This is a genomic window from Granulicoccus phenolivorans DSM 17626 = NBRC 107789 = JCM 15570, from assembly GCF_000423085.1.
GTDB classification, from domain to species: domain Bacteria; phylum Actinomycetota; class Actinomycetes; order Propionibacteriales; family Propionibacteriaceae; genus Granulicoccus; species Granulicoccus phenolivorans.
Window position 1 is genome coordinate 63796 of record NZ_KE383975.1, and the last position, 113700, is coordinate 177495.

Genomic DNA, 113700 nt, shown 5'->3' on the forward strand with positions numbered 1-113700 from the left:
GGGTTCGGGTTCGCGGTTCCTGCAGGGGTCGCGGGGAGTACGCCGGCCCGCGAGCTGGAGGTGGGGCCGCGGACAGGGCGCTGGGGGCCGGGAGCACGGGCATCCCCCGGGCCGTGCGTGAGGGTTCGGCGGTGGTGACGCGGGCCGCGGCGCCTGTCCGCGGGTTGGGTTTCGGTGTCGCGGGTCTGGTTTGGGTTTGCGGTTCCTGCAGGGGCCGCGGGGAGTACGCCGGCCCGCGAGTAGGAGTTGGGCCCGCGGACAGGGCGCTGGGGGCCGGGAGCACGGGCATCCCCCGGGCCGTGCGTGAGGGTTCGGCGGTGGTAACGCGGGCCCCGGGGCCTGCCCGCGGGTTGGGTTTGGTTTCGCGGGCCCTGCAGGGGCCGCGGGGAGTACGCCGGCCCGCGAGCTGGAGCCCGGCCCGCGCACCGCAGCCCGGCCCGCGTACGGCAGCCCGGCCCGCGCACGGCAGCCGGGCGGGGAGACCGGTGCTCGGGCCGACCGATCCGGCGGTATGCGTCATCCCCGGTCGGGGGGCTACGATCGCCTCCATGCACCCTTCACGCCGGTCGGCAGTCCCTGCGTTCGAAGTGATGACCCTGCTGGACCGCGTGGCGCAACTGCGCGCCGAGGGCCGCGAGGTGTGGTCCCTGTGTGCCGGGGAGCCGTCGCAGGGGGCCCCGCGGCCGGTCCGCGAGGCCGCGACCCGGGCGCTGAACAGTGGCCAGGCCATGGGGTACTCCGCATCCTTCGGCTTGCTGGAACTGCGCGCCGAACTGGCCGCGCACTACCGGCGCTGGTACGACATCGACGTGGATCCGGCCCAGATCGCGGTCACCACCGGGGCCTCCGGGGCATTCCTGGCGATCTTCCTGGCCGCCTTCGACGCCGGCGAGCGGGTCGCGGTGGTACGCCCGGGCTACCCGGCGTACCGCAACATCCTGGGCTCCCTCGGGTGCGAGGTCGTCGAACTCGACTGCGGTCCGGATCAGCGGTACCAACCCACCGTGGCCCAGCTGGCGGCCGTGCACGCCGAGCAACCCCTGTCCGGCCTGGTCCTGGCCTCCCCGGCCAACCCGACCGGCACGATGATCGACGCGGAGTCGCTGGAACTGCTCGCGGCCTGGTGCCGGGACAACAAGGTGCGGCTGATTTCCGACGAGATCTACCACGGCATCACCTTCACCGGATCGGTCGGCGAATGCGCCTGGACCTATGACCGGGGATCGGCGGTCATCTCGTCGTTCTCCAAGTACTGGGGGATGACCGGCTGGCGGCTGGGCTGGACGCTGGTTCCGGAGGATCTGGTCAACAATGTCGACGCGGTGCTGGGCAACTACGCCCTGTGCGCCCCGGTCCTCGCCCAGCATGCGGCGTTGGCGGCGTTCACCGATCAGTCCTATGACGAGTGCGAGGACGCGGTCCGCGAGTTCGCCCGCGCCCGCGACACCGCCCTCGGCCTGATCGACGAACTCGGCTGGCAGGACGTCGCTCCCGCCGACGGCGCGTTCTACCTGTACGCCAGCATCAAGCCGGTGCTCGGCAGATTCGCCGACTCCCGGGAATGGTGTTTCGCGCTGCTGGAGGACACCGGCGTGGCGATCACCCCCGGCCTGGACTTCGACGCGGTGGAGGGCGGCCACACCGTCCGGGTCTCCCTGGCCGCCGGCGCCGCCACGGTCGAGCAGGCCCTGCGCCGGGTGATCGCCTGGCAACAGGCGGCGTGAGCGCGGGACCGGCCGGCCCGCCCGCCTGCTGAGCGGCCCGGCTCGTCCGCCTGCTGAGCGGCCCGGCTCGCCCGCCGGCTGACCGGACCGACTCAGCCGAGCGCCAGCTGCCGGGCCCGATCGAGATACCCGGTCAGGTCCGCGCCCGGCCTCGGTACGCGTTCCAGCAACCCCGACCCGTAGACCTCCCCGGCGTCGAGGTCGCGCAGCCAGACATAACCGAGATGGCAGTCGCAGGTCGGCTTCGGGCACGGGCGATCCACCAGCAGGTCGGGGAGCGGGTCGGCGTACAGGTTCCCGACGACCCGGGGCACGAAGTGACACCGCCGCGCGGTCCCGTCCCCGTCGATCGCCAGCGCCCGCAGGCCCGCGTCACAGGCCAGCCCGGCCGAGCGGATCCGCCGGGTGCCCACCTCGAACAGCGGATCGACCGCCTGCAGCCGGGCCACCTCCGCCGCCGAGTAGTAACCGGCGACCGGGGCGCCGCCGCCGGTGGCGAACGCGTTCACCCACATCGGCACCGCGGCGGGCAGTTCGGTCCGCAGCGCCTCGATCTCGGCGAAGTGCGCCCGCAACCCGACCACCCCGACGGAGTAGGAGACGCCCAGGGCGTCCAGTCGGGCGCAGGCGGCCAGGAAGCGCTCCCGCTTCACCTCGCCGGGGTGATAGGTCGCCCAGATCCCGACCCGATCCGTCCGGGCCTCGGCCAGCCAGTCCGGGGAACCGGCCAGGTTCGTCTGGATCGCGACCCGGCGTACCTGCGGCAGCCGACTCAGCCGGATGACCGCCGCGCGGTAGCGGGCCCGGTGCAGCGCCTCCCCCCACGGGGTGAAGAACACCGAGATCGGATCCGGGTACGCCTGCACCCAGGCCACGAAGCGCTCCAGCGCCGCGGTGTCGGCAGCCGCCTCGGCCGGGGACTCGGCATGTTTGGCGAACGGGCAGTAGCCGCAGCTGTAGTTGCACGAACTCAGCGGCCCGCGATACAGCAGCGTCAGCTCCGGTACGCCGGCCCCCGCCGTCAGCATCCTCAGCGCTGTTCGGCCAGCGCACTGCGCCGGCGTACCTGGGGCGAGTACAGCAACGGACCGATCGCATCGGAGAGTTCGAGGCCCTCGGCGGTCAGCCGGATCCGTCCGTCGCCCGTCCGCTCGGCCAGTTCGGCCGCCACCAACCGGGCCAGAACGGGAAGCTCGGTCACCGGGTCGAGGCCGGTGGCGGCCCGGCAGGCGTCCGGATCCAGCCCGTCGACGTGCAGCAGCGTCTGCAGCACGTAGCGACGCATCCGCTCGTCGGCGGACAGCTCGATGCCGTAGGTCGCCACGGTGAAGTCATCAGTCGCGATCCAGTCCCGCAGGATGCGCTTCACCGGGGTCCGCTCGACGGCGAATTCGCTGGAGTAGTGCAGGCTGCTGGTGTACGAACGGGCCCCGCAGCCCAGGCCGACCTTTCCGTGTGGGTCGGCGGCGTACTCGTCGTCGGTGGTGCCCACTGCGGGCAGGTAGAACCGCCGCAGCGAGGATTGCCGGTAGCCCGCGTCGGTGAGCACCTCCACCGCGATCCGGTACTGCGCGATCCGGTGGTCCGCCCAGCCGTCGATCGTGCGGCCCAGGCCGGTCAGCGGGCGGACGTACAGCGGGTAGCAGAAGATCTCCTCCGGCCGCCAGGCGAGGATGTCGGTCAGGCTGCGCCGCCAGGACTCCTCGGTCTGCCCGGCCAGCCCGTACATCAGGTCCACGTTCAGCAGCGGCGGACCGTCGGCGCGGATGGCGTCCAGGGCCCCGACCGCGGTCCGGTGCGCCTGCGGGCGGCCGATCCGATGAACCTCGCGCTCGGTGGTCGACTGGATCCCGATCGACACCCGCTCCACCCCGATCTCGCGCAGGTAGCGCAGCCGGTCGGGGGTCGCGGTGGCCGGGGAGGTCTCGATCACCGTCGGGGTCGCGTCCGGGCGGGTGCCGAAGGCGCGTTCCAGGGCGGCGAAGGCCTGCTCGAGTTCGGCCACGGTGAGGAAGGTCGGGGTCCCGCCGCCGAGGGCCAATCGGTCGATCTGGGCGTCCCCGAGGAACTCCGCGGTCGCGGCCGCCTGGCGAGCCAGCGCCCGCAGGTACGCGGCGGTGAGCCCGTCCCCCGGATTGGCCAGGGTGAACAGGTTGCAGAAGCCGCAGCGCATCTCGCAGAACGGCAGGTGCAGGTAGCCCGAGAGGTGTTGCCGATCCTGCCCGGCCCACAGCTCGGCGAGGTCGACCGGCTGCTCGAAGGTCCGATACGCCGACTTGTGCGGATAGCCGTAGGTATAGGCGTCGTAGGGGTCGGCCCGCAGCCGGGTGCGCAGATCGGTGTCGGGTGCGAGAGCGGTCATGGCAGGATTCCTTCCCAGTACGGCACGGTCCACACGTGCGGGTGCGCCACTCCATGACCGTGGTATCCGTCCTCGCCGAAGCAGTCCCCATGATCGGAGCAGATCACCAGCAGGGTCGGCCGCCGCAGTGCCGCGAGCACCCGACCCAATTCCTGATCACTGTACGCCAGCGCCGCGGCCTGACTGGCGACGGTGTCGCGGCGCGCATCGGGCAGGTGGAGGTGGGTCGGGGTGTGGGTGGTGGCGACGTTGATCAGCGCGAACACCGGCCGGTCGGTTGCGAGGTCGGCGTACCAGGCGCAGACGGTGTCGGCCAGCGCGGCGGTACTGATCGAGCTCTGCGGCCCGGTGGCCGGGGACCAGTACCACTCGCCGAACAGGTCCGGGATGATCCGGCCGAAGGCGCCCCGACCGGAGAAGAAGCCGACCCCGCCGAAGCAGGCGGTCCGGTAGCCGCGGGCGGCCAGCGCCCCGGGCAGGGATGGCTCCTCGAAGACGAACGTGCCCGGGCGTACGCCGACCGCCCCGGCGAAGCTGCCGGCGAACATCCGCGGCGGGCGGAAGGCCCCGGGCGGGTCGGGCAGGAAGCCGGTGAGGAAGGCCTGGTGGGCCGGCAGGGTGAAGCTGCCCGGCGAGTGCCGCCGCTGCCACCCGTCGGGCCCGAGCAGGGCGGCCAGGTTCGGGGTCTGCCCGGCGGCGTGGGCGGCCACGGCGACGTCGTGGCGCAGCGAGTCCAGGGTGATCCAGACGATGTCGCCCCCGGCGGCGATGTGGGTGGCCGCGTCAAGCATCGAACCGGTTCCCGCGGGCCGCGACGAAGGTGCGCAGCTCGCACTGATAGGTGTCCAGGCCGCGCCAGCGTACGCCGGTATGGAAGTCGCCGAAGGCGTTCACCTCCACCACCCGGGCGCGGCCCTGCCGGGGGACCAGCACGTCGACCCCGGCGTACCAGGTGTCGGGGAAGCAGGCGACCGCGTCCTCGGCGGTCCCCAGCACGTCCACGTAGCGGCCGCCGAGTTCGGCGCGCGCGGTCGCGACGTTCCCGCGGCGGGCCCCCAGGTGCAGGTTGGTGAACGGGCCGTGGGCGCAGCGCAGCAGCACGTGCCGGGCCCGGCCACCGATCACCACGACCCGGAAGTCCGCGGTCGCGCCGTCCAGGGACATTTTCGGGATCCACCGCTCCAGGCGCAGCGGCTGCCGGCTCAACGCATCCAGCAGGCGGATCGCCCGACCGTCGCGATAGGTCTGCAACCGGCGGCTGTTGTAGCACCCGGCGTCGGTCACCTCGACCGTGCTCCGGGCGATGATCCGGTCCCCGTGCCAGCGCAGGGCTACCAGCCCCGAAGCGCTGGAGCCGTAGCGGGGTTTCACGATTGCCTGGCTCCAGCCGGCTGCGCGGGCGCGGGCCAGCAACTCGGTGCCGTCGACGGTGTCCCCGGCGGCGTCGGTGGTGGAGAACGACTCCGGGACCGGGACCCCGGCATTGTGCAGGGTCTGCGCGGTGAACTCCTTGTCGAACATCATCCGCAGCTCGCTCGGGTTCTGCAGCCGGCTGCGCAGGTGTCGGCTCTGCTCGTCGATCCGGGTCAGCACCCGGGCCAGGCCGGCGTACCAGGCATCGAACGGGAGCAGCGCCCCGGTGGGCGGTGGGGATCCGCCGCCGAGTTCGACCAGCCAGGCGTCGTTGGCGGGATCGTCGGAGGGGGAGTCGATCCGCAGCAGCGGGCCGTCGGCCACCCGGGCGTGCAGGCCTGCGTCGAAGGCGTCGCGCCAGGAGCAGAATGTCGGCACCGGCCAGCCCAACTCGGCGCAACTGGCCGCGAATGCGGCGGCGCGTTCCCCACCGCCCCCGACGACGACCGTCTCCGGGGCCGGGCGTCCGCTTCCGGGCCGGCGGCCCTTCCCGGACTGGCCGGGGCCGGGCACCGGGGACCTACTCGCCGATAGCAACGAACCTGATGACCTCGCCGTTGTACTCCTCGGCCTCCTGCTGGTCGGAGACATCGACCTCGGGACCGAGGGCCCGCAGCTTGTTCATCATGTCGTCGCTGAAGAAATGGTGGGCCAGGTTCAGCCGGCTGAGCCGGGCGATCGCGGGGGAGTCCAGCAGGGCCTGCCCGCCGGCGTCGCTCATCGTGCCCAGAGAGAGGTCGAGTACGCTCAGCCGGGACAGGATCGCCGCGTTCGCCACCAGCGGGGCCAGTTCATCGGCCCGGTAGTAGTCCATCAGGCCGAGATGGGTGAGCGAGGGCAGCACCCGCCCCGACAGCAGGGGTTCCAGATCGGCCGGCTCGATGTTGCAGCCGTACTCATCGGTCCCCAGGTAGAGCTCCAGGACCTCCAGTTTAGGCAGGGTTGCCTGCAGCACGTCGTGCAGGATTCGCTCATCCATTCCGCCGGTCTGCACGCTCAGCGAGCGCAGGCCGGCGTGCTGGAGTCCGTCGATCCGCAGCCCGTTGCCGCCGCGCAGCACGGCGTGGGTCAGGGTGGGGTAGGCGCGGAACAGCGCGGTGGCGTCGGAGTTGTGGATCCAGGAGACCTCGCAGTCCTCGTAGGACATGTCGCCGAGCACGAGAGCGCGCAGGTTCGGCAGCAGCGGGGCGGCCGCGGCGACGGCCTGGATCACGGGGGCGGAGGTGGTGTCGTACGGCTGACCCCACAGGCCGATGGACAGACCCGGGACCTGCTCCACCTCGGGCAGCTTGAGCAACGCGCGGAATTCGGTGATCCAGTCGTCGGTGTCGGCGTCGTAGTCGACGCTGATCCGCGGGATCGAGGTGACCGGATTCGGCAGCGGGTCCCCGGGCGACCAGTTGACGATGGTGAGCCCATCGATCGCTGCGACGTTGTCGAAGGTCATGCGGGCCACCCTAGCGAGCCTGCGGGCCGCGGCGGCCGGTGGGGCGGCCGGCCGATCGGGCCGGGCCGGGTCAGGGCAGCAGGGGCAGCGCCGCGGTAACCGCGGCGGCGGAGAACAGGCTCAGGATCGTGGTCATCGTGACCGTGTCGGCGGTGGTCCGCACGTCCCCCTTGTACTCCATGGCCAGCAGGAAGGCGTTCACCGCGGTCGGCATCGCGCCGGCCAGCACCAGGGCCTGCAGCGGTACGCCGCGCAGCCCGAACAGCAGCCCGATCCCCAGCGACAGGAACGGCATCCCGAGCACCCGGATCAGCGTCGCGGTCCACACCGCCCGGGTCAGCTTGACCCGCTTGGTGGCGCCGAGCTGAATGCCCAGGGAGAGCAGCACGATCGGCAGCGCCGCATTCGAGAGCATCTCCACCCCGCGCATGATCCCGGTCGGCAGCTGCCACCCGAGCAGCCGCATCAGCAGAGCCACCACGATGGCCCACAGGGTCGGCAGCTTGAGCAGACCGATCAGCGATCCCTTCAGTCCGCCGCTGGCCCCGAACAGCAGCGGGCCGACGATGAAGCCGAGCACGACCGAGGCGATGAACATCAGCACGCTCTGCTCGAAGCCCGCCTGACCCAGGGCGAACAACGCGATCGGCAGGCCCATGTTGCCGCTGTTGGCGATGGCGACGCTGGCCATCACCGCGCGTCGGGTCGGGGCGGCGACCTTCGGGGTGAGCAGGCCGGCGATCGCCGCACCGAGCAGGCACACCAGCACGTACGCCCCGACCACCGCGACCCCGGTCTGGCCGGACACCTGGGTGGTGAGCAGGACATTCAGGCACAGCGCCGGGGTGAGGGCGTACAGGGCGATCTTGCTGATGGTGGCTGCGTCCAGGGTGAAGAACCGGCCCAGCGCGAAGCCGGTTCCGGCGACGACGATCACCGGCAGGATCACGTTGACCAGGGCGACCAGAAGTCCCATCTGTCTCCTTTGTGCTCGACCCGGGAACTCGCGTCGCGCCAACGCCGCGGCGCGGGCGGGTCCGTGCCCGGAGCGATGGCACGCCCGGAGCGCCGGTCGTCGAACCACGCTACCGGATCCGCTGCGTGATTGATCGGTACGCGCTGCACCGAGTCACCCCATCGATCCCATCGATTGACAGGGGCGATCGTGGAAGCCTTGAACTTGTCAAATCACACTGGTTGGGTTGGCTGTGTAGCCGCTCGGCGATTCCGCCGGCGATCCAGGCTGCCACGAGGAGGAAGTCAGACATGTCCGAGTCCACTGAGGTACCTGCCGGCGCCGATCCCTCCGGTTCCCTGACCGGGACCGGGTCCCCCGCCGCATCCGATCGTCACTCGCTCACTGCGGGGTCCGACGGTCCGATCATGCTGCACGACGTGCACTTCGTCGAGCAGATGGCCCACTTCGACCGCGAGCGGGTGCCCGAGCGCGTGGTCCACGCCAAGGGCTCGGGCGCCTTCGGTGTGTTCGAGACCACCGAGGACGTCAGCGCGTACACGAAGGCGGCGCTGTTCCAGCAGGGTGCCAGCACCGAGATGCTGGCCCGCTTCTCCACCGTCGCCGGGGAGATGGGGTCCCCCGATACCTGGCGGGACCCGCGCGGTTTCGCGCTCAAGTTCTACACCACCGAGGGCAACTACGACCTGGTGGGCAACAACACCCCGATCTTCTTCATCCGCGACGGCATCAAGTTCCCGCACTTCATCCGCTCCCAGAAGCGCCGCGGCGCCTCCGGGCTGCGGGACAACCAGATGCAGTGGGACTTCTGGACCCAGAACCCCGAATCGGCACACCAGGTCACCTACCTGATGGGCGATCGGGGCATCCCGAAGACCTTCCGCGAGATGAACGGCTACGGCTCGCACACCTACATGTGGATCAACGCCGCCGGGGAGAAGTTCTGGGTCAAGTACCACTTCATCAGCAACCAGGGCGTGCACGGCCTCAACGACGCCGAGGCCGCCAAGCTGGCCGGTGAGGACGCCGACTTCCACCGCCGCGACCTGTTCACCGCGATCGAGCAGGGCGAGTTCCCGAGCTGGGACCTGTCGGTCCAGGTCATCCCGTACGAGGAGGGCTTCAGCTACCGGGTGAACATCTTCGACGTCACCAGGACGGTGTCCCACAAGGACTACCCGCTGATCAAGGTCGGCACCATGACGCTGAACAAGAATCCGGACAACTTCTTCGCCCAGATCGAGCAGGCCGCCTTCGAGCCGTCCGCGCTGGTGCCCGGGATCGGGCTGTCCCCGGACAAGATGCTGCTGGGCCGGGTCTTCTCCTACGCCGACACCCACCGGCACCGGATCGGGGCGAACTACCTGCAGCTGCCGGTGAACCGGCCGCGCACCGAGGGCTACAGCTACAGCTTCGACGGCCCGATGGCCTACGACCACAACGGCGATCAGGCCCCGTACGCGGCGAACACCGTCGGTACGCCCTACTCCGACCAGACCGGGGTGGCCGAGGATTCCTACCAGGTCTCCGGCGACCAGGTCCGGCAGGCGCAGGCCGTCCGGTCCGCACAGGACGACGACTTCAGCCAGGCCGGGACGATGGTCCGCGAGGTCTTCGACGATGCCCAGCGCGAACAGTTCGTGCAGACCGTGGTGGGGCACCTCAAGGGCGGCGTGCACGGTGAGGTGCTGGAGCGCGCCTTCCAATACTGGAAGAACGTCGACGCCGAGATCGGCGGCCGGATCGAGCAGGCGTACCGGGCCGGTTGAGAAGCAGGCCGGTTGAGCGTCGGGCCGGCTGAGAGTCAGGCCGGCTCGCGACAGCGAGGCTTCACCCCGGGCAGCGATATCAGCAGCGGTCGCTGCCCGGGGTGGGGCGTCGCCCGACCCGGCCGGGGGTCAGGGCCGATGGCGGCGCAGCACCCCGGCAATGTCCGGCTCGACGAATCCCGGCCCCTTGAGGACCTTTCCGTCCGCGCGATAGATCGGTCGCCCGTCGGCGCCCAGCTTGGACAGGTTGGAGGCCTGGATCTCGCCCAGCACCTCCGGCAGCGGGATCCCGCATTCCAGCGCCATCCCGTACGCCACATAGACCAGGTCACCCAGCGCATCGGCGGTGGCGACGGTGTCCCGGGTCCGTGCATCGCCCAGGCGCTCGTAGGCCGCCAGGATCTCCGCCTCGGCGGCGTCCCCGTACACCGCGCCGACGAGCTCGGCGAACTCCTCGGCGACCAGCCCCATCCGCAGCCCGAGCCGCTCCCGGTCGACCTCGGGGGTGTCCTGGATCGGCATCGCGTACGTGTGATGGAACTGGCGCACCAGCGCGTCCGGGTCCCGGGGGTCGGGCATCGCCGGCCGGGCGTACGCCCCGCGCACCGGCCCCTGCCAGGCGGCCACCGGCGTCCGCGGTTCCCCGACCAGCCAGGTGGCCACCCAGCCGTCGCGCAACTCGCCGCGCTGGACGCACCCGGCCCGCACCGGCCCGTCCAGCCGGAAGCCGACCTTCCAGGCGATCCGCCAGGAGGCCCAGTTGGGTTCTCCGTCCAGGACCAGGCATTTCCAGCGGACCGCGGCCGCCCCCAGCTGATCGCGGGCGAAGTCCAGGGCCAGCTCCACCGCGGTCGTCATCGCACCCGTGCCGCGGGCCTCGGCCGCCATCCAGTACCCGATCTCCCACAGCCGGTTGCCCCGGTCGGTCAGGCTGATCATCCCCTGCAGTACCGGTTCGGCATCGGCCCGGTCGGCCGGACGGATCCGGACCGCCCAGACCGGTGACCCGGTCGCCCATCCCGGTTCGACCATGGCGGTGAGGAACCCGACCGCGTCCTGCCGGGCATAGGGGACCGGGATCGTCGTCCAGCGCTGGATGTCGGGATCCTGACACAGTTCGGTGATCCGGTCGACATCGGCCGCCGTCGGCGCGGACAGCACGATCCGCCCCCGGGCCAGGGTCTGCGGTTGCATCGGTACTCCGATCTGGTTGCTGCGATCAGTGCAGTTGGGCCGGCTCGTCGGCCGGCAGCGCCCGCTTCGGGGCGACACCGTTGGGCCCGCCGTCCGCGGGTTCGTTCGGCGCGGCCGCGCCGGGGGCGGGCTCGTCGTGCTCCCACTCCTCGGTGCCCGGCAACTGCCGGCGGCCCTCGATCAGGCTGTAGAGCACCGGGACCACCAGCAGGGTCATGAACGTCGAGGTGAGCAGGCCGCCGATCGTCACGATCGCCAGCGGGCCGGAGATGAAGCTGGACTGCCCGCTCAGCCCCAGCGCCGAGGGCAGCAGCGCAAAGATCGTGGCCAGCGCGGTCATCAGGATCGGTCGGACCCGGTGATGCCCGCCCCGGGTGAGCGCGTCATGCGTACTCATCCCCTCGCGGCGGTACTGGTTGACCAGGTCGATCAGCACGATCGCGTTGGTCACCACGATGCCGGTCAGCATCAGCAGACCGATCAGCGCGGCCAGCCCCAACGGGGTGTCGGTGATCAGCAGCGCCGCGATCGAACCGGTGGTGGCCAGCGGGATCGAGACCAGCAGGATCAGCGGCTGGGTGAGCGACTTGAAGATCCACACCAGCACCACGTAGATCAGCAGGACCGCGGCCAGGATCGCCAACCCCAACTGGCCGAAGGAGTCGGTCAGCTCGGCCGAGGCGCCACCCATTGAGGTGGTCGCCCCGTCGGGCAGTTGGGTCGCGTGGACGGCATCGGTCACCGCGGTGGAGACCGCGCCGAGGTTGTCCGAACTCTCCGGGGTGACCGCGATGGTGACCGTGCGGACCGCGTTCTCGGTCGCCACGGTCGGCGCGACCCGGACCTCGGACACCGTCGCGATCCGGTCGATCTTGAAACCGCCGAGATCGAGGTTCCGGACGTCCTCGACGGTCTGCGCCTTGGTGCTGGAGGACAGGTAGACCTCGAGTTCGCGGCCCTGGAGGGTGATCCGGGTGATCGATCGGTCGGCGGTCTTCGCCGCGATCAGCCCGACCGCGCGTTCCTCGGTGAGCCCCATCGCGGCGGCCTTCTCCCGGTCCACGGTGACCTGGACACTCGGCTGGGCAGCGGTGAAGTCGGATTCCACCTTGCGTACGCCGGGCAGGTCGCGTACCGCCGCCAGGATCCGGTCATTGGCCTCGCCCAGCGTCCGGTCGTCCGGGGCGGTCAGCTTGACGTCGACGGTGCCCGACCCGGTCAGCGAGGCCTGATCGCTGACCGCGAGCTCCCCGGCGTCCCCGTCGGCGTTGCGCTGCTGGACCAGCTGCTGCACCGCCGCGCGGATCTCGGCATGGCGATTGCCGATCTCGGTGGTCAGCGAGTAGCTGATCTCCTCCGCCCCGGCCCCCTGGCCGAACCGGCCGCCGCCGACGGTGGTCTGGACGGTCTGGACGCCGGAGACCTTCATCAGGTCGGCCTCGGTGCGCTCGGCCTGTCGGGTGGATTCGGCCAGCGAGGTGCCCGGGGCGAGCTTCTGGGTCACCGAGATGGTGTTCTGTCCGGAATCGCCGAGCAGGCTGGTCTTCAGCAGCGGGATGAAGGCGATGCTGCCGGCGAAAATGAGCAGGGCCAGCAGCAGGGTGACCCAGCGGTGCCGCAACGCCCAGGCCAGCGGGCCGGCGTACGCCCGGGTCAGCGGCGAGCGCTCCTCATGGGCATGGGCCAGCTCGACCGGGGACAGGTCCTCCTCGCCGGCGCGGCGGCGGTACACATGCGGTTTGGCGAACCAGTACGCCAGCACCGGCACGATCGTCAGCGACACGATCCACGACGCGGCCAGGGCCATCACCACCGTCAGCGCGAACGGCCGGAACAGCTCGCCCGCGGTCCCGCTGACCAGCAGCAGCGGCGCGAACACCAACATCGCGACCAGGGTGGAGGAGGTCACCGCCCCGGCGACCTCACCGGTGGCGTCCATGATCGCGCGCCCCTTGGTCCTGCCGTACCCCAGATGCCGGGTGATGTTCTCGATCACCACGATCGAGTCGTCGACCATCCGACCGATGGTGATCGTCAGGCCCGCCAGCGAGAGCATGTTCAAGGTGGTGTTGGTCGCCAGCATCCCGACGAAGGCCATCAGCATCGACAGCGGGATCGAGATCGCCGAGATGATCGTCGGGCGGACCGCGAGCAGAAAGACCAGGATGACCAGCACCGCGAAGGCCAGGCCGAGCGCCCCCTCGGTCGCCAGCCCGGCGATGGACTCCTGGATGAACGGGGCCTGGTCGAATACCGGGGTGAACTCGGAGTTGCCACCGAGATCGGCGGTGAGGCCCTGCAGCCGCTGGGTGACCTGCTTGGAGATGTCGACCAGATTGCCGTCGGTGGTCGGGGTGACCATCATGACCACCGAGTCCCGGCCGTTGGTCCGGGAGACGCTGGTGGCCGCGGCGATGCTCTGCTGGACCTTGGCGATGTCCCCGAGCCGGACCGGGGCGCCACCGGCGGCCGGGATGATCCGGACATCGGCGATCTGGTCGATGTTGTCGAAGGGTTGGCCGACGGTCACGTCCAGGGTGTTGCCGCCCTCGGTGACCTGTCCGCCGGGCAGCACCTTGCCCGACGACCCGAGGGCGGAGGTGATGTCGTTCTCGGTGATCCGGCGCTCGGTCATCTTGGGCTGGTCGAGTTCCAGCCGGATGATCGCCTGCGGCGCACCCAGGACCTGGACCGAGGCGACCCCGGCGACCTTCTCCAACTCCGGGACCACGGTGGTGGTGAGCCGGGAGTTCAGCTCCTCGGGGCTGTGGTCGGAGGCCACCGCAATGATCATCGCCGGGATGCTGCCACTGCCGCCGCTGCGGACGGTGATGGTGGTTCCCTGGGGGAAGGAATCCTTCAGCGAGTTGATCGAGTTGTCGATCTGCGAGGTGGCCCGGGCCAGGTCGGAGCCGAAGGCCAGGTTCACCGTGACCGTCGACAGCGAGGAGCGGCTGGTCGCCGAGGTGGACTCCACGTTCTCGATGGTCCGTACGCTGCGCTCGATCGGGTCGGCGATCTGGTTGGCGATCTGCTCGGCGGTGGCGCCGGGGGAGACGACGGTGACGCTGACCGCCGGCAGGGTGACCGAGGGGATCAGCTGCTGCTTCAGGGTGACCATGGCGAACACCCCGAGGACCGAGACGACCAGGCAGACCAGGGCAATGAACGAGCGGTTGCGCAAACTCAGTCGCGGCAGGGCATGCACCGGCATTCCTCACACTCAGGGACGTGACGCCCGAAGTCTGCCACGCTTATAAAAGGCATACGTCCGGGACAACCCCGGTTCTGCCATCCAGCGGGCAGCGGCCCGCCGCAGTATCGACCGGGCAGCGGCCCGCCGCTGGGTCCATCGGGCAGCGGCCCGCCGCTGGGACGGGCTGCTGCCGGGGTCATTCGGCCAACGCGTTCAACCGGACCCGGGCCCGGTCCCCGGCCGCCGACACCCGCCGCTTGGCCCGCTTCGCCCACAGCTCGGCGCGCTCGTCGGCCAGGGCGCGATCCAGGTTGCCCAGGCTGCGCCGCAGCCGCGACTCGGCGGCCGACGCGTTCTCCTGCCCGGAGACCACCAGGGCCGTGAGTTCGCGCTGACGCTCATCCCGCTCGGCCTGGATCTTGTCCGCCCTGGCCTGCTGCACCGCATCCTTACGGGCCTCCACCGCGTCGGCCTTGGCGTTGCGGCGGGCCTGCTTCGCCGCCCGGGCCAGTTCCTTGCGTTCGCGTCGGGTCGACTTGCCGGCCTCGTCGAGGGTCTGCTCGGCAGCCGCTGCCAGCCGGGCCCGGCCGGCCGCGGCGCTCGACTTCGCCTGCGCGATGGTCGACTCCAGGGCGTCCCGGACGCCGGCGGAGGTGATCTCGGCCTGCGCGGTGGCGGAGGCGGTCAGGGAGGCGATCGCCTGCTGCTCGATCGGCTTGCGAGCCAGGGCGGTCGCTCGGTCCGCACCGAACTTCGCCAGCCGGACCCGGCCGATGTTGAGCGCGGTCTCCAGTGCCTTGGCCTCCTTGGCCGCCACCGCCCGCTGCTTCTTCTCCGGATCCGGCTTGCGCAGCAGCAGCGCCGCCAGAATGCCGAACAGGCCGACCGATACGCCGCCGAGGATCGCCACGAACCGAAGGTCGAGGCCCTTGGCGGCCTGGGCGTCGGCGGTGGACGGCACCCCCAGCGGGGCGGCGTCCAGCACCCAGAACCGACCGCCGGCGTACGCCCAGTCGAGGCGGACCGGGTGATCCAGGGTCTGCTCCACCTGCGCGGCGAGGGCGGCGAGTTCGCGCGACTGATGCTCATTCAGCGGAAGCGGCTCGAGGGCCCCGGCGTCCGCACCGTGCGCCTGCTTCCCGTCATCGAAGCGGACGGTCGAGTCGTCCCCGACGATGATCCGCCGGTCGCTCATCGGATCCCCGCCCGGCTGGGCGATGGACCCGATCACGCACACGTCCCGACGATGGGTCCGCGGGTCGGCGGTGGCCACCTGCCCGGTCAGCGCCTGCGCGGGGGCGGCCTGGACCACCACGGCGATCCGGAAGGTGGTCGGACGGATCCGGTTCCGCAACCGGAACTTCAGCGACTCCGCCGACCAGGCGTACGCCCAGCACTCGCGCAGGGCATCCATCAGGTCGGCAGTGCTGTGCAGACCGGTGACGGTGTGCGTCAGCTCCTCGAAGGTGACCTCCGGCCGGTTGGTCGCATACAGCGACAGCTGGGCGATCGCGTTCCCGCCGAGCTGGGAGAACACGGTGCCCAGCTCCATCTCCATCGAGTAGGGGATCGTGGCCCGGAACAGGGTGTTGATCGCGTGGTCCACCCCGTCGTGGGTCCGGATCCCGACGTAGATGCCGCGCTGAACGGCATAGTCGTGGGCCATTTGGGCGGTGACCACGAAACCCGGTGGGACGGGATGCCCGCTGCGGGCAAGCATGGCGAGCGTGGCACCCTTGGTGCCGATTTCTTCCGGCCCGGCGGTCGTATCCCGGAGCTGCGCAACGTATGCCATCGACATCCCTTCGCTAGTGGCCTGCAGTCTAATGGTCGCCGGCGGGCGCGTGCGCGCACCCGGCGGCTCGGAGTTGTGGAGCCGTCGTTTACTCGGTCGGGATCAGGGCGAGATCGGCGAGCCAGGCCCGGGCGTTGCCATCGGAGGGCGCCCGCCAGTCGCCCCGCGGGGACAGCGCCCCGCCGGGGGACACCTTGGGGCCGTTGGGCAACGCCGAACGCTTGAACTGGCTGAAGCCGAAGTAGCGCTTGCAGAACACCTCCAGCCAGGCCCGGATCTCGGCCAGCGGGTACTGGTTGTGCACCCCGACCCCGGGCGGCCACGCACCGGCGTCGGCATCGCGCCACGCCTGCTCGGCCAGATAGGCGATCCGGGAGGGGCGCATGCCGTGCCGCAGCACGTGGAACAGGGTGAAGTCCTGCAGCTCGTAGGGGCCGATCGTCGCCTCGGTGGACTGCGGCTCCTCCCCGTCGGCCGGCACCAGCTCCGGACTGATCGTGGTGTCCAGCACCGCCCGGAGCGTACGCCCGACCTCGGCGCTGAACTGTTCGGAGGAGATCACCCAGCGGATCAGGTGCTGGATCAGCGTCTTGGGGACCCCGGCGTTCACGTTGTAGTGCGACATCTGATCGCCGACGCCGTAGGTGCACCACCCCAGCGCCAGTTCGGACAGGTCCCCGGTGCCCAACACGATCCCGCCGCGCTGGTTGGCCAGCCGGAACAGATAATCGGTCCGCAGCCCGGCCTGGATGTTCTCGAAGGTGACGTCGTACTGCTTCTCGCCGCGGGCCACCGGATGATCCAGGTCGGCCAGCATCTGCAGCGCGGTCGGCCGGATGTCGATCTCGGCGAAGCTCACCCCCAGTGACTCGCCGAGGGCATAGGCATTGCTCTTGGTGTGCACGCTGGTGGCGAAGCCGGGCATGGTGAAGGCGAGAATGTCGCTGCGCGGGCGATCCATCCGATCCATCGCCTTGGCCGCGACGATCAGCGCGTGGGTGGAATCCAGGCCCCCCGACACCCCGATCACCACCTTGGGCTGACCGATCTCGCGCAGCCGCTGCTCCAGCCCGGAGACCTGGATCTGGTAGGCCTCGTAGCAGTCCTGGGCCAGCCGCGACTCGTCATCGGGCACGAACGGGAACCGGGCGACCGTGCGGCGCAGGCCCACATCGCCGGCCGGCGGGGCCAGAGTGAACTCCGCGGTCCGGAACCGGGCGACCCGGTCGGCATGGGTACGGGCGTTGTCGTCGAAACTGCCCTGGCGCAGCCGCTCCTGCACGATCAGGGCCAGGTCGATGTCGGCCACCGTACGCTGCGCCTGCTCGGGGAAGCGCGCCGATTCGGCCAGCAGCCGGCCGCACTCGTAGACCATCGTCTGGCCGTCCCAGGACAGGTCGGTGGAGGATTCGCCCTCCCCGGCGGCGGCATAGACATACCCGGCCAGACAGCGCGCGGACTGGGAACCCACCAGCAGGTGCCGGTCCTCGGCCTTGGCGATCGTGATCGGCGAACCGGACAGATTGACCAGCACCGTCGCCCCGGCCAGCGCGGCTTCGGCACTGGGCTGCACCGGCACCCACAGGTCCTCGCAGACCTCCAGATGGATCCGCAGCTGCGGCAGGTCGGTCGCGGTCAGAATGACATCCGGCCCGAAGGGGGCCTGCTGGCCGGCCACCTCGATCGTCCCGGTCCGGTCGTCCCCGGGGGCGAACCAGCGCCGCTCGTAGAACTCCCGGTAGTTCGGCAGGTAGGACTTGGGCACCACGGCCAGGATCCGCCCCCGGTGCACCGCGACCGCGCAGTTGTACAGCCGGTTCCCGCGCCGCAACGGGGCCCCGACCACGATCACCGGCAGCAGGTCGATCGAGGCCTCCACCAGCGCGCCCAGGGCGGCGACCGTGGCATCGAGCACGACATCCTGACCGAACAGATCGTCGATCGCGTACCCGGTCAGCGACAGTTCCGGGAAGACCGCCAGCGCCACCGCATCCGCGGCACAGGCCCGGGCCTGCTCGATGATCCGCTGCACATTCGTCGCCGGGTCGGCGATCGCCACCGGGACCGTGCACGCGGCGACCCGGGCGAAGCCCTGGGCGTAGGCGGAGTGGAAATCCATCGATACTCCTGACTCGGATCGGCCATCGTGGTCAGCCTAGCCAGCCGCCACGGGCAGGCCGCGCCGGCTCACGGCCGGTGGGCGGTCCCCCGCAGGTGCGACAGTGCGGCGTACCCGAAGTCCTTGCCGCACCCCCTAGGATCGAAGGCAACCGACAGGAAGCACGGCAACATGCGCATTTCCCTGGCCCTGGGATCCGGTGGCGCCCGGGGCTACGCCCATTTGGGCGTGCTGGATGCTCTCGCCGCGCGCAATTGGGATGTTGTCGACATTGCTGGTACCTCGATGGGTGCCCTGGTCGGCGGGGCGTACGCGGCGGGCAAGGTCGAGGAGTTCACCGAGTTCGCCCGCAGTCTGGTCAGCCAGCGGGACGTGATCCGCTACGTCGACCCGGCCCTGCGCGGCGCCGGGGTGATCAAGGCCGACCGGATCCTGGGCCGAATGGCCGACATCATCGGGGAGGTCCTGATCGAGGACCTGGAGATTCCCTACACCGCGGTCGCGGTGGATCTGTTCGCCCATCGTGAGGTCTGGTTCCAACGGGGGCCGCTGCTGGCCGCGATCCGTGCCTCGATCGCGATCCCGACGGTGATCACCCCGGTGGTGATCAAGGGTCGGGTCCTGGTCGACGGTGGGGTGGTCAATCCGGTGCCGATCGAACCGACGCTGTCGCACGCCTCCGACCTGACCGTGGCGGTGTCGCTGTCGGGGCGGCGCGGGGAACGGCATCCGGGTCCGTTGGTTCGTCAGTCCGCCCAACCGCAGCGCCCGGACTGGTGGACCCGGCTGCGGCACTCGATCGATGTGTCGAAACTGCGGGAGCGGGTGAACCCGACGCCGGGCCCCGACCGGCCCGCGGAGGAGGAGGGCGTCTTCGACGATCTCCCGATCAACCTGAAGTACGCCGATGTGATCCAGCATTCCATGGACAGCCAGAGCGCCATGATCGAACGGTTCCGGCTGGCGGCGAGCCCGCCCGATGTGCTGGTCACCATCCCGGTCGACTCGGCCGCGGTGTTCGACTTCCATCGCGCCGACGAGTTGATCAAGCTCGGCCGGGAGGCTGCGGAGGAGGCTCTGGAGCGCGCCGGTTTCGGCCTCGGGTCCGCAGGATGATCACCGATCGGCCGCGGGCGGAGGATCTGGCGCCGACCGATTGGGACCTGGTCGGCCACATCGCCAAAGCGCAACGACTCAGCCTGCTGACCGAACTGCTCCGGCTCGACCCGCTGCAATGGGACCTGCCCACTGACGTCCCCGGCTGGACGATCACCGACCTGGTCGCCCACGTCACCGAGATCGCCCGCGGCACCCAACACCCGCTGCGGTTCATCGCGCGGGCGGTGAGCGGGCGGCACGCCCACCGCGACAAGTTTGCCGCCCCCGGACCCGAGCGGGCGATCCAGCCGTACCACGACCTCAGCATCGACGAACTGCTCGCCGAGTACCGGCACTGGACCGATGCGGCGCGCACACCGGACCGGTGGCGGTGGCTGCCGGTGCCGTTCACCGACCTGCTGCCCGCCGATGCCACGCTCGGCTATGTGATCGGGACGCTCGTTCCGCGCGATGTCTACCTGCACCGCCTCGACGTCGGTGCGGTCACCGGCAACCATGTCGACACCGACCCGACCGACTCCGAGGTGATCGCCCAACTGGTGCGCGATTTCGGGCGGTCCTGGTCGGGGCCGCCGATGATCCTGCGGCTCACCGGAATGTCCGGCGGCGCCTGGCTGGTCGGGAACCCCGAGGCGGACGCGCGAGTCCCGGTCGCCTCGGTCAGCGTGGTCGACTTCATGCGGCAGGTGACCGGTCGGCGGGTACGCCTCGACGCGTTCGACCACCTGCCCGAGCCGATCCTGGCCCCGCTGCTGGCCACCCGGATCGGCTGCTGAGCGCTCACTCGGCGTACTTCGCGGTCAGGTCGGCCAACTCGACCACCTTGGGATCGGCCAGCCGGCCGCGCAACCCGCGGGCATCCTCGGCAATCTGCGTCGGGGTACGCCGCTGGGCCCACGGACCGCCCCGCAGCGACTCGGCGAAACTGGCCACCACCACCGCCTGGTGCAGGCGCGGGTCGGCGGCGTCCGGAGTCAGCACGGTCTCGGCGACCCCGATCTCGTCGGTGCGTTCCACCCATTCCCCGGTGCCGGCGTCCCGATAGCGCACGGTGGCGCTCGCCAGTGCGCCGACCGGGTTCGGCAGGTTTTTCAGCACCACCTCGTACAGCGCGGTGGTGCTGTGCCCCGATCCCACCTCGCCGCCGTCGACCTGGTCGTTGCGGAAATCTCGATCGGCGACGTCGCGGTTCTCATAGCCCAGCAGTCGGTATCCGGCCACTTGGCTCGGATTGAACCGCACCTGGGCCTTCGCATCGCGCCCGGTGACCATCAGGGTGCCGGTGAGGTTCTGGGTGAAGACCCGCTCGGCCTCCTTCGCCGAATCCACATAGACGAAGAAGCCGTTGCCCCGATTCGCCAACTGCTCCATCAGCTGGTCGTTGAAATCGGCTCCGAACCCGACGGTGACCAGGTCGATCCGATTCTGCGCGGCCTTCCCGATGGTCTCCAGGATGGCCTCCGGGCCGGTCTTGCCGACGTTCGCGACGCCGTCGGACAGCAGGACCACCCGATTGAGCTCGCCGTCGCGGAACCCGCGGGTCGCCTGCTCATAGCCCAACCGCAGGCCCTCCTCGGCATTGGTCGAGCCAGCGATACTCAGGTCCGCGATCACCCCGCGGATCCGATCCGCCTCGGCCACGGGGGTGCGCTGCAACACGGTGCGGGCCTGCGAGCCGTAGGTGACGATGGCGATGGTGTCGTTGGGTCGCAGCGATCCGGTGAGTGCGGTGAGGGCCTGCTGCACCGCCGGGAGTTGATCGGCCATCGAGCCCGAGGTGTCGATCACGAAGGTCAGGTTCGCCGGCGGCCGCCGGGAATCATCGACCACCGCCGACTGCACCCCGACCCGCAGCACCCGGGTGTGCGGGGCCAGCCACGCCACCCCGGTGGCGTCCATCCGGATGTCGAGGCCGTCGGCCGGGGGTCGGTAGCCCTGGTCGAAGTAGTTGACGAACTCCTCGGTCCGCACCTCGCCCGGCGCCGGTGTGGCGCCGGCGTTGATCCGGCTACGAGCCCGGGTCCAGGAGCCGGTGTCGACATCGAGGGCGAACGTGGACAGCGGATCCCGCGCCGGATCGGTCATCGGGTTGTGCTGCGGAGCCGGTTCGGTGGTGGGACCGGCGGCCGGACCCGGGCTGCCGCGGTCGGGGTGCGGGCGGGCCGCGGGCGCGGTGGCCGCCTCGCCGGTGGCGACCTGCGGGGTGTCGCCGGTACACCCGGTCAGGGCAAGGACGACCGCCAGGCCGGCGCTGAGCCACACCGGGATCGCAGGGGTACGGGGCTGGGACATGGTTCCTCCGGTGGGTCTGGGACTCGACACCTTCCCGACGGGGCGGCTGCCCGGAAAGGTTCTGCCCGGTAGGCTGATACATCGGCGTACGGACGGGGGTGGGCCATGCGGATCGTGGTGGTCTCGCTGCCCACCGATCCGTACGCCAAGCTCGGCACCGCCGACACCGGCGGGATGAACCTGTTGGTCCGCCAGCAGGCGCAGGGCCTCGCGGCGCTCGGGCACGAGGTGGAGATCTGGACCCGACGCAGCGACCCGGACCAGCCGGCCGAATCCGAACCGTTTCTCGGGGTGATCCTGCGCCGGCTGCCGGCCGGGCCGCCCGAACCGGTGGGCCGCGCCGAGGCCCTGCGCTGGGTCGATGAGTTCACCGACGCGATGCGGACCCAGTACCCGGCCGACCTGGTCCACGCGCACTCCTGGCTGTCCGGCCTGGCCGCGCTGCCGGTGGCCCGGATCTGGGACGTGCCGCTGGTGGTCAGCTTCCACGTCCTGGCGGCGGCGAACGCCGGGGCGGCATTGAGCCTGGGCGAGCCCCCGGAATCGAGCCGGCGCGGCCCGGCCGAGCGGCTGCTGGCCCACCGGGCCCGGGTCGTGGTGGCGCTGAGCCGGGCCGAGGCCGACCTGGTCACCCAGCGGCTGGGGGTACCGCCGGCGCAGGTCCGGGTGGTGCGGCCCGGCGTGGACAGTGCCCTGTTCCATCCGGTCGAACCTCGCCACCCCGGCGCGCCGGGGGCGCCGCGGCTGTTGGCGGATCGCTATCTGTTGTGGGCCGGCCGGATCGACCCGGCCAAGGGGGCCGACCTGGCGGTCGCCGCGCTGGCCGCGATCCCGCCGCAACGGCGGCCGAACCTGGTGCTGCTCGGGTCGGTGCCGCCGGAGTACGAGGACTACGCCGACACCCTGGCGGCGACCATCTCCGGGCTGCAACTGCGGGACCGGGTGATCCGGCTGGGACCCCAGTCGAAGGAGGCCTTCGCCCGGTTGATGCGGGAGGCCGCCCTGCTGCTGGTCCCGTCGTGGACCGACACCTCCGGGTTGGCGGCCCTCGAGGCGGCCGCCTCCGGGGTGCCGGTGGTCGGCAGCCGGGTCGGCGGCCTGGTCGAGACAGTGCTCGATCGGGTGACCGGGGTCCTGATCGGGTCCCGGGACCGCGATGTCTGGGCCGGCGAGATCGACCGGCTGCTCACCGACGAGGTACTACGGTGGCAGCTGGGGCAACAGGCCCGCGCGCACGCGCTCGGGTACACCTGGCGGCACTGCGCCGAGGCGCTGAACCGGGTGTACGCCGAGGCCTGCCACACCGAGGCCACCGCTCCGGCGACCCCGACCGACTACCCGGAGGACCGATCCGATGCTGCTGGATGACCTCGCCGGTGCCGCCCGCGTCCTGTTCGTGCACGCCCACCCCGACGACGAGACGCTGCAGACCGGTGCGCTGATCGCCGAACTGACCGCCCGGGGGGTGCGCTGCGACCTGGTCACCGCCACCCGCGGGGAGCGCGGGGAGATCGTGCCCGGGCCGCTGTCCGGGCTGACCGGGGACGCCTTCGTCGCCCGACGGGAGACCGAACTCGCCGGAGCCGTCGCCGCACTCGGGATCACCGAGCGCGCGTACCTGGGGGAGCCACCGGCCCGCGCCGCGGGGCAGCCGCCGCGCCGGTACGCCGACTCCGGGATGCGCTGGATCCGGGAAGGTCTGGCCGGGCCTTCGGGGGACGCCGGCCCGGACTCGTTCACCGCCGCCGACCCGGCCGAGGAGGTCGCCGACCTGGTCGCCGCGATCGAGTACTTCCGGCCCGATGCGCTGATCAGCTACGACGACGACGGGTCCTACGGCCATCCCGACCATGTCCGGGTGCACGAAATCAGCGGACCGGCGGCCGCCCGGGCCGGCGTACCGGTGCTGTGGGTGGTCTCCGATCCCGCCGGAGCCGGCGAATGGTCCGACCTGGCCCATCGGCTGCCGACCGTCGTCGCCGCCGCGCGCTGCCACGCCAGCCAGGTCAGCGTGGTCGAGTCCGCCGACCCCCGGGCCGCCGAGGTGATCCACTCCGGCGGGCAGCGTACGCCGCTGGCCACCCGGATCGGACTGCGCCGGTGACCGGAGCCGACCACGGCAGCGGCCGCGCCACCCACGCCTCGACCGGGATCGCCGGTCTGGACGAGGTCGTCAACGAACTCCGGCTGGGCGACAACGTGGTCTGGCAGGTCGACGGGATCGACTCCTACCGGGCGCTGATCGCCCCCTTCGTGCGGCGCGCCCTGGCAGAGGACCGCGAGGTGGTCTACTTCCGGTTCGGGGAGCACCCGATGCTGCTCGCCGACGACCTGCTGGCACAGGTGACCGTGCACCGGGTCGATCCCTCCGGCGGCTTCGAGGCGTTCGCGACCCGGATCCACTGGCTGATCGCCGATCGCCCGCAGACCTTCTACGTCTTCGACTGCCTGTCCGAACTGCTGACCTGGTGGCATTCGGCGCTGATGGTCACCAACTTCTTCAAGGTCACCTGTCCGCTGCTGTTCGAGATGGACACCGTGGCGTACTTCGCGCTACTGCGGGGCAAGCACGCCAACGAAGCGGTGGCCGGGATCCGGGAGACGACCCAGTTGCTGCTGGATGTCTACACGATCGCCGGGGCGCTCTATGTCCATCCGTTGAAGGTGGTGGGGCGGCACTCGGCGACCATGTTCTTCCCGCACCGGCTGACCGACGGGAAGGCCGAGACGGTCACCTCCAGCGAGGCGTTGGCCCGGCTGTTCGCCGTGCTGGCCCAGCCCGGGCCACCGGCGGATCACTGGCGCTCGGTGGTCGACCAGTGCTGGGCGGCGCTGCGGGAGGGGCCGACCGAACAGATCCATGCGCGCGATCTGCTGATGGGGGTACTGATCGGACGCGAAGGGCCGATGCGGGAGCTGTGCGAGCGCCACCTCAACCTGCTCGACCTGTTGCTGATCACCTCCCGGCTGATCGGCGTCGGCGCGATCGGCGGCAAATCGGTCGGCATGCTGGTCGCCCGGGCGATCCTGGAGAAGGACCTGCGCTTCGCCGGTCGGCTGGAGGGCCACGACTCGTTCTTCCTCGGCTCCGACCTGTTCTACAGCTACATCGTGACCAACGGTTGGTGGCCGCTGTGGGCCCAGCACAAGACGCAGGAGGGCTACTACTCCGCCGCCGAGCAGTTGCGGGAACTCCTGCCGACCGGGCATTTTCCGATGTGGGCGCAGGAGCAGTTCACCCAACTGCTGGAGCACTTCGGGCAGTCGCCGATCATCGTGCGCTCCTCCTCGCTGCTGGAGGACAACTTCGGCAATGCGTTCGCCGGCAAGTACGAGTCGGTCTTCTGCGCCAATCAGGGGACGCCGGAGGATCGCTACGCCGCCTTCGAGGATGCGGTGCGGGACGTCTTCGCCAGCGCGGTCAGCCTGGAGGCGTTGGAGTATCGGGTGAACCGGGGCCTGGTCGAGCTCGACGAACAGATGTCGGTGCTGGTGCAACGGGTTTCCGGCGACCACCACGGGTCGTTGTTCTTCCCGCATGCCGCCGGGGTCGGGAACTCCTACAACCTGTATGTGACCGATGCCGAGGGGGACGGCGATGCCGGGATGCTCCGGCTGGTCCTGGGCCTGGGGACGCGCGCGGTGGACCGGATCCTGACCGACTATGCCCGGATCGTTGCGCTGGACCGGCCGACCTTCTGGAACGCGACCGCCGATGACGGGGCGCGCTACTCCCAACGGCTGGTCGATGTGCTCAACCTGGCCGACAACCGGCTGGACACCGTGGAGCTTCGGGAGTTGCAGCGGCTGGACATCGGGATGGACTGGTCGTTGGTGCTCAGCCCGGATCAGGCGACGGTCCGGCTGTTGCGCGAACGCGGCCGGCCGGTGTCGCAGGCGCCGCAGGTGGTCGACTTCGACGGTCTCCTGCGGGAGACCGACTTCGCTGCCCTGCTGCGCGACATCCTGCGGGTGCTGGAGGCGGAGTACGCCTATCCCGTCGACATCGAGTTCACCGTCAACTACCCGTCGGGGGTCCGGAGCGGGGACGGGTTCAAGGTCAGCCTGGTGCAGTGCCGCCCGCTGCAGACCCGGGGGCTGGGGCGTACGGTCGAGGTGCCGGAGGCGGATCCGCGGCGGTGTCTGTTCGCCAGTCACGGGAACTTCATGGGCGGCAATGCCCAATTGCCGCTGGATTATGTCGTGCTGGTCCGGCCGGAGGCGTACCTGCTGCTGGGCCAGCAGGATCGGTACGCCGTGGCCCGCCAGATCGGCCGGCTGAACAAGATCCTGAAAGATCGGTCGACCCTGCTGATGGGACCGGGGCGGTGGGGGACGACGACGCCGAGTCTGGGGGTGCCGGTCGGGTTCGCCGACATCTGCCACGCCACCGTGCTCACCGAACTCACCTATCCGGAGGGGGATTTCCGCCCGGAACTGTCCTATGGCTCCCACTTCTTTGCCGACCTGGTCGAGTCCGGCATCTTCTATGTCGCCCTCGATGACCTGGATCACACCGAATTCCACTCGGAGCTGATCACCGGGCAGCCGAACCTGCTGACCGAGCTCGATCCGGACGCGACCCTGGGGGACGTGATCCATGTGGCCCGGTTGGCGGGACTGAACCTGTACGCCGATGTGGTGAGTCAGCGGTTGGTCTGTCAGTAAAACTGCCGTTTCGATGCAGCCACCGTCTTGCCGACGCGACCGAACGTGGGCTGACTGAGCCGGTGTGGAAATGACTGCATCGATACGGTCAACCGGCGCGGCGAAGGTCGAGTTCGGCGATCAGCCGTTTCCCCGCGGTGAGGCGATAGGACGCGTCGATCAGCTCGGTGACCTCGGTCCAGTCGGTGTCGGCGTCCAGATCGATGCCGACCCAGCCGTAGGCGCCGAGATAGGCCGGGACGTAACAGCGTGGATCCTCGACCAGCGCGGGACGTTCGTCGGCCTCGGCGCCGACGATGATCGACTGCTCGTGCTGCTGGTAGCTCCCGTCCACCTTGATCGAGCCGCCGTAGTAGCAGAAGACCTTTTTGGTGAAGAACGCCGGACGACCGTGGGAGATCTTCACGTCCGCGCCGGGAAAGCCGAGCGCGATCTCGCGGACCCGGATCAGCATCGGGTCGTCGTCGCTGAACATGATCGGGTGGCCGCCGGAATCGGTCATGGCTCCACCCTAGGCGGCGCCCGTGCTTCGGGGGAGGGTGGGAGAATCGCGTCATGAGTGCTGTGGTTGCCTGCCCCCAGTGCGGGGCGAAGAATCGGGTCCCGGCCGCGGCGAGCGGATTGCCCCGTTGCGCGAAGTGCGGACACGACCTGCCCTGGATCGCCGAGGCCGACGACGCGGACTTCGCGATGGTGGCCGACTCGACGAAGGTGCCGGTCCTGGTCGACCTGTGGGCCCCGTGGTGCGGTCCCTGTCGTCAGATTTCCCCGGCCCTGGAGACGATCGCGCACCAGCGGGCCGGGCGGCTCAAGCTGGTCAAGGTGAATGTGGACGGATCTCCGGGGATCCAGGCGCAGTTCGGCGTCCAGGCCATCCCGACGCTGGTGCTGTTCCGCGGCGGTCGTGAGGTGGCCCGGCAGACCGGGGCGCTGCCGCCGGCGCATCTGAACGCCTGGATCGATCGCAGCCTGGCCTGAGAGTCGGCGGGTACCGGGGCGTTCGGTGGCCTCGGGGCGGCGCGTAGAGTGGCGTTATGGCAGCCGTGCGGGCCCCGGCGGTGGCCGGGACGTTCTATCCGGGCGAGGCGGCGGCGCTGACCAGGACGGTCGATGAGTTGCTGGCCGCGGCCCCGGCGGCTCGACCTGCGCCGCGGGCGATCATCGTGCCGCACGCGGGCTACATCTACTCCGGATCCACTGCCGCGCGGGCGTACCGGCAGGTCGCCGCGCAGACCCGGCGAGTGGTCCTGCTGGGGCCCAGTCACCGGGTCCCGGTCGACGGGATGGCGTTGCCCGGGGTCGCCGCGTACGCCACTCCGCTCGGGGAGGTCCCGCTGGACGCGGAGTTGGTCGCCCGGGCCGAAGCCCAGCCCGGCGTACTGACCGACCCGGTGGCCCATGCGTACGAGCATTCGCTGGAGGTGCAACTGCCGTTCCTGCAGCGGGTCCTCGGGGAGTTCACGCTGCTGCCGCTGTCGGTCGGCCGCGCCCGCACCGCCGACGTCGCGGGCGTGATCAACGCGCTGTGGGATCCGGAGACCCTGGTGGTCATCTCCTCGGACCTGTCGCACTATCACCGGTACGCCGAGGCGCGGCGCCGCGACGAACGCACCCTGGCCCAGATCCTGGCCGGCGGGCCCGACCTGGACCACTACCAGGCCTGCGGCGCCACCCCGGTGAACGGGATGCTCGTCGCCGCGGCCGGTCGCGGGCTGGCCCCCACCCTGCTGGGAGCCTGCAATTCCGGCGACACCGCCGGCGATCATGACCGGGTCGTGGGCTACGCCGCGGTGGCGTACTACCCCGACCCCGACGCACCCGACCCCGACCGGCCCGACCCCGAGGAGACACCATGAGCACGCTGCCCCCCGACGCCGGAACGATCCTGTTGCCGATCGCCCGGGCGGCGATCGCCGAGCAACTGGGCGAGAGTGCCCCCGAACCGGACCGGACCGCGCCCTTCCTGGCGGCCGACGGGGCATGCTTCGTGACCCTGCACACCAACGGGCACCTGCGCGGCTGCATCGGCACGATCGAGCCGCACCGCAGTCTGGGGGAGGACGTTGCCGAGAACGCGATCGCCGCGGCCTTCCGGGATCCCCGGTTCCAGCCGCTGGCCCGCGCGGAGTACCCGGACATGGTCCTGGAGGTGTCGGTGCTCTCCCCGCGCGAGGAGATTCGGTTCGCCGACCGGGCCGATGCGTACGCCCAGATCCGGCCGGGGATCGACGGGATCCTGTTCACCGCCGGGTTCCACCGGGCGACCTTCCTGCCGCAGGTCTGGGCGCAGATGGCGACGGTGGAGGAATTCATGGGGGCCCTGCTGCGCAAGGCGGGGCTGACTCACGACTACTGGTCCGACGGGGTCAAGCTGGAGCGCTACACCGTCGAGTCCTTCGAAGAATAGGTACACATCGGTGGAGGGATGACGATGTCCGGGTACGAGGGTCGCTGGTGGCAGCGACTGGAGGACGGTCGCATCGAATGCGACCTGTGTCCGCGGCACTGTCGGCTGCGCGACGGGCAGCGCGGATTCTGCTTCGTCCGGATCCGGGAGGGGGACGCGATGGTGCTGGACACCTACGGCCGGTCCTCGGGGTTCTGCATCGATCCGATCGAGAAGAAGCCGCTGAACCATTTCTATCCGGGCACCTCGGTGTTCTCCTTCGGGACCGCCGGCTGCAACCTGGGGTGCAAGTTCTGCCAGAACTGGGACATCTCGAAATCCCGCGAGCAGGACCGGCTGCTGGATCAGGCGTCGCCGGACCAGATCGCCCGGACCGCGGCCGACTGGGGCTGTGACTCGGTGGCCTTCACCTACAACGACCCGGTGATCTTCGCCGAGTACGCGATCGACACCGCCGACGCCTGCCACCGGCGGGGTCTGAACGCGGTCGCGGTCACCGCCGGCTACATCTGCGCCGAGCCGCGGGCGGAGATGTTCGCCCACCTCGACGCAGCGAACGTGGATCTGAAGGCGTTCACCGAGAAGTTCTACTTCACGATCAGCGGCGGCGCGCACCTGCAACCGGTGCTGGAAACCCTGAAGTACCTGGTGCACGAGACCGACGTGTGGACCGAGATCACCACGCTGCTGATCCCCGACGCGAACGACTCCGATGCCGAGATCACCGCCCTGGCCGAATGGGTCGGCACCGAACTCGGGCCCGACGTGCCGCTGCACTTCAGCGCCTTCCACCCCGACTTCCGGATGCGGGATCGCCCGCCCACCCCGAAGCGCACCCTGATCCGGGCCCGCGACATCGCACTGCGAACCGGGCTGCGGTTCGTCTACACCGGCAACGTGCACCACGCCGCCGGCGACACCACGCTGTGCCCCGAGTGCGGCCGCGCCCTGATCGAGCGGGACTGGTACGCCATCAACGCCTACCGGCTGGACGAGCAGGGCCGCTGCGTCTGCGGTTATCGGCCGCCGGGCCGGTTCGCCGCCCAACCGGGGCACTACGGCCCGCACCGGATCCCGGTCCACATCGCCGGCTGACCAGGCGGCACCGGGCACGATGACAACCGGGGCACGATGACAACTGTCATCCCCCGGTCGTGACAGCCGACAGATCCGCCACGCGACGATCCCGGCGACGCTGGAGACATGACAGAAACCAGCATCCCCGCCCGGGCCGCCCCCGCGATCCGGACCCACGACCTCGCTCGGCATTTCGGTGCGGTGCCGGCCGTCGACGGCATCGACCTGCAGATCGACCGCGGCGAGATCGTCGCGCTGCTCGGACCCAACGGGGCCGGCAAGACCACCCTGTTGGACCTGGTTCTCGGCTTCACCGCCCCGTCGGCCGGGACCGTGAGCGTCCTCGGTCGGCAGCCGCGCCGGGCCGTGGCCGCCGGTGCGGTCGGCGCGGTGCTGCAGACCGATGGCCTGCTGCACGACCTGACCGTACGCGAGACGGTCGCGATGATCGCCGCCTGCCAGCGGCACCACCTCCCGGTGGCCGAGGTCCTCGAGCGCGCCGGGATCAGTGCCATCGCCGGCCGGAAGGTGAACAAGTGCTCCGGCGGGGAGCAGCAGCGGCTGCGCTTCGCCCTCGCCCTGCTCACCGAACCGGACCTGATGCTGTTGGACGAACCCACCGCCGGGATGGACGTCCGCGCCCGGACCGAGTTCTGGGCCGCCATGCATGCCGAGGCCGAACGCGGCCGCACCATCGTGTTCGCCACCCACTACCTGCAGGAGGCCGCCGACTTCGCCGACCGGATCGTGCTGCTGGGTGCCGGCCGGGTGCTCGTCGACGGGACGGTCGCCGAGGTCACCGCCCGCGGACGCCGCACCCTCAGCTGTGACTGGCTGGCCGCCGAGGCCCCGGCCCGGTTCGCCGACCGCACCGGCCTCGCGGACCCGCCGCAGATCGAGGACGGCCGGGTCCGGTTCACCACCCAGCGCACCGACGCGCTGGCCCGGACCATCCTCACCGAAGAACTGGGACGCAACCTCGAAGTCACCGCGGCCTCCCTGGACGAGGTGTTCCTGGATCTGACCAGCGAGCCGACCGGCCCGCGTACCACCGAACCCGCAGGAGTCTGAGATGACCAGCACGGCTGACCTGAGCAGCACGTCCGACCTGACCGGGACAGCCACCGCCCGCCATCGGCCGGGTGGGACGGCCGGCATCATCGCGCGCTACGCCGGCTGGGACCTGCGCCGCAACATTCGGATGTTCGAGTCCACCTTCTTCATCATCATGCTCCCGGCCGCGCTGTACCTGGTGTTCGGCGCCATGTCCGGGTTCGGTGACCTGCCCGTCGGGCACGGCAACGTCGCGGCGTACAGCATGGTCTCGATCGCGCTCTACGGAGCGGTCACCGCGATGACCGCGATCGCCGGGTCCGCGGCCATCGAGCGGCAGCGCGGCTGGGGCCGCCAACTCGGCCTGACCAACCTGTCCGGGGCGGGCTATCTGACCGGGAAGACGCTGGTCGGCCTGGGCATGGCAGTGCTGCCGATCGTGGTCGTGTTCGTCGTTGGCGCGGTGACCGGTGCCCGCTTCGACCAGCCGTGGCGCTGGGGGCTGAGCGGCGCGCTGATCCTGCTCGGGGCGCTGCCCTTCGCGCTGTACGGGCTGGCGGCCGCCCTGCTGTTCCGCAGTGAGGCGGCGATCTCGGCCGCGTCGGGACTGATGGTGGTGCTGGCCTTCTTCGGCAACCTGTTCGTCCCGTTGTCCGGCGTCCTGCTCGACATCGCCCGGTTCACCCCGTTGTACGGCAGTGCGGCGCTGGCCCGCTGGCCGATGCTGGGCGGGGAGGTGATCGACGTGGGCGCCGGGGCGCAGCACGATCCGCTGTGGTGGGTGCTGGCTAATGTGGTGACATGGACGGTGATCTTCGGCCTGCTGTGCGCCGGGGGCGCGCGGCGGCGAACCGGCCGGGCATGACGACAACGACACAACCCGGACGGCTCCGCGTGGCGGACTACGCCGACCTGATCCCCGATCGGGCCACCGGCGCGGACCGTCACGCGGTGCTGCTCGGCAGTTGTCCCTGGCTGCTGTTCCTGGTGTGGCCGGCGTTCGTGATCGTGATCGCCGAGACGCCGGTCGGCTGGAAAGTGTTGGGCCTGGCCGGGATCGGCCTGTTCGTGGTGACCTATATGCAGGCGATGCTGCACCCGCGGCTGTTCCCGGCGCTGCCGCGTTGGGTGAGTACGCTGTGCTTCAGCGTGGTCCTGGTCCTGGCGGCGGCGATGATGCTGCCGGCGGCCGGTATCAGTGCGTTGAACACCACGGCCTATCTGTGCGCGTTGTGGATCTTCTGCCACCGGCTGTCGCTGGGGCTGCCGGTCGCCCTGGGGTGGATCGGGCTGGCGCTGCTGGTCATGGCGCTGATCGACGGTGACGTCGTCGTCTGGGCCGTGATCGTGCTGCTGATCAGCCTGATCATGATGCTGCTGATCCGCTTCGGGGCGTCCCGGGAGGAAGCGGGACGACTGCTCAGCCAGGAACTCAACCTGTCCCAACAACGGGAGGAACTGGCCCGCGACGTCCACGACGTGCTCGGGCACTCCCTCACTGTGGTCACCGTCAAGGCCGAACTGGCCCGCCGGCTGGTGCACACCGACCCCGACCGGGCCGCCCGGGAACTCGACGATCTGCTGGGGATCACCCGCGGTGCCCTGGGGGAGGTCCGGGCGACGGTCGGCCGGTTGGCCCGCCCGGAGCTCGGCGGCCAACTGCTCGCGGCCGATCAGGCGCTGACGGCGGCCGGGATCGCCCCTACGCTCCCGTCCCCGGCGGCGGTCCGCGCTATCCCGGCCGAGCAACAGGAACTGTTCGCCTGGTGCGTCCGGGACGCCGTGACGAATGTCGTCCGCCACTCCGGCGCCCGGCGCTGCACCGTGACCTGCGTCCCGGGACTGTTGCGGGTCACCGATGACGGCGTGGGCCCCGGCGACGGCACGGCGTCCGGTTCGGGGCTGGCCGGGATGCGCGCCCGGGCCGCCGAGGTGGGCGGTACCGTCGTGGTGAGTGCGCACCGGCCCGGCGCCGTGCGGCCGGGGACCCGGGTGGAGGTGCGGGTGTGAGTACGCCGATCCGGCTCGTGATCGCCGACGACCAGGCGATGGTCCGCGGCGCGCTGGCCGCCCTGCTCGATCTGGAACCCGACCTCGAGGTCGTCGGCCAGGTCGGGGACGGCGCGGCTGCGGTCCGGGCCGTGGTGGAGGTGGGTGCCGATGTCGTCCTGCTCGACATCGAGATGCCGGGACTCGACGGGATCGCGGCCGCCCGAGCGATCAGCGACGGCCCGTCGGGCTGCCGCAGCCTGATCGTCACCACCTTCGGCCGGCCGGGCTATCTGCGCCGCGCGCTGGATGCCGGCGCGTCCGGCTTCATCGTCAAGGACACCCCGGCCGAGAAGCTCGCCGACGCCGTACGCCGGGTCCACGCCGGGCTGATCGTGGTGGACCCGGCCCTGGCCGAGGAGTCGCTGGTCGCCGGCGCGAACCCGCTCACCGATCGGGAACAGCAGGTGCTGCGCGAGGCCCGGCACGGGGCCAGCGTCCGCGACATCGCCACGACACTGTTCCTGTCGCCCGGGACGGTCCGGAACCATCTGTCCGCCGCGATCCACAAGACCCAGGCGGGCAATCGGACCGAGGCGGCCCGGGTCGCCACCGAGCGTGGCTGGCTCTGACCCCCGGACCCAGAACAAACCCTGTGGTATAGTGTGTTCTCGGCGACGGCGCCCACTGCCCGTGCGTGCTCGTCGGACCCGTTCTGAGGAGTGCGTACGACATGGCGAGTGATGTGAAACCCGTTCCGAAACCGACCGCAGCGGATCAACCCTACTGGGACGGGCTGGCCGAGCACCGGGTGGTGCTGGCCCGCTGCACCGCGTGCGGCACCTACAGCCAGCGCCTGCCCATGCTGTGCCACAACTGCACCGGCGAGGAGTTCGCCTGGTCGCAGGTCAGCGGACGGGGATCGATCTACACCTACACGGTGGCCCGGCAGTCCTGGGTCGAAGGATTCGCCGAGGAGATCCCGTACGTCGTGGTTTCGGTGGCGCTGGAGGAGCAGCCGGACACCTACCTCACCACCAATCTGGTCGGCGACTACGACCTCGACGAACTGGACCTCGGTCTGCCCGTCGTGGCCGAGTTCGAGGCGCGCGGCGATGCCACCCTGCTGCAATTCCGGCTGGATCGGAGCACCCATGTCTGAGACCACTACACCCAACAAGGTCGCCATCGTCGGCGTGGGGTTCTCCGAGATCGGGCGGCGGCTGGACCGGCCCTTGGGCCTGCTGGCCGTGGACGCGGCCCGCGCCGCCATCGCCGATGCCGGGCTGACCCTGGCCGACATCGACGGCGTATCGACCTTCCCGATGTTCCCCAGCGGCAACACCGGCGAGACCGGTGAGGGCATCAGCACCGTCGGCACCTCCTGGATGATCCACAACCTGGGCATGTCCAACGTCCGCTGGTGGGCGGAATCCCAGATGGGCAACATCAGCACCTCGATCGAGCAGGCCGCGATGGCGATCGAGACCGGGCGCTGCGACTACGCCCTGGTCTGGCGGGCGATGCACATGCCGCGGACCGGCAGCTACCACGGCAGCTGGGGGCAGGACGCGGCGCAGGGCGCCGGTGCCTTCACCTTCCCCTACGGCCATGTGGCCGCGGCCCCGATGGGGTACGCGCTGTCCTACATGCGTTACCTGAAGCTGTACGGCGCCGAGCGCAAGCACCTGGGGACGCTGGCGGTTACCCAGCGCAAGGGGGCCAACCTCAACCCGCGGGCCTTCTTCCGGGACAAGCCGCTGACCCTGGATGAGTACCTGAACGCGCGGATGATCGCCGACCCGATGTGCCTGTTCGACTGCGACATCCCGGTCGACGGGGCGGCGGCGATCGTGCTGACTCGGGCCGACCGGGCCAAGGATCTGCCGCACCCGCCGGCATACATCACCGGCCTGGGTCAGGCGGGTTACCTGAAGGGGACCGCGCCGATCAATCTGGTCGGCCAGGGGCCGGGGTTGTTCGAGGAGATGTACCACACCGCCGGGACCCTCGGTAAGGGAATCTGGGAGTCCTCCGGGTTGCGGCCGGAGGAGGTCAATGCGGCCATGCTCTACGACGGCTGGGCGCCAGACGTCTACTTCTGGCTGGAGGGCCTCGGCTTCTGCGGACGCGGCGAGGCCTGGCAGTTCATCCAGGACGGCCGGATCGACATCGACGGGGACTTCCCGATCAACACCTTCGGCGGCAACCTGAGTGAGGGACGGCTGCACGGGATGGGGCACTGGATCGAGGCGACACTGCAGATCCAGGGACGCGCCGGGCAGCGACAGATCCGGACCGCGGAGAACATCCTGGTGGCCACCGGCCTCACCTTCCACGGCTCCGGAGCCATGCTCAGCCGTAATCCACGGTAGGCCCCGCCTGGCCGGCCGATCCCGCGGCCGCCGGATCAGCGTTCTGCGCCGGTCCGGCGGTCGCGGGTTTTTCGGTGCCCGCGGACCGGAGGCGCACCGGCCGGGTGGGCGGATCCTGCCACTGCGTTGCCCTCGAACCACGAAATCGGCCGAATCGAACCGACTGGTGGCAGGATCGGCCCACCGGATCCGCGTCACGGGGTGTCAGCGGCGGGGGTCGGCGGGTCAGCGCCACCGGGCGAGCACGTCGACACAGCGGAGCACCGTCGTCACGGTGATCGAATCAGCGCTGCTGGACCCGCTGCCACCGGTCGGTTCGTCCGGTGTTCCCGCCAAGGGCGAGCTCACGTGTGCGTTCGCGGGCCGATACCATGTTTCGTGGGCCGCGATCGGGTTCGCGGGCGCTGCAGGAGCCGCGCACTGCACGTCGACCCGGGAGCCGCACCGGGACACGCGCATCGCGCTTGGACCCGCGAATCGTCTCGGGACCCGCGAACCGCACGGGCCCCGCACGACACCGGTGGCCGCGGACGGGAGGCGCACCGGCCGGGTGGGCGGATCCTGCCACTGCGTTGCCCTCCAACCACGAAATCGGCCGAAACGGACCGGCTGGTGGCAGGATCGGCCCACCGGATCCGCGTCACCGGGCCCGTCCACCGAGTCAGCGACAAGAGCCCTGGGCCAGCCGGGTAAGACTGCGCCGGCAATCGGGCACACGCAGAACTGCCCCCGACCCAGCGGGTCGAGGGCAGTTCTGGTCCGGGGACGAACCGGTTGCGGTCCGGCTCAGTGCACGGTGATCGCTGCTGCGGGGCACAGCTTCGCGGCGAGCTCGACCTCGGCGCGGGCATCCTCGCTCGGGTTCTCCTGCAGCAGGATGACGATGCCGTCGTCATCGCTCTGGTCGAACACGGCCGGTGCGGCAATGACACACTGACCGGCGCCGATGCACTTGTGCTGGTCAACGGTGACCTTCAAGACAGTTTCCTTTTCCATCGTGCTTTCCATCGCGGTGCTCCTGTTCCGCTGGGTGTGAGTGGGGCTGACGGTCACCAGGTGACCGGGAAGGAATCCACGCCGTAGACGATGAACTCATCCTTGTAGGGGAGGGAATCCAGCGAGCTTCCCGCGAACTGCAGCGTCGGAATGCGGCGATGCAGCGTGCTGAAGGCCGCCTGCAGCTCGAAGCGGGCCAACTGCTGGCCGATGCACTGGTGCACCCCGTAGCCGAAGGCCAGGTGTTCGCGTGTCTGCTCCTGGTGGAAGTCGATCTGCTCGGGATTGGGGAACACGGCCGGGTCCCGGTTCGCCGCGTTCTCGGCGCAGATGACACCCTCCCCCTTGCGCATGACCTTGCCGTCGATCTCGATGTCCTCGATGATGGCGCGGCGGCGACCGATGTGGGTCAGCGTGAGGTAGCGCAGCATTTCCTCCACGGCATTGGCGACCAGCACCGGATCCTCGGTGTTGGCGCGCAGTTCGGCCAACTGCTCCGGATTGTCGAACAGGGCCAGGGTGCTCATCGCGATCATGTTCACCGTGGTGTCGTGTCCGGCGATCACCAGCACGACCGCGAGGGACTTCACGTGGTCGAGGGTGATGTCGCCGGCTTCCATCCGCTCCACCAGAGCGGAGAAGACATCGTCGCCCGGCTCGCGCTTGCGCAGCTCGGCGAGTTCGCCGAAGTAGGCGTGGACCTTGGTGATCAGCTCCATCGACTCCGCTTCGGTGGTGCTGGTCATCATCATCCGCTCGGCGGATTCCTTGAACATCTCCCGGTCCTCGTAGCGCACGCCGAGAAGCTCACAGATCACCAGCATCGGCAGCGGACGAGCGAAGGATTCGACGAAGTCGACCGGCTTGGGGCCGGCCAGCATGTTATCGATCAACTCGTCGGCGATCTGCTGAATCTTCGGCCGCAGCTTCGACAGCCGCTTCACGGTGAACAGCGGGGTCAGGACGCGCCGGAGCTGGGCATGCAGCGCTCCATCCATCGACAGGCCCGAGCTCTCGCGGGCCTCCTTCTGGCGCCGAACCTTGATGAACGGGTTCTCCGGCGGCATTCCGGGGGTCAGGTAGTTCATGCTGACGCGCGGATCCGACAGTACGGACTTGACGTCTGCGTGGCGGGTCACCAACCAGGGGGTGCTGCCGTCCCAGATCGGCACCCGGCTGACCGGCTCCTCCTCCCGGCGGCGGGTGAGGTCCGACGGCAGGTCGAACGGGTGTCCGGCTTCGCGCTTGAAGGGGAACAGTTCTTGCCCCTGCAGTTGATCTGTCACTCCAAAATCCAATCCATCGTCGTTGACGAACCTCTCAAGACACCATACTGCACTGCCGAGAAACCGTACGGTATGGTTTTGTTCCAGTTTAAGTCGATTCCGGACCTCGGTCAAGGTGTTCGGCCCGGCCGGGGGCGCCGGTGTGGTGGCGTCCGGTGCTGTGCGGGCTCCGCCTCAGCGGGCGGCCCTGGGCAGGGAATCGGCGAGATCGGCCGAGGCGAGGGCAGCGGTCTCCCGCAGCGCGGCAGCGCGGTCGCAGATGTCGGTGTGGCCGATCGGCTCCTGCGGTCCCCACAGGATCAACTCGAACAGCAGCCGACCGTCGGGCCCGAACACCGGGGCGGTGAGCGAGCGCAGTTCCTTGGTGCCCGCGGGATCCTCGTCGGCCGGGTTGGTGTCCGGGGCGACCGCGCCCATGGCGGCAATCACGTCCTCGGTGGAGACCGAGGAATCTCCGTCGGAATGGCGGGTGAAAGCAATCTCCATCGCCGCGGCCCGCTCGTGACCCAGGATGATGCTGTACCCGCGCTCCTGCACCCGAGCCGGCATCTCGCGCAGTGCCGCAGTGACCGATTCGGGCATCTGCTCGGGAATCTGGGACAGCCAGCGCTCGCGGATGCTGTCCTCGCCGAAGGCGGCGAACACGCTGCCCAGCGGAGGCGCGAAGGGGGTACGCGCCCCGACCCGGGTGGGCAGGTCGATCAGTGAGGGGCGCCCGGCCGAGGCGGCCAGGACGAGTTCGTCGCGGACCAGGGCCACGGCGGTCACTTCGGAGGAGAACCGCTGGGCCAGTTCCTCCATCCGGGGCCGGATCAGGTCGAGGTACTGCAGTTGGTCGAGCAGGTCGGCATCGCCGGCGGCCATCGACGCCGGCATGAACGAGCCGTAGCCGCTGCGGAAGAACAGCAGGGGATAGCCGTTGTGGCTGACTCCGAGGTCCTGCACCTCCCCGACCACGATGTGATGGTCGCCGGCCTCGTGGATGGTGTCCACCGTGCAGTCGATCCAGGCGACGGACCCGTCGAGCACCGGGTTGCCCTGCGCCGACTTCTGCCACCCGATCCCGTCGAACTTGTTCGTCTTGCGGCTGGCCACGGCCCGACAGATCTGCTCCTGGTCGGACCCGAGAATGTTGATGCAGAAGTTGTCGCTGGCGGCGCGCAGGGCGGCCCAGGATGAGGACTTCCGGGCGGGCAGGAAGGCCACCAGTGGTGGATCCAGTGAGACCGAGACGAAGGAGCCGACGGTCATCCCGACCGGCTGCTCGGCGCTGTCCAGTGCGGTGACGACCACCACGCCGGTGGGGTACTGGCCGAGCACCTGCCGGAAATGCTCGGGGGCGATTGACGGAGCCATGGGTGCGTTCCTCCTGATGTCGGGCTGACGCTAGATAACATACTACATGTCATCGTGGAAATGCACGCCAGGTCCAGCGGTACTTCAAGGGCGGAAGGTGGCGCGTTCGCGCGGGACGGGCGGAGGGGAATGGGTAGCGGGGGATCCGTTCGAAAATGCCGTGAGGTATGGTTGGTCGGGACAGGGGCCGCACTCGCTGTGGAGCAGCGGTCACCCATCGCCGCTCCTCGACCGCCTCGGATCGCGGAGAACCACCGGCCCGGCCTCCCGCGTGGAGGTGCCCTGCAGTGAGGAATCTGATGACAACGACGAGCTATACCTCGACCCTGGCCGAATTCTCGGTCAATACCCAATTCGCCGACCTGCCCCGATCGGCGGTCGAAGCCACCAAGGACCTGCTGATCGACACGTTGGGGTGCGCGGTCTCAGGGTTCAACTTCCCCTCCGGCGAGATCGTTGCCGAGGTCATCGGCGGGGCCGGGGGCAAGCCCGAGGCGACCGAATTGGTGACCGGACGCCGACTCCCGGTCGCTGCCGCGGCGTACATCAACTCGCATGCGGCCAACGTGCTGGACGCCGAGGAGACCTTCCAGTTCCACCATCACGCGGCCACCACGGTGCTGTCCGCCCTGGCGGTGGCCGAGCAGCAGGGCAGTTCGGGGGAGGAGTTCCTGACCGCGGTGGCAGTCGGCTTCGAGGTCGGCGCCCGGTTGGCCATGTCGCTGAAGTGGGGGGCGGTCAAGCGCGACGACCCGGACCTGCCCGACCTGGCCGAACTGCACAGCATGAGCTGGTCCACGCTGACCGCCGCGGTCGTGACCGGACGGCTGCTGGGCCTGGATGTCGAGCAGATGGTGCACGCCTTCGGGATCTGCGGCGCGACGATGCCGGTGCCGGCCTCCCACACGATGCAGGCCCTGGTCCACCAGCCCCTGCCGATGACCAAGTACACGATGTACGGCACCTGCAGCCAGCTCGGCGTCCAGGCGGCTCAACTGGCCGCTGCCGGCTTCACCGCCCCGGAGGGGATCCTCGACGGGCCGCGCGGGCTGTGGCGCGTGCTCGGCGCGATCCGGTCGGACTGGGACGAACTGGATCAGCAGTTGGGGAAGCGCTGGTGGGTCGAATGGACCTCCTACAAGCTGTACCCCTCCTGCCGGTTCAGCTCGACCGCCATCGATCTGGCGGTGGAGCTGCGGGATCGCCATGACCTCCGGGTCGAGGACATCACCGGGGTCGAGGTCGCCGTGCACGAGCGGGCCATCGTGAACGGGCTCGATCGGACCGAGGTCACCAACCCCGTCGAGGGCGGCTTCAGCATTCCCTACCTCGTGTCCACCGCCCTGCATCGGGTGACCCCCGGGCCGCAGTGGCACACCGAGGCCACCCGGCAGGATTCCTCGATCTCGCGGTTGAAGCAGATGGTCAACGTGGTCCCGCTGCCGGAGGCTGCGGTGGCCGTGGCCGAGCAGGTACGCGAGACCGGCTGGTACCAACGCGTCCCCTACCGGATGAGCATCGAGGCAGGTGGGTCCACCTACACCGCCGATGCCGAGTACAGCCAGGGCGATCCCTGGACCGACGGGACGCGGGTGAGCCGGGAGCGGCTGGAACAGAAGTTCCGCGACTTCACCGCTGGTACTCTGACCGACGCCCAGGTGGAGCGGGCTCTGGCGCTCGCTTCCCGGATCGAGACCGAGGCCGGGGTGAGCCCCCTGGTGCAGACCCTCGTCCGCGAAACCACCCCGGAGAATGCCCGATGACCGCTCACCCACCGATCCGCCTCGGCGTACGGATCCCGCCCTGCGGCCCGGTCACCGAGGTCGCCGCGGCGGTCCGCCGGGCCGAGGAGGCCGGGTTCGACGCCGTCGCGATGCCGGACTCGCCGACCCTGTGGCGCGACACCTTCGCCGCGCTGTGTGTCGCCGCTACCGCCACCGAGCAGATCGCGCTGTGGACCGCGGTCACCAGCATCTCCACCCGCAATCCGATCAGCCTGGCCAGCTCGGCCCGCACCGTCGCCGAGCTGGCGCCGGGCCGCTTCCGGCTCGGCCTGGGAGCCGCCGACAGCGCCGGGTTCCTCACCGGGCAGGGCCGGGCGACCACCGGCCAACTGCGGCGCGGGATCCGGGCCATCAAGTCGCTGGTGACCGGTGCGCCGACCCGGTTCGGTGAGACCACGGTGACCCTGCAGGACGGTTGCGGTCCGATCCCGGTCTACCTCGCCGCGGAGGGGCCGAAGAACACGGCCCTGGCCGTCGAGGTGGCCGACGGCCTGATGACCTATCTGCGCGAGGTGGAACGGCAGGCGGCCAAGGTGAGCGAGCTGCGGGCGGCCGGCGATCGGACCGACGACTTCGAGCTGATTGCCTCGGGGCCGGTGGCAATCACCGACGACGTGGCCCGGGATACCCAGTACATCAAGCCGCTGGTGGTCAAGGCGGTGCAGGCCCACCCCGGGGCGCAGGCCTGGTTCGCCGAGGCGGGCTTCGACATCCACCCGCCCGCCGAGGAGATCCTGCTGCCGGACGGGACCGACCAGTCCCATCCGCGAGACGTGGCCGAGGCGGTCCGCGTCGCCTCGCAGTGGGTCACCGATGAGGCAGCGGTGTGGTACGCCCGCCAGATCGGGATCTTCGGGACCGCCGAGGAGGTCGCCGAGCGCCTGCGGCACCTGGAACAGCTCGGGGTGCGCGAGTTCCACGTCAGCCATGGCGGGTCCTTCGACTACCCCGATGCGCTGATCGAGGCAGTCAGCACCGAGGTGATCCCCCGGCTCCGCGCGAGCTGAGTCGGGGTCGCGTACCGGACGATCCCGGGGGCCCATCCGGGCCTCCGGGATCGTCGGGGCGGCAAGCGCGGTCAGACGCTGAACATGTCGCTGATCGCCGGCCCGACGTCGTGGTAGGTCCGGGCGAGCCGCAGAATGCCGTGCCCCGCCGCCGCCAGCTCGCGGCCGAGTTCGACGTCCTGCTCCCCGCTCACGTCCAGCAGGACGTCCAGCCGGGGGAGCGCGGCGGCCAGCGGGCGGGGGTCCGGGCCGGCATTGTGGACGCAGTCCGACAGCAGGATCACCCGGGCATCCTGTGGTTCGACCCGGGCCAACTGTCGAGCGGCGACCTCCAGCGGAAACGCCACATTGGTCAGGCCCCGAGTGGGGATCGCGGCCAGGGTACGCAGGAGGTGCTCGGGGCGTACCGGCTCACCCAGCCGGCTCAGCAGTGCCGCGTCGGACCAGAAGGCGATGACCGACAGTCGGTCCCGGCCCAGTTCGCCGGCCAGCGCGCCGACGGTGGCGGCCGCGGTGCGGATCCGCTCGCCGCGCATGGACCCCGACACGTCGACGGCCAACACCACCGACCGGGCTGCCCTGATGCGATCGCGCACGATGATGTCGTGGTCCTCCGGCACCGGTTTGCCCGCCAGCATCTCGATCGTGGCGTCCAGATCGATCTCGTCGGCCGCCCCACGGTAGGGCAGGCTCGCCCGGCTGCCCTGCCCGCGCCGACCGGTGGGCTCGGCCCGGGGGCGCGGTACCGACAGGCGGGCGGCGATCCGCCGGGTCAGCGTGAGCAGTTCGGGGTCCGCCGGTGCCGTCGCCTCGACCCCCACCAGCGCGCCCTGGTCCTCGGTGGTCAGGGAACTTCCCTCGGGCACCGTGCCCGGGCTCGCAGCAGTGGGGGTGCCGCGGCCGTTCTGCCGGGCTGCCGAGAGGCCACCGCCGGATCCGGCCGCCGCCCCCGGCTCGTGCAGCGTCGGTTCCTGGGTCAGCGCCTGTGGCTTGCGTCGCAGCGGGCGTACGCCGCGGCGGCTCCCACGCGACTTGCGCTGCCGGGCGCGGTCGGGACGGGCGAGCGGGGTGTCAACCGCCAACTCTCTTCAAGTCGGCCCGTCGGCAGCAGCGGGGTTCAGGACGAAATGGTCCTCCCAGATCTCCTGCAGCACCTCGTCGGGGGTTGCCTCGACGCTCTCGTCCACCTGGATCCGACCCGACAGGGCCACCGTCATCGCGTCCAGCACCACCTGCGGGTAGGCCGTGTCCTCGACGCTGGTCACCTCGCGGAGGCGACCCAACTGGATCATCACCGAGGCGCAGTCGATGGCGCCGCGGACGCTGCTGCCCTGGCGCAGATCCTCATGGGTCCGGGTCGCCCGGGTGAGCGCGACCGCGTCGGCGGCCACCTTGTCGGCCATCGGGCCGGTGAGTCCGGCCCGGAGCTTGACGATCGCTTCCTCGCTGGCGGCGTCCTGGTAGTCGACCACGATGCGGTTCAGTCGATCGCTGACGCTGGTGGACAACCGGGTGGTGCCGACATTGTCGAAGGGATTCATCGAGGCGATCACCCGGAAGGTCGACTTCGCCCTGATCGTGCCGACCCGGGGGATCTCCACCGAACGATCCGCCATCGCAGTCAGCAGCGTGTTCAGGGTGTCCGCGGGGGCCCGGTTGAACTCTTCCACGTACAGGAAGCCGCCGTGCTCCATCGCCTCCACCAGGGGGCCGGGCACGAAATTGTCGGCGCTGTAGTCCTCCCGCAGGACGCGGGACGGATTGTGATGCCCGAGCAGGCGGGCCGGGGTGAGGTCGCCGTTGCCCTCGACGAGTACCAGCGGGATACCCCACTCCGCGGTGATCGCCTTGAGCATCGTGGTCTTGCTGGTTCCCGGCGGGCCCTCCAGGACCAGATCCCGGCCGGCGGCGACAGTGGCCAGGGCGAGCTCCAGTTCGCGCTCGCGGCCCACCACCAGGGAGCCGATACGCTTGCGGACGTCGCCGAGCTGGGCCGGGGACGAGCTGTCCTCGGGTCGGTTGCGCTGCACGCTTCCTCCGTCCTCACCGCTGCTGCGGGGTGGTTGACACTCCGCCGAGCATCCCATACTGTCTGTCATGTTTCAACCCTGTGCGCACCCCCGCGAACGTCGGTGGACCCAGGACCATTCTGCTTTGCCACGCGACTCCGATGGGGAAGTCGCAGAACTGGAGGACCGATGATCGACTTCGACAACCAGGGTGCCCTGGAGATCCAGCGTGAGGTCGTGCTGCTGCCGCGCGTACCGGAGGGCTGGACCGATGAGCAGAAGAGCCGGCTCGTCGAGGAGGAGGCCGGCCTGGTCGACTTCATGAACAGCTTCGGCCACATCGCCAACGCCGGCGACGCCGAGACCTTGATCAGCCGCTACACCGATGACGCCACCTGGCGCACCGCCCGGGGGCACTCGGTCGGCAAGGAGCAGATCAAGGAGAACTACGACGGCTACTACGGCCCGGTGCACTGGTTCAACTACTGGACCAACATCGTGGTGCGCTTCGCCAAGCCGTTCGAAGAGGCCTACATCGCCGCCTACCACTACAGCCTCGCGGTCGCCGAGCCGGACAACTTCGCGGTCGTCTCCACCGACTTCTGGAACCTGAAGCGGATCGACGGGGAGTGGAAGATCTACCAGCGTCGCATCGACCTGGTCCAGTCCCACGGACACAAGCTGCTGCCGGCCTGACCCCTTCCTGGACCCCGGGTCCCCGCAACCGATCACGGTTGCGGGGACCTGCTGGTTGCCGGGGCGTCGACCTGGGTGCGGGGAGCGCCTACTCGGCCGTGGTTTCGGCGGGGGTCGACGTGCTGTGCCGGATGATGGCCGCCAGGTCCTGCAACTCGCCCAGCAGCTGCTGGGAGTTGTGCAGATTGTGCTGGTAGTCCCGCAGGCAATAGCTCATCACGCTGTGGTGCCAGCGATTGCGGGCCACCGCTGCCTCGTACGCGCGGGTGTCGGCGAACTCGCCGGCCTCGAACTTCTCCCGCTGGGACGCCAGGATGCGATCGGTCTGCTCGAGGCTGGCGGCCAATTCGTCGCAGTCCTGGCTGACCTGGCGGATCTGGTCGATCAGGGCATCGATGACCAGCTGACTGTCCCCGGCGCGACGGCCCAGCCACAGGCGCAGCAGTACGGAGTTCTTCACCACGGTGGGTTCGGCGCCGGGACCTTCGGCCCATTCCTTGAGTGCCTGCTCCCCGGCGGGGGTGACGTGATACTTCAGGGTGCGGCGTACCCGGCCCTGTTTCACCTCGCGGGCGGCCACGAAACCCAGGTCGTCGAGTCGGTTGAGTTCGCGCCGAATGTGGCTCAGGGCCGGGGCCCAGTAGAAGTAGCGGAGGAATTCATGGGCCCGTTCCTGGACCTCGACCGCGGTGTACTCTTCCTCGCGGGACAGCAGGCCCAACGTGGCGTACGCGGTCATCGGAAGGTTCTGCCCGGAGGCGGCGTCGGTCGCGGCCCCGGCGATGCTGGCAGGTGCGCTGCTGGTAGTGATGGAGTCCTCCTGGGCCGATTAGGTTTGAGACTAATGGTGTCAAGCCTACTAGTGTGCGTGGGGGCGCGCCAGTTCTCCCGGGTGCCCGCCCGAGGCGTGGCCAGTGTTGACCGACCGTCTTCCCGAAACGTACCGTGCAGTATGGACTTTTCCGCTGATGTAACCGAGCCCGACGATGCCCGACCCGGCGAGGACGGCCCGCGGGCCACGGCCGTGATTGCGATCCACCTGCAGCCCGACGTCGTCGAGGGGCCCCGGTACGCCGCCGAGGTGGTCCGTCGGCAAGTGCTGCCCCGGGCGATCGACTTCCTCGACGCCGTGCGCGAGGCCGGAGTCACCGTAGTCCTGGCCCGCATGGCCTTCCGGCCGGACCGGCAGGATCTGATCGCCAACTCACCCCTGTTCGAACGGGTGGCGCGGACCGGGACCTTCGCCGACGGGAGTGCCGGGGCCGACCTGATCGGCGGGCTCACCCGGGATCCCCGCGACCTGGTGATCACCCATCAGCGCACCAGTGCCCTGGTCGGTTCGCCGCTGGATCCGATGCTGCGCGCCCGCGGCATCACGACGCTGCTGGTGCTCGGGGTGGCGACCAACATCTCGGTCGACAGCACCGCACGGTCGGGCGTCGACCTCGGCTACCGGGTCCGCGTGGTGGAGGACCTGTGTGCGGCCGGGGATCCCGAAGCGCACGCGGCGTCCTACGCGACGTTGGCGACCCTGGCGGGTGGGACGACCTCGGCCGAAGTCCTGGATCGACTCGGTCGTCGGCCTCGGGGAACTCGATAGGGAAGGGTGGTGCCGCGCCCGGGGTCGGACGGCTCCCGGGGTCGAGGCAGCGAAAGGGTTGCGGAAATGAACGTGCAGTATGGTATGGTCTGTACCAAGACAGCATCATCCAGAAACGAGGGTCGCCATGACTCCTGAGAGGTACGCCGAGGAGAGCCACGACGGCTGGCGGGCCCGCTTGGGCGTGGTGGTGCCGAGCCCCAACACGGTGCTCGAGCCCCTGTACAACAAGCACCTCCCGGATCGGGTCTCGGTGCACTTTGCCCGGATGTTCATCGATGGGGTCGGTCCGGAGTTCCTCAAGGAGATGGATCGGACCTCGGGGATGCTCGCGGTACGCGATGTGAACTCCTGTGGTGCCGACGTGCTGCTGTACGCCTGCACGGCCTCCTCGGTGGTCCAACCACCCGGCTATGACGACGACCTGATCCGCCGGATCACCGACCTGACGGGCAAACCGGCCACCACGGTGACCGCCAGCCTGCTGGTCGCCCTGGCGGCGTACCACGCCTCCAAGGTGGTCATCGTCTCGCCGTACGCCGAGGACGTGGAGCAGGCCGAACGCCGGTTCTTCGAGTCCAACGGAGTACAGGTGCTGGAGTCCCGGGGGATGGGCATTGTCGAACCTCGCGGCCTCGCCGGACCCGGCGGGGACGTGATCGCGCGGACGGTTCGCGAGGTCTGGGACGCCCGCGCCGACGCGGTCGTCCTGGGGTGCGCCAACTTCCGCTCCCACGAGGTCATCGACGACCTCGAGGCCGAGCTCGGCGTACCGGTGCTCACCTCGACGCAGGCGCCGCTGTGGCACTCCCTGCGGTTGGCCGGGATCGAGGACCGGGTCGAAGGCCTGGGAATGCTGTTGCGCGACTTCTGAGCCCCTGGCCCGGGTCGCCCCGTCTTTACAAGTGAAAGGTACAAATCGTGTCGGTGTCTGTGGAGAATCAGAGCAATGTCGAGGCGTCGGTGCGGCCGGTGCCGCGACTCGATGAGGGCGCGGAATTCAAGATCCTGCGCTGCGACGTGGCCCAGTGGGAGGGTGACTGGGACCCCGCCAAGTACGACGCAGGGATCGCCTCGGAGATCCTGCAGAGCCACGTCGAGGATGCGGTGGAGGCCGAGAAGCTCGGCTTCGACGGCGTGATGACCACCGAGCATCACTTCGACGGGTGGACCCTGATCCCGTCCCCGAACGTGTACCTGAGCGCGGTGGCGGCCCGGACCAGCCGGATCCGGCTGGGACAGACCGTTCAGGTGCTGCCCTTCCACAGCCCGTGGCGACTGGCCGAGGAGGTCGGCATGCTGGACGCGCTCAGCGGGGGCCGGGCCGAGATCGGCGTCGGCAAGGGCAACTTCTCCATCGAGAAGTCGCGCCTGGGGCTGGATGACGCCTCGACCGCGGCCCGGTTCGGCGAGGGGCTGAAGCTGCTCACCGCCGCCATGTCGGACAGCGACATCACCCACGACGGCGAGTACTACCAGATCACCCAGCCCTCGACGGTCTACCCGCGGCCCTACCCGGGTCTGCGTCCGTGGGTTGCGGCGCTGAGCCCGAAGTCGATCGCCGCCGCCGGTGCGGGTGGGCACAACCTGATGAGCTTCATGGGGTGGGGTTCCCACGAAATCCTGAGCACCTACGTCGAGGCCGGCGAGAAGAACGGCCACGAACTGTCCGGGGCCAACTTCATGACCAACGTCTCCATCATTGTGGCGCCGACCGAGGCCGAGGCCAAGGAGACCCAGAGCAAGGCCAAGGAGTCGGCCTGGGAGACCATGATGCGCCGCGGTCTGCCCAAGGATGAGGCCGAGCGATTCCTGCCGCGCTTCTCCGGTGCGGTGGTCGGCACGCCGCAGCAGGTGGTCGAACAGCTCAGCCACGACGTGGGCATCGCCGGTGCCCGCCGGCTGAACGTGATCATGCGGCTGCGTTCGATCCCGCGTCAGGCTTCGGAGCAGACCATGCGCATGTTCGCCGCCGAGGTCATGCCGGAGCTCCGCAAGCTCTGAGCAAGGAGGACAGATGAACCATCCGACACAGGTGGCCCACGTCGTCTACGGCACCCACCGCTTCGAGCAGATGCTCGAGTTCTACACGGTGGCCTTCGGTGACGTGGTGCGCATGAACAACGGGCGTCACGCCTTTCTCTCCTTCGATCACGAGCACCACCGGCACGCCCTGGTCAATCTGGGTCCCGAGCCGGAGTCCGCTGCCCCGGCCGAAGCGGCGGGCGGGTACGCCGCCCGCGGGGGCGTACGCCATGTGGCGTACGCCTGGGCGGATCTGGCCGCGCTCCTGCAGGTGTACGAACGGCTCCGCGACACCCTGGGCGTGCTACCGGTGAAGGCGGTCAAGCACGGACCCTCGCTGTCGATCTACTACGAGGATCCCGACGGCAACCGCAGCGAGTTCTACGTGGATGTGATGTCGACCGACGACGCGATCGCCTACATGACCACCGACATCTTCGTCGCGGATCCGGTGGGTGAGGGCTTCGATCATCAGGACTTCTTCGCCCGGCTGGCCCGCGGTGAGGATGTCGCCGACCGGGCCCTGCGTACGCCGGCGGAGCGGGCATGAGCGCCGAGCTCACCGCGGCGGCGACCTCGCGCTTCGTGGACGTGAACGGGATCCGGATCCACTACCACGAGGCCGGGGACGGCCCGGTTCTGCTGATGATCCACGGCGGGGCTCCCGGAGCCTTCGGGTGGGGCAACTTCGGTCAGAACCTGGCCGGGCTGTCCCGCCGGTTCCGGGTCCTCATCGTCGATCTGCCCGGCTACGGGAAGTCCGACAAACCGACGATCACCGGGGGCAAGAACACCTTCTACGCCTCGGTGTTCACCGACCTGCTGCGGGTCCTGGGGGTGACGAAGGCGCACCTGCTGGGCCTGGCCACCGGCGGAGCGACGGCCATGAAGATGGCAATCGACAGCCCGGACCTGGTCGATCGGCTGATCCTGGTGAGCAGTTCCGGTGGCCTGCCGCTGTTCACTCCGACCCCGTCACCGGGGGCCAAGGTGATCGCGAACTACTACCAGGGGGAAGGCCCGTCCCGGGAGAAGATGCGGGCCTACCTGGAGCTGATCGTGTCCAACAAGGACCTGATCACCGACGACCTGGTCGAGGAGCGGTACCGGGCCAGCGTGGATCCGGAGTTCCTGGCCGCCTCCCCCGAAGGGAAGGGGCGCCCGCCCAAGGCGGAACCGATCTGGCGCGATGTCGACCGGATCACCGCGAAGACCCTGTTGATCTGGGGCCGGGACAACGTCGTGCAGGGCTACGACAATGCGCTCTTCCTGCTGAACCGGATCCCGGACAGTCAGGTCCACATCTACGCGGGAACAGGACTGTGGGTGCCGTTCGAGCGGCAGGCCGAGTTCGAAACCCAGGTAGAGTCCTTCCTCATCCCACCCTCGGCGGGCTGAGGGCCGAACGAAGCCCCGGGAAGCAGCTTCCCGGGCCGTCAGCGCTGACGTGCGGAATGTGTACAATTATCACATTTTGCCCACACTATGGCGCATGGTATGTAACATTGGTGCTGGGCACTCGCCCTGGTTCACACGGAAGTGAAAGAGGTGACCTCCATGGAGCACGTGGTGGTGATTGGTGCGGGCCTCGGTGGGTTGCGCACGGCGGAGCAACTGCGCGCGGCGGGCTTCGAGGGACGGATCAGCATGGTGGGCCGGGAACGCCACGTTCCCTATGACCGCCCCCCGCTGTCCAAGCATGTGCTCTCCGGCGAGTGGGCCGAGGAGAAGGCCCACCTGAGCGGTCCCGAGGAGTTGCGCGCCCTGGGCGTGGAGACGTACCTGGGGGACCCCGCGGTGGAACTGACCGAGGGCCGGGTCGTCCTGGCCAGCGGCAAGGTCCTGACCGGGGACGCGGTGGTCGTGGCCACCGGATCGGATGCCCGCCGACTGCCCGATCAGCCGGCCGGCGTCCATTCCCTGCGGACGCTGGATGACTCGCTCGCCCTGCGCGATGCCCTGAGCGGGGCCCGGTCCCTGCTGATCGTCGGGGCCGGCTTCATCGGCGGTGAAGTGGCAACCGTGGCGCTCGCCAAGGGCCTCAAGGTCACCGTCCTCGAGGCGCTGCCGGTGCCGTGCGTACGGGCGGTCGGGGATCAGGTGGGGCAGCTGGTCGGCCGTCTGCTGAGTGAGGGCGGCTGTGATCTCCGGCTCGGGGTGGGCCTCAAGGGTTTCGTGGACGAGCACACCGTGGAGCTGAGCACCGGTGAGCAGATCACCGCGGATGTGATCCTGGTCGGTGTGGGGGCCCGAGCCGTCCTGGATTGGGTGCACCTGCCCGGAGTGGACGCGGCCAACGGCCTCGCCTGTGACGAGCGTGGACGCGTACACGGTGCCACCCGGGTGTGGGCCCTGGGCGATGCTGCCGCCTGGGACGATGAGCACCGCCCCGGCCGACTGCGGACCGAGCACTGGACCAATGCCACCGAGCAGGCGGCGGTGGTCGCCAAGGACATCCTCGGCCTCGAAGGGCCTCCGCCCGCGCTGCCCTACTTCTGGTCCGATCAGTTCGGGCTGAAGATCCAGGGGCTCGGGCGACTCGATCTCGCCGAGCGGGTGGTGCCGGTGCGTGGCGAGGGGATGTCCGGCGGGCCGGTGAAAGGCACCGTGGTCGCCTATCTGGACGCCGAGGACCGGTTGGTCGGCGTCGTCGGGTTCGGAGCCGCCAAGTGGATCCCGCGGTATCGCCCGCTGATCGCGGCTCGAGCTCACATCGAAGACGCCGTCGTGGCGTGAAGAACTGCAACAAGTGAAAGCCCATGTGGCCGCGAGTGGGCGACGCCTGCACCGGGCCGCAGTACTCAATGGAGAGACAACGTGAACGGACAACAAGGAACTCCTCGGATTGCGGTCGTGGGGGCCGGATCCGGCGGAATCTGCGCGGCCAAGAACCTGATCGCAGCCGGTGTCGACGTCACCGTGTTCGAGATCGGTTCCAAGATCGGCGGAATGTGGGTCTATGAAAATGACTCCGGTCGCAGCTCGGCGTACAGCTCGCTGCGGATCAACTCCGAACAGCGAGTGACCGCCTATCCGGACTACCCTTTCCCCGACGGGACCCCGATCTACCCGGGCCACGAGCTGGTCGCGGCGTACCTGAAGTCCTACGCCGACCATTTCGGGGTGACCGAGCGGGTGCAGTTCAACTCGGAGGTCACCCGGATCGAGGACGCCGGCGACGGGAAGTGGCGGATCCGCCTGGCCAATGGCGATGAGTCGGTCTGGGACGGTGTGGTCGTCTCCCCGGGCCACCAGGCCGAGCCGCATCATCCGGACTTCCACGAGGACTTCGCCGGCGAATACCTGCACGTGCACCACTACCGCACTCCCGGCTCCTTCGCCGGCAAGCGGGTGCTGGTGGTGGGGATGGGCAACAGCGCCCTCGATGTCGGTGCCGACCTGGCCAAGGTCGCCAAGTCGGTGGAGCTGGTCGCGCGGTCGCCAGTGCTGATCCTGCCCCGCGACATCTTCGGTCGCCCCCTGCCGCGAATCCTGCGCAAGGTCGAGCGGCCCTGGATGCCCTGGGAGATGAAGCGCCGGATCCGGGTCGGCCTCAGTGCCATCGCGTACGGGTCGATGGAGAGCTACGGCCTCAAGACTCCCAAGACCCGAACCCACGGCACCATGCAGCCGGCCATCCTGGACTTCGTCGCCGACGGCCGGGTGTCCTTCCGGCCGGGGATCAAATCCGTCGACGGCCAGAAGGTGGCGTTCGAGGACGGCGGTTGTGGCGAATACGACGTGATGATCGCCGCGACCGGGTACGAGGTGGATCTGCCGTTCCTGCCCGAGGACGTGGTTCGGGTGCAGAACCGGAAGCCGGATCTCTACCTGCGGATGTTCGCCCCCGAGCATCCCGGGCTCTACTTCGTCGGCTACTTCAACAACGCGGCCGGCTCCAACATCTCGCTGATGGACCTGCAGGGTCGGGCCCTGGCGAAGCTGGTCGCCGGGGAGGCGACGCTGCCGTCACCCAGTGAGATGCGCGAGGCGATCGAGGCCGAGGTGGAGGATCAGAAGCGGCTGTTCCCGGATCGCTCGCGGTACGGCCTGGAACTCGACCCGGTCCCGTATCGGGAGGCGATCGAGGCGTTCATGACCGGGACCGCCGACGATCTCTCCAAGCGGCGCATCTTCCGCTGAGATTCCGGACGAGCACTGCCCGGCCCCGTTCGGGGGCCGGGCAGTGCGTGCGTCCGCGGGAAGCCGACTCAGCCGTGACGGTGCTCGACCAGGCCACGAATCACCGTGCCGTCGAGCAGGTCCTGATAGCCCTGGGCCACTTGGTCCAGGGAATATCGGTGACTGATCAGCTCATCCAGCTGGAGGTGCCCCTCCTGGTACAGCCGGGCGAACTTCGGAATGTCGGCGTGGCTGGTGCACCCGCCCAGCAGCGAACCGCGAATGGTGATGTCGTAGAAGGTGATCCGGGTGCCCACCAACTGCACGCTCACGCTGTCGGGCACGTCACTGGCGGAGGTGAGTACGAGGCGGCCCTGTTTGCCGACCATCTCCAGTGCCGCCGCGGTGATCTCCGGATCGAGGACGCCGACGGTCACGATCACCGCCTGGGCGCCGGTGCCGCGGGACAGTGTCCGGGCGAGGTCGGTGGCGGTCTGCAGGTCGTCGGTGGTGTGTGTGGCGCCCAGCTTCGCCGCGAGTTCCCGCTTGGCCGGGACCGGATCGACAGCGATCACATGGCTGGCGCCGGCGAAGGCGGCACCCTGGACGGCGTTCAGGCCGACCCCACCGACCCCGAGCACGACCACCGTCTCCCCGGGCTGTACGCCGCCGGTGTAGACCGCCGAACCCCAGCCGGTGGGGACACAGCAGCTGAGCAGCGCGGCCACGTCCAGCGGCAGCGACTCATCGATCCGGATGCAGGTGTTCTCGGTCACCACCACGTGGTCGGCGAAGGATCCGACCATGCAGAATCCGCCGATGCCCTCCTCACCCAGCCGGGCACGGAAGGTCCCGTCGAGCATTTCCCCGACCATGACGTTGGCCATCAGTCCGCACATTCGAGGCTGGCCGCCCCGGCAGTACTCGCAGCGGCCGCACTGCGGGGAGACCGAGAAGACGATGTGGTCTCCGGGCGCCACGTTGGTCACCCCCGGGCCCACCTCGACCACCACGCCGGAGCCTTCGTGGCCACCGATCAACGGGAAGCGACCCCCGCCGACCAGGCCGTGCCGTCGGTGTTCATCGGAGCGGCACAGGCCGGCGTACGCGACCCGGACGAGCACCTCACCGGCCCTCGGGGGATCCAACTGCAGGGTTTCGGTACGCCAATCGAGCCCGGGCCCGGTCATGACGGCTGCTCTGACTTCCATCTGTGTTGCCTTTCTCGGAGTCCGGGCGGCACGTCGGCGGCCGCCCCGGGTCGACCGAGCCCCCCGGCGCAGGCGGCTGGGTGCCGCCGAATCCGCCGGAGGGCTCGAGATCTCGTGGCCGTTCGGGTGGTATTACGGCTGCTCGTCGTAGATCGGGTTGCCGTTGAAGCCGGGGATGAGCAGGTGGCCGCCATCGACCGGAATGTTCTGGCCGGTGATGTCGCGGGCCTCCTCGGAAGCCAGGAACAGCACCGCGTTGCTGACCGCCTCGGGGGCCAGGCGACCCCGGCCGGCGAGCGCGTAGTAGCCGTAGGAGGCCTTCTCGTGATCCTCCAGGGTGGCGTCATCGCGGCCGGTGGAGAAGGCGAAGCCGCCGGGGAACTCGTTCATCTTGGTCTTCATGAAGCCGGGGGAGACCGCGTTCACCCGGATGTTGTTCGGCGCGTACTCCAGGGCCGCCGACTTCATCAGGCCGAGCACCCCGTGCTTGGCGGCGTTGTAGTGGGCGTAGTTCCAGCACGGCTCGATCGCGTTCACCGAGGCGGTCAGGATGATGCTGCCGCGGCCCCGCTCGATCATGTGCGGGATGACCGCCCGGATCATGTTCCAGTGCCCGGTCAGGTTCACATCGAGGCTGTCCTGCCAGGCCTCCGGGGTGATTTCGTGCAGGGCGCCCAGGCTCCAGATGCCGGCATTGCTGGAGACGATGTCGATCTGGCCGAGTTCGGCGATCCCCCGCTCGACGGCGGCGGCCAGGGCCTCGGCGGAGCGCACATCGGCCTCGACGGCCAGGGCCCGCCGGTCCAGATCGTTGACCAGCTTGACGGTCTCCTGCAGATCCTCCGGGGTGGCCATCGGGTAGGGCACGGTCTCGATCTGCTTGGCGATATCGACCGCGACGATGTCGGCGCCCTCCCGCGCCAGGGTGAGCGCGTGCGCGCGGCCCTGACCGCGGGCGGCGCCGGTGATGAGTGCAACCTTGCCGTCGAGTCGTCCCATGACTTGCTCCTTCGAAAGATTTTGATGCCCCGTTGCATCGGTGCAGGCAGGGCCTGTGCGGATCATTGCTACGGCCACTGCCCTAGCGCACACAACGTAGTGTACCGTACCGTATGGATTGTCGCACGTGATGGCCTCCGGCCGTCCGGGTACTCACCGTCAACGGAGGGGTGGGTCGGAGTGTTGAAAGGGTGGATACAAGCATGACTACAGGTGTGGACGTAGGCGCAAAAGCCGACGTAGGCGGTCTGGCCGGATTGGGCTGGCGGGAAGCGATGGAGCGGGCCGTCGCCGCGGCGGATCCCAATGCATTGCGGATGGTGCTCTACCAGTACACCCATGATGCGGAATACCTCGGGATGGCCGTCAGTAAGGTACCGGTGCGCCACGGGGTCTCCTACAAGTACGCGATTTCCGATGCGGACGCCGCCAAGGTGCGCGCCCGGGCCATCGAACTGTTCGGCGCCGCCGACGACGCCGCCGGGCTGCAGGCCCCCGCGGAGCCGACGCAGGCCGAGGCCCGCCAGATGATCGACGAACTGGTCGGTGAACAACTCAGCGATGTGCAGTTCAACTGGGCCCTGGAGGAACTGGCCCTGGATGACTTCCCCCGCGACGTGCCCGAGCGGCTCAGCGGCCTGCCGGCGGAGGCCAAGCAGAAGGTGCACGTCGCCATCATCGGCGCCGGGATCACCGGCATCGTGGTGGGAACGATGCTCGAGCGGGCGGGTGTTCCGTACACCATCTTCGAGCGGCATCCCGACCTCGGGGGCACCTGGGAGGCCAATACCTATCCCCGGGCCCGCTGCGACATCCCGGTGTTCCTCTACCAGTTCCGGTTCGAGAAGAACTACCCGTGGACCGATCACCAGCCCACCCAGCCGGATCTCAAAGAGTACCTCAAGTACGTCGCGAACAAGCAGGGCGTGACCCCGCACGTCCAGCTCAACAGCGAGGTGGAGCATGCGGCCTGGTCGCAGGACAAGCAGAAGTGGGAACTGCTGATCGAGCACGACGGTAAGAAGAGCACCTTCGAGGCGAACTTCCTGATCCACGGCGGGAGCTTCTTCGGTACGCCCAAGAAGCCCGAGATCGAGGGTATGGAAAACTTCCACGGGCCGATCATGCACACCGCCGAGTGGGACCACGACGTTGATCTGGCCGGCAAACGGCTCGGCATCATCGGCAACGGCTCCAGTGGCGTCCAGTTGGTGCCGCACCTGGCCGAGATCGGTTCCTCGCTCGAGATCTTCCAGCGCACCCCGCAATGGGTCATGCCCTCGGAGAACTACAACGCCCCGCTGCCGGAGGAGACCCGCTGGCTGCTGGACAACATTCCCTTCTACTGGAACTGGGTCTGCTGCTCGTACTTCCTGTCGTCGCGGCAGGACACCGAGGCAACCAGCTACGACCGGGTGTGGCAGGCCCGCGGTGGTGCGGTGAGCCGGCGCAACGACGAGATCCGCGATGCCGCGGTCGCGTACTACAAGAAGAAGTTCGCCGACCGGCCGGACCTGGTCGAGAAGCTGGTCCCCGACTACCCGCCGTACTCCCGGCGCAATGTGGTCGACAGCGGCTGGCACGACTCGCTTTTGCGCGATGATGTCGAACTGGTCACCGAGCCGATCCGGCGGATGACGCCGGAGGGCATCGAAACCGCGGATGGTCAGGTCCACCCGCTGGACGCGCTGATCCTGGCCACCGGCTTCGATGTGCATCGCTGGTTCTGGCCGGTCACCTACCACGGCCGGGACGGCAAGACCTTCGATCAGCTGTGGGCCAAGGACGGAGCGCGCTCCTTCCTCGGCCTGGTGATGCCGTCGTTCCCGAACATGTTCGCCTACCACGGCCCCAACGGAGCGCCGATGTTCGGTGGCTACCACCCCTGGGCCGAACTCTGGACCCGCTACGTTCTCGACGTCATCGCCCTGGTCATCGAACGGGACGCGAAGTCCTTCGAGGTCCGCGCGGACGTCTTCGACCGGTACAACACCCGGCTGGATCAGGAGTTCCAGCGGTTGGTGGTCCAGGGCGAGCACGTCAGTGGCTACTTCATCGACAACTCCGGGCGGGCCTCGACCTTCCTGCCGTGGGATTCGGCCGAGTACTACGACTGGATCCGGTACGCCAACCCCGACGATTACGACTTCCGATGAGTGTGCTGCGGGAGCAGGGGAAGCGGACGGTCGGAGGTGACGGTCATGGCTGAGCAAGCCGCGATCGATCTGGCCCTGCTGGTGCTGCGGGTCGGGATCGGCATCGTGTTCGTGGCGCACGGCTACAACCACTTCTTCGGTGGCGGCCGGCTGAGCGGTACCGCGCGCTGGTTCGAGAGCCTGGGCATGCGTCCGGGACGGCTCCATGCCTGGGTCGCCAGCCTCGCCGAGTTGGGGGGTGGGATCCTGCTCATTGTCGGTTTCCTGACCCCGCTGGCTGCCGCCGCCGTGGTGGGCACGATGTCGGTTGCCCTGGTGACCAATCACCGGAAGAACGGATTCTTCATCTTCCGGCCCGGCGAAGGGTATGAGTACGTCCTGACCCTGGTGCTGATGGGCCTGGCGATCTCCGGACTCGGCGCCGGCGCGTGGTCGGTGGACGGCCTGCTGAACCTCTTCCAGCCGCCCGGCTGGTGGGGCCTGGGCATCGCCGTGGTCGGCGGACTGGGTGGGGGAGCCGCGCTGCTGGCCCTGTTCTGGCGGCCGGTGAAGCAGCCGGCGGCCGGCTGACCGGAGACCTGTTCCGAGTTGCCCGACGGGGTGGTGCGCGTTGTGCACCACCCCGTCGGTGTGTCCGGGGCGGCGTACCGGGCGAACAGAAACTGCTCCGCAGCGTGGGGGGAACGCTGCGGAGCAGTGGCTTGAGGCGTACGCGGGTGCGCCGCGGGGAGGTCAGCGGGTGAGGCCGGCCGCCCACTCCGCGGTGGTCAGTACCTCGGCCTGCCGGGGGAACAGCTTCTCGACCAGGGCCCGGTGGAGATCCGCGTCGGGGTCGGCACAGCCGTCGGACAGCACGGTGAGCCGGTAGTCCAGATCCGAGGCCTGGCGCACGGTGGAGGTGACCCCGCCACCGGTGATGGTGCCGGCGATCACCAGGTCGGTGATGCCCTGCGAGCGCAGGATGATCCCCAGATCCGTGCCTTCGAAGGCGCTGCCGCGGGACTTGGTCAGCACGACATCTCCGGCCGCGGGGGTCAGCTCGGTCGGGAAGGCGACCGCAGGATCACCGATCCGATTGGCGCCGTCGGCGGCCCAGGCGGTGATGCCGGAGTTCTGGGGGCTCACCTCGGGAGCTTCCGGGCGGAAGGCCATCCCGACGAACAGCACCGGGACGGAGGCCTCGCGGGCAGCGGCAATGGCGGTACCCAGGGCCGCGACGACCCCGGCCGAATCGGCCAGGTGGGCCAGGGCATTGGCCTGGACGTCAACGATGACGAGAGCAGTATGATTAGTCACAGACCGTACCGTACGGAATGTGACAGTTGAGGTCAATAGTTGGCTCGGTAGCGCACAGCCCAATCGTTGACAGACTACTAGTTCTAAGACTAACCTTCTAAAGGTATCGCCCCCATCACCGACCGGGGCTTCAGACCAGTCGGCTCGTCCAGGCATCGCGGCCGGGCCAGCCACGAATTCGTGAGGTGAAATGGCAACGCATCCCCTGAGCGGCGTCACCGTCGTCGAGTTGGCCGATGAGCAGGCGGAGTACTGCGGACTGGTGTTCGCCGGCCTCGGGGCCGACGTCATCAAGGTCGAACCGCCCAGCGGCAACTCCACGCGGAACATCGGGCCGTACTACCACGACCGGGTCGATCCGGAGCACTCGCTCTACTTCTGGAACTACAATCGCGGCAAGCGCTCGGTCGTCATCGACATCGAAACCGCGGAAGGGCAGCAGCAGTTGCTGTCCCTGCTCGAGCACGCCGACATCTTCCTCGACTCCACCGCGCCGGGCCGGCTGGCCGGGACCGGGCTGGAGCCGGACGCCCTGGCGGAGAAACTTCCCCGGCTGATCCATTCCCGCATGACCCCCTTCGGGGAAAAGGGCCCCTGGGTGGACTACAAGGGGTCGGACCTGGTCCACCTGGCACTGGGTGGGCCGATGATGAACTCCGGCTATTCCCCGCAGCCGGACGGGCATTACGATGTCGCGCCGATCGCCCCGCAGATGTGGCACGCGTACCACATCGCCGGTGAGCAGTTGGTGATGATGACCCTGGCCGCGCTGGTGTACCGCAACCAGTTCGGCACCGGACAGCTGGTCAGCTGTGCCGTCCACGAGGCGGTGTCGAAGAACACCGAGCTGGACCTGATGAACTGGGTCATGCGCCGGGTGCCGCTGTATCGGCAGACCTGCGCGCACGCGATGGAGATCCTGAGCAATGGCACTCAGCTGGCCCACACCAAGGACGGCCGCTGGTTCATCACCATCCTGATCGGCGCCCGGGATCGGCACAATCTGATCGAGTTCCTCCGCAAGTACGGCATGGAGGCCGATCTGGTCGACGAGCCGCCGGCCGCCACCGGGGCCTCCCGACCGATCCCGGGCAGTGGTGGCACCTCTGAACTCGCCGATCACACCCTCGAGGTGTTCCAGCGCTGGGCGCGCCGGTTCACCTACGACGAGCTGCCCTGGCGGGAGGCGCAGGAAGCGGGCGTGATCTGCGTCCCGCTGCGCAAGCCGGAGGAGAACATCACCGACGAGCACTGGTTGAAACGTCGGACCTTCAGCGAGGTCGAGCACGAGGATCTCGGCCGCTCCTTCACCTACGTGACCAGCAAGTGGGTCTCCTCGGAGCACGAGTGGAAGATCGGCCGGCGGGCCCCGCACCTGGACGAACATCGGGCCGAGGTGGCCGACCTGCTCCGGGCCGCGCCGGTTCCGGCCCCGGCACCGAAACGGACCTGGCACGGCGGACGCAAGTCGGTCCACGGCAAGCCCATGGTGCTGGACGGGATCCGGGTGCTGGACTTCACCTGGTTCCTGGCCTCGGCCGGCGGGACCCGCTTCCTGTCCGCGCTGGGGGCGGAATGCATCAAGGTCGAGTGGGCCGCGCACCCGGACACCCGGATGGGGGCGATGGCCCCGGTCGGTGGCCGCGCCGCCCGGGCACGCGCGACCGCGCCCCTGGAAGGCGTCACCGACTCCGACATGGGCGGGCAGTTCAACAACAAGAATCCCGGCAAGCGGGGCCTGTCGCTGAACGTCCGTCATCCCCAGGGGCTGGAGATCGCCCGGCAGTTGGTGGCCACCTCCGACATTGTCGCCGAGGGCTTCTCCCCGGGTGTGATGGACAAGTGGGGGCTGGGCTACGAGGCGATGCGCCGGATCAAGCCCGACATCATCTACGCCCAGCAGTCGGGGATGGGTTCGGCCGGCACCTACGGGAAGTTCCGGGCCGTGGGGCCGATCGCGGCGGGCCTGGCGGGGACTTCGGAGATGTCCGGTCTGCCGTCACCGGCCATGCCGGCCGGGTGGGGATACTCCTACCTGGACTGGATCGGTGCCTACAGCTTCGGCATTGCGATGCTGACCGCGATCCACCAGCGCGACATGACCGGCAAGGGCCAGTGGCTGGACGCTTCGCAGGTGGAGACCGGGATCTTCATCTCCGGCACCTCGATCCTGGACTTCTCCGCCAACGGTCGGGACTGGCGCCGATACGGCAACCGCTCGCCGTACAAGCCCGCCGCGCCGCACGGGGCGTACCGCTGTGTGGGTGAGGACCGGTGGGTGGCCATTGCCTGCTTCACCGATTCCGAGTGGGAGGCGCTGGCGCGGGTTGCCGGGCGACCCGACTGGCTGGCCGACCCACGGTTCGCCACTTTGTCCGAGCGGCTCCTGCATCAGGACGCGCTGGACCGGGAGGTGACCTCCTGGACCCGCACCCAGGACGCCTTCCGGGTGATGCATGCGCTGCAGGCGGTCGGGGTTGCCGCCGGGGTGTGCCAGAACGCCGAGGACCGGGTGGAGAACGACCCGCAGCTGGCCGAACTCAACTGGCTGACCGAGGTGACCGGCACCAAGATCGGCACCTGGCCGATCGCCGAGGTGCCGGTGAAGATGAGCGCCACGCCGCCGCACATCGGGGGAATGATCGATCGCGGCGCGCCCGGGTACGGCGAGGACAACGAGTACGTCCTGGGCGAGATCCTTGGCTACACGACCGGGCAGATCAAGCAGTTCCGCGAGGACGGCGTCATCTGACCCCGGTCCGATCCGCGCCCGGCCGGGCCCGTCGCTGTCGCGGCGGGCCCGGCCGCGGTTCGTTACCGAAGTCACTCGGAGCATGACAGAAGTGCGAAAGACTAACCATTGACAGACTAATAGTCTGCAAGCTAATGTTTCTAACGTCAACAGAGTCGAACGAGGGAGTTGGACATGCCAGTACCTGAGGCACTCAAATCTGGCCCACTTGCCGGGATGAAGGTCATCGACGCGGACACCCACATCACCGAGCCCGGTGATCTGTGGACCTCCCGCGTCTCCGCCAAGGACAAGGACCGCGTCCCGCGGCGGATCCGCGACGAGAACGGTCGCGACACCTGGTACTACAACGGCGACGACATCTTCGCCCGCCCGGCCGGTGCCGCGGCGATCATCACCAAGGACGGCCAGCGCCAGTCGTTCTGGGACTTCAACATCGAAGCCGGGATGCAGTGGGACGAGGTGGACCCCGGCGCGTACGACGTCAAGGAACGTCTGAAGTACATGGACGAGTGGGGCTTCCACGCCCAGATCGTCTACCCGAACACCGCCGGCTTCGGCGCCAACAAGCTGATCCAGATTCCGGACCAGGACCTGGGCCTGCTCATCGCACAGGTCTACAACACCGCCATGGCCGAGTTCCAGGAGGAGTCCGGCGAGCGGATCTTCCCGATGGCGCTGCTGCCGTTCTGGGATCTCGAGGCGGCGATCAAGGAGGTCGAGCGGATCACCGACCTCGGCCTGCGCGGCATCGCCATGGCCAGTGAGCCGCACTCCAGCGGCAAGCTGCCGACCCTGATCGATCCCTACTGGAACCCGCTGTGGGACGCCATCACCGACACCGGCCAGGTCGTGAACTTCCACGTCGGCGCCAGCGAGTTCGGCATGGACGCCTTCTTCAAGGGTGCCTGGGAGGGCCAGGACCGCTTCCGCCGCCACGTCGTGGGTGCCGCGCTGCTGGAGATGCACAACGCCAAGATCATGGCCAACCTGCTGACCAGTGACCTGATCGATCGGTACCCCAAGATCAAGTGGGTGTCGGTTGAAAGTGGCATCGGCTGGATTCCCTACGTCCTGGAGCGTCTGGAGTACCAGCTGCTGGAGTGGCGTGAACATGGTGGCGACAAGATCAGCAGCCCGACCGAGAAGTTCCAGAAGAACGTCTACTCGTGCTTCTGGTTCGAGGAGACCGGCCCGATGCGCCAGCTGGACCGGATCGGCTTCGACTCCGTGCTGTTCGAGAGCGACTACCCGCACCCCACCTGCCTGTACCCCTCGCCGGTGGACCACGGCATCCGGGTGCTGGAGCCCTGGGGCCCGGAGATCACCCGCAAGATCATGAGCGAGAATGCCGCGGAGCTGTACCGGATTCCGATCTGATCAACCGGATCCTGGTCAACCGGATCCTGATCACACAGTGACCGTCACGCTCCCTGCCGAGGCCCCGCGCCCCGGCAGGGAGCGTGCCGTCGTATCCACACCGTTCGGAGCCCGCGCAAGGTCGGGCGGCCCTGATTCCTGGAGAACCATGAGCGCAACACCATCCTTCGGCCGCGCCCGAAGTATCGATCCGGCCTGGTTGGCCGCCGCGGAGCCGGAGGAGGTCCTCGATCCGGACCTGCCCATCATCGACACCGCGCACCACCTCTACGGTCCGACCGCGCCGCCGGGTACCTACCTGCTCGAGGAGTACCTCCACGACCTGGCCGGCGGCCACCGGGTGGTCGCCAGTGTGTACGTGGAGTGCGGATCGTTCTTCCGGCCGAGCGGGCCGGAGTATCTGCGTCCCCTGGGGGAGACCGAGGCGGTCAGCGGGCTCGCCGCGATCGCCGAGAGTGGCGCGTACGGGCCGACCCGGGTCGGCGCCGCGATCGTCGGAAAGGTCGATCTGGCACACCCGGACGCCGGCGCCGCCCTGGATGCGCACCTCGCGATCGGCGGTGGGCGATTCCGGGGCGTCCGCGATCCTGCGGCCTATGACAGTGATCCCAGCGTCGGCAACTGGAGTACCTCCGAGGGGCCGGGGCGGTATGTCTCGGCCGAGTTCCGGCGCGGGGCCCAGGAGCTGTTCGCGCGGGGGCTGACCCTGGATGCCCTGGTGTTCTTCCATCAACTGCACGATGTGGTCGACCTGGCGCAGGCCTTCCCCGAGGGCGGGATCGTGTTGGGCCACTGTGGCAGCCCGCTCGGCTACGGGCCCTACACCGACCGGGACGAGGTGTTCCGGATCTGGCGTACGCACATGACCGAACTGGCGCGCTGCCCCAACGTGCGGGTCAAACTCGGCGGGATGATGATCCGGTTGGCGGCCTTCGATTACCTGAACTCGCCACGCCCGGCCACCTCGACGCAACTGCACCGGGCCTGGGCGCCCTACCTCGACACCTGCCTCGAGCTGTTCGGGCCCCAGCGGTGCATGGTGGAAAGCAACCTGCCCATCGAAAAGGTCGGCATCACCCCGAAGGCCCTGTTCAACACCCTCAAGCGGAGTGTCGCCGGGGGATCGCCCGCGGAGAAGGACGCGGTGCTGTCGGGGACGGCGCTGGACTTCTATCGCCTCGATCCCGACCTGCTCGCCGGGCCGGCGAGCGCGGAGCCCAACTGAGCCGTCGGCGCCGCCACCCGGCGGCGCCGGTCCGGCTCAACTCACGTGGGCCCGGACGGCGTCGAGTTCCTCGTCGTACCAGCCCCGGGACTTCGCGAACGCGACCATCTTGGTCAGCTCGGCATCCCAGGCCGGGGTGCGGGCCTCGCCGGCCAGCTGCTGCAGCAGGGAGACCGGAATCCAGCCGTGCTGCTCGAACCGGGGCAGCCCGAGTTCCCGCACCCGCCCGGCCACATTTGCCGCCGCCGGGCGCACCTCGATGTCCAGTGACTTCATCTCAGTGGGCTGGAGCAGGTCCATCTCACCACTATCGAGATCGAGAACAATCCGCATACGATCATGCTACCGATTGGGGCAGAAAAAATCATGTAGTATGTCATGTAAGCGGTAGGAAATTTGCCGCACGCTGACGTTTCATTGAAGGCGGTTGTGATGGCGAAAAGACTCTCCCGCGAGGACTACTTCGAGGTTGCCCTGGATCTCCTGGCCAAGGGCGGCCTGGGGGCGGTCACCCTGGCCAGCATGTGCGAGGCGCTCGAGGTTACCCGGGGATCGTTCTACTACCACTTCAGTGGCGGGATCGGCGACTTCATGCGGCAACTGCTCAACTACTGGGCCGAACTGGTGGAGACGATCACCATCGACTGGAGGGCGCTGACCGCCGAAGAGGTCCTGCATGCCGTGCATGATCGCGCGATCAACTCCATGAACCACGAGGCCGAACGTGAGATCCGCGCGTACGGGCGGACCACGCCGGAGACCAACAAGGTGGTGGCCGCGGTCGACGCCCGGCGGCGTACCAACATCACCCGGGCACTCGAGGGTGCGGGCGTGTCTCCCAGTGACGCCGATGCGCTGGGCCGGATCGGCATCGCGCTGCTCATTGCCGAGCAGCAGAACGTACCGGTCGACCGGGAGGCCATGCGGGTGATGTACGACGAGTACCTGGAGTGGGCGCTGGCCAAGCTGCACCGGGCCACCGATGGGGTGCCGGTGTTGGCCCAGGGGGCCGGGGCGGCCGCCGAGGGCTGAATGGGCTTCGCTCGGCCGAGTGATCAGCCGCGGATCGGGCGGAGGGTTGCGCTTCTTCGGGCAGTACAGTACCGTCTGGTATGTGAGCAGCAAGGAGGCGCTCTCTCCCCTTTCGACGGAGCGCCGATGCTGCTGCAGCCGACCGAGCGGGTCGGCAACCCGCGCGCAGCCCGCGTACCGTCCGAACGGAGTAGAACCATGCCCGAAGCCGAGTCCGAAGCCTTCATCCTGTTCGAGGTCACCGCGAAGCCCGATGCGGTGGAGACCGTCAAACGGCTGCTGACCGAACGCTTCCCCGATACTCGGAAGTTCGATGGCTATCGGACGCTGGATGCGTACGTGGACCGGGCCGACGGGCGGACCTTCACCTTGGTTCAGTCCTGGGCGTCCCGGGAGCACTACGACACCTACCTCGCCTGGCGGGAAGCGCAGGGGGACCTGGCCGATTTTCTGCAGTACGTGGAGGGCGAACCCCGCGTCCGTTTCTTCGATCACGTGGACGCCTGAACCCGCCCTCGTCCAGCGACCCTGAGGAGTACAACACATGAGCACCACCCGAACCGCCCTGGTCACCGGCGCTGCCGCCGGACTCGGCCGGAAGATCGCCGAGCGGCTGGCAGCCGAAGGGCACCGCGTCGTCCTCGTGGATCGTTCCGAGGCCGTGCATCAGGCCGCGCAGGCCATCACCGAATCCGGGGCCGAGGCGACCGCCCTGGTGGCGGACCTGATGACCCTGGCCACCGATCCGGCGGACCTCATCGCCCAGTTGGACCAGTTGGCGAGCGACACCGACATCCTGGTCAACAATGCGGGCATGCATCCGCGGACCGCCGACAATGAGTCCTACGCCTTTGAGGACATCGAGGTCGGCCAGTGGGAGACCGTGCTGCGGCTGAATCTGACCGTGCCGTTCCTGCTGGCGAAGTGGGCCGCGGCCGGAATGAAGCAGCGGCAGTGGGGGCGGATCATCAACATCGCCTCCCGGACCGGCCAGACCTTCTCGGCGGCATCCTCGGCGGACTATGCGGCCAGCAAGGCCGGCCTGATGGGGATGACCCGCCAGTTGGCCGGAGAGCTGGGGCCCCATCACATCACTGTCAACGCGGTGGCTCCGGGGCTGGTCCAGTCCCCGATGAATCTGGGCGGCGACCTCCTGGAGCGCTGGACCGCGACCGTGCCGGCCCGACGATTCGGTACGCCGGAGGAGGTGGGCGCCGCGGTTGCCTTCCTGGCCTCCGACGATGCCGGCTACATGACCGGGACCTCGCTGAACATCAATGGTGGCGCCTACATGTAGGTCGCTTCGCCCGGCTGCTGTGCTCACCCGCCGAGGTGGGCCAGCAGGCTTCCGGGTGCCTCGGCCAGGTGGCTGCGCAGACTCGATCCCGGGTTGCGCAGCCACAACGTGTGGGCCGACAGGGCCAGCGCCAGCCAGGCCTGGCTGATGATCTCCGGCTCCGCCGCCCGCGGGTCGACGCCGAGGCGCTCGGCGACATAGTCGGCAATCACCGCCCGCCAGTCGGCGTAGCGCAGCACCGAGTGGGCCTGCAGGGCCGGGGTCTCGATGATCAGCCGCATCCGCTCGCGGTGCGGCGGATCGGCGTCCTCGGGGAACTCGTTGAAGGCGAGCACCCCGCGGTGAATGACCTCGTGCACCGGCAACTGCTGGGGTAGATCCCGCAACAACTGGCGAAACGCCGCCAGGCTGTGATCGAACTGGCCCCAGGGGATGTCGTTCTTCGAGGGGTAGTAACGAAACAGGGTGCGTCGGCTCACGCCGACCGCGGCCGCGATGTCATCGAGGGTCGTGCCCTCGAAGCCCTTCTCCGCGAACAGGCGAAAAGCCGCCTGCTCGATCTCGGCATGGGAGGTCGCCTCGGGGCGACCGGCCGGAGAACGTCGAGCGGGGCACACCCCGCGCAGTGTACGCCGCGGCCAGCAGTTCGGAGCACATCGGGAAAGATCGGCAGCTCGACCCCTTCCATTTATTCCATGAGTGCAGTTATGGTTGGTCGCAAGTCAACGCCGACCGAAGGGAGATCCCATGAACCCCCAGAACCCCGAAGCCATCGACACCGATGTGATCGAGACCGAATCCGTGACCGCCGCCCCCGCGGAGGCGATCGCCGAAGACCTCGTCGAAGAGGTCTCGATCGACGGGATGTGCGGTGTCTACTGACACCCACCACACCCCGCCGACCGGGGCCGGGGAGTCCGCGCACTCCTCGGCCCCGGCCGGGCGGCCCGCCCCGCAGCCCCGCCGCGTGGGGCTGGATGAGGCCTGGGAACTTCACCCCAGCGTCTCCATCCGCCCCGAACCGTTCGGCGCTCTGGTCTACCACTTCGGCAACCGTCGGCTCAGCTTCCTGAAGCGCCCCGAATTGCTGACCGTGGTCCAGGAATTGGCCGGTGCCGTGAACGTGGCCGCTGCGCTCGACGCCGCGGCCGTTCCGGCCGAGGACCGCCCCATCTACACCAGGGCGCTCAGCACGCTCGCCGCCGGCGACATGATCCGCCCCCGCGCCTGACCGGCGCGCAGAACCCCCAGCGCTCATCGAGGAGCACCCCGTGACCATCGCACCGCAGCGACCCTACACCGCCTCGTTGGTGGACCAGTTCGAGCTCGGCCTCAATGCGCCGATCTGCCTGACCTGGGAACTGACGTACGCCTGCAATCTGTCCTGTGTCCACTGCCTGTCCGCCTCCGGGCGCCGCGACCCGCGCGAGCTGACCACCGAGCAGTGCGAGGCCGTCATCGACGAACTGCAGCGGATGAAAGTCTTCTACGTCAACATCGGCGGGGGTGAACCCACGGTTCGGCCGGACTTCTGGCACCTGCTCGACTACGCGGTGGCCCATCAGGTGGGCGTGAAGTTCTCCACCAACGGCCTGCGGATCACCCGCGAGCGCGCCCGGCAGCTGGCCGGCAACGACTACGTCGACATCCAGATCTCCCTGGACGGGGCCACCGCCGAAGTCAACGACCGGGTCCGTGGGCCCGGCTCCTTCGACATGGCGATGAAGGCGCTGGGCAACCTGGCCGCCGAGGGCTTCCGCAACGCCAAGATCTCGGTGGTGATGACCCGGGAGAACGTGGATCAGCTCGACGAATTCCAGAAGATCGCCGATGATCACGGCGCCACTCTGCGGATCACCCGGCTGCGTCCCTCCGGTCGCGGCGCCGACGTCTGGGACGAGTTGCATCCCACCCACGACCAGCAGCGCCAGCTCTACGACTGGCTGCTGGCCAAGGGCGAGCGGGTGCTGACCGGGGACTCCTTCTTCCACCTGTCCGCCTTCGGCGAGTCGCTGCCCGGGCTGAACCTGTGCGGCGCCGGCCGGGTGGTCTGCCTGATCGATCCGATCGGCGACGTGTACGCCTGCCCGTTCGCGATCCATGACGAGTTCCTGGCCGGCAACGTCATTCGCGACGGGGGATTCGAGTCGGTCTGGCAGAACAGCGAGCTGTTCGCCGAACTCCGGTCGCCCCAGTCCGGGGGCGCCTGCGCCAGCTGCCAGTTCTTCGACTCCTGCCGCGGCGGCTGCATGGCCGCCAAGTTCTTCACCGGGCTGCCGATGGACGGTCCCGACCCCGAGTGCGTCGTCGGCAACAGTGCCGCCGCGCTGGCCGGGGAGCGTACCGCCCCGGCGTCCAGCCAGGACCACTCCCACCGCACCAAGCCGGTCCCGGTGACCCTGCGGCTCGCGCCGCCGGTCAAGGACTGTGCGGTCAATCCCCTGGCCGATTTCGACCCCCGCGCGTGAGCGCATCCGATTCCAGTGCGCGCGTGAGCGCATCCGATTCCAGTGCGCGCGTGAGCGCGTCCGATTCAAATCCGCGCGTGTGCGCGTACTGAGAGGAAACCATGTTCGGACAGAACCCCTGGTTCGAAAGTGTCGCCGAAGCCCAACGCCGGGCCAAGCGCAAGCTGCCCCCGTCGGTGTACTCCGCCCTGCTGGCCGGGACCGACCGCGGCAGCACGTACGCCGACAACACCCAGGCCTTCGCCGAACTCGGGATGTTGCCGCACATCGCCGGGAACTCGGCCCAGCGGGACCTGAGCACCACCGTGCTGGGGCATCAGATCAGCATGCCGGTGCTGCTGTCCCCGACGGGGGTCCAGGCGGTGCATCCGGAGGCCGAACTGGCGCTGGCCCGCGCCGCGGCGAACCGCGGGGTCCCGGTCGGCCTGGGTGCCTTCGGCTCCAAGCCGATCGAGGAGGTGGCCCCGCTCAACCCGCTGACCTTCTACCAGATGTACTGGCTGGGCAACCGGTCCGATATGGCCAAGCGGATGGAACGCGCCCGCCGGGCCGGCGCGGCCGCGTTGATCGTCACGCTGGACTGGACCTTCTCGATGGGCCGGGACTGGGGCTCCCCGGAGATCCCCGACGCGATCAACCTGAAGACCGCGATCAAGTTCGCCCCCGAGGTGCTGCGCCGGCCGAAGTGGTTGTGGTCCTACGGGCGGCGTGGCGAACTGCCCTCGCTGACCACCCCGAACATGCCCGCCGACGGCGAGCCGGCCCCCACCTTCTTCGGCGCCTACGGTCAGTGGATGCAGACTCCGCCGCCCAGCTGGGAGGACATCGCCTGGATGCGGGCGGAGTGGGGCGGGCCGTTCCTGGTCAAGGGCATCTCCCGGATCGATGACGCCAAGCGGGTCCGCGACCTCGGCGCCACCGGCCTGTCGGTCTCCAACCATGGCGGTAACAACCTCGACGGCATCCCGGCCACCATCCGGCTGCTGCCCGGGATCGCCGAGGCGGTCGGCAATGACCTGGAGGTGCTCCTCGATGGCGGGATCCGGCGCGGCAGTGATGTGGTCAAGGCGTTGGCTCTGGGTGCGCGCGCGGTCCTGATCGGCCGGGCGTACCTGTGGGGGTTGGCGGCCAATGGCCAGGCCGGCGTGGAGAACGTCCTGGACATCCTGCGCGGGGGCATCGATTCCGCGCTGCTCGGGCTGGGGCACTCCAGCGTGCACGACCTCACCCCCGACGATCTGGTGATTCCGCCGAACTTCACCCGCAGCAGTGAGCAGTTGGGGCTGTCGATTCCGCAGTACAGCTGACCCGCCGAGCGGGTCATCGTCCGGGCGGGCACCACGGTGCCGGCCCGGACTTTTGCGTCCCGGTACGGGTGTCCCGGGAGGCGTGCTGTCCCTTGTTCGGGGGACACCCCGATCACGATTCGGCCTCGAGCCGGTGACATCCCGGCACCCGACGGATGAACGGCCGGCACCCACCATCTTGAGGGCAGTTGACCACTGCCTTCCGACAAGGGGAAACGGTGTCGGCCAGGGGGAGCGGGCCGGCAACTGAGGGAATTTCAGGTGGCCCCGGCACCCGGCTACGGTCGCTGCGTCAGCCGGCGCCCACCCCAAAAATCGGCTGTGGATAACCCGCAACGCAGCGGTTCCGGGCAGCCAGACTGGCACGCGTACGCCCCCACGCGAAGGAGCACCATGCCGCCCCGACCCGACCGTCCCCGCGTCAACCGCACCGCGATCCGGCCGAGCTCGCGCGCCTCCGGCTCCGGTGGGGCACGCAACGGCAGCCCGACCGCGCCCGCCGCCGGTCGACCGGCCAGCTCCGCCGAACGCTTCCTCACCGACCGGACCACCCTGCGCGAGCCCACCGCCGCAGCCGGCGAGACCGGTCCGCTGCGGCTGCGCCGGCAGCCGAAGTGGATCGCGGCGGGCATCCTCGCGGTGTGCCTGGGCGGGCTCGGCGCCACGTTCCTGTACGCCGAGGCGACCACCCAGAACTCGGTGGTCGTGGTGAACCGGGCGATCGCGCGGGGCGAGCAGATCGGCGTCGGCGATCTGGGCGTGGTCTCGGTCGGCTCGGCGCCCGGGGTGTCCACGGTCTCTGCCGACCGGGTCCACGACCTGGTCGGTCAGCATGCCACGACCGATCTCAGTGCCCGGTCACTGCTCACCGAAGGTCAGATCGGCACCCCGGCGCTGGATGCCGGCCGCGCCACCATCGGTCTCAAGCTGGCCGCCGGACGCCTCCCGGCGGCCGGGCTGGCACCCGGCGCCAAGGTGCTGCTGGTCGAGGTGCTCGCCCCCGAGTACGCCGGGGAGCCGAAGGCACCGGTGCCGGGCACCCTCGCGGGAGCACCGCAGCCGGCCGCCGACGGACTGCACACCCTGGTGGATGTCCAGGTCGACCCGCGCACCGCGCAGCGCGTCACCGAACTCGCCGCCACCGACCGGATCGCGCTCTACCTGGACGCCGGCCGATGACCATCCTGCTGCTGACCTCCGCCACCGGTGCGCCCGGAGTGACCACCACAGCGCTGGGGCTCACCCTGGCCTGGCCCCGGGATGCGCTGCTGGTCGATGCCGATCGGACGCCGGCCCAGGCGGTGCTCGCCGGCTACCTCAAAGGGACCTCCGGGGCCACCGGCCTGGGCGAACTCGCCCGGATCCACCGGGAACAGCGGACCCTGGATCACGAACTGCTGCGCTGCTGCGTGCCGCTGCCCGAACTGGAGGTGAGTACACACCGCCGGCTGTTCCTGCCCGGGTTCACCGGGCCGGGTGCCGCCGCGCTGTTCGCGACGGTCTGGCCGGATCTGGTCGAGGCGCTGGATCGGGTCGAGGCAACCGGGCTGGACGTCATCATCGACGCCGGCCGGATCGGGGACGGCCTGCCCGGGCCGCTGCTGGCTCGCGCCGACCGGGTCCTGCTGCTGACCCACACCTCCCTGCGCGCCCTCGCCGGGACCCGGCTGTATCTGCCGCAGCTGACCCAGCGCGCCGCGCAGGTCTCGGCCCGCGGGGAGGTCGGGCTGCTGCTGGTGGGGGAGGGGCGCCCCTATCCGGCCAAGGAGATCGCCGATCGGTTCCGGGTCCCGGTGCACGGGTCGCTGCCGCTGGATCCCGAGGCGGCCGCCCTGTGGTCCGATGGTGCCCCGGCCACCCGCCGTACGCGTGGCTCGAAGCTGGCCCGGGCCTTCGCGGCGCTGGCCTCCGAGTTCGGCGTACCGGCGCCGCGGGCCACGGAGGTGACGGCATGACCTCGACGCCGCCGCTGACCTCGGTCGCCCTGTTCGGCACCGACCCCGCCGCGACCCCGATCCAGGGCCCGCCCGGTCCCGCGCAGTCCTCGCCGGCGCCGCAATTGCGTACGCTCATCCGCGGCGCGGCGCCCACCCCGCAGGCCCTCGACTGGTCCCTGGTGGTGGGCATGCGCCGTCGGGCGGCGACCGAGATCGCCGAACGCACCGAGCAGGCCGAGGCCCACCAACCCCTCGGGGCGACCGACCGGCGCCTGTTGGGGAAGTCGGTGGTCCGCTCGGTGGTCCGCGGCCAGGCCGAACAGTTGGCCGACTCCGGCACCGAGGTCTGGTCGCCGCAGACCGAGGCCGCGTACGCCCGGGCGCTGGAGGACGCGATCTACGGCTACGGCCGACTCCAGCCGCTGTTCGAGATCCCCGAGGCCGAGAACATCGAGATCCACGGCTACGACTCGGTGCTGGTGCAGTACGCCGACGGGACCCGGCGTACCCACCCACCGGTGGCCGACTCCGATGCCGAACTGGTCGATGCGATCCGGTTCCTCGGCGAACAGGCCAGCCCGGCGCGGCCCTTCGACGACGCCCATCCCACGATGACCCTCGCGCTGGGCGATCGGTTCCGGCTGCACGCGATCGGCTTCGGTCTGTCCTGGCGACCGTCGATCACGATCCGTCAGCACACCCGCACCGAGATCACCCTGCCCGACCTGGTCCGGAGCGCGATGATGCCCGAACGGGTCGGCCGGCTGCTGCACGCGGCGGTGCTGGCCCGCAAGTCGATGGTGATCTCCGGGGACCAGGGGGCGGGCAAGACCACGCTGCTGCGCGCCCTGATCGCCGCAATCCCCGATCACGAGCGGTTCGGCACGCTGGAGACCGACTACGAACTGTTGACGCACCTGCAGCCGAACCGGCGCAACATCGTCGCGCTGCAGGCCAAGACCGGCCTCGGGGAACGCGTCGACGGCCGCCCGCTGGGCGAATACAGCGTCGCCGACCTGATTCCGGAGGCGCTGCGGCAGAACCTCTCCCGGCTGATCGTCGGTGAGGTCCGCGGGGCCGAGGCCGGCGCCATGTTCGAAGCGATGTCCTCCGGCGCCGGAACGATCAGCACGACGCACTCCCACTCCGCGGTCTCCACGATGGATCGGCTCGCCTCCCGGGTCGCTCAGGGTGGGGTGCTCAGCGTTGAGGAGGCGTACCGCCAGATCGCGCACAACATCTCCCTTTTTATCCACGTCACGCTGATCGATGACACCTGGCGTGGCGGTCCGCGCCGCCGCTTCGTCGCGGAGGTACGCCGGGTCACCGGCGCGATCGAGGGCGGCCGGCCCTCGACCCATCTGGTGTACGCCGCCGAACCCGGCCCGCATCAGCCGGCCGGCTTCTTCCCCGAGGCAGACCTGCTCGCCGAACTGGCGCCCTTCGCCGACGCCTGGGACCAGCAGGCCCGCCGCTCGCGGCAGGCCCCGCGATGAATCTCGCGCTGGCCGGGCTCAGCGGCGCCCTGCTGCTGGGCGGGATCCTCGGGATCGGCCTCGGCGTACGCGGGACCACCCGCCCCCACCGGCGGATCCGGCCGAGTCTCGGCGCACCCGGTACTCCGCGCCGACGCCGCAACCTCCGCCTGCTGGTCGGTCTGGCCCTCGGCTTCGTGGTTTTTGCGCTGACCGGCTGGGTGCTGGCCCTGCTGCTGGTGCCGCTCGCGGTGATCGGGGTGCCCTATCTGCTGGGCAACCCGGAAAATCGGGACATCCGGGTGCTGGAAGCCCTGGACCGCTGGGTGCGGACCCTCGCGGCGACCATGGTGACCGGCCATTCGGTGACCGATGCGATCCGCACCTCCCGGCGCAATGCCCCCGAACTGCTCCGCGAACCGGTCAACCTGCTGGTCAGCCGACTCAACGATCGCTGGAGCACCCGGGACGCGCTGCAGGAGTTCGCCGACCGGCTCGACAGTCCCGATGCCGACGCGGTGATCGCCGCCCTCTCCCTGGCCGCCCACCGCGGCGGGACCGGCGCCACCCGCACCCTCGGCGCGATCGCCGAATCGATCCAGGACCAACTGCGTGCGCTGCGCGAGATCGAGGCCGAACGGGCCAAGCCGCGCGTGGTGGTCCGCCAGGTGACCGGCATCAGCGCGGTCGTGCTGATCGCCGCGCTGCTCACCTCCGGCGCCTACTTCGACCCCTACCGCACCCCGTTCGGCCAGGTGCTGCTCGCCCTGTTGATCGCCGGGTACGCCGGGTCGCTGCTGATGCTGCGCCGGTTGGCGGTGCCGCGCCGCCGGGACCGGATCCTGCGAGGGACCCCGTGACCGGGCAGCCGCTGCAGGTGGGGCTGGTCGTCCTGACCGGAATGGCGATCGTCTTCGGGGGTGTCGCGATCGCGTACGGACTGCGCCACCAGCACCCGCGACTGGCCGATGCGCTGGATCTGCTGGACGGGCATGGCATCCCGGACCCCGCCGGCCTCGGCGGACCGGCCCGCACCGGCAGCGAACGGGCCGGGCTGTGGCTGTTTCGACACACGCCGGTCCCGTTGCTGGATGCCCAGCGCCGGCTGCTCGAACTGCGTCAGAAACCGTTGGCGGAGTTCTACGCCGACAAGCTGATCTGGATGATCCTGGGCGCCGCGTTCCCCTCGATCATCGGCACCGCGGTGGTGCTCCTGCTCGGCGGGCATCTCGCGCTGCCGGTACTGCTGTCGCTGGTCTGTGCGATCGCGGGCTACTTCGTCCCCGACGTGTTGTTGCTGCGTTCGGCCGAGCAATCGCGCGCCGACGCCGCCGAGGCCCTGTTCACCTACTTCGACCTGGTGATTCTGGAGCGGATGGCGAACCGTTCCGGCACCCAGGCGCTGCACTCGGCCGCGGAACTGTCGGACAATCCGCTGTTCCGCGCGATCCGGGGTGCGTTGGCCCGGGCCCGACTGGAGCAGCAGGCCCCGTACGCCGAACTGCGGCGGCTCGGCCGGCGGTTGCGGTTGCCGGAACTGGTGGACCTGGCCGACGTGATGGCCCTGGACGACTCCGGGGCCGCCCTGTCGGAGCCACTGCGGGCCCGGGTCCGGGAACTGCGCGACGCCCACCTGGCCGAGGTCAAGGTCGCCGCCCACAACGTGTCGGAGCGGATGACGCTGTGGATGGCCCTGCCGGCAATGATCTTCGGTCTGATCTTCCTGATCCCGCCCCTGCTCACCCTGATCGGAATCTGATCGAACTGCCCTGTGGACAACTCCGTTTTCCCCTGTTCCGACCACCCGTTCCCCGACCAGACTCATTCGTGCCACCCACCCCCGAAAGGCCTGTCATGTCCCGAACCCCGGCCCGTCTGTTCGCCACCACCATCGGCCTGCTGCTCCTGCTCACCCGCCCCCGCGCGCGTGATGAACGCGGGCTGTCCCAGTCGACCGAGAACGCCATCCTGCTCGGAGGGGCCGTGACGGTGGCCACCCTGGTCATCGTCGCGGTCACCGCCTATGTCAAGTCCAAGATGCCGCAATGAGCGCGGGGTCAGCGACTCGCTCAGCTGGGCGATGCTGACCCCGGTGCTCCTGCTCGCCTTCCTGGGCACGCTCCAGGTGGGGCTGTGGCTGCACGGCAAGAACGTGGTGCAGGAGGCCGCGGCCGCGGCGGCCGAGACCGACTCCGCCGCGCTCGCCAGGCCCGGCGAGGGCAGCGCGATGGCCCGCCGCGTCGCTGCCCGCGGCGGCCTGACCGACGTGGCCGTGGATTCCCGACGGGAGCAGGGCATGGTCCGGGTCACGGTGTCCGGCCGGGTACCGATGCTGTACGCCCTGGGCCTGGAATACGTCCGGCAGGAAGCCGTCGCGCCCCAGGAGGTGTGGTGAACCGCCGTCGCCTCGCCTCGGGGAACCGCGACGAACGGGGTCGGGCCAGTGTCGAACTGACCCTGACCCTTCCGGTGCTGCTGTTGTTCCTCGGCCTGATCCTGGTCGGCGGCCGGATCTGGCTGGCCCGCGGGCAGGTGGTGGACGCGGCACAGAGCCTGGCCACCGCGGCCTCGCGAGCCGATTCCGAGGCCGCCGGACGGGCCGCGGCGAACCGGGCCCTGGCCATGCTGCGCGAGCACGGCCTGTCCTGTGTGCACCCGCGGCTGACGCTGGACCTCAGCGGGTACCGCGTGCCGGTCGGCGAACCGGCCCGGGTGCGGGCCACCCTCACCTGCTCGGTCCCGCTGGCCGATCTGGCGGTGCCCGGCGTACCGGGATCCACCGCGGTGACCGCGAGCGCCGAGAGCGCCCTGGACACCCATCGCCGGCGGGGTTGAGGTGCGGTTGAGGTGCGCGGTGACTGACGCGGTGCGGCGGATGAGGAGGGCACGATGAGGGTGGTACGCGGGGTTGCGGCCCTGTCGGCGCTGCTCGCGATCCTGGTCGGCGGACCCCTGCTGCTGGGCACCGTCGGCGCCCTCCCCGAGCTCGACACCCTGCACTGGTCGCTGCTGCTGCGCCCCGACGACGGCTCGGTCCTGCTCGGCCTGCTCACCCTGCTCGGCTGGGGCGCCTGGCTGGTGTTCACCCTGGCGTTCCTCGTGGAACTACCGGCGGCCCTCAGTCACCAACGCATCCGGATCCGGCTGCCCGGCCTGCGTCGGCCCCAGGCCATCATGGCCGGACTGATCCTGGCCGTTTCGGCGATGCTGGCGATCCCGCTCAGTGGGGCGGCGACCTCGGGGGCGCCACCGACGCCGGTGATCAAGGTCGTCACCCTGGATGACCGCGGCGCGATCCGGCCGGAGCCGACCCCGCCCGAACCGACGCCGCCCGAACCGACCCCGTCCGAGCCGACGGCGCCCGAGCCGCTCCCGGCCGTGGCACCGGCCGATCCGGCGGAGCAGGCGTACCGGCACCGCGTGGAACCCACCGACGACCTGTGGACCCTCGCGGAGCGCTTCTATGCCGACGGTCGCGCCTGGGTGCGGATCGCCGACGCCAACCCGGAGGTGGATCCGGACCGGCTGGTCAGCGGATCCCGGATGGTGATCCCGGACTACCGGCCCCCCGTTCCGCCCACTCTGCCGCCGGATCCGGCGCCGCAGCCACCCCACAGCGGTTCGGTGGAGTCCGCGGGCCAGCTGCCGCTGGGGGGTCGGCTGGACGCCACGGGACAAGTGGGGGACCCGGCGCGGGGCGAGCGTCCCGCCCGGCCGCCGGCGTCGGCCCGCTCGGTACCGCCCACCCTGCCCCCGGAAACCCCACCGGCCCTGCCCCCGGAAGCCCCACCGACTCCGCGCGCCGCGTCGACTCCGCCGCGGCTCGCGGAGAAGCCGTCGACTCCGCCGGTGGGGTCACCCGATGCCGGCCCGATCCGTACGCCGAGCCCGACCCGTGCGCCGACTGCTGCCCCGAGCCCGACTCCCACCCCGAGCCCGACTCCCACCCCGACGACCGGCGCTCCCGACGCCGCGTCCGCCCCCGATCCGGAACCGGAGTCCGAGCGGGCCTCGCTGTTCGCCGGCGGAGTGGGCTGTCTGCTCGCCGCCGGGTTCGTCTCGGCGATCGCCCAGCGTCGGGACATTCAACTGGTGCAGCGTCCGCTCGGGCGTCGGATCCCGCATCCCGGGGAGCCGGGCCGGCGTACGGCCGAACGCTTCGGCGGGCAGGCCGACACCGCGGCCCTGGATCTGGTCGACCGGGCGCAGCAGTTGCTCGGCGCGCATTTCCGCGCCGGGGCGACCACGGTTCCGGACCTGCTGCGGGTGATCGTCACCGACAGGCTGGTCGGCTTCGAGTTCGCGACCGATCCCGGGCTGCCACCCCACCCGTTCCGGCGCCGCGGCCCGACCACCTGGGAACTCGCCCGCACCCCGCAGCCCCCCGCGGCGCAGCCCGGCCCCGCCCCCGAGACCGGACCGACCGGAGACAGCGGACCGACCGGAGAAGGGCTGGCCCCGTGGCCGGCCCTGGCCACCGTCGGCGCCCATGCCGACAGCCTGGTGCTGATCGATCCGGAGTCGCTGGGCCGACTCAGCATCCAGGGCCCCCGCGCCGGCACCATCGGGGCCCTCAACGCGCTGCTGCTGGAACTCAGTTGTTCGTGGTGGAACGGCGGGCTCCCGGTCGACCTGGTCGGCGGCGACCCTGCTCTGGTGGCGGCGCTCAATCTGCCGAACGTACGCCACTGCCCCCAGCTGGATCCGGTCCTCGACGAACTCGAGGCGATCGCCGGGATGCGCCGCGAGGGTGCGCGCACGCACCGGCTGAGCGACGAACTCGCCGAAGCCTGGCTGCCGCGGGTACTGCTGGTCGACACCGAACTCACCCCGGCGCAGCGCCGACGACTGCTGGCCCTGCCGGTGGGCCCCGAGGTCGGCATCGCGATCGTTGCCGCGACCGATCTCGGCGGGGCGTACCTGCGGCTGGATCCCGAGGGCGGATCCGGCGGGCTCCGGACCCCGACCGGGCACCTCGATCTGCTTCCACAGGTGATCGATCGGGACACCCGCGACGCGCTGGTCGGGTTGTTGCGGCTCAGTGAGTCCCGGCGTACCGACCCCGCACCCTGGTGGGAGCCGGCCCCCGCAGCGGTCGAGGAGCCACCCCGGGCCGCCGCCGTGACCACGGTGCTCCGACCGCCGCCGCAGCCGCCCCCGGAGAGTCCGCCGGACGATCTGCCGACTGCCCGGCCCGCCAAGATCGCCTACCTGTCCACTCACCGCCGACCGCAGGAGCCCGCCGTGACCACAGCGCATCCGATCGTGATGCTGCTGGGGCCCATCGACCTCCGCAACGCCCGTGGTCCGCGGCCCGATCGAGCCCTGCGGCAATGCGTGGAGTACGCCGCCTGGCTGCTGGAGAACCCCGGCCGAACCTCGGTCCGGATGGGGCAGGCGCTGTTTGTGGCCGAGGGCACGCGGCGGTCCAATATGAGTCGGTTGCGCAGCTGGCTGGGCGCCGACGACACGGGTGCGCCCTACCTTCCCGATGCCTACAGCGGGCGGATCGAGCTGCACGAGGACGTCACCTCCGACTGGCAACTGGTCCAACTCCACCTGGTCGGCGGCCTGCGCCGGGCGCCCGAATCCGCCCTGGTGTCCGTCCTCGACCTGGTCCGCGGTGCGCCCCTGGCTGATGCGGCGCCGGGCCAGTGGACCTGGGCGGAGACCCTGCGTACCGATATGGCCTCAACCATCCGCGACGTCGGCGTGGTGCTGAGCCTGCGGGCCAACGAACGCGGTGACCTGGACCTGGCCCGGTGGGCCGCGGCCCGGGCACTGGCGGCCGTCCCGGACGACGAGCGGTTGCTGTCGGTACGCCTGACCACCGAGTTTCACGCCGGGAACCGGACGGAGGTGGAGCGGCTGTGCCTGCGGCTGTCCCGCGCCGCGCGTCGGCGCAACATCGACCTGGCCGCGGAGACCATCGACCTGATGCAGCAGGCGCTGGAGGGTCAGCTCCGGGTGCGGAGCATCTCCTGAACCGCTAGGCGGCGATCGACAGATCCCGGTCGGATTCGTCCGCCGTGGCCTCGGAAGCCGGTGCCGGTGGCGCGAGGAGTGCGGCGGGAACACACATCGACAACGCCGCCAGCGCCAGGTAGTTGTTCGCCAGATCGTGGGTCTGCGACTCGTTCACCATTACTCCTTCCAAGCCGTCCAGGCAATATCAAGAAATCGAATGACGTAATCATAACAGCTTATGTGCGTGGCGCCAGTCCTCACTCCGAGTGACCGAAACCCTCGCCGTTGCTTCCTCGCCGCGGATGCCCGCGCTCGATCGTCGCCACGGCTCGGGCCCGGTGGCTAGGCTGCAAGTCGGCATCCGTTGTCTCCCCGGGAGGACATCATGCGTGGCACCCTGCTCACCGCACCCTTCGAAGTGATCAGCGAGGACCGACCCGACGCGCAGATCATCGAGCCGACCGACGCCGTGGTGCGTACCTCGGCCACCTGCGTCTGCGGCTCGGACCTGTGGCACTACCGCGGGATCAACCCGTTCCACGGGCCGAAGTCCGTCGGTCACGAGTACTGCGGGGTTGTCGAGGCGGTCGGCGAGGACGTCACCGCCGTCCGGCCGGGTCAGTTCGTCGTCGGCGGCTTCACCGCCAGTTGCGGGAAGTGTCCGCACTGCCTCAGCGGCGTTCAGACCGCGTGCGTGGAGAAGTTCAACTACGACGACTGCCAGGCCGAACTGATCCGCGTCCCGAACGCCGACGGCACCCTGGTCGCCACCCCCGAGCCGCCCGATCCCGCCCTCATCCCCAGCCTGCTCACCCTGTCGGACGTGATGTCGACCGGCTGGCACGCGGCCACCTGCGCCGGGGTGGAGGCCGGAATGACCGTCGCGGTCGTCGGGGACGGCGCGGTCGGCCTGTGCGGCGTCCTGGCGGCCGCGGAAATGGGCGCCGAGCGGGTGATTGCGATGAGTCGGCACGAGCCGCGCCAGCAGCTGGCCCGCGAGTTCGGCGCCACCGACCTCATCGCCGAGCGCGGTGACGACGGCGTGGCGAAGATCATGGAACTGACCGAGGGGGTCGGTGCCGATGCCGTCCTCGAATGTGTCGGGACCAACGACTCGATGCTGCAGGCGCTCGCCTCGGCCCGGCCGGGGGCGACGGTCGGCTACGTCGGCGTACCGCACGGCATCGAGCTCCCGATCCGGCAGATGTTCAACCGCAATGTCGGCCTGCGCGGCGGCATGGCCCCGGCGCGGCACTACCTGCCCGATCTGATGGGGCGGGTGCTGGCCGGACAGATCAACCCCGGCCGGGTCTTCGACCTGGAACTGCCGCTGGCCGAGGTGGCCGAGGCCTACCGGGCGATGGACGAACGCCGCGCGATCAAGGTGCTGCTGCGCCCGTGAATTCCGTGGTCCGCGCGCGGCGCCGCGGCACCGTACGCTGCTAGCGTTCGCCTGCACGCACTCGCACCGGGAGGTACCCATGGCCGGCGGTCTCGCTGCCCTGCTCGACGATGTCGCCGTGATCGCCAAGATGGCCAGCAGCGCCGGCTCCAAGGCTGTGGCCGTGGTGGTCGACGATGCCGCGGTCGCCCCGCAGTACGTTCGTGGGTTCAGCCCGGCCCGCGAGCTGCCGATCATCTGGAAGATCACCAAGGGGTCGCTGCTGAACAAGGCGATCCTGATCGTGCTGCTGTTGCTGCTGGATCAGTTCCTGCCGTTCGTGCTCACTCCGCTGCTCATGCTGGGCGGGCTCTACCTCAGTTATGAGGGGGCGGAGAAACTGTGGGAGAAGGTCTCCGGTCACAACCGACCGGAGGCGAGCGCCGACGAGGGTGGGGCCGCGGTCGACCGCGGCGCGGACTTCGAGAAGAAGATGACCGGCAGTGCGATCCGGACCGACTTCATCCTGTCCGCCGAGATCATGGTGATCACCCTGAACGCGGTCAAGGAGACGAACCCGACGATCAGCCTGTTCCCGAAGGCGGGAACCCTGGTCGTGGTTGCGATCGGGATCACCCTGCTGGTGTACGGGGTCGTCGCGCTGCTGGTGAAGATGGACGACATCGGCCTGCACATGACCGAGCAGGACCGGGCGAGTACGCAGAAGCTCGGTCGCCGCCTGGTCAACGCAATGCCGACGGTGATGAACATCCTGTCCAGCGTCGGCATGGTCGCGATGTTGTGGGTGGGCGGGCACATCCTCCTCTCCGGCGCGGACAAACTGGGCTGGCACGCGCCGTACGGGCTGGTGCACCTGCTGAGCGAACCCGCCGCGCACGTGCCCGTGGTCGGCGCCTTCCTGTCCTGGCTGGTCGACACCCTCTGCTCGGCGATCGTCGGCCTGGCCGTCGGCGCCGTGCTGGCGGTGATCATCCACTTCCTGCCCTTCGGCAAGAAGGGCCAGGCCGAGGGCGCGGCCCACTGAGCGAGCCACCTAAACTGGGTCGGTGCGCATGGTTTGCTTCGTCGGGGCCGATCCGGAGTCGCTGGCGCCGCTGACCGAGGCCCTGTTCCGTCGTCGCGCCCGCGACGAACTCGCCAGCACCTGGCGCTGGGTCGGTACGCCGGACCCGGTGAATCCGCTGGCCGTGGAGGCGCTGGCCGCCCTGCCCGGGCCGGTGGAGCCGAGCGCCGGGGAGGCGTACGCCCGGACCGAGGACTTCACCGCCACCGTGTTCATCGGCTATCGCAACAACCTCGGCTTCGTCCCGCTGCCACCGGGGGTCCGCGCCTCGGTCGAGGTGTGGCCGGTCGAGCCGGGGGAGCCCGGCCCGGAGCGCATGCGTACGCTGCTCACCGAACTCGACCGGCGCGCCGCACAACTGCTCGACGACCTGCTCACCGACCCCGACACCTGCTGCGGCGAGGGCTGCGCGAACTGCGTCCTGGACCGGTGATCGCTCACATCGCGAGCAATAGATGCGTGTAATGGATCTATTCGCTATTTTTGTGGGGCTTTGGAAGGTGGCGATCGTGCGACGGCTGCAGATGTGTGCTCAGGTGGTATGCGGGCGCTGTTGAGCTGCCCTGCCACGCACCCCACTGCACACCGTACGAACCAGGCCCGGCCCCGGGCGCGAAGGAAGCCATGATCGAAGTGAGCCACCTGACCAAGGTGTATCCGGGACGGCGCAACACCGAACCCGTCCTCGCCGTGGACGACCTGTCGTTGGAGGTCGAGCGCGGCCACGTGATGGGCCTGATCGGGCCGTCCGGTTCGGGCAAATCGACGCTCGGGCGCTGTCTCACCCTGCTGGAACGGCCCACCTCGGGCACGATCACCGTGGACGGGGTCGAGCTGACCGGCCTGGGCGGCGCGCAGCTGCGACAGGCCCGCCGGGCCATCGGGATGATCTTCCAGGCCTTCAACCTGATGGACGCCCGCTCCGCGCTCGGCAATGTGGAACTGCCGTTGCAGATCGCCGGGGTGGCCGCCGGCGAGCGGCGCCGGCGTGCGATGGACCTGCTCGAGCGGGTCGGGCTCGCCGAGAAGGCATCGGTCCATCCCCGACACCTGTCCGGCGGTCAGCAGCAACGGGTCGCGATCGCCCGCGCCCTGGTGAACCGGCCGAGCGTGCTGATCTCCGACGAGTCCACCTCGGCCCTGGATCACGCGAACACCCAAGCGATCATCGCGCTGCTGCGGGACCTGACCGATGAACTCGGCCTGACCACCGTCCTGATCAGTCACCAGCTCGAAGTGGTCCGCGACATCTGCGACGAGGTCGCCGTCCTGGACACCGGCCGGATCGTGCGGACCGCCGTCCGGGATGAGCAGCACGTGCTGCGCTACACGAACGGGGAGGCCGCCTGATGGACCCGAGTCAGATCGCCGGCCTGATCGGCGAAGCCACCTGGCAGACGCTGTTCATGGTGGTGGTGTCCACCTTCTTCGCGATCGTCGTCGGCCTGCCGCTCGGGGTGATCGTGCACGTGACCTCCCGGGTCGGCCTCGCCCCGAACCGCACCGTGAACCGAATCCTCGGCCTGATCATCGATATCGGCCGCTCGCTGCCGTTCATCATCCTGATGGTGCTGGTGATTCCGCTGACCCGACTGATGGTCGGCACCAGCATCGGCTCCGGCGCCGCGATCGTCCCACTGTCCCTGTCGGCGGCCCCGCTGTTCGCGCGGCTGGTCGAGACCTCGCTGCGCGAGGTCGCCCCCGGCAAACTCGACGCCGGCACGGTGATGGGCGCCAGCAACTTCCAGTTGGTCCGCCATGTGTTGCTGCCGGAATCGATGCCCGGGCTGGTCGCCGCGGCCACCACCACGTTCGTTTCGCTGATCGGCTACTCGGCGATGGCCGGCGCGATCGGCGGCGGCGGCCTGGGCGACGTCGCCATCCGGTACGGCTACCAGCGCTACAACATCCAGGTGCTGATCTGGACGGTGATCGTGCTGATCGTGCTGACCATGCTCGTGCAATTCCTCGGCGATCGCCTGTCTCGAGCCCTCGCTCAGCGATGAGCACCACCCAACATCCCGAAAGGAAGACCATGTCCCGCAAGTTTCTGAAGGTGGCCGCAGCCGCCGCCGGCCTCGTGCTGGCCCTCACTGCCTGCTCCTCGGGCAGTTCGCAGCCGGCCGCCAGCGCCGACGCCAACACCATCCGGATCGGTGTGTCGCCGGTTCCGCACGCCGAGATCATCAAGTTCGTCGCCGACGGGCAGGCCAAGGACGCCGGGCTGAAGATCGAGGTCACCGAGTTCCAGGACTACGTCCAGCCGAACGTCGCGCTGAACGACGGCTCGCTGGATGCGAACTACTTCCAGCACAAGCCGTACCTCGATGAGCAGGTGAAGCAGAACGGCTACAAGTTCGCCGTGATCACCCCGGTGCATCTGGAGCCGCTGGGTGTCTACTCCCAGAAGGTCAAGGACCTCAACTCGCTGCCGACCGGCGGGAAGATCGGCGTACCGAACGATCCCTCCAACGAGGCCCGGGCGCTGAAGCTGCTGCACGACAACGGCGTGATCCAGCTGAAGGATCCGAACAACCTCAACGCCACCCCGCTGGACATCGCCCAGAACCCGAAGAACCTGACCTTCAGCGAACTCGAGGCCGCCCAGCTGACCCACTCCCTGCCGGACCTGGATGCCGCGGTGATCAACGGCAACTACGCCCTGCAGGCCAACCTGACCCCGAGCAAGGACGCCATCGCGGTGGAGAAGGCCGAGGGCAACCCGTACGCCAACGTGCTGGTGGTCAAGGAGGCCGACGCGAACAAGCCGTCGCTGAAGAAGCTGGGCGAACTGCTGTGCAGCCAGGCGACCAAGGACTTCATCAACCAGAAGTACCAGGGCTCGGTCATCCCGGCCTGCTGAGGCATTCGTCCGGACCGTGTTCGCGGCGGCCGTCACCTTCGGGTGGCGGCCGCCGCTGCGTGTCCGGTCGCGTTCGGTCCCGCCTACTCCCGGGGCTGCCTACGGTGATGGGGGCCCAGCCGCGGCATCAGGAATCGTTCGATCCCGGTGAGCCCGATCGACACCGGCACCGCTGCCGCCGAGGCCACCGCGGCCGGCCGGGCCATGATCCCGTTCGCGTGCAGGCGCCGGCCGATCGTGGCCAGCACCGCAATCGCCGCCGGCGCGGGCCGCAGGAACAGCGTGATCTGCTCGATCAGGTCGTGCTCGTCCAACTGCAGCCACTGGATCTCCTCCAGATTGCGGCCCCGGAAGGTGTTGCGACCGTGCAGGACCCAGTCCCGGTCGGCGCCGGTGGTGTTGACGAACTCGATCTCGCTCAGGTCGGTGAAGATGGCCTCGTACACCCCGCTCACCTCCCGGCGGCCGGAGAAGGTGAACTGGTCGGTGAGCGGAGAGATGAGTTCCACCTGTTCGGCGAGCAGGTCCCGCATCCGCGGGAGGTCCTTGGCGCGGTCGGCGGTCATCCAGTCCTGGATCACAACGGGCAGTGGCATGGCGGCCTCCAGGGGGCGCGGGTGGCGGGGGAAGGGCGTGCGGCTATTGTCGCAACACCACCCATCACAGATCGGAGCAGGGATGCCCAAAGGACTTCCGCCCCAGGATGCACTCGACTTTCTGAAGCGGCCCAACCCGGCCGTCATGGCGACGGTGAACCGTGCTGGTCAGCCGGTTTCGGTGGCCACCTGGTACCTGCTCCAGGACGACAACCGGATCCTGCTGGACCTCGATGCCGGCCGGGCGCGGCTGAAGCATCTGCGCAGCAACGGCCTGGTGTCACTGACCGCGTTGGACCACGACAACTGGGGCACCCATCTGAGCGTCCGCGGGCACGTGGTGGAGATCGCCGACGAGCCCGGGCTCGCCGGCATCGACCTGCTGGCCATCCACTACACCGGCAAGCCGTACGCCGTGCGGGACCGGCCTCGGGTCAGCGTCTGGTTCGCGATCGATTCCTACCACGGCTGGGGTGCCCTCGCCGGGATCTGAGTCCCGGACCCCGGGCACTTGACCCGGGAAACTGCGGCGGTCATCATGGCCGAACGGAGTCCCGACAGGTGAGGTGAGGTCATGTCCGGATCGCCCGAGGCAGCGCCACCGGATTCCCGGCTCGTCGGTGACCTGTGGCATCTGGCCATGTCGGAGCGGTTTTTCGGGTTGCAGTGCTCGGCGGCCCGGGCCGCCGAGAGTTCGGGTCAGGTCGAGGGCGCGGTACGCAGCCTCCCGCTGGGGCCGGTGACCTTTCACCAGATGCGGGGCAACGGACAGGACCTGGCTCGGACGCAGACTGCCACCCGGCGCGAACCCAGCGATCGGCTGAAGGTGTCCCTGATCCGCCGCGGACGGATGATGGTGGAGCAGAACGGCCACACCGTTACGGCGGGCCCCGGCGAGTTCGCTCTGTACGACACCGCCCGGCCCTATCGGCTGAGCTTCGAGAGCAACTGGGAGGTGTCGGTCCTGACCGTGCCGCCACAGGGGCTCGACCTGCCCGAACGGCGCGTGGCCCGACTGATGGAGCGACCGATCGATGTCCGCAACGGCCCGGGTCAGGTTTTTGCGAGCTACCTGTCCGGCCTGGTGGCCGTGGAGTCGGCACACCAGCTGACCGTCGATTCCCTGGGGCAGGCCGGGCTGGCCCTGCTGACCGGGGCGCTGGTGGAGAACCTGTCCGTGGCGGTGGACACCGTCCCCGACGCGCTGGTCACCCAGTTGGTCCACTACGTCGAGACCCACCTGGCCGACCCCGAGCTGGGGACCACCACGGTGGCTGCGGTTCACCACCTCACCGCCCGATCGGTCCAGCGCGCCTTCGCCGCCCAGGGGTTGACACTGACCGCGCTGATCCGGGAACGCCGGTTGGCCGCTATCCGGCGGGATCTGGTCGACCCCGCCCACGCCCATCGCCCGGTCTCGATGATCGCCGCCCGGTGGGGAGTGAGCGACGCCTCGTGGCTGTCGCGCAGCTTCCGGGCCGCGTACGGGGAGACCCCCAGCGAGTACCGGCACACTCACCGCACCGCGGTGACGCCGACCTGAGGATCGGTCGGCGCCATCGCGGCAGGGGTCAGCTACCCAGCACTTGGTGGCAGTGCGCCATCAGTACGTCGTAGTCGGCCGAGGGCGAGATTTCCACGTACACGGCATCGGTCACCGCTTCGAGGTTGTGGCCGGCGGACCAGTAGTAGAGCTCCCCGGCGAGGTAGTCCTGGGCGCCCTCCTTGCTGTGCACGCGCATCGTCCCGGAGACGATGTAGCCCCAGTGGGCGCTCTGGCACTGATCCTCCGGCAGGCCGGCAAACAGCTCATCGGTGCGCGTTCCGGCCGCGAGCCGGATCAGGCACTGCGCCAGACCGGCATCATCGGCGCGGCGAATCTCCACTCCCGGTCCCTGCAGCGCGACCTGCATCGAGTCCCAGCGATGGTTGGTGGACATCGGATCTCCTTCGGTTGTGTGGAAGTGGTGGCCGGCTCACATCGGGTACGCCGGGGCCTGGTCGCGTACGGTCACCCACTGCCAGGTGGTGAACTCCTCCCAGTTCGAGGCGCCCCCGATGCTGGTTCCGTTGCCGGAGGCGCCGACGCCGCCGAAGGGGTTGAGCACGTCATCGTTCACGGTCTGGTCGTTGATGTGCAGCAGACCGGTGTTGAGCCGTTCGCCCAGCGCCATCGCACGGGCGACGTTGCTGCTGATCACGCCCATCGCCAGCCCGTACTCGGTGTCGTTGGCCAGCGCCACCGCCTCGTCGTCGCTGTCGAAGGGGACCACCACCGCCACCGGGGCGAAGATCTCCTCGGTGAACGCCGGGCTGTCGGTAGTGACTCCGGACAGCACCGTGGCCTGGAAGAACAGGCCCTCGCTGGTGCCGCCGGCCTCGATCGTCGCGCCGGCCTGCTCGGCCTCCTGGACGATCCGCAGCGCATGGTCGCGCTGGTGCTCGTTGATCAGCGGACCGAGGGCCACCTGCTCGGTGGCCGGGTTACCGACGGGCAGCGCTTTCGCCTTGGCGCTCAACTTGGCCAGGAACTCCGGATAGATCGAGCGCGCCACCAGCACCCGCCCGGTGGCCATGCAGATCTGGCCCTGATGCAGGTACGCACCCCACGCGGTGTTCGCCACCGCCAGGTCGAGATCGGCGTCGTCGAGGATGAGCAGCGAGTTCTTGCCGCCCAGCTCCAGCGAGACCTTCTTCAGGTTGCGGCCGGCCGCCTCGCCGACCTTGCGGCCGGCCGCGGTCGAGCCGGTGAACTGGATCATCGCGATATTCGGGTCGCTGGTGATGGCCGCACCGGCAGCTCCGTCGCCGGGCACGACCTGCAGGACGCCGGCGGGCAGACCGGCCAGTTCGAAGATGCGCGCGATCACGAAACCGCCGCAGACCGCGGTCCGGGGATCCGGCTTGAGGACCACCGCATTGCCCAGCGCGAGCGCCGGCGCCACCGCGCGCATCGCCAGGTACAGCGGGAAGTTGAACGGGGAGATCACCCCGACCACACCCAGCGGCCGGCGCCGGGCCATGGTCAGTTTCCCGTCCGGACTGGGCAGGATCTCCCCGGTGGCGCGCGACGGCAGCCCGGCGGCCTCGTGCAGCGCCTTCACGTTGATCCCGGCGCCCTCGAACTCGGCCTTCGGCCGGGTCGAGCCCGCTTCGCGGATCAGCCAGTCGATGATCTCCCCGATGTTCTCCTCCGCGACCCGGGCCGCCTTCCGCAGCACGGCCGCGCGGGTCTCATAGCTGGCCCGGGCCCAGTCACGCTGGGCCTCGGCCGCCGCGCGGGCTGCCCGGGCGACCCCGTCGGCGTCGACCATGCCGACCGAGCCGAGGGTTTCCCCGGTCGCCGGCTCGATCACCGGGGACGTGGTCGCCGCGGCGTCCCAGGTGCCGGTGAAGATTTTGCCGTCCCAGAGCTCACGGGGCAGGAAGCTCGCGGTTGCGGTCTGCTCGCCGTCGGTCATCTGCTGTGTCATCAGGAGTCCTTCCATCACTCAACGTTGAGGTGACTACCAGTGTGCGCCGCGGTTCGGCCCGCCGGTTGTCCGGGGGCGACACAGTGTTGTCGGTACGCGACAAAACGCGGACGGGTCGACAGTGGTGTCGACCCGTCCGCGGTACTCCGAGGCAGGTGCTCAGGCGGTCGGGGGCGTACGCAGCGTCCCGTCGGGATAGCGCGCGAACCGGCCGGCGTCATGGGCGTTCACCGGCGCATTGTCCGGATTCGTCCAGCGGCCGAACTCACCGCGCTGGTAGTCGTCGAACGCCTTGGCGATGTCGTCACGGCTGTTGCCCACGAACGGCCCGTGCTGCACCACCGGAGCCCCGATCGGGCGGCCCTGCAGCATCAGCATCCGGGCCCCCTCGGCCCCGGCGCTCAGGCGTACGCCCTGGTCGGTGTCCAGCACGGCGGCCTGATCGGACAGGGTCTGGTCCTCGATGGTGACCGCGCCCTCGAAGGTGTACAGCACCCGCACGGCCTGCGAACTGGCCGCCGGCAGCACCGTCGTGGCTCCCGGCGCCATGTCGATCACCCAGATCGCCAGATCGTTCTCCGGTCGGGCGGCCCAGGAGCGCGGCGGCGGGGTCAGCGCCGTGACCCCGTCCAGCTTGCCGGCCACCAGCCGGACCCGGGTGGTCCGACCCTCCTCGTCGGTGCGCGTGACGATCGGGGTCTCCTCGGCCCAGAACATCTCGAAGTTCGCGTCGGCGGTCTTGTCCTCCGGGGCCAGGTTCAGCCAGATCTGGAACAGTTCCAGCGGGTTCGGGCCCTCGGCATCGCGCAGCGGGAACATCTCGGAGTGGGCGACACCGCTCCCGGCGGTCAGCCACTGGGTGTCGCCGTCGGCGTACCGGGCACTGGCACCGGCGGAATCGACGTGGTCGACCGCACCCTCGAGCACCACCGTGACGGTCTCGAAGCCGCGGTGCGGGTGCTGCGGGAACCCGGGCACACTCTGCCCGTGATACATCGACCACCCGTCCTTGCCGGAGAAGTCCTGCCCCAGATCACGCCCCTCGAGCGACGCGTCGGGCGTCATCGTGGTGCCCTTGGCCGCCGGGTACGCATCCCGGTGATGCATGCTGAACAGGAACGGGTCGATCCCGGGCCACTGCGGTCCCAGTTCAACGACCTGACGGATCACGGACATTATGCCCTCCTAGATAGATGAACCTTCAACAGTTTCCGGGTTCATCCTATTCCGGACGGGCGCGGGCCGCGCCGGTGGGGGGCTCAGGCCGCGAGCAGGCTGGCCAGCGCGGCGGTGTCCGGATCCTCGGCCGGATCGACGTCGCCGCGGGTGATCAGCCGCGACACCCGTCCCTCGGCGTCCGCATTGGCCCAGACCGCCCGATGGTCCAACCCCAGATAGGGCAGCCCGGGCAGGAAGACGCACCCGGCGGCGGCTCCGTGGTCCTGGATCGACTGCGGTGGGTGGAGCACGACCAGGGCCGGGGGCATCCCGCGTTCGGCCAGATCGCCGGGCGCCAGGGCGTCCTCGCCAACCGCGTGGCCGGCCGAGACGATGACACCGACCGCGCCGGGATAGACGAGTTCGGGAAGCTCGTCCTGCACCAGGAAGACCGTGCTGGCGGGCAGGAAACCCGGGATCGCCGCGACCTGGACGGCGAGGACGAGCAGCTTGGACCATTCCACGGTGTCCCGCGGCCAATTCTGCAGCAGCAGGAATCCGGTCAGGGACCCGCGGGCCTGCACCGGAGCGATGCCGATGCGATGTAGTTCGGTCATGATGCCTCCCAACGGCGTGTGCTCCAGAGTGCGCTCGCCGGGGGGTGGAAACAAGTCCCCTTTTGTCCGGTGATGAGGTTGTTACCCGGCGGCGGCGGGCAGCGGCGGTCAGGGATTACCGCCGGATACCGGTGGGGGTATCCTGGGACGAAAATCGAGGAGGTTCCGATGCACATTGATTCCGCGGATCTGAAGTCCGTCCTGGCCCGCCTGAAGCGCGCCCGGGGCCAGTTGGGCGGGGTGATCGCGATGATCGAGGACGGTCGGGAGTGCGAGGACATCGTGACCCAGCTGGCCGCGGTCTCGAAGGCGGTCGATCGGGCCGCCTTCCAGACCATTTCGACCGGGCTGCGGCAGTGTCTCGCCGATCCCGACTCCGACGACCTGGACGCCCAGAAGCTGGAGAGGCTCTTCCTCTCCCTGGCCTGAGCGTCCAGGTGTCGCGCGGAGGTCAACCGATCAGCCGACCGGGGTGGGTTCTCCTACCGTCGCGGCCATGCCGGCCGACCAGGTCCGGTAGCCGCCGTCCAGGTTGACCGCGTCGCGGCCCAGTTGGGTCAGCAGCCGGGTGGCCACATGGCCGCGTACGCCCACCGCACAGGTCACCACCAGCGGGCCGTCGGGCAGCTCGGCCACCCGCTCGCGCAGCTCGTCGACCGGGATCGCGACGGCGCCGGGGATCGTGCCGGCGGCCACCTCGCCCGCGGTCCGCACGTCGAGCACCCGCGCACCGGCCCGGACCGCGTCCTCCACCTCGTGCCACTGCAGCGACCGGGTGCTGCCGGTACGCAGGTTCTCCGCCACGTGACCGAGCATGTTGATCGGATCCTTCGCCGAGCCGAACGCCGGGGCGTACGCGAGCTCGAGCTCGGCCAGCCCGGAGGCGGTGATCCCGCCGCTCATCGCGGTGGCGATCACATCGATCCGCTTGTCCACCCCGTCGGTCCCGACACCCTGGGCGCCCAGGATGGCATCGGTCTCGGGGTCCACCAACAGCTTCAGCGCCAGTTGCGCCGCGCCGGGGTAGTACCCCGCGTGCGAGGCCGGATGGGTATGGATCGCCCGGTACGCCCGACCCGCGGCCCGCAGCCGCTTCTCGCTCCAGCCGGTGCTGGCCACCTGCAGGCCGAGCATCCCCACGATCGCGGTCCCGAGCACCGCCCGGGTGTGCCGGGGCAGGCCGGCGATGTGGTCGGCGACCCGGCGGCCGGCCAGGTTGGCGGTGTTCGCCAGCGGGACCAGCGTGCCCGACCCGTCGAGGGCGTCCGCCTTCTCCGCGGCGTCCCCGATCGCATAGATCGAGTCGTCGCTGGTGAGGTTGTGTTCATCGACCGCGATCCCGCCGCGTTCGCCCAGCCGCAGCCCGGCCGCCCGGGCCAGCGTGGTGTCCGGGCGTACGCCGATCGCCGCGACGACCAGATCGGCCGGCACCGTGTCCCCATCGGACAGGGTCACCGTGTCCGGACCGATCGCGGTCGCGGCGGTGTTCAGCCGCAGGTCGATCCCGGCGGACCGCATCGCCTGATGCACCGGTTCCACCATCTCCGGATCCAGCGGAGCCATCACCTGCGGGGTCATTTCGATCACCGAAACCCGAAGTCCGCGGTGCAACAGGTTCTCCGCCACCTCGAGCCCGATGAAGCCGCCCCCGATCACCACCGCGCTCCGGGCCTGCGCGACCGCGGCCAGCATCGCGTCGGTGTCCTCCACGGTGCGCAGGCTCAGCGCCCGCTCCGCACCGGGGATCGGCGGGCGGACCGGCTGCGCGCCCGGCGCCAGCACCAGCTTGTCGTAGAGCTCGGTGGTGTCGCGGCCGGTGGCGAGGTCGCGTACGGTCACCGTCCTGGCGCCGGCGTCGATGTCGGTCACCTCGTGGCCGACGCGCACATCGAGGTTGAACCGCGCCTGCAGGGATTCCGGGGTCTGCAACAGGAGGGCGGAGCGGTCCTCGATCACGCCGCCGACGTAGTAGGGGAGGCCGCAGTTGGCATAGGAGACGTAGCCACTGCGCTCCAGCACGATGATTTCGGCGGACTCGTCCAGACGCCGCAGCCGGGCTGCAGTGCTCATTCCTCCGGCGACGCCGCCCACAATAATAATTCGCATGACTCGATTGTGCCACGAATACCCCCGGGGGTATTATTCGAGGTGTCAGTTCCCCCTCTGAAGGAGCCTCTTATGTGTCGACCAGTGACCTGCAAGCAGTGCGGCAAGACCACCTGGGCCGGCTGCGGCCAGCACATCGATCAGGTCAAGGCCACCGTGCCGGCCGGCCAGTGGTGCCCCGGGCACGCGGGCGCGGCGAAGCCGTCCGGCGGTTTCCTGGGCAAGTTCCTGCGCTGAGCCCGAGCCCCGGGCGAAACCGGAACCGGGCGGGAGCCGTCATCCGACTCCCGCCCGGTTCCGTTGCGTCGGCCGCCCAGGTGTGCGCAGCCCCGCCGCCCGGCTAGCCAGTGTTGCGCAGCCCCGCCGCGACGCCGTTCACCGTGATCAGCAGCGCCCGCTGCAGTGCCCCCTCATCGTCCCCGACGTCGCCCTGCCGCAACCGGTGCAGCAGTTCCACCTGCAGGTAGGAGATCGGGTCCAGGTAGCGGTCGCGGACCGCGAACGTCCGCTTCAGTGCGGGCTGGTTGTCCAACAGCTCCGACTCCCCGGTCAGCAGTTCCAGTTCGGCCACGGTCAGCGCGTACTCGGCCTTGATGTCGTCGAACAGGTGCCGCAGATTTTCGGGTACCAGGGTGTCGATGTAGTGCGCGGCGATGTCCAGGTCGGTCTTGGCGATGGTCATCTCCACATTCGAGATCACCGAGGCGAACATGGCCCACTCGGCCAGCATCCGCTTCATCATGGCGCCGTGGCCGGCCTCCCGGGCCGCCTTCAGCCCGGAGCCGACGCCGTACCACCCGGGCACGATCTGCCGGGTCTGGGTCCACCCGAAGACCCACGGGATCGCCCGCAGGCCCTCCAGGCCGGCATCGGAGTTGGGCCGCTTGCTGGGCCGGCTGCCGATCTTCAGCGCCCCCAACTGATCCACCGGCGTCGCCGCGACGAAGTACGCCGGAAGGTCCGGGTCGTTGATCAGGCCGGTGTAGCGGGCGAAGGCGGCATCGGAGGTCAGATCCATCACCTCGTCCCAGATGGCGAGTTCCTGGGGGGAGTGCACCGGGTCCCGGTGCAGGGTGCTGGCCCGCAGCACCGCGGCCAGGGACAGTTCCAGGTTCTCGTGCGCCAGGGCCGGCAGCATGAACTTGTCGGAGATCACCTCGCCCTGCTCGGTGAACTTGATCTCCCCCTCGAGTACGCCGTTGGGCTGGGCCATGATCGCGTCGTAGGTGGGGCCACCGCCGCGGCCGACCGACCCGCCGCGGCCGTGGAACAGGCGCAGCTTCACCCCGTGCTTCTTCGCCACATCGCGCAGCGAGCGCTGGGCCAGATGGATCGCCCACTGGGAGGTGAACACCCCCGACTGCTTGTTCGAGTCGGAGTAGCCCAGCATGATCTCCTGGGTGTTGCCGTGCAGCCGGACGAGTTCCCGGTAGGACGGGGTGCTGAGCAGCGCATCGATCAGGTCGGCGGATCCGCGCAGTTCCTCGATGGTCTCCAGCAGCGGCGCGAACCCGATCAGCGCGAACGGCTGGGCACCCAGGTCGACCAGTCCGGCCTCCCGGGCCAGGATGGCGGCGGCGAGCACATCGTCGGGGCCCTGGGTCATCGAGATGATGTAGGTCTCGATCACCCCGGGACCGTAGGTGTGGATGGCGTCGCGTACCTCGTCGAAGACGGCCAGGACGCTGTCGCGCTCGGCGGTCCGGGTCATCAGCGGACGCCGGGAGGTGAGCTCGGTGGCGAGGAGGTCCAGCCGCTCGGCCCGGGTGAGGTCGGCGTACGGCGTGGCGAACTCCCCGGTGGCATCCACCAGTTTGCCGAGCGTAGCGTGGTGTTTCTCGGCATGCTCGCGGATGTCCAGGGTGGCCAGGTACAGCCCGCTGCCGGCTGCGGTCTGGATCGCCTTCGCCACCCGACCGTCGGCGACCAGTTCGCCCCCGTGGGAGCGCAGCGAGTCCGCGATCAGGTTCAGTTCGGCGACGATCTCGGCGCCGGAGGCGTAGTCCACGCCGGGGACGTGGGCGGTGCCCTGTTGGATCCGGGACCGGGTGTTGAGCAGCTTCACCCGAATGCAGTGCAGCTTGAGCCGGTAGGTCTCCCCGGCCTCGATCGTCAGGATGGTCGGATCCAGCTCGATCACCGCCTGGTCGGCAGCCAGGGAGGCCTCGAGCTCCGGAGACGCGTGGACGACCACGTCCGAGCTGGACAGCTCGGAGATCAGCGTGTCGATCACCCGTACCCCGACCTGGGTGGCGATCAGGTTGTGCAGCCCGAGCACCTCGTGGGTGGCCGCCGCGGTCACGTTCGGGTTGCCGTCGCGGTCGCCGCCGATCCAGGAGCCGAACCGCATCGGCGGATGGGTCGGATCCAGGGTGACGCCTTGTTCGGCGACCAGGTCGGACAGCTCTCCGAACAGTTCGGGCAGAGTGTCGCCGATCACCCGCTCCAGGTAGTACATCGCGTTGCGGGCCTCGTCGATCGGCCGGGGCGAGTCGCGCCGCAGTTCGTTGGTCTGCCAGATCAGATCGATCAGTTCGGCCAACTGTCGGTCCTGGCGGCGCCGCGCCACCGTGTCGGGCTCGGTGGGCGTGGCCAGCTCGTCGGAGATGTGGCGCAGTTTGGTCAGCACGCTGCGCCGGGAGGCCTCGGTGGGGTGTGCGGTGAAGACGGGGCGGACATCGAGTTCGGCGACCCCCTGGGCGAGCAACTCCGGTCCGCCGGCGGCGACGATATCGGCGACGGTACTGGTCAACCAGCCCTCGCGCTCGGGCCGGGTGGCCAGGCCCCGGACGCGGTGCACCTGTTCGGCGGCATTGGCCAGATGGAAGTAGGTGGTGAACGCCCGGACCAGGTCACTGGCCCGCTCCAGCGGCAGTTCGGACAGGACCCGCCGGACCTCGGCGGCCGCCGCCGCGTCGCCGGACTTGGACTCCTTGGTCTTCACCCGCACGGTCTCGACCAGATCGAGCAGCTCCTGGCCGTGGTGGCGGACCAGCGTCTGGCCCAGCAGGGTGGAGACGCGGCGTACGTCGGCGCGCAGGTCACCGCTGATCGGATCGTTGTCGTCGGACACGGGGTCTGTGGTGGCTTCGCTCACACCATGAATCTAAGCCCGGCCGGTGCGGGCTGCACAACAGTCGGCACCGTCGCACTTTCGGACATCGGCGGGACCCGGCACTGATCAGTACGCGGTGACGACCTCGAGGGTGGCGCCCTCGGGAACCCCCGCCCGGTCCCAGGTACGCCGGACCGCTTCGGCCTGCCGAGGAGTCTCGGCGGACACCGTCACCGTCGCGGACTCCGAACCGAACACGGCTTCGATCCGGGCCCCGTCGGCGGCCGCGGTCAGGCCCTCCAGAGCCGGGCGGCAGGCCAGCAGCAGTTCGGCATGACCGGAGACCCGGTAGTCCTCGCCCGGGGCCTGCACCTCGACATTGAACGGCACCGCCGGCAGCTCGGCCGGCTCGGAGTCCGACGGGGTGATCGCCCGGCGCGGGCGATACAACTCCCGCCGCCCGGTGTCCAGGTGGTGCCACAGCACCGGCAGCGCCGCCCCGTCGGTACGCAGCACCACGGTGGCGCCCGGCGTACTCACCCGGGGAGCCAGCGCGCTTCCCTCGCTCAGGCGCTCATCGGCCATCAGGTACGCCCAGGCGTCCCCCACCCAGCTGCCGGTGCTGCCGGGGTCGAGGATGATCGCGACCCGAGCGCCCAGGGACAGGGTCCAGTTCCGCTTGCCGCGGACGGCGGCCCAGCCGGTGACCAGATCGGCCACCGCGGCGGCGTGTACGCCGGGGGCCAACTCGGCGTACGCGGTCAGGCCGGTGAACAGGCCCGCGCCGGGGGAGTTCTCGCTCACCTCGACCACCCGGGACACGGCGGGCTGCCCGGACAGCCACTCCCGGATCTCGCGCTGGAAGCGGGCAGGCGCCACCACGGCCGGCCGCGGCTCCGGCCGGACCGCCGGTAGTGCGCGTCGTGGTGCGAGATCGTCGTTGAGCGTCACGGCCCTCCCCTCAGGGGGTCCATCTTGCCACTCGACACCGGAACTGCTGACACCGAAATCTCTGCGCATAGTCTCTGGTCACAGCGAATCTATGCGACTAGATTGTGGTCCGGGCCGTCACAACGCGGTGCGACCCGACCTGCGAAAGGGACCTCATGAGTGCCAGTGAATCGATCACCCCGACCCATCCGGACCCGGCCGTCCAGCGGCTGCTCGATGCCGAGGCGGTCCGGGAACTGCGGCACCGCTACTGCTGGGCGTACGACCGCACCGACCTGGCGGGTCTGGTGGCCCTGTTCACCGATGATGCGGTCTGTGTCTTCGGTCCGTTCGGACAGTGGGAGGGGATCGACCAGATCACCGAGGGCTACCGCGACTCGCTGGCCACCCTCGGCGGCAAGACCATGCATGCGATCACCAACGATGTGGTCACCGTCGACGGGGACACCGCCCACGGCGAGTTCTACCTGCTGGACTTCACCTTCGGCGCGCCCAAGGAGAACCCGCTGAAGATCATCGCGCACTACCTCGAGGACTACCGGCGCGAGGGCAGCGGCTGGAAGATCGCCCGCTCGCGGATCAACTTCGTCTGGAACGAGGACCAGGGTCACATCACCGGCGAGGCGCACAAGCCCGCCGCCACCTCCTGAGCCCCGCCCGGCACAAGCGGCCCGAGCGGCCCGAGCAGCCCGCGGTCAGCCCCCGGGCTGCTCCGCCGGGGGCTGCGCCCAAGCGAGGTTCGGGACGTCCTGGGCGAAGGCGTACAGCAACTGCTGGGCGCCGTCCATCGCGGACAGTTCCTGGGCGCGGATGCCGTGCTCCACCTCGACGGCCAGGTCGCGCACCGGCCGGCTGCCCCGGAAGGAGGACCACAGCTCGTTCTGCACCATCGCCCACAACCACTGCACCTGCTGCTGGGTACGCCGGGCGGCCAGGCCGTGCTTGTCCTCCAGGTACGCCCGATGCTCCAGCACGGCGTTCCAGACCTCGGGGAGCCCGTCCCCGGTCACCGCGCTGCAGGTCAGCACATCCGGCCGCCGGGCGTGGGCGTCGGAGCTGATCAGCTTCATCGCGATGCTCATGTCCCGGGCGGCGACCCGGGCATCGGCGACGTGCTCCCCGTCGGCCTTGTTGATCGCGATCACGTCGGCGATCTCCAGGATGCCGCGCTTGATCCCCTGGAGTTGGTCCCCGGCCCGGGCCAGGGCCAGCAGCAGGAAGGTGTCGACCATTTCGGAGACCGCCACCTCGGACTGGCCCACGCCGACGGTCTCCACGATCACCACATCGAATCCGGCGGCCTCGACCAGGATCATCGACTCCCGGGTCGCCCGGGCCACCCCGCCGAGATGGTTCCCGCTGGGGGAGGGGCGGATGAACGCGTCGGTGGTGGCGGCCAGATCGCTCATCCGGGTGCGGTCGCCCAGGATCGACCCGCCGGTCCGCGAGGACGACGGATCGACCGCCAGCACCGCCACCCGGTGCCCCTGCTCGATCAGCCGGACCCCGAGGGCGTTGATGAACGTCGACTTGCCCGCGCCCGGGACCCCGGAGATGCCGAGCCGGATCGAGTTCCCGGCCTCGGGGGTGAGCAGGCCCAGCAGTTCCCGGGCCTGCGCGCGATGGTCGGGGCGCGAGGACTCCACCAGGGTGATCGCCCGGGCCAGGTGGGCCCGGGACCCCTCCCGGACCCGGTCGGCCAACTCGGCGACCGGAATCGCCCTAGCCAACTGGTGATCCCTCGTCGAGCTTGCGGCGCAGCTTCTTGACCAACTCCGCGGCAGCCTCGGGGATCACGGTGCCGGGCGGGAAGATCGCCTCGGCTCCCAGCCGCCGCAACTCGGCGAAGTCGTCCTCGGGGATCACGCCGCCGACGATGATCATGATGTCCTCGCCGCCGAGCTTGTCCAGTTCCTCCCGCAGCGCCGGCACCAGGTAGAGGTGTCCGGCCGCCAGCGACGACACGCCCACGACGTGCACGTCGCCCTCGACCGCCTGCCGGGCGGTCTCCGCGGGGGTCTGGAACAGCGGGCCCACATCGACGTCGAAGCCGAGGTCGGCGAAGGCGGTGGAGATCACCTTCTGGCCGCGGTCGTGGCCGTCCTGGCCCATCTTGGCCACCAGGATGCGGGGTCGGCGGCCTTCGGCCTGTTCGAACTCCTCGACCAACTTCTGGGTATCGCTCATCGCTTCGGATCCCATGGTTTCCTTCGAGTAGACCCCGGAGATGGTCCGGACCTGGGCGGTGTAGCGGCCGAAGACCTTTTCCAGGGCGTAGGAGATCTCCCCGACCGTGGCGTTCGCCCGGGCGGCGTCGATGCTCAACTTGAGCAGGTTCCGGTCCGGATCGGTGTCGTCGCGGTTCTCCGCGGCCCAGGTGAGCTTGTCCAGGGCTGCCTGGCAGGCCGCCTCGTCCCGCTCGGCCCGCAGCTTGTCGAGTTTCGCGAGCTGATCGTGGCGTACCTGGGCGTTGTCGATCTTGAGGACCTCCAGCGGCTCGGGCTCCTCCAGCGGGTACTTGTTCACCCCGATCAGCGGCTGCCGGCCGGAGTCGATCCGGGCCTGGGTGCGGGCGGCGGCTTCCTCGATCCGCATCTTCGGGATCCCGGCCTCGATCGCCTTCGCCATCCCGCCGGCGGCCTCGACCTCCTGGATGTGGGCCCAGGCGCTGCGGGCCAGGTCGTAGGTCAGCTTCTCCACGTACGCCGACCCGCCCCACGGATCGATCACCCGGGTGGTGCCGGACTCCTGCTGCAGGAACAGCTGGGTGTTGCGGGCGATCCGGGCGGAGAAGTCGGTCGGCAGCGCGATCGCCTCGTCCAGCGCGTTGGTGTGCAGCGACTGGGTGTGCCCCTGGGTCGCGGCCATCGCCTCGATGCAGGTCCGGGCGACGTTGTTGTAGACGTCCTGGGCGGTCAGCGACCAGCCCGAGGTCTGCGAGTGGGTCCGCAGTGACATGGACTTGTCGTTCTTGGGATCGAAGCCCTTGACCAGCTTCGCCCACAGCATTCGGGCCGCTCGCAGCTTGGCGACCTCCATGTAGAAGTTCATCCCGATGCCCCAGAAGAAGGACAGCCGCGGCGCGAACTGATCGACGTGCAGCCCGGCCGCCTGCCCGGCCCGGATGTACTCCAGGCCGTCGGCGAGGGTGTAGGCCAGCTCCAGATCCTGGGTCGCTCCGGCCTCCTGGATGTGGTACCCGGAGATCGAGATCGAGTTGAACCGGGGCATGTTGTGCGAAGTGAACGCGAAGATGTCGGAGATGATCCGCATCGAGGGGGCCGGCGGGTAGATGTAGGTGTTGCGGACCATGAACTCTTTCAGAATGTCGTTCTGAATCGTTCCGGCCAGCTTCTCCGGCGGTACGCCCTGCTCCTGCGCGGCGACCACGTAGAGCGCCAGGATCGGCAGCACCGCCCCGTTCATCGTCATCGAGACCGACATCTGGTCCAGCGGGATCCCGTCGAACAACTGCCGCATGTCCAGGATCGAGTCGATCGCGACACCGGCCATCCCGACGTCACCGACGACCCGTTCGTGATCGGAGTCGTAGCCGCGGTGGGTGGCCAGGTCGAAGGCCACCGACAGGCCCTTCTGGCCCGCGGCCAGGTTGCGCCGGTAGAACGCGTTCGACTCCGCCGCGGTGGAGAACCCGGCGTACTGCCGGATCGTCCAGGGCTGGTTCACATACATCGTGGCGTACGGGCCGCGCAGGAACGGCTTGATCCCCGGGAAGGTGTGCAGGAAGTCGAGCTCGGCCAGCTCGGCGTTGCCGTACAGCGGCGGGACCAGGATCTGTTCCGGGGTCTCCCAGCCCTCGGTGAGGTCCGGGGTGTGCGCCTGAACCTGCTCCCAGGCGGCCGGGTCGCCGGCGACCGGTTCCCGATTCAGGTCGACGGTGGAGAAGTTCGGGATGGAACTCATTGCGCTACCCCCAGTTCTGCCTGCAGGCCGCGCAGCAGCGCCACCGCGTCCATGCCGGCATAGATGTAGTCATCGATCAGCGCGCTCGCGTCCGGATCACCCAGTTCCTTGGCCGAGCCGGCGAGCAGGATCTTCGTCGCGCCGGCCGCGCGCAGTGCCCGGGCGATCTCGGCGCCGTGCGCGGCGTACATCGTGGCCGAGGAGCACAGCACCGCCACGCTGGTGCCGGCGGCGGTGAAGCCGTCGACCATCGCCTGCGGATCGGTGCCCTCGGTCGCCGGGGTGGCGAACGCGGCCGCGGCCAGCAGGCTGCTGGTGAAGGTCTCCCGGGCGCCGTAGTCGCGGCGCAGCCCGATGGTGGCCAGGAAGACCGCGGGTCGGGCGCCGTGCTGGGCGGCGTACGCCAGGGCACCCGCGCGCAGGTCCTCATAGACCGCGGAATCCCGGATCGGGGCGAGCCCGGCGAGCTCGACCGCCGGGCGGGGCCGGGCCACCAGCGGCTGTTCGTCGCCGTTGGGGAACATGCTGGTCCCGGTGATCGGGGCCTGCCGGGTGGCGATCCGGCGCGCACGTTCGCCGACCGAGGTGGCGATCTGGTCGGCGATCAGGCCGGAGCCGAGCGCGGCGGTCATCCCGCCGGCCGCCTCGATCTCCTGGAACGCGGTCCAGGCGGCGGCGACCAACTGATCGGTGAGCCGCTCCACATACCAGGAGCCGCCGGCGGGGTCGTTCACCCGGCCGATGTTCGACTCCTCGGCCAGCACCACCTGGGTGTTGCGCGCGATCCGGCGGGAGAACACGTCGGGCAGTCCGTACGCATGATCGAACGGCAGCACCGTGATCTGTTCGGCCCCGCCGGCCGCCGCGGCAAAGGTGGCGGTGGTGACCCGGAGCATGTTCACGTACGGGTCGGTGCGGGTCAGCATCCGCGCGGAGGTGACCGCGTGCTGCCGGGCGCCGCGCTGCGCGGCGTCCACTCCGACGACTTCACCGACCCGCGCCCACAACTCGCGCAGGGCACGCAACCGGGCGATGGTGAGGAACTGGTCGGCGTTCGCCGAGACCCGGAAGTCGAGCTGCGCGAACGCGTCCCCGACCGGTACGCCGGCGGCCTCGAGGTCGCGGAGATACTCGACGCCGGTGGCCAGCGCGACAGCCAGCTCATCGACATCGGCGGCGCCGGCGTCGTGGTAGACCGTGGCGTCCACGATCAGGGCCCGGACGCCGGGCTGCTCGCTCAGGCAGGCCCGGACGAACTCGGCGTTGCGGGACAGGTCGGGGGTGGTGGCGTGCTGGGCGGCGTACCCGATCGGGTCCAGACCCAGGTTGCCGGCGCGCTTGTCGGCGGGGGTGCCGCGGTCGGCCCACACCTGCAGCAGGGCGGTGGCGGCCCGGACCTGGTCGTCCTGACTGGACACCGCGACCGGGGCCAGTTCGAGCTGTACGTCGGTGAGCACCGCGGCCAGGTCGGCGTAGCCGATGGCGGCCGGACCGAGCTTCAGCCACAGCGAGGTGACTCCGCGCTCCAGGTCGGCCAGGACGGCCGCGCGGCTGGTGCCGGCGTCGGGATCATCGTGCAGTTGGCGGACGTCCCAGGCCTCGGCCGCCCCACTGCGGACCGTGCTGCCGCGGCGGAAGGGCGACACGCCGGGATAACCCAGGGGCCGGTCGTCGTTCAGGTACAGCGGCTCGATCTCGAGGCCCTCGACGGTGTGGCTGCGCAGTTTCGCCATGCACTCCTCGAGGGTCAGCTGCTTGTCCTCGGGGCGCCTGCGATTGAGAACCTTGAGCACCTCGGCGTCCCACTGCTCCCGGGTCGGCTGGGGAAAGTCCCCGGCCAGGGTCAGGACGTCGGGCACGCCGGCATCGGCGGGTGCCTGATCCGCGGGTGTCACCATTCACCTCCCACTCGTCCGACCGAGCATCCGGGAGTGGTTCCGGGGATGTCGAGCAGACCTCGTGTCCACCAGGGCCCCAGTGCCCTGCAAACTCAGGTTTGAGCCTAGCAGCGGCGCCGGTGGCCGGTGGGCGGAGGGGACAGGAAAACCCTGCGCAGGAACGTGCGGCTACTCACAGCCGGCCGGACCCTGCCGACCGCCGGGCACCGGCGGCAGCAGGGGGGCGGCGATGCTCGGGTCAGGCCCACACGCCGCGGCGGTACTGCGGCGGATAGATCGCGTCGGCCGCGTCCTCCATTCCGAGTTCGTGCGCGGCCCGCTGGGGCCAGGCGGGTTCGCGCAGCGCGACCCGGCCCAACAGCACCACATCGGCCTGCCCGGCCCGGAGCACCTGCTCGGCCTGGGCCGGTTCGGTGATCAGACCGACCGCGCCGGTCGCGATGCCGGTCTCGGTCCGGATCCGGGTGGACAGCGGCACCTGGTAGCCGGGCCCGACCTCGATCGGGACCAGCGCATTCCCGCCGGAGGACACGTCGACCAGATCGACCCCGTGCTCGCGCAGGACTCGGCTCAGTTCGACCGACTGGTCCAGGGTCCACGCCGGCTGGTCCTCGACCCAGTCGGTCGCCGAGATGCGGACGATCAGCGGCACCTGCTCGCCGACCTCGGCGCGGACGGCATCGACGACCTGGAGCAGCAGGCGGGTCCGATTCGGGAAGGAACCCCCGTATTCGTCAGTGCGCTGATTGCTCATCGGGGAGAGGAATTGGTGCATCAGGTAGCCGTGGGCGCCGTGGATCTCGAGCACCTCGAAGCCGGCGTCGACTGCGCGGCGGGCGGCGGCGGTGAAGTCCGCGATCACCGTGGCGATCTCGGCGGAGCTCAGTTCGTGGGGCGCCACCAGGTCACCGAAGGCGATCGCCGACGGGCCGACCGGGGTCCAGCCGCCCTCCTCGGTGGACGCGACGCCGCGCTCCTCGCCGGGGAAGCCGCGGCGGGTGGATGCCTTGCGGCCGGCATGGGCCAGCTGGATCGCCGGGGTGGCGCCCTGGGACCGGAGGAAATCGGTGATCCGGCGCCACGCGGCGGCCAGCTCGTCGTTCCAGATGCCGGTGTCGTGCGGGGTGATCCGGCCTTCCGGGCTGACGGCGGTGGCCTCGGTCATCACCAGGCCGAATCCGCCCTGGGCCCGGGCGCCCAGGTGGGCCAGGTGCCAGTCGGTGGGTACGCCGTCCCGCTTCTCGACCGAGTACTGGCACATGGCGGCCAGCCAGGCCCGGTTGCGAATGGTGGTCCCGCGCAGGGTGATCGGTTCGAAAAGTTTGCTCACAGACACTGAAAACGCCGATTTCTCGCCCGGTGTTCCCGCGCGGCGGCGTACGTCCCGGAGACCGGCACGAATCCACGCGGTCGACGCATCCACGCAGACGCATCCACGCAAACCGGGCCAAAGCCCCGTGGATACGGGACAACCGGCTGATGGACACCGCGGTCGGGCGTGCGCACGATGGAGATATGAACTCCTGGACCGACCTGAAGGGGCCTGCGACCCCGAGCCGCGATGCTGCGGTGGCCGTCGGCGACGACATCGTGCTGCGGCTGTTCGCGGCGGCGCCGCTGCTGTTCCTGGGCGGCGCGATGATCCTGGACTTCGCGTTCCGGCACCATTTCCTCGACTCGATCAGCGCGTACTACGGCACTCCGGTCCGTGACGTCTTCGTCGGCGGCCTGTTCGCGCTGGCCCTGATCTACACGATCTATCGCGGGGAGACCGACCTGGAGGACTGGCTGCTCGATCTGGCCGGTGCCCTGGTGGTGATCGTGGCCCTGGTGCCGAGCAACTACGGTGCGGTTCCGGTCGCCGAGGGGCCGGTCACCGCGCAGCAGACCCTGCTGGGGACCGTGCTGCTCTGGGTGGGGCTGAACGCGGCGTTCCAGGCCCTGCAGTTCTGGTGGCGCCGGCGGGTGGAGCCGTTCAAACGCTCGCTGCGCCGGACGGTGACCTACACGGCGATCCATGTCGGCCTGCTGGTGCTGCTGGCGGTGCTGTGGGGGCTGGGTTACATCCGTGCGGTGCATTTCACCGCCGCGATCGCGGTGGTCGGCTGCCTGGTGCTGACCGTGCTGACCCGGTTGCGGCAGCCGAGCACCGGGGCGGCGGCCACCGGGCGGGGAACCAATGCCGGGTATCTGATCATCGCCGGGGTGATGCTGACCGGGCTGGTGGTCGGCGCGATCATGGCGGTGGAGGGCAGCGGCTACTGGGTGCTGACCGTGGAGTTGATCGAGATCGGCGCGTTCCTGGCGTACTGGATCTACGACCTGATCATCGCCATGCGCCGGCGCTACCTGCTGGTACGCCGGGTCGAGCCGGAGGTCAGCGTGGCCGATGCGGTCCGGCGTACGCCTGCCGACGTGCCGGCCGGCGAACCGGCCGAGGCCTGAGCCGACGATTCGCGCGTTCCGCATCCCCCGGGTCAGACTCCTGCGAGTTCGACCAGCTGCTCAACCAGCGTCTGCACCGATGCCAGGACATCCTGCGGCGCAGCGTCCAGGTGGAGCGTGTGGGCAAGGATCCGGATGTCCGCGCTGCGCACCTCATAGGCGCGGGGCAGCTCGTTTCCCTTGGCGTAGATCAGGTGCCCGACCGGGAGTTGCAGGACGGTGCAGTACGCGAGGAGCTGGTACATGTCCGCCTGGGGGAATCCGCTCGGCTTCTCCGCCTTGTACTTGGCATCCGCAACCACCTTGGGAACTCCCTGCTTGAGCCACACGTAATCGGGCCGCATCGCGACTGCGCCGGTTTCGTCCAGATGCGTCCGGTATTGCAGTACTGACCGGCCTCCGTACGGTTTCATCGCCTCGCGCAGTGCGACGGTGACGAAGTCCTCGAAGAGCGTGGTCATGTTGAACAGGTAGCCCGACACGGTCACGTCGCCGGTGCGCTGCTCGAACGAGTGTCCGTCCAAGATGAGTTCGGCGAGTACGAGCGCCGGCGCGTAGCGAGCGTTCAGCCGGCTGGCGGTCCAGGTCGGACGCTCCGCACCTCGGACCGGCGCCGTTACCTCGGACAACTGCAGCCGCAATCGCTGCAGCCCGGCGCGATGGCGAGGGCCGACCCAAGGCATGCGAAGCAACTGTTCGACGGCGGCGAGCAGCAGGCGGTTCTCGGGGATGTCGACGGTGAACTCGTCGTAGCGGACCTCCAGGGGCAGAGAGCGCCCCCACCGGTGTCGCAACTGGTCCGCCTCCCGGATCCTGCCGCGGAGGACCGGCAGCGTCTCGTCGATGGTCAGGTACCCCTTGAGCAAGCCCTGATCCAGGGCGCGTTTGGCAAGTCGTTCGAACGCCTGAGCCAGAGCCTCAGGGAGGTCGGCCTGAGTATCCAGACGTACGCGGTCCTCGCGCCAGAACTTGGGATTGCGTGCGTATCCCATCAGAAAGACCAACCGGTCGATCGCGAGCTTGGGCTGAATGATCACCTGCAGACCATCGACGGACACAACACCGATCCGGGTGCCGGCACTCACTTCCCACCAGTCGGGACGGTCGGTCCGGGCCAGCTGAACGACGTTGGCCGCGGACAAGGCATCCGCGATCGGCCGCGAGAACTGAACCAGTTGAGGCTGGTCACCTTCACGCAGGATCAGCGGATCCGCCACCGTCTGACTCCGACTTTGTTGGCTCTCGCGCTGCCACCCGATTACGGATTGTGTCGAGCCCGTACCGAGCGCGGATATCGGTTCCGTCACCGTAGTGGTGCTCCTCCAACAGAGGCAGGATTGCGGTGCGCCAGGCACGTTCCAGACCTCCGTCGCCATAGACCGCCGGACGCATGAAGTACGAGGGGCCGATCTTGAAATCCGGGTCATCGATCTGCCGGTTCAGCTCGTCGAGGAGGTCGCCGACGCCCGGGTCATGGTCGGTCTTCGTCAACCATTTGCGCAGCACGCCATCGGTCGGCGGCTCTGAGGGATGCAGTCGCACAAACGCGAAGCGCCGGCGCATTGCGGCGTCAACCAAGGCGATCGAGCGGTCCGCGGTGTTCATCGTCCCGATGATGAACACGTTGTGCGGGAGGGTGAACCCGACGTCGTCGTCGGTCGCGTACAGCAGGTCTACGTTCTGGTTGCGGTACTCCAGCAGGAAGTACAGCTCGCCGAAGATCTTCGCCAAGTTGCCGCGGTTGATCTCATCAATGATCAGGAAGTAGGGCGTGGAGGCGTTCTCGCGCGCAGTATCCACTACCTTGCGTAACGGGCCGGGCTTGAGCTTGAAGCCGCCCTCCTCAACCGGACGGTAGCCCTCGAAGAAGTCCTCATAGGAGTAGGCCGGGTGAAACTGCACGAGACGCACGTTGTCTCCGGCGAGATGAGCGGCCAGGTGCTGAGCGATGTAGGTCTTGCCGGTGCCGGGCGGCCCGTAGAAGATCAACTGCGGCCGGTCCCGTAAGAGCTCGATGCAGTCCTGCAGCCAGGAGCGGGCCACATTGAGGTTCTCGGCCAACTCATCGGTGGCGTCCGGGAGGACCAGGGGCCGCTCCACGATGGCGGCCGCGGCCGGTTGATCGACCTCGACGGTCTGGTTCGCCACCATCGCCTCGAGCAGGTCCAGTTGTTGGCTCATCTCGACCACGTCGTACTGCACCTGGAGGCGTGCCAGGATCTCGCTGGGCAGATCACCGTAGTCGACTGCCTCGGGTGCCCAGACCACCGTGCGGCGCAGGTTGGACAGGCCGTCCGAAGACTTTACGTACTCCGCCGGGCCCGTGATGGTGCCCAAGGAGAATTTGCCCTGGCTCGTGGTGGCGATCAGGTCGCCGACCTGCATGCGCGTCAGAAAGGCGTGGAACTCGTCGAGTTTTGCCGCTTTGGCGGCATACGACGTCTGCGAGTAGTCCTCGTCCACCATCGCTTTGAGCTCCGGCCGGGTGATTCCCGGTTCCACTTCACGGAGTTTCGACGCGCGCAAGGAGGCAAAGCCGTCGTTCCGCCACTGGGGGACCAGATCATGCCCGTCCACTGAGGAACCGCGGACGAGCCACGCACGCTTCGGCAGCATCTTGAGGAGGCCCCGCGACTCAAGGTTTGCCCGTAGATCCTCGGCATGGACGTGCTGTGCTTGGTTTGCTGCGCCGGACGAATCGAACCGGACGCCTTCGGCCTCCAATGCTTCTCGCTGGGTTTCGGTCCGCGAACTGTCGCTCCAAACGAACCCCGAAGCGGGGCGTCCATTCTTGCCGATGACTCGGTGGGAACCCTCAGTTGAGGTCTGGCGCATATAGGCGCCCACCGTCTGGGGATTGGTCCGCGCCACCGCGGCCAGGTCGGTGTAGCTGCTCCATTGGCCCGGTTCGATGAATGCCAGGGCAGCATCGAGGATCGGTGCATACGTCGGCTCGGTGGTACCGGTTTGGGCAAGCTTTCCCTTTTCGTGAGAGGCGCGGGCAGCGATATCCAGACCGACACCGTCGGGGTGAGTCGCCAACGCATCGCGGCCGGCGTCGGTGATGTCCCACCTGCTCCCGTCCCTGACGATCCAGCCTGCGGCCACCAAATCCTCGGTTCCTCGGGTGAGGCTGCTCATCCACCGAGGAGTCCCATTTTCATTTTCAAGTTCATAGGCCGTGAGCTGATCTGCAAGTCGCTCTCCCACCTGGTACGTCACTTGCGCGCCGTGGGACCTGCCCCTTTTAGCAAGAATTTCAAGCACCGTGCGATCGAGCAGCCACTGCCTGACCGGCTCGTCATTCGCCTCAGTCATGGTCAGATCCTCTTCGGAGATCCGCGAGCTCGAGATCCAAGTACCGGCTCAGCCGCGGATATTGGATATCCATGGACGCCGTGGTGAACGGATAGTCAGCGATGACACTCTCGCGAACACTGAAAACGTCCATGTCACCTCTCCCTCAGGATGACTGGCACTTTATCCTTCTCATCGAGTGTCGGCTGGAGAACCCGGCCACAGAGGGCCGTAAGCATTTGCAGTGGCGATCGGGCCCGGACTCAGGCGGTGTGGGTCTCGTCGATCCGGTGCCAGAACCGGTCCCGCAACTGGTGCCGGGAGATATCGCCGATGTCGTCCTCGCCGCTGCGGCTGACCATGTCCAGCAGCAGGGTGCGGTCCAGTTCCCGGGGGATCGAGGGGCGACTGCGGCGCAGTTCCTCCAGTTGGTCGGCGGTGGCGGTCGCGCGCCAGGAATCCACCACCCGGCGGGCCACCTCATCGATCAGGCCCTCGTCGATCAGGACCGGCAACTCCCCGAATCCGTGGCCGGTGACCGGCGCCTGCCCGGTGGTGGTCGAGTAGACCGGGACCCGGTCCGGGCTCGCTGCTTCGGTACGCCGCTGGGCCAGCAGGGACGGGCTCGGGGTCGGGCGAGCCGGGCTGCCGGGGACCAACCGGCCGGGTCCGGGCAGCGGCGCGGTCGGCACCGGATGGGGCCGCAACGGCGCGGCGGCCGGGCGGACCGCGGGGCGGATCGCGGCCTCGATGGTCTCCTCATCGATCAGTTGCAGACCGTCGGCGGCCCGCTGCAGGTGCTTGGCGACCCCGTGCGCCCGCCCGTCGATCGGCAGCCCCAGGACGATCACCTGGGCGCCGTGGGCCTGGGCCTCCTCGACGGCCTCGGTGAGGTCGTCATCGCCACTGACCAGATACATCACATCCACGATCCGGCTGCGTCCGTGGGTGGCCAGGTCCAGCCCGATCCGCAGGTCCACGCCCTTCTGCTCCCCGCTCACCGACAACCGGCCCAGCCGCAGCTTGACCCGGGGCAGCAGCCCGATCTCCTCCTGCTCACTGTCCGGCATCCCGCCGCGGCGCGCCCCGGAGTCGTACCAGTTCACCCGCAACAGCGGAAGTCCCGAATCCTGCTCGACCTGGGTGATCAGTCCCCGGATCAGGACATCGGGATCGATGGTGATCCCGCTGCGCAGCGACGTCCCGGTGAATCGGGTCGCCGCCGAGGCGAGCAGATAGGCAGTGTCGACGTAGATGGCACAGTGGGAACGCACCGGCCCAGTATGGCCCCCACGGGGTCGCCCGGTCGGGGCCCCACGCCCGGGCCGGCTCAGCCCACGTATTCGGCCAGGTGCTGCCCGGTCAGCGTCGACCGGTCCGCGACCAGATCGGCCGGGGTCCCCTCGAAGACGATTCGGCCGCCGTCGCTGCCCGCCCCCGGACCGAGGTCGATGATCCAGTCGGCATGCGCCATCACCGCCTGGTGGTGTTCGATCACGATCACCGATTTGCCGCTGTCGACCAGCCGGTCCAGCAGGCCCAGCAGGTTTTCCACATCGGCCAGGTGCAGCCCGACGGTCGGTTCGTCGAGCACGTAGATGCCGCCCTTCTTGCTCATCTGGGTGGCCAGCTTGATCCGCTGCCGTTCGCCGCCGGACAGGGTGGTCAGCGGCTGACCGAGGGTGAGGTAGCCCAGCCCGACGTCCTCCAGTGTCGCCAGGATCTTGGCGGCGGCCGGCGTACGCGCCTCGCCCTCGGCGAAGAACGGGGCGGCCTCGGCGACCGGCATCGCGAGCACCTCGGAGATGTTCTTGCCACCGAGGTGGTATTCGAGCACCTCGGCCTGGAACCGCTTGCCCTCGCAGTCCTCACAGACGCTGGACACCGTCGCCATCACCCCGAGGTCGGTGTAGACCACCCCGGCGCCGTTGCAGGTCGGGCAGGCGCCCTCGGAGTTCGGGCTGAACAGGGCCGGCTTGACCCCGTTCGCCTTGGCGAACGCCTTGCGGATCGGTTCCAGCAGCCCGGTGTAGGTGGCCGGGTTGCTGCGCCGCGACCCCTTGATCGGGGTCTGGTCGACCGAGACCACGTCCGCGTCGCGGGGGATCGAGCCGTGGATCAGGGAGCTCTTGCCCGATCCGGCCACCCCGGTGATCGCGACCAGGACCCCCAGCGGCACATCGACGTCGACGTCGCGCAGGTTGTGCTGGTTCGCGCCGCGGATCTGCAGCACCCCGGTCGGGGTGCGGACCTGCGGTTTCAGCTCCGCCCGGTACGCCAGATGGCGCCCGGTCAGCGTGTCGGAGGAACGCAGCCCGGCCACGGTGCCCTCGAAACAGATCGTCCCGCCCGCGGTCCCCGCCCCGGGACCGAGATCGACCACGTGGTCGGCGATGCCGATCATCTCCGGCTTGTGCTCGACCACGAGCACGGTGTTGCCCTTGTCCCGCAACTGCAGCAGCAACCGGTTCATCCGCTGGATGTCGTGCGGGTGCAGCCCGATCGAGGGTTCGTCGAAGACGTAGGTGATGTCGGTCAGCGAGGAGCCCAGGTGCCGGATCATCTTGGTCCGCTGCGCCTCACCGCCGGACAGGGTGCCGGACGGCCGGTCCAGGGACAGATAGCCCAGGCCGATCTCGACGAAGGAGTCCAGGGTCTCCTGCAGCGTCTTCAGCAGCGGGGCGACCGACGGCTGGTCGAGACCGCGGATCCACTCGGCCAGATCGCTGACCTGCATCCGGCAGGCGTCGGCGATCGACACCCCGGCAATGGTCGAGGTACGCGCGCCCTCGGCCAGCCGGGAGCCGCCGCACTCGGGGCAGGTGTCGAAGGTGATCGCGCGCTCCACGAAGGCCCGGATGTGCGGCTGCATCGCCTCGACGTCCTTGGACAGCATCGACTTCTGGATCTTCGGGATCAGCCCGTCGTAGGTGAGGTTGATGCCCTCGACCTTGATCTTGGTGGCCTCGCGGTACAGCAGGTCGTCGAGTTCGCGCTTGGTGTAGTCCTTGATCGGCTTGTCCGGGTCGAAGAAGCCGGACCCCCGGAAGATCCGCCCGTACCACCCGTCCATCGAGTAGCCCGGCACCAGGATCGCGCCCTGGTTCAACGACAGCTCCCGGTCGAACAGGGCGGTCAGATCGAAGTCGCTCACCGAGCCGGTGCCCTCGCAGCGCGGACACATCCCGCCGGCCCGGGTGAAGGACACCTTCTTCGCCTTGCCCCCGGCGACCTTGGCCGCACCGCTGCCGGACACGCTCGGCACATTGAACGAGTACGCGTTCGGCCCACCGATGTGCGGATCGCCCAGCCGGCTGAACAGGATCCGCAGCAGCGCATTGGCGTCCGACGCGGTGCCCAGGGTGGAGCGGATATTGGCGCCCATCGGCTCCTGATCGATGATGATCGCGGTGGTCAGCCCCGACAGCCGGTCCACGTCCGGCCGGGCCAGCGTGGGCATGAAGCCCTGCACGAACGTCGAATAGGTCTCATTGATCATCCGCTGGGATTCGGCGGCGATCGTGTCGAAGACCAGCGAGCTCTTGCCCGACCCCGACACCCCGGTGAACACCGTGAGCCGCCGCTTCGGCAACTCGACCGACACGTTGCGCAGGTTGTTCTCGTGGGCTCCGATGACCCGGATCAGGTCATGGGCGTCAGCGGCATGCTCGGGCATCGTGCTCCCTGGGTCGGTGGGGGACCAGTCCAACACATCGCGGCCCCGCCGCGCCGACCGACCATGTTCGCACTCCGAGCAGGTGTTTCGCGTTTGCCCGGTATTAGCGTTCCGGCGTTGTCCCCCGTTTCTGGGAATACGGCGCCACAGTGTGGTGGAATACCCTCTCAATAGCGGGCATGAAATTGAGGGCGCATGCCGCGCCCCGAGGGTCCGCCGGACGACGTGAAACGTACGCAGGCAACGTGAGGATCGCCATGACCCCCCTTCGCCCCGCCCCCGAAATGTCGGTACGCCTGCTGGAGGTGGGCGAGCCCGGTTGGGCCGACACGCTGACCCGGGTACGCCACGACGTTGCCCACCTGCCCAGCTACCGCGAGGCCATCGATACGCACCGCCGAACCCGGTCACGGCTGCTCGTCGTCGAGCAGGGCGAGCGGGCGATGGTGGTGCCGCTCATCTTCTCCGAGATCGGCGACGGGCCGCGCTGCGACGCCGCCTCGCCGGATCCGCTGGCCACGCCGCTGTTCACCGACGGAACCGACCCGGCGTGGCGTCGGGCCGCCATTGCGGCGATGCTCGTCGACCTCGAGGCGCGGGGGGTGGTGTCGCTGTTCCTGCGCCTGCATCCGCTGCTCGACTCCGCGCCGCAGGACTTTGCCCACGCCGGGACCGTGGTCGAGCACGGCACCTACTTCACCATCCCGCTGGACCGGCCCCTGGCCGAGATCCGCGCCGCGATGCGCAAGAGTCACCGCCGCGCGATCCGGGCCGCCTGGAACGCCGGGGTGGTGGCCGAGCCGGATCCGGACTGGCGCCATGTCGACACGCTGCACACGATGTACGCCGCGGCGATGACGCGGCTCGAAGCCGGGACGAACTTCCGGCTGCCGCGGGACCATTGGGATCGGGTCCGCGATGCCCTGGCGGACCGGGCCCAGCTGTGGGTCCTCAAGTACGCCGGGGAGGTCATCGCGATCGACCTGGTCACCGAACACGACGGCATCGTCCAATCCCTCCACGGCGCCATGGAACCCGACCAGCAACGGAAATTCTCCATGCTGCCGGTCTACGATTCGCTGCTGGAATGGGCCCATACCCGCGGAAATCGGCACTTCTTTCTCGACGGTGCCGCGCACGAATCGCTGCGGGTGTTCAAACGCGGAATCACCACCGTGGAACCGGTGTCGAGGACCGGACGGATTGTGGTGAATCCGACCGAATACCGGGCGTTGTGCGACGACTGGGAAACCGCCAGTGGCCACCCGGTGGGCCCCATTGATACGTTTTTTCCACCGTACCGCCAACCCGTGGGGCGGGAATCCTGAACGGATCTCATGGCTGATCTCTCCATCCTGGTCTCCTCCGGCGGCCGCCGGCCGTACCTGGTGCGCTGGTTCACCGAAGCGCTCTTCCGCAACGGCCTGAACGGCCGTGTCCTGGTCGCCGACGTCGATCCGTACGCCCCCGCCGGCGCCGTCGCCGCCGAGTTCGTCCCGGCCCCGCCGGTGACCGATCCCGGCTACCCCGAGTGGCTGCGGCGTACGCTGGTCGAGCACCGGATCAGCCTCGCGGTGAGCATCAACGACTTCGAACTCTCCCGATGGGCCCAGCTGGATTCCGGGGGTGCGTACGCCGCGCTGGTCCGGCTCAGCGCGGACCGGCAGCAGGCGATCGAGGACAAGGTCGCCACCACCCAACTGCTGGCCGGCGTCGGGGTCCGGGTGCCCCCGACCCTGCTGGCCCGCGACGCGCTGCGGCTGACTCCCGGGCAACTCGCCGATCACCTCGGCAGCGAGCAGGTCGTGGTCAAGGGCCGCTTCGGCAGCGGCTCCCGCGGACTGGGGTTCGCGACCACTGCGACCGTGGCGGCCGTCGTCGAACGCGCCCGCAGCCAGGTGACCCACCGCGACGGCCGCCCCGGGGACGCCGCCGAGGTGGACGACCTGATCGTGGTGCAGCGCCGAATCATCGGGCAGGAGTACGGGGTGGATGTCATCGACGACCTGTCCGGCCGGTTCGCCGCGGTGTTGGCCCGGCGCAAGCTGGCGATGCGCGCCGGCGAGACCGACCGGGCCGAGACCGCCGACCCGGCTCCCTTCGTGGCGGTGGGGGAGCAGGTCTCCCGGGCGCTCGGCCATCGCGGCCTGATCGATCTGGACGTACTGCGCGAGGACACCGGGGAGAACTGGGTGATCGACGTCAATCCGCGCTTCGGCGGCGGCTACCCGCTGTCCCACGTGGGCGGCGCGCACGTGCCCGCGGCGTACGTGGCCTGGGCGAGCGGGCAGACCCCGCAGCCGGAGTGGCTGCGCAGCCGCCCCGGCGTGGTGGCGGCCAAGCACGTGGAGGTTATCGCGGTCCGCTCCGGGGCCTGACCGCAGTAGCCCGGCTCAGCAGCCCCCGGCGCGCAGGTGCTGCTTGAGCGCCACGACCCGCTCGGCGCTGCGCCGGATCTGCCGGCGCAGTTCCGGGTCGGTCTCGGCGGCCGCCACCAACCCGGTGGCCATCGCGGCCGCGACCTCGGTGTCGACACTGATCGCCAGGTCTCCGCCGGCGCGGACGAAGCGTACGCCCCGTTCGGCGGCCGGTACCTCCGCCGCCGCCTTGGCCACCCCCAGGTCGTCGCTGATCACGACGCGATCGAAGCCCAGGTCGTTGCGCAGGATCCCGATCACCCGCTCGCTGAACGCGGCCGGGGCGGAGTCATCGATCCGGGTGTAGATCGCGGTGCTCACCATCACCGTCGGGGCACCTTCGGCGATCCCGGCCCGGTAGGCGCCAGGGAGGCCGCGTCGGCGGTGGTCACCTCGTCGCG

General features: G+C 69.5%; 104 protein-coding genes (1 of these 104 only partly in view). 62 read left to right on the forward strand and 42 right to left on the reverse strand.

Annotation, left to right across the window (positions count from 1 at the left end):
- Positions 1–590: 590 nt before the first annotated feature.
- A complete protein-coding gene (locus G531_RS0118635) occupies positions 591–1724 on the forward strand; it encodes a pyridoxal phosphate-dependent aminotransferase (protein ID WP_248648752.1) in 1134 nt (377 codons plus the stop codon).
- Between the two features lie 92 nt (positions 1725–1816).
- Here G531_RS0118635 and G531_RS23970 read toward each other — a convergent pair whose 3' ends face one another.
- The 6 genes from G531_RS23970 to G531_RS0118665 form a co-directional block, all read right to left on the reverse strand.
- Positions 1817–2752, reverse strand: coding sequence for an STM4011 family radical SAM protein (locus G531_RS23970; protein WP_051215717.1), 936 nt, complete (start codon positions 2750–2752; stop codon positions 1817–1819).
- A 2-nt stretch (positions 2753–2754) separates the two neighbouring features.
- Positions 2755–4086: an STM4012 family radical SAM protein gene (locus G531_RS0118645; RefSeq protein ID WP_035759797.1), complete on the reverse strand. Its 1332-nt coding sequence runs from the start codon at positions 4084–4086 to the stop codon at positions 2755–2757.
- Complete coding sequence (locus tag G531_RS0118650; RefSeq protein WP_051215718.1) at positions 4083–4877, reverse strand: STM4013/SEN3800 family hydrolase; 795 nt, start codon at positions 4875–4877, stop codon at positions 4083–4085. Before G531_RS0118650 ends, G531_RS0118645 begins: the two co-directional genes overlap by 4 nt.
- Entirely contained in the window at positions 4870–6012 is a 1143-nt protein-coding gene (locus tag G531_RS23975; RefSeq protein ID WP_051215719.1) for an STM4014 family protein, read from the reverse strand. Before G531_RS23975 ends, G531_RS0118650 begins: the two co-directional genes overlap by 8 nt.
- 7 nt (positions 6013–6019) lie before the next feature.
- A complete protein-coding gene (locus G531_RS0118660) occupies positions 6020–6946 on the reverse strand; it encodes an STM4015 family protein (protein WP_026928390.1) in 927 nt (308 codons plus the stop codon).
- Between the two features lie 70 nt (positions 6947–7016).
- Positions 7017–7922, reverse strand: a complete 906-nt coding sequence (locus tag G531_RS0118665) for an AEC family transporter (RefSeq protein WP_026928391.1) — start codon at positions 7920–7922, stop codon at positions 7017–7019.
- Between the two features lie 290 nt (positions 7923–8212).
- Here G531_RS0118665 and G531_RS0118670 point away from each other — a divergent pair, with 290 nt between their 5' ends.
- Positions 8213–9691 carry a catalase gene (locus G531_RS0118670; protein ID WP_026928392.1) on the forward strand — a complete coding sequence of 493 codons (1479 nt, stop codon included), beginning with the start codon at positions 8213–8215 and terminating at the stop codon, positions 9689–9691.
- A 129-nt stretch (positions 9692–9820) separates the two neighbouring features.
- Here the strand turns inward: G531_RS0118670 and G531_RS0118675 are convergent, their stop codons facing one another.
- The 4 genes from G531_RS0118675 to G531_RS0118690 all read right to left on the reverse strand — a co-directional run bounded on the left by G531_RS0118675 (position 9821) and on the right by G531_RS0118690 (position 17995).
- On the reverse strand, positions 9821–10885 hold the full coding sequence (locus G531_RS0118675) for a GNAT family N-acetyltransferase (protein WP_026928393.1): 1065 nt from the start codon (positions 10883–10885) through the stop codon (positions 9821–9823).
- A gap of 25 nt (positions 10886–10910) precedes the next feature.
- Complete coding sequence (locus G531_RS23980) at positions 10911–14093, reverse strand: efflux RND transporter permease subunit (RefSeq protein WP_162143198.1); 3183 nt, start codon at positions 14091–14093, stop codon at positions 10911–10913.
- Positions 14094–14277: 184 nt separating this feature from the next.
- Positions 14278–15876, reverse strand: coding sequence for a PEP/pyruvate-binding domain-containing protein (locus tag G531_RS0118685; RefSeq protein ID WP_026928394.1), 1599 nt, complete (start codon positions 15874–15876; stop codon positions 14278–14280).
- A gap of 88 nt (positions 15877–15964) precedes the next feature.
- Complete coding sequence (locus tag G531_RS0118690) at positions 15965–17995, reverse strand: NAD(+) synthase (protein ID WP_026928395.1); 2031 nt, start codon at positions 17993–17995, stop codon at positions 15965–15967.
- 171 nt (positions 17996–18166) lie between these two features.
- Here G531_RS0118690 and G531_RS0118700 point away from each other — a divergent pair, with 171 nt between their 5' ends.
- Both G531_RS0118700 and G531_RS0118705 read left to right on the forward strand, forming a co-directional pair.
- Complete coding sequence (locus G531_RS0118700; protein WP_035759800.1) at positions 18167–19111, forward strand: patatin-like phospholipase family protein; 945 nt, start codon at positions 18167–18169, stop codon at positions 19109–19111.
- Positions 19108–19890 carry a maleylpyruvate isomerase family mycothiol-dependent enzyme gene (locus tag G531_RS0118705; protein ID WP_026928397.1) on the forward strand — a complete coding sequence of 261 codons (783 nt, stop codon included), beginning with the start codon at positions 19108–19110 and terminating at the stop codon, positions 19888–19890. Before G531_RS0118700 ends, G531_RS0118705 begins: the two co-directional genes overlap by 4 nt.
- Positions 19891–19894: 4 nt before the next feature.
- Here the strand turns inward: G531_RS0118705 and G531_RS23985 are convergent, their stop codons facing one another.
- Entirely contained in the window at positions 19895–21406 is a 1512-nt protein-coding gene (locus G531_RS23985; RefSeq protein WP_051215721.1) for a vWA domain-containing protein, read from the reverse strand.
- A 105-nt stretch (positions 21407–21511) separates the two neighbouring features.
- On the opposite strand from G531_RS23985, the gene G531_RS23990 reads away from it, so the two are divergent.
- From G531_RS23990 to G531_RS0118725, 3 genes are read left to right on the forward strand one after another with little or no spacing between them, the layout of a single operon-like run.
- Positions 21512–22774, forward strand: coding sequence for a glycosyltransferase (locus G531_RS23990; RefSeq protein WP_051215722.1), 1263 nt, complete (start codon positions 21512–21514; stop codon positions 22772–22774).
- Entirely contained in the window at positions 22761–23510 is a 750-nt protein-coding gene (locus G531_RS0118720) for a PIG-L family deacetylase (protein WP_026928398.1), read from the forward strand. Before G531_RS23990 ends, G531_RS0118720 begins: the two co-directional genes overlap by 14 nt.
- Entirely contained in the window at positions 23507–26074 is a 2568-nt protein-coding gene (locus G531_RS0118725; RefSeq protein WP_051215723.1) for a PEP/pyruvate-binding domain-containing protein, read from the forward strand. The genes G531_RS0118720 and G531_RS0118725 overlap by 4 nt, the downstream gene beginning before the upstream one ends.
- Positions 26075–26162: 88 nt before the next feature.
- On the opposite strand, the gene G531_RS0118730 is transcribed toward G531_RS0118725, so the two are convergent.
- Positions 26163–26576 (reverse strand): MmcQ/YjbR family DNA-binding protein, encoded by a 414-nt coding sequence (locus tag G531_RS0118730; protein ID WP_211221910.1) that lies wholly within the window; start codon positions 26574–26576, stop codon positions 26163–26165.
- A 53-nt stretch (positions 26577–26629) separates the two neighbouring features.
- On the opposite strand from G531_RS0118730, the gene trxA reads away from it, so the two are divergent.
- The 10 genes from trxA (at position 26630) to G531_RS0118785 (ending at position 34975) form a co-directional block, all read left to right on the forward strand.
- Complete coding sequence (gene trxA, locus G531_RS23995) at positions 26630–27052, forward strand: thioredoxin (protein ID WP_035759803.1); 423 nt, start codon at positions 26630–26632, stop codon at positions 27050–27052.
- 56 nt (positions 27053–27108) lie between these two features.
- Positions 27109–27930 carry an AmmeMemoRadiSam system protein B gene (gene amrB, locus G531_RS24000; RefSeq protein ID WP_051215724.1) on the forward strand — a complete coding sequence of 274 codons (822 nt, stop codon included), beginning with the start codon at positions 27109–27111 and terminating at the stop codon, positions 27928–27930.
- A complete protein-coding gene (amrA, locus tag G531_RS0118750; protein ID WP_026928401.1) occupies positions 27927–28481 on the forward strand; it encodes an AmmeMemoRadiSam system protein A in 555 nt (184 codons plus the stop codon). Before amrB ends, amrA begins: the two co-directional genes overlap by 4 nt.
- 24 nt (positions 28482–28505) lie before the next feature.
- Complete coding sequence (gene amrS, locus G531_RS0118755; protein WP_245630450.1) at positions 28506–29576, forward strand: AmmeMemoRadiSam system radical SAM enzyme; 1071 nt, start codon at positions 28506–28508, stop codon at positions 29574–29576.
- Between the two features lie 108 nt (positions 29577–29684).
- Entirely contained in the window at positions 29685–30629 is a 945-nt protein-coding gene (locus G531_RS24005) for an ABC transporter ATP-binding protein (RefSeq protein ID WP_051215725.1), read from the forward strand.
- 1 nt (position 30630) lies between these two features.
- A complete protein-coding gene (locus G531_RS0118765) occupies positions 30631–31476 on the forward strand; it encodes an ABC transporter (RefSeq protein ID WP_026928403.1) in 846 nt (281 codons plus the stop codon).
- Positions 31473–32621: a sensor histidine kinase gene (locus tag G531_RS0118770; RefSeq protein WP_035759893.1), complete on the forward strand. Its 1149-nt coding sequence runs from the start codon at positions 31473–31475 to the stop codon at positions 32619–32621. Before G531_RS0118765 ends, G531_RS0118770 begins: the two co-directional genes overlap by 4 nt.
- Positions 32618–33232: a response regulator transcription factor gene (locus tag G531_RS0118775; protein WP_026928405.1), complete on the forward strand. Its 615-nt coding sequence runs from the start codon at positions 32618–32620 to the stop codon at positions 33230–33232. Before G531_RS0118770 ends, G531_RS0118775 begins: the two co-directional genes overlap by 4 nt.
- 101 nt (positions 33233–33333) lie before the next feature.
- Positions 33334–33762, forward strand: coding sequence for a Zn-ribbon domain-containing OB-fold protein (locus tag G531_RS0118780; protein WP_026928406.1), 429 nt, complete (start codon positions 33334–33336; stop codon positions 33760–33762).
- Entirely contained in the window at positions 33755–34975 is a 1221-nt protein-coding gene (locus G531_RS0118785; protein WP_026928407.1) for a thiolase C-terminal domain-containing protein, read from the forward strand. Before G531_RS0118780 ends, G531_RS0118785 begins: the two co-directional genes overlap by 8 nt.
- 786 nt (positions 34976–35761) lie before the next feature.
- On the opposite strand, the gene G531_RS0118790 is transcribed toward G531_RS0118785, so the two are convergent.
- The 3 genes from G531_RS0118790 to G531_RS0118800 form a co-directional block, all read right to left on the reverse strand.
- Entirely contained in the window at positions 35762–35983 is a 222-nt protein-coding gene (locus tag G531_RS0118790) for a ferredoxin (protein WP_245630449.1), read from the reverse strand.
- Between the two features lie 41 nt (positions 35984–36024).
- Positions 36025–37257: a cytochrome P450 gene (locus G531_RS0118795; RefSeq protein WP_211221911.1), complete on the reverse strand. Its 1233-nt coding sequence runs from the start codon at positions 37255–37257 to the stop codon at positions 36025–36027.
- Positions 37258–37431: 174 nt separating this feature from the next.
- Positions 37432–38613 carry a flavin reductase gene (locus G531_RS0118800; protein ID WP_026928410.1) on the reverse strand — a complete coding sequence of 394 codons (1182 nt, stop codon included), beginning with the start codon at positions 38611–38613 and terminating at the stop codon, positions 37432–37434.
- Positions 38614–38912: 299 nt separating this feature from the next.
- Between G531_RS0118800 and G531_RS0118805 the strand changes: the two genes are divergently transcribed.
- Together G531_RS0118805 and G531_RS0118810 are read left to right on the forward strand one after the other, a co-directional pair.
- Positions 38913–40376 carry an MmgE/PrpD family protein gene (locus tag G531_RS0118805; RefSeq protein ID WP_026928411.1) on the forward strand — a complete coding sequence of 488 codons (1464 nt, stop codon included), beginning with the start codon at positions 38913–38915 and terminating at the stop codon, positions 40374–40376.
- The gene (locus G531_RS0118810) at positions 40373–41404 is read left to right on the forward strand and encodes an LLM class flavin-dependent oxidoreductase (RefSeq protein ID WP_026928412.1); all 1032 of its coding nucleotides are present in this window, start codon (positions 40373–40375) and stop codon (positions 41402–41404) included. The genes G531_RS0118805 and G531_RS0118810 overlap by 4 nt, the downstream gene beginning before the upstream one ends.
- Positions 41405–41475: 71 nt before the next feature.
- On the opposite strand, the gene G531_RS0118815 is transcribed toward G531_RS0118810, so the two are convergent.
- On the reverse strand, positions 41476–42486 hold the full coding sequence (locus tag G531_RS0118815) for a vWA domain-containing protein (RefSeq protein WP_211221912.1): 1011 nt from the start codon (positions 42484–42486) through the stop codon (positions 41476–41478).
- Positions 42487–42492: 6 nt separating this feature from the next.
- On the reverse strand, positions 42493–43434 hold the full coding sequence (locus G531_RS0118820; RefSeq protein WP_026928414.1) for an AAA family ATPase: 942 nt from the start codon (positions 43432–43434) through the stop codon (positions 42493–42495).
- 168 nt (positions 43435–43602) lie between these two features.
- Here G531_RS0118820 and G531_RS0118825 point away from each other — a divergent pair, with 168 nt between their 5' ends.
- The gene (locus G531_RS0118825) at positions 43603–44109 is read left to right on the forward strand and encodes a nuclear transport factor 2 family protein (protein ID WP_026928415.1); all 507 of its coding nucleotides are present in this window, start codon (positions 43603–43605) and stop codon (positions 44107–44109) included.
- Positions 44110–44197: 88 nt separating this feature from the next.
- Here the strand turns inward: G531_RS0118825 and G531_RS24960 are convergent, their stop codons facing one another.
- Positions 44198–44848 carry a PadR family transcriptional regulator gene (locus G531_RS24960; RefSeq protein ID WP_051215727.1) on the reverse strand — a complete coding sequence of 217 codons (651 nt, stop codon included), beginning with the start codon at positions 44846–44848 and terminating at the stop codon, positions 44198–44200.
- Positions 44849–45061: 213 nt separating this feature from the next.
- On the opposite strand from G531_RS24960, the gene G531_RS0118835 reads away from it, so the two are divergent.
- From G531_RS0118835 to G531_RS0118865, 7 genes are all read left to right on the forward strand, one after another.
- Positions 45062–45709, forward strand: coding sequence for a cysteine hydrolase family protein (locus tag G531_RS0118835; RefSeq protein WP_051215728.1), 648 nt, complete (start codon positions 45062–45064; stop codon positions 45707–45709).
- Between the two features lie 127 nt (positions 45710–45836).
- On the forward strand, positions 45837–46583 hold the full coding sequence (locus G531_RS24020) for a maleate cis-trans isomerase family protein (protein WP_145978631.1): 747 nt from the start codon (positions 45837–45839) through the stop codon (positions 46581–46583).
- A gap of 47 nt (positions 46584–46630) precedes the next feature.
- Complete coding sequence (locus G531_RS24965; protein WP_162143199.1) at positions 46631–47713, forward strand: LLM class flavin-dependent oxidoreductase; 1083 nt, start codon at positions 46631–46633, stop codon at positions 47711–47713.
- 13 nt (positions 47714–47726) lie between these two features.
- The gene (locus G531_RS24030) at positions 47727–48284 is read left to right on the forward strand and encodes a VOC family protein (protein WP_051215731.1); all 558 of its coding nucleotides are present in this window, start codon (positions 47727–47729) and stop codon (positions 48282–48284) included.
- Positions 48281–49132: an alpha/beta fold hydrolase gene (locus G531_RS24035; protein ID WP_035759808.1), complete on the forward strand. Its 852-nt coding sequence runs from the start codon at positions 48281–48283 to the stop codon at positions 49130–49132. Before G531_RS24030 ends, G531_RS24035 begins: the two co-directional genes overlap by 4 nt.
- 159 nt (positions 49133–49291) lie before the next feature.
- Positions 49292–50470, forward strand: a complete 1179-nt coding sequence (locus tag G531_RS0118860; protein ID WP_035759899.1) for an NAD(P)/FAD-dependent oxidoreductase — start codon at positions 49292–49294, stop codon at positions 50468–50470.
- Positions 50471–50551: 81 nt separating this feature from the next.
- Entirely contained in the window at positions 50552–51877 is a 1326-nt protein-coding gene (locus G531_RS0118865) for a flavin-containing monooxygenase (protein ID WP_081684277.1), read from the forward strand.
- A gap of 68 nt (positions 51878–51945) precedes the next feature.
- Here G531_RS0118865 and G531_RS0118870 read toward each other — a convergent pair whose 3' ends face one another.
- Both G531_RS0118870 and G531_RS0118875 read right to left on the reverse strand, forming a co-directional pair.
- Entirely contained in the window at positions 51946–53067 is a 1122-nt protein-coding gene (locus G531_RS0118870; protein ID WP_026928419.1) for an NDMA-dependent alcohol dehydrogenase, read from the reverse strand.
- A gap of 132 nt (positions 53068–53199) precedes the next feature.
- Positions 53200–54066, reverse strand: a complete 867-nt coding sequence (locus tag G531_RS0118875) for a mycofactocin-coupled SDR family oxidoreductase (RefSeq protein ID WP_026928420.1) — start codon at positions 54064–54066, stop codon at positions 53200–53202.
- Between the two features lie 203 nt (positions 54067–54269).
- On the opposite strand from G531_RS0118875, the gene G531_RS0118880 reads away from it, so the two are divergent.
- Together G531_RS0118880 and G531_RS0118885 are read left to right on the forward strand one after the other, a co-directional pair.
- Entirely contained in the window at positions 54270–56222 is a 1953-nt protein-coding gene (locus G531_RS0118880; protein ID WP_081684278.1) for a flavin-containing monooxygenase, read from the forward strand.
- A gap of 45 nt (positions 56223–56267) precedes the next feature.
- Complete coding sequence (locus G531_RS0118885) at positions 56268–56792, forward strand: DoxX family protein (protein ID WP_026928422.1); 525 nt, start codon at positions 56268–56270, stop codon at positions 56790–56792.
- 162 nt (positions 56793–56954) lie between these two features.
- On the opposite strand, the gene G531_RS26235 is transcribed toward G531_RS0118885, so the two are convergent.
- Positions 56955–57518 carry a cysteine hydrolase family protein gene (locus G531_RS26235; protein WP_026928423.1) on the reverse strand — a complete coding sequence of 188 codons (564 nt, stop codon included), beginning with the start codon at positions 57516–57518 and terminating at the stop codon, positions 56955–56957.
- 190 nt (positions 57519–57708) lie between these two features.
- Here G531_RS26235 and G531_RS0118895 point away from each other — a divergent pair, with 190 nt between their 5' ends.
- From G531_RS0118895 to G531_RS24040, 3 genes are all read left to right on the forward strand, one after another.
- Positions 57709–60270, forward strand: a complete 2562-nt coding sequence (locus G531_RS0118895; protein WP_081684279.1) for a CaiB/BaiF CoA transferase family protein — start codon at positions 57709–57711, stop codon at positions 60268–60270.
- Between the two features lie 216 nt (positions 60271–60486).
- Positions 60487–61650, forward strand: coding sequence for an amidohydrolase family protein (locus G531_RS0118900; RefSeq protein WP_051215732.1), 1164 nt, complete (start codon positions 60487–60489; stop codon positions 61648–61650).
- Between the two features lie 148 nt (positions 61651–61798).
- Positions 61799–62875: an amidohydrolase family protein gene (locus tag G531_RS24040; protein WP_162143200.1), complete on the forward strand. Its 1077-nt coding sequence runs from the start codon at positions 61799–61801 to the stop codon at positions 62873–62875.
- Between the two features lie 36 nt (positions 62876–62911).
- Here G531_RS24040 and G531_RS0118910 read toward each other — a convergent pair whose 3' ends face one another.
- Positions 62912–63208, reverse strand: coding sequence for a hypothetical protein (locus tag G531_RS0118910; protein WP_060929992.1), 297 nt, complete (start codon positions 63206–63208; stop codon positions 62912–62914).
- Between the two features lie 99 nt (positions 63209–63307).
- Here G531_RS0118910 and G531_RS24970 point away from each other — a divergent pair, with 99 nt between their 5' ends.
- The 3 genes from G531_RS24970 (at position 63308) to G531_RS0118925 (ending at position 65204) form a co-directional block, all read left to right on the forward strand.
- A complete protein-coding gene (locus tag G531_RS24970) occupies positions 63308–63907 on the forward strand; it encodes a TetR/AcrR family transcriptional regulator (RefSeq protein ID WP_026928427.1) in 600 nt (199 codons plus the stop codon).
- 198 nt (positions 63908–64105) lie between these two features.
- On the forward strand, positions 64106–64414 hold the full coding sequence (locus G531_RS26240; protein ID WP_162143201.1) for a putative quinol monooxygenase: 309 nt from the start codon (positions 64106–64108) through the stop codon (positions 64412–64414).
- Positions 64415–64451: 37 nt separating this feature from the next.
- A complete protein-coding gene (locus G531_RS0118925) occupies positions 64452–65204 on the forward strand; it encodes an SDR family oxidoreductase (RefSeq protein ID WP_026928429.1) in 753 nt (250 codons plus the stop codon).
- Between the two features lie 23 nt (positions 65205–65227).
- On the opposite strand, the gene mftR is transcribed toward G531_RS0118925, so the two are convergent.
- Positions 65228–65821 carry a mycofactocin system transcriptional regulator gene (gene mftR / locus G531_RS0118930; protein ID WP_026928430.1) on the reverse strand — a complete coding sequence of 198 codons (594 nt, stop codon included), beginning with the start codon at positions 65819–65821 and terminating at the stop codon, positions 65228–65230.
- Positions 65822–65951: 130 nt separating this feature from the next.
- On the opposite strand from mftR, the gene mftA reads away from it, so the two are divergent.
- From mftA to G531_RS24980, 13 genes are all read left to right on the forward strand, one after another.
- Positions 65952–66086: a mycofactocin precursor MftA gene (gene mftA / locus G531_RS25450; RefSeq protein ID WP_081684282.1), complete on the forward strand. Its 135-nt coding sequence runs from the start codon at positions 65952–65954 to the stop codon at positions 66084–66086.
- On the forward strand, positions 66076–66435 hold the full coding sequence (mftB, locus tag G531_RS0118940; protein WP_217996375.1) for a mycofactocin biosynthesis chaperone MftB: 360 nt from the start codon (positions 66076–66078) through the stop codon (positions 66433–66435). Before mftA ends, mftB begins: the two co-directional genes overlap by 11 nt.
- Positions 66436–66475: 40 nt before the next feature.
- Positions 66476–67672, forward strand: a complete 1197-nt coding sequence (mftC, locus tag G531_RS0118945; protein ID WP_051215734.1) for a mycofactocin radical SAM maturase — start codon at positions 66476–66478, stop codon at positions 67670–67672.
- A 101-nt stretch (positions 67673–67773) separates the two neighbouring features.
- Positions 67774–68979, forward strand: coding sequence for a pre-mycofactocin synthase MftD (gene mftD, locus G531_RS0118950; RefSeq protein ID WP_026928433.1), 1206 nt, complete (start codon positions 67774–67776; stop codon positions 68977–68979).
- Positions 68980–69372: 393 nt separating this feature from the next.
- The gene (locus G531_RS24975; protein WP_051215735.1) at positions 69373–70158 is read left to right on the forward strand and encodes an SAF domain-containing protein; all 786 of its coding nucleotides are present in this window, start codon (positions 69373–69375) and stop codon (positions 70156–70158) included.
- Positions 70155–70934: a CpaE/TadZ family protein gene (locus G531_RS24050; protein ID WP_051215736.1), complete on the forward strand. Its 780-nt coding sequence runs from the start codon at positions 70155–70157 to the stop codon at positions 70932–70934. Before G531_RS24975 ends, G531_RS24050 begins: the two co-directional genes overlap by 4 nt.
- Positions 70931–72412: a TadA family conjugal transfer-associated ATPase gene (locus tag G531_RS24055; protein ID WP_051215737.1), complete on the forward strand. Its 1482-nt coding sequence runs from the start codon at positions 70931–70933 to the stop codon at positions 72410–72412. The genes G531_RS24050 and G531_RS24055 overlap by 4 nt, the downstream gene beginning before the upstream one ends.
- Complete coding sequence (locus tag G531_RS0118970) at positions 72409–73251, forward strand: type II secretion system F family protein (protein ID WP_026928435.1); 843 nt, start codon at positions 72409–72411, stop codon at positions 73249–73251. Before G531_RS24055 ends, G531_RS0118970 begins: the two co-directional genes overlap by 4 nt.
- Complete coding sequence (locus G531_RS0118975; protein ID WP_051215738.1) at positions 73248–74150, forward strand: hypothetical protein; 903 nt, start codon at positions 73248–73250, stop codon at positions 74148–74150. The genes G531_RS0118970 and G531_RS0118975 overlap by 4 nt, the downstream gene beginning before the upstream one ends.
- Positions 74151–74245: 95 nt before the next feature.
- On the forward strand, positions 74246–74440 hold the full coding sequence (locus G531_RS0118980; protein WP_026928437.1) for a hypothetical protein: 195 nt from the start codon (positions 74246–74248) through the stop codon (positions 74438–74440).
- A complete protein-coding gene (locus G531_RS0118985; protein ID WP_081684283.1) occupies positions 74415–74786 on the forward strand; it encodes a TadE family protein in 372 nt (123 codons plus the stop codon). The genes G531_RS0118980 and G531_RS0118985 overlap by 26 nt, the downstream gene beginning before the upstream one ends.
- A complete protein-coding gene (locus tag G531_RS26245; RefSeq protein ID WP_026928439.1) occupies positions 74783–75226 on the forward strand; it encodes a TadE/TadG family type IV pilus assembly protein in 444 nt (147 codons plus the stop codon). The genes G531_RS0118985 and G531_RS26245 overlap by 4 nt, the downstream gene beginning before the upstream one ends.
- Positions 75227–75280: 54 nt before the next feature.
- Positions 75281–78376, forward strand: coding sequence for a LysM peptidoglycan-binding domain-containing protein (locus G531_RS24980; protein WP_026928440.1), 3096 nt, complete (start codon positions 75281–75283; stop codon positions 78374–78376).
- 4 nt (positions 78377–78380) lie between these two features.
- Here the strand turns inward: G531_RS24980 and G531_RS25880 are convergent, their stop codons facing one another.
- Positions 78381–78533, reverse strand: coding sequence for a hypothetical protein (locus G531_RS25880; RefSeq protein WP_155827990.1), 153 nt, complete (start codon positions 78531–78533; stop codon positions 78381–78383).
- A gap of 210 nt (positions 78534–78743) precedes the next feature.
- On the opposite strand from G531_RS25880, the gene G531_RS0119005 reads away from it, so the two are divergent.
- The 6 genes from G531_RS0119005 (at position 78744) to G531_RS0119030 (ending at position 83686) form a co-directional block, all read left to right on the forward strand.
- A complete protein-coding gene (locus tag G531_RS0119005; protein ID WP_026928441.1) occupies positions 78744–79760 on the forward strand; it encodes a zinc-dependent alcohol dehydrogenase family protein in 1017 nt (338 codons plus the stop codon).
- Between the two features lie 79 nt (positions 79761–79839).
- Positions 79840–80784 (forward strand): DUF808 domain-containing protein, encoded by a 945-nt coding sequence (locus G531_RS0119010; protein ID WP_026928442.1) that lies wholly within the window; start codon positions 79840–79842, stop codon positions 80782–80784.
- Positions 80785–80806: 22 nt separating this feature from the next.
- Entirely contained in the window at positions 80807–81256 is a 450-nt protein-coding gene (locus G531_RS0119015) for an oxidoreductase-like domain-containing protein (RefSeq protein WP_145978630.1), read from the forward strand.
- A 191-nt stretch (positions 81257–81447) separates the two neighbouring features.
- The gene (locus tag G531_RS24065; protein ID WP_051215739.1) at positions 81448–82173 is read left to right on the forward strand and encodes a methionine ABC transporter ATP-binding protein; all 726 of its coding nucleotides are present in this window, start codon (positions 81448–81450) and stop codon (positions 82171–82173) included.
- A complete protein-coding gene (locus tag G531_RS0119025) occupies positions 82173–82829 on the forward strand; it encodes a methionine ABC transporter permease (RefSeq protein WP_026928444.1) in 657 nt (218 codons plus the stop codon). The genes G531_RS24065 and G531_RS0119025 overlap by 1 nt, the downstream gene beginning before the upstream one ends.
- Positions 82830–82858: 29 nt before the next feature.
- Positions 82859–83686: a MetQ/NlpA family ABC transporter substrate-binding protein gene (locus G531_RS0119030; RefSeq protein ID WP_035759809.1), complete on the forward strand. Its 828-nt coding sequence runs from the start codon at positions 82859–82861 to the stop codon at positions 83684–83686.
- An 83-nt stretch (positions 83687–83769) separates the two neighbouring features.
- On the opposite strand, the gene G531_RS0119035 is transcribed toward G531_RS0119030, so the two are convergent.
- Complete coding sequence (locus tag G531_RS0119035; RefSeq protein ID WP_026928446.1) at positions 83770–84282, reverse strand: nuclear transport factor 2-like protein; 513 nt, start codon at positions 84280–84282, stop codon at positions 83770–83772.
- A gap of 82 nt (positions 84283–84364) precedes the next feature.
- Between G531_RS0119035 and G531_RS0119040 the strand changes: the two genes are divergently transcribed.
- A complete protein-coding gene (locus tag G531_RS0119040; protein ID WP_026928447.1) occupies positions 84365–84775 on the forward strand; it encodes a pyridoxamine 5'-phosphate oxidase family protein in 411 nt (136 codons plus the stop codon).
- Between the two features lie 81 nt (positions 84776–84856).
- Positions 84857–85825, forward strand: coding sequence for an AraC-like ligand-binding domain-containing protein (locus G531_RS24985; protein ID WP_026928448.1), 969 nt, complete (start codon positions 84857–84859; stop codon positions 85823–85825).
- A gap of 28 nt (positions 85826–85853) precedes the next feature.
- Here G531_RS24985 and G531_RS24075 read toward each other — a convergent pair whose 3' ends face one another.
- The 4 genes from G531_RS24075 to G531_RS0119065 form a co-directional block, all read right to left on the reverse strand.
- On the reverse strand, positions 85854–86222 hold the full coding sequence (locus G531_RS24075; RefSeq protein WP_035759810.1) for a cupin domain-containing protein: 369 nt from the start codon (positions 86220–86222) through the stop codon (positions 85854–85856).
- A gap of 36 nt (positions 86223–86258) precedes the next feature.
- Entirely contained in the window at positions 86259–87755 is a 1497-nt protein-coding gene (locus tag G531_RS0119055) for a benzaldehyde dehydrogenase (RefSeq protein WP_245630448.1), read from the reverse strand.
- A gap of 159 nt (positions 87756–87914) precedes the next feature.
- Positions 87915–88931, reverse strand: a complete 1017-nt coding sequence (locus tag G531_RS0119060) for a pirin family protein (RefSeq protein WP_026928450.1) — start codon at positions 88929–88931, stop codon at positions 87915–87917.
- A gap of 83 nt (positions 88932–89014) precedes the next feature.
- Positions 89015–89530: a hypothetical protein gene (locus G531_RS0119065; protein WP_026928451.1), complete on the reverse strand. Its 516-nt coding sequence runs from the start codon at positions 89528–89530 to the stop codon at positions 89015–89017.
- Positions 89531–89698: 168 nt separating this feature from the next.
- On the opposite strand from G531_RS0119065, the gene G531_RS0119070 reads away from it, so the two are divergent.
- A complete protein-coding gene (locus G531_RS0119070) occupies positions 89699–89959 on the forward strand; it encodes a metal-sensitive transcriptional regulator (RefSeq protein WP_026928452.1) in 261 nt (86 codons plus the stop codon).
- Between the two features lie 30 nt (positions 89960–89989).
- On the opposite strand, the gene G531_RS0119075 is transcribed toward G531_RS0119070, so the two are convergent.
- On the reverse strand, positions 89990–91636 hold the full coding sequence (locus tag G531_RS0119075; protein ID WP_026928453.1) for an FAD-dependent oxidoreductase: 1647 nt from the start codon (positions 91634–91636) through the stop codon (positions 89990–89992).
- 72 nt (positions 91637–91708) lie between these two features.
- Here G531_RS0119075 and G531_RS26355 point away from each other — a divergent pair, with 72 nt between their 5' ends.
- On the forward strand, positions 91709–91873 hold the full coding sequence (locus G531_RS26355) for a hypothetical protein (protein ID WP_169515889.1): 165 nt from the start codon (positions 91709–91711) through the stop codon (positions 91871–91873).
- A gap of 103 nt (positions 91874–91976) precedes the next feature.
- Here G531_RS26355 and ppc read toward each other — a convergent pair whose 3' ends face one another.
- Together ppc and G531_RS0119090 are read right to left on the reverse strand one after the other, a co-directional pair.
- A complete protein-coding gene (ppc, locus tag G531_RS0119085) occupies positions 91977–94733 on the reverse strand; it encodes a phosphoenolpyruvate carboxylase (RefSeq protein ID WP_026928454.1) in 2757 nt (918 codons plus the stop codon).
- 84 nt (positions 94734–94817) lie between these two features.
- Entirely contained in the window at positions 94818–95642 is an 825-nt protein-coding gene (locus G531_RS0119090; protein ID WP_145978629.1) for a hypothetical protein, read from the reverse strand.
- 155 nt (positions 95643–95797) lie between these two features.
- Between G531_RS0119090 and G531_RS0119095 the strand changes: the two genes are divergently transcribed.
- Positions 95798–96292, forward strand: coding sequence for a nuclear transport factor 2 family protein (locus G531_RS0119095; RefSeq protein WP_026928456.1), 495 nt, complete (start codon positions 95798–95800; stop codon positions 96290–96292).
- A gap of 45 nt (positions 96293–96337) precedes the next feature.
- Here G531_RS0119095 and meaB read toward each other — a convergent pair whose 3' ends face one another.
- From meaB to G531_RS0119115, 4 genes are all read right to left on the reverse strand, one after another.
- Positions 96338–97372, reverse strand: a complete 1035-nt coding sequence (gene meaB, locus G531_RS0119100) for a methylmalonyl Co-A mutase-associated GTPase MeaB (RefSeq protein WP_035759813.1) — start codon at positions 97370–97372, stop codon at positions 96338–96340.
- The gene (gene scpA, locus G531_RS0119105) at positions 97365–99566 is read right to left on the reverse strand and encodes a methylmalonyl-CoA mutase (protein ID WP_026928458.1); all 2202 of its coding nucleotides are present in this window, start codon (positions 99564–99566) and stop codon (positions 97365–97367) included. The genes meaB and scpA overlap by 8 nt, the downstream gene beginning before the upstream one ends.
- Entirely contained in the window at positions 99563–101464 is a 1902-nt protein-coding gene (gene mutA, locus G531_RS0119110) for a methylmalonyl-CoA mutase small subunit (RefSeq protein WP_026928459.1), read from the reverse strand. Before mutA ends, scpA begins: the two co-directional genes overlap by 4 nt.
- A 238-nt stretch (positions 101465–101702) precedes the next feature.
- Positions 101703–102794, reverse strand: coding sequence for an NADH:flavin oxidoreductase/NADH oxidase (locus G531_RS0119115; protein WP_026928460.1), 1092 nt, complete (start codon positions 102792–102794; stop codon positions 101703–101705).
- Positions 102795–102979: 185 nt separating this feature from the next.
- On the opposite strand from G531_RS0119115, the gene G531_RS0119120 reads away from it, so the two are divergent.
- Complete coding sequence (locus G531_RS0119120) at positions 102980–103909, forward strand: hypothetical protein (RefSeq protein ID WP_026928461.1); 930 nt, start codon at positions 102980–102982, stop codon at positions 103907–103909.
- A 32-nt stretch (positions 103910–103941) separates the two neighbouring features.
- On the opposite strand, the gene G531_RS24080 is transcribed toward G531_RS0119120, so the two are convergent.
- From G531_RS24080 to G531_RS0119145, 4 genes are all read right to left on the reverse strand, one after another.
- On the reverse strand, positions 103942–105126 hold the full coding sequence (locus G531_RS24080) for an McrC family protein (protein ID WP_035759815.1): 1185 nt from the start codon (positions 105124–105126) through the stop codon (positions 103942–103944).
- Positions 105101–107227, reverse strand: a complete 2127-nt coding sequence (locus tag G531_RS24085; RefSeq protein ID WP_081684285.1) for an AAA family ATPase — start codon at positions 107225–107227, stop codon at positions 105101–105103. Before G531_RS24085 ends, G531_RS24080 begins: the two co-directional genes overlap by 26 nt.
- 242 nt (positions 107228–107469) lie before the next feature.
- Positions 107470–108480 carry an NYN domain-containing protein gene (locus tag G531_RS0119140; protein ID WP_026928462.1) on the reverse strand — a complete coding sequence of 337 codons (1011 nt, stop codon included), beginning with the start codon at positions 108478–108480 and terminating at the stop codon, positions 107470–107472.
- Between the two features lie 56 nt (positions 108481–108536).
- The gene (locus G531_RS0119145) at positions 108537–110882 is read right to left on the reverse strand and encodes an ATP-binding cassette domain-containing protein (RefSeq protein WP_026928463.1); all 2346 of its coding nucleotides are present in this window, start codon (positions 110880–110882) and stop codon (positions 108537–108539) included.
- A gap of 257 nt (positions 110883–111139) precedes the next feature.
- On the opposite strand from G531_RS0119145, the gene G531_RS0119150 reads away from it, so the two are divergent.
- Together G531_RS0119150 and G531_RS0119155 are read left to right on the forward strand one after the other, a co-directional pair.
- Complete coding sequence (locus G531_RS0119150; protein WP_081684286.1) at positions 111140–112210, forward strand: GNAT family N-acetyltransferase; 1071 nt, start codon at positions 111140–111142, stop codon at positions 112208–112210.
- A 9-nt stretch (positions 112211–112219) separates the two neighbouring features.
- Positions 112220–113260: an ATP-grasp domain-containing protein gene (locus G531_RS0119155; RefSeq protein WP_026928465.1), complete on the forward strand. Its 1041-nt coding sequence runs from the start codon at positions 112220–112222 to the stop codon at positions 113258–113260.
- Between the two features lie 15 nt (positions 113261–113275).
- Here the strand turns inward: G531_RS0119155 and G531_RS26960 are convergent, their stop codons facing one another.
- Positions 113276–113623, reverse strand: coding sequence for a glycoside hydrolase family 3 N-terminal domain-containing protein (locus tag G531_RS26960; RefSeq protein ID WP_051215741.1), 348 nt, complete (start codon positions 113621–113623; stop codon positions 113276–113278).
- On the reverse strand, positions 113623–113700 hold the end of the coding sequence (locus G531_RS26965; protein WP_051215742.1) for a glycoside hydrolase family 3 N-terminal domain-containing protein. 819 nt of this gene lie beyond the right edge of the window; only the last 78 of its 897 coding nucleotides appear in the window; its start codon lies off the right edge, out of view — the gene reads right to left on this strand; its stop codon occupies positions 113623–113625. The genes G531_RS26960 and G531_RS26965 overlap by 1 nt, the downstream gene beginning before the upstream one ends.

What these genes read in the sequence shown, in the direction of transcription:
- G531_RS0118790 (WP_245630449.1), bottom strand. Translation starts at nt 35,983, where the DNA reads ATGGAAAGCACGATGGAAAAGGAAACTGTCTTGAAGGTCACCGTTGAC.
- G531_RS24980 (WP_026928440.1), top strand. Translation starts at nt 75,281, where the DNA reads ATGAGGGTGGTACGCGGGGTTGCGGCCCTGTCGGCGCTGCTCGCGATC.
- G531_RS0119035 (WP_026928446.1), bottom strand. Translation starts at nt 84,282, where the DNA reads ATGCCACTGCCCGTTGTGATCCAGGACTGGATGACCGCCGACCGCGCC.
- G531_RS0119075 (WP_026928453.1), bottom strand. Translation starts at nt 91,636, where the DNA reads ATGCGAATTATTATTGTGGGCGGCGTCGCCGGAGGAATGAGCACTGCA.
- G531_RS24040 (WP_162143200.1), top strand. Translation starts at nt 61,799, where the DNA reads ATGAGCGCAACACCATCCTTCGGCCGCGCCCGAAGTATCGATCCGGCC.
- G531_RS24075 (WP_035759810.1), bottom strand. Translation starts at nt 86,222, where the DNA reads ATGTCCACCAACCATCGCTGGGACTCGATGCAGGTCGCGCTGCAGGGA.
- G531_RS0119025 (WP_026928444.1), top strand. Translation starts at nt 82,173, where the DNA reads ATGGACCCGAGTCAGATCGCCGGCCTGATCGGCGAAGCCACCTGGCAG.
- G531_RS0118925 (WP_026928429.1), top strand. Translation starts at nt 64,452, where the DNA reads ATGAGCACCACCCGAACCGCCCTGGTCACCGGCGCTGCCGCCGGACTC.
- G531_RS24030 (WP_051215731.1), top strand. Translation starts at nt 47,727, where the DNA reads ATGAACCATCCGACACAGGTGGCCCACGTCGTCTACGGCACCCACCGC.
- G531_RS0118685 (WP_026928394.1), bottom strand. Translation starts at nt 15,876, where the DNA reads ATGGCATACGTTGCGCAGCTCCGGGATACGACCGCCGGGCCGGAAGAA.
- G531_RS24985 (WP_026928448.1), top strand. Translation starts at nt 84,857, where the DNA reads ATGTCCGGATCGCCCGAGGCAGCGCCACCGGATTCCCGGCTCGTCGGT.
- G531_RS0118780 (WP_026928406.1), top strand. Translation starts at nt 33,334, where the DNA reads ATGGCGAGTGATGTGAAACCCGTTCCGAAACCGACCGCAGCGGATCAA.
- amrS (WP_245630450.1), top strand. Translation starts at nt 28,506, where the DNA reads ATGTCCGGGTACGAGGGTCGCTGGTGGCAGCGACTGGAGGACGGTCGC.
- G531_RS0118805 (WP_026928411.1), top strand. Translation starts at nt 38,913, where the DNA reads ATGACAACGACGAGCTATACCTCGACCCTGGCCGAATTCTCGGTCAAT.
- G531_RS0118835 (WP_051215728.1), top strand. Translation starts at nt 45,062, where the DNA reads ATGGACTTTTCCGCTGATGTAACCGAGCCCGACGATGCCCGACCCGGC.
- G531_RS0118860 (WP_035759899.1), top strand. Translation starts at nt 49,292, where the DNA reads ATGGAGCACGTGGTGGTGATTGGTGCGGGCCTCGGTGGGTTGCGCACG.
- G531_RS0118700 (WP_035759800.1), top strand. Translation starts at nt 18,167, where the DNA reads ATGCGCATTTCCCTGGCCCTGGGATCCGGTGGCGCCCGGGGCTACGCC.
- G531_RS0118785 (WP_026928407.1), top strand. Translation starts at nt 33,755, where the DNA reads ATGTCTGAGACCACTACACCCAACAAGGTCGCCATCGTCGGCGTGGGG.
- G531_RS0118635 (WP_248648752.1), top strand. Translation starts at nt 591, where the DNA reads ATGACCCTGCTGGACCGCGTGGCGCAACTGCGCGCCGAGGGCCGCGAG.
- trxA (WP_035759803.1), top strand. Translation starts at nt 26,630, where the DNA reads ATGAGTGCTGTGGTTGCCTGCCCCCAGTGCGGGGCGAAGAATCGGGTC.
- amrB (WP_051215724.1), top strand. Translation starts at nt 27,109, where the DNA reads ATGGCAGCCGTGCGGGCCCCGGCGGTGGCCGGGACGTTCTATCCGGGC.
- G531_RS0118900 (WP_051215732.1), top strand. Translation starts at nt 60,487, where the DNA reads ATGAAGGTCATCGACGCGGACACCCACATCACCGAGCCCGGTGATCTG.
- amrA (WP_026928401.1), top strand. Translation starts at nt 27,927, where the DNA reads ATGAGCACGCTGCCCCCCGACGCCGGAACGATCCTGTTGCCGATCGCC.
- G531_RS23985 (WP_051215721.1), bottom strand. Translation starts at nt 21,406, where the DNA reads ATGTCCCAGCCCCGTACCCCTGCGATCCCGGTGTGGCTCAGCGCCGGC.
- G531_RS0118660 (WP_026928390.1), bottom strand. Translation starts at nt 6,946, where the DNA reads ATGACCTTCGACAACGTCGCAGCGATCGATGGGCTCACCATCGTCAAC.
- G531_RS0119095 (WP_026928456.1), top strand. Translation starts at nt 95,798, where the DNA reads ATGAGTGCCAGTGAATCGATCACCCCGACCCATCCGGACCCGGCCGTC.
- G531_RS0118650 (WP_051215718.1), bottom strand. Translation starts at nt 4,877, where the DNA reads ATGCTTGACGCGGCCACCCACATCGCCGCCGGGGGCGACATCGTCTGG.
- mftA (WP_081684282.1), top strand. Translation starts at nt 65,952, where the DNA reads ATGAACCCCCAGAACCCCGAAGCCATCGACACCGATGTGATCGAGACC.
- G531_RS0118690 (WP_026928395.1), bottom strand. Translation starts at nt 17,995, where the DNA reads ATGGATTTCCACTCCGCCTACGCCCAGGGCTTCGCCCGGGTCGCCGCG.
- G531_RS24050 (WP_051215736.1), top strand. Translation starts at nt 70,155, where the DNA reads ATGACCATCCTGCTGCTGACCTCCGCCACCGGTGCGCCCGGAGTGACC.
- G531_RS0119010 (WP_026928442.1), top strand. Translation starts at nt 79,840, where the DNA reads ATGGCCGGCGGTCTCGCTGCCCTGCTCGACGATGTCGCCGTGATCGCC.
- mftD (WP_026928433.1), top strand. Translation starts at nt 67,774, where the DNA reads ATGTTCGGACAGAACCCCTGGTTCGAAAGTGTCGCCGAAGCCCAACGC.
- G531_RS0118885 (WP_026928422.1), top strand. Translation starts at nt 56,268, where the DNA reads ATGGCTGAGCAAGCCGCGATCGATCTGGCCCTGCTGGTGCTGCGGGTC.
- G531_RS24065 (WP_051215739.1), top strand. Translation starts at nt 81,448, where the DNA reads ATGATCGAAGTGAGCCACCTGACCAAGGTGTATCCGGGACGGCGCAAC.
- G531_RS0118720 (WP_026928398.1), top strand. Translation starts at nt 22,761, where the DNA reads ATGCTGCTGGATGACCTCGCCGGTGCCGCCCGCGTCCTGTTCGTGCAC.
- G531_RS0119145 (WP_026928463.1), bottom strand. Translation starts at nt 110,882, where the DNA reads ATGCCCGAGCATGCCGCTGACGCCCATGACCTGATCCGGGTCATCGGA.
- G531_RS0119155 (WP_026928465.1), top strand. Translation starts at nt 112,220, where the DNA reads ATGGCTGATCTCTCCATCCTGGTCTCCTCCGGCGGCCGCCGGCCGTAC.
- G531_RS0119070 (WP_026928452.1), top strand. Translation starts at nt 89,699, where the DNA reads ATGCACATTGATTCCGCGGATCTGAAGTCCGTCCTGGCCCGCCTGAAG.
- G531_RS26960 (WP_051215741.1), bottom strand. Translation starts at nt 113,623, where the DNA reads ATGGTGAGCACCGCGATCTACACCCGGATCGATGACTCCGCCCCGGCC.
- G531_RS0118875 (WP_026928420.1), bottom strand. Translation starts at nt 54,066, where the DNA reads ATGGGACGACTCGACGGCAAGGTTGCACTCATCACCGGCGCCGCCCGC.
- G531_RS26355 (WP_169515889.1), top strand. Translation starts at nt 91,709, where the DNA reads ATGTGTCGACCAGTGACCTGCAAGCAGTGCGGCAAGACCACCTGGGCC.
- G531_RS24975 (WP_051215735.1), top strand. Translation starts at nt 69,373, where the DNA reads ATGCCGCCCCGACCCGACCGTCCCCGCGTCAACCGCACCGCGATCCGG.
- G531_RS0118645 (WP_035759797.1), bottom strand. Translation starts at nt 4,086, where the DNA reads ATGACCGCTCTCGCACCCGACACCGATCTGCGCACCCGGCTGCGGGCC.
- G531_RS24005 (WP_051215725.1), top strand. Translation starts at nt 29,685, where the DNA reads ATGACAGAAACCAGCATCCCCGCCCGGGCCGCCCCCGCGATCCGGACC.
- G531_RS0119060 (WP_026928450.1), bottom strand. Translation starts at nt 88,931, where the DNA reads ATGTCCGTGATCCGTCAGGTCGTTGAACTGGGACCGCAGTGGCCCGGG.
- G531_RS0119150 (WP_081684286.1), top strand. Translation starts at nt 111,140, where the DNA reads ATGACCCCCCTTCGCCCCGCCCCCGAAATGTCGGTACGCCTGCTGGAG.
- G531_RS0118765 (WP_026928403.1), top strand. Translation starts at nt 30,631, where the DNA reads ATGACCAGCACGGCTGACCTGAGCAGCACGTCCGACCTGACCGGGACA.
- G531_RS0119005 (WP_026928441.1), top strand. Translation starts at nt 78,744, where the DNA reads ATGCGTGGCACCCTGCTCACCGCACCCTTCGAAGTGATCAGCGAGGAC.
- G531_RS24055 (WP_051215737.1), top strand. Translation starts at nt 70,931, where the DNA reads ATGACCTCGACGCCGCCGCTGACCTCGGTCGCCCTGTTCGGCACCGAC.
- G531_RS0118980 (WP_026928437.1), top strand. Translation starts at nt 74,246, where the DNA reads ATGTCCCGAACCCCGGCCCGTCTGTTCGCCACCACCATCGGCCTGCTG.
- G531_RS0118770 (WP_035759893.1), top strand. Translation starts at nt 31,473, where the DNA reads ATGACGACAACGACACAACCCGGACGGCTCCGCGTGGCGGACTACGCC.
- G531_RS0118880 (WP_081684278.1), top strand. Translation starts at nt 54,270, where the DNA reads ATGACTACAGGTGTGGACGTAGGCGCAAAAGCCGACGTAGGCGGTCTG.
- G531_RS0119030 (WP_035759809.1), top strand. Translation starts at nt 82,859, where the DNA reads ATGTCCCGCAAGTTTCTGAAGGTGGCCGCAGCCGCCGCCGGCCTCGTG.
- G531_RS23970 (WP_051215717.1), bottom strand. Translation starts at nt 2,752, where the DNA reads ATGCTGACGGCGGGGGCCGGCGTACCGGAGCTGACGCTGCTGTATCGC.
- G531_RS0118675 (WP_026928393.1), bottom strand. Translation starts at nt 10,885, where the DNA reads ATGCAACCGCAGACCCTGGCCCGGGGGCGGATCGTGCTGTCCGCGCCG.
- G531_RS0118895 (WP_081684279.1), top strand. Translation starts at nt 57,709, where the DNA reads ATGGCAACGCATCCCCTGAGCGGCGTCACCGTCGTCGAGTTGGCCGAT.
- G531_RS0119040 (WP_026928447.1), top strand. Translation starts at nt 84,365, where the DNA reads ATGCCCAAAGGACTTCCGCCCCAGGATGCACTCGACTTTCTGAAGCGG.
- G531_RS0118985 (WP_081684283.1), top strand. Translation starts at nt 74,415, where the DNA reads ATGTCAAGTCCAAGATGCCGCAATGAGCGCGGGGTCAGCGACTCGCTC.
- G531_RS0119120 (WP_026928461.1), top strand. Translation starts at nt 102,980, where the DNA reads ATGAACTCCTGGACCGACCTGAAGGGGCCTGCGACCCCGAGCCGCGAT.
- G531_RS0118825 (WP_026928415.1), top strand. Translation starts at nt 43,603, where the DNA reads ATGATCGACTTCGACAACCAGGGTGCCCTGGAGATCCAGCGTGAGGTC.
- G531_RS0118800 (WP_026928410.1), bottom strand. Translation starts at nt 38,613, where the DNA reads ATGGCTCCGTCAATCGCCCCCGAGCATTTCCGGCAGGTGCTCGGCCAG.
- G531_RS24960 (WP_051215727.1), bottom strand. Translation starts at nt 44,848, where the DNA reads ATGACCGCGTACGCCACGTTGGGCCTGCTGTCCCGCGAGGAAGAGTAC.
- scpA (WP_026928458.1), bottom strand. Translation starts at nt 99,566, where the DNA reads ATGAGTTCCATCCCGAACTTCTCCACCGTCGACCTGAATCGGGAACCG.
- G531_RS24970 (WP_026928427.1), top strand. Translation starts at nt 63,308, where the DNA reads ATGGCGAAAAGACTCTCCCGCGAGGACTACTTCGAGGTTGCCCTGGAT.
- G531_RS0118970 (WP_026928435.1), top strand. Translation starts at nt 72,409, where the DNA reads ATGAATCTCGCGCTGGCCGGGCTCAGCGGCGCCCTGCTGCTGGGCGGG.
- G531_RS24020 (WP_145978631.1), top strand. Translation starts at nt 45,837, where the DNA reads ATGACTCCTGAGAGGTACGCCGAGGAGAGCCACGACGGCTGGCGGGCC.
- G531_RS0118665 (WP_026928391.1), bottom strand. Translation starts at nt 7,922, where the DNA reads ATGGGACTTCTGGTCGCCCTGGTCAACGTGATCCTGCCGGTGATCGTC.
- G531_RS23990 (WP_051215722.1), top strand. Translation starts at nt 21,512, where the DNA reads ATGCGGATCGTGGTGGTCTCGCTGCCCACCGATCCGTACGCCAAGCTC.
- G531_RS0119065 (WP_026928451.1), bottom strand. Translation starts at nt 89,530, where the DNA reads ATGACCGAACTACATCGCATCGGCATCGCTCCGGTGCAGGCCCGCGGG.
- mutA (WP_026928459.1), bottom strand. Translation starts at nt 101,464, where the DNA reads ATGGTGACACCCGCGGATCAGGCACCCGCCGATGCCGGCGTGCCCGAC.
- G531_RS0119055 (WP_245630448.1), bottom strand. Translation starts at nt 87,755, where the DNA reads ATGACACAGCAGATGACCGACGGCGAGCAGACCGCAACCGCGAGCTTC.
- G531_RS0118870 (WP_026928419.1), bottom strand. Translation starts at nt 53,067, where the DNA reads ATGGAAGTCAGAGCAGCCGTCATGACCGGGCCCGGGCTCGATTGGCGT.
- G531_RS0118705 (WP_026928397.1), top strand. Translation starts at nt 19,108, where the DNA reads ATGATCACCGATCGGCCGCGGGCGGAGGATCTGGCGCCGACCGATTGG.
- G531_RS24035 (WP_035759808.1), top strand. Translation starts at nt 48,281, where the DNA reads ATGAGCGCCGAGCTCACCGCGGCGGCGACCTCGCGCTTCGTGGACGTG.
- G531_RS0118810 (WP_026928412.1), top strand. Translation starts at nt 40,373, where the DNA reads ATGACCGCTCACCCACCGATCCGCCTCGGCGTACGGATCCCGCCCTGC.
- G531_RS0118910 (WP_060929992.1), bottom strand. Translation starts at nt 63,208, where the DNA reads ATGCGGATTGTTCTCGATCTCGATAGTGGTGAGATGGACCTGCTCCAG.
- G531_RS26240 (WP_162143201.1), top strand. Translation starts at nt 64,106, where the DNA reads ATGCCCGAAGCCGAGTCCGAAGCCTTCATCCTGTTCGAGGTCACCGCG.
- G531_RS0118670 (WP_026928392.1), top strand. Translation starts at nt 8,213, where the DNA reads ATGTCCGAGTCCACTGAGGTACCTGCCGGCGCCGATCCCTCCGGTTCC.
- G531_RS0118730 (WP_211221910.1), bottom strand. Translation starts at nt 26,576, where the DNA reads ATGACCGATTCCGGCGGCCACCCGATCATGTTCAGCGACGACGACCCG.
- G531_RS24085 (WP_081684285.1), bottom strand. Translation starts at nt 107,227, where the DNA reads ATGACTGAGGCGAATGACGAGCCGGTCAGGCAGTGGCTGCTCGATCGC.